Annotated in this window: 94 protein-coding genes and 1 riboswitch (2 of these 95 cut by a window edge); of the genes, 38 read left to right on the plus strand and 56 right to left on the minus strand. The window is 70.5% G+C overall.

Going from position 1 to position 115343, the window contains the following annotated elements; all coding sequences use genetic code 11:
* Positions 1–812: the 3' portion of a D-arabinono-1,4-lactone oxidase gene (locus ACZ7M2_RS43385; protein ID WP_471600000.1), read on the plus strand. The gene continues 508 nt to the left of window position 1, outside the view; the window shows 812 of its 1320 coding nt (coding positions 509–1320); its start codon lies off the left edge, out of view; it ends in the stop codon at positions 810–812.
* On the opposite strand, the gene ACZ7M2_RS43390 is transcribed toward ACZ7M2_RS43385, so the two are convergent.
* The gene (locus ACZ7M2_RS43390) at positions 736–1512 is read right to left on the minus strand and encodes a hypothetical protein (RefSeq protein ID WP_471600001.1); all 777 of its coding nucleotides are present in this window, start codon (positions 1510–1512) and stop codon (positions 736–738) included. The two genes, ACZ7M2_RS43385 and ACZ7M2_RS43390, sit on opposite strands and share 77 nt — an antisense overlap.
* A 471-nt stretch (positions 1513–1983) precedes the next feature.
* On the opposite strand from ACZ7M2_RS43390, the gene sepH reads away from it, so the two are divergent.
* Positions 1984–3039, plus strand: coding sequence for a septation protein SepH (sepH, locus tag ACZ7M2_RS43395; protein ID WP_097224578.1), 1056 nt, complete (start codon positions 1984–1986; stop codon positions 3037–3039).
* An 85-nt stretch (positions 3040–3124) separates the two neighbouring features.
* Here sepH and ACZ7M2_RS43400 read toward each other — a convergent pair whose 3' ends face one another.
* The gene (locus ACZ7M2_RS43400; RefSeq protein WP_471600002.1) at positions 3125–3976 is read right to left on the minus strand and encodes a sulfurtransferase; all 852 of its coding nucleotides are present in this window, start codon (positions 3974–3976) and stop codon (positions 3125–3127) included.
* A gap of 324 nt (positions 3977–4300) precedes the next feature.
* Between ACZ7M2_RS43400 and ACZ7M2_RS43405 the strand changes: the two genes are divergently transcribed.
* On the plus strand, positions 4301–5104 hold the full coding sequence (locus tag ACZ7M2_RS43405; protein WP_352051137.1) for a VOC family protein: 804 nt from the start codon (positions 4301–4303) through the stop codon (positions 5102–5104).
* A gap of 20 nt (positions 5105–5124) precedes the next feature.
* Here the strand turns inward: ACZ7M2_RS43405 and ACZ7M2_RS43410 are convergent, their stop codons facing one another.
* From ACZ7M2_RS43410 to ACZ7M2_RS43425, 4 genes are all read right to left on the minus strand, one after another.
* On the minus strand, positions 5125–5772 hold the full coding sequence (locus ACZ7M2_RS43410; protein WP_352051136.1) for a thymidine kinase: 648 nt from the start codon (positions 5770–5772) through the stop codon (positions 5125–5127).
* A gap of 62 nt (positions 5773–5834) precedes the next feature.
* Positions 5835–7022, minus strand: a complete 1188-nt coding sequence (locus ACZ7M2_RS43415; RefSeq protein ID WP_352051135.1) for an alkaline phosphatase family protein — start codon at positions 7020–7022, stop codon at positions 5835–5837.
* Positions 7022–7609, minus strand: coding sequence for a DUF5998 family protein (locus tag ACZ7M2_RS43420; protein ID WP_054229916.1), 588 nt, complete (start codon positions 7607–7609; stop codon positions 7022–7024). The genes ACZ7M2_RS43415 and ACZ7M2_RS43420 overlap by 1 nt, the downstream gene beginning before the upstream one ends.
* Before the next feature lie 149 nt (positions 7610–7758).
* Positions 7759–10578 (minus strand): bifunctional acetate--CoA ligase family protein/GNAT family N-acetyltransferase, encoded by a 2820-nt coding sequence (locus tag ACZ7M2_RS43425; RefSeq protein ID WP_471600003.1) that lies wholly within the window; start codon positions 10576–10578, stop codon positions 7759–7761.
* Between the two features lie 178 nt (positions 10579–10756).
* Here ACZ7M2_RS43425 and ACZ7M2_RS43430 point away from each other — a divergent pair, with 178 nt between their 5' ends.
* Positions 10757–11038 (plus strand): HPr family phosphocarrier protein, encoded by a 282-nt coding sequence (locus ACZ7M2_RS43430; RefSeq protein ID WP_054229914.1) that lies wholly within the window; start codon positions 10757–10759, stop codon positions 11036–11038.
* Positions 11039–11220: 182 nt separating this feature from the next.
* Here ACZ7M2_RS43430 and ACZ7M2_RS43435 read toward each other — a convergent pair whose 3' ends face one another.
* The 4 genes from ACZ7M2_RS43435 to ACZ7M2_RS43450 all read right to left on the minus strand — a co-directional run bounded on the left by ACZ7M2_RS43435 (position 11221) and on the right by ACZ7M2_RS43450 (position 16084).
* Complete coding sequence (locus ACZ7M2_RS43435) at positions 11221–11916, minus strand: GntR family transcriptional regulator (protein ID WP_471600004.1); 696 nt, start codon at positions 11914–11916, stop codon at positions 11221–11223.
* A gap of 212 nt (positions 11917–12128) precedes the next feature.
* The gene (locus ACZ7M2_RS43440) at positions 12129–12893 is read right to left on the minus strand and encodes a M23 family metallopeptidase (protein ID WP_471600005.1); all 765 of its coding nucleotides are present in this window, start codon (positions 12891–12893) and stop codon (positions 12129–12131) included.
* 12 nt (positions 12894–12905) lie between these two features.
* Positions 12906–13065: riboswitch (cyclic di-AMP (ydaO/yuaA leader) on the minus strand.
* Positions 13066–13358: 293 nt separating this feature from the next.
* A complete protein-coding gene (locus tag ACZ7M2_RS43445) occupies positions 13359–14747 on the minus strand; it encodes a M16 family metallopeptidase (RefSeq protein WP_471600006.1) in 1389 nt (462 codons plus the stop codon).
* A complete protein-coding gene (locus tag ACZ7M2_RS43450) occupies positions 14744–16084 on the minus strand; it encodes a M16 family metallopeptidase (protein WP_403699793.1) in 1341 nt (446 codons plus the stop codon). The genes ACZ7M2_RS43445 and ACZ7M2_RS43450 overlap by 4 nt, the downstream gene beginning before the upstream one ends.
* A 279-nt stretch (positions 16085–16363) precedes the next feature.
* On the opposite strand from ACZ7M2_RS43450, the gene ACZ7M2_RS43455 reads away from it, so the two are divergent.
* Entirely contained in the window at positions 16364–18823 is a 2460-nt protein-coding gene (locus ACZ7M2_RS43455; RefSeq protein ID WP_471600007.1) for a DNA gyrase/topoisomerase IV subunit A, read from the plus strand.
* Position 18824: 1 nt separating this feature from the next.
* On the opposite strand, the gene ACZ7M2_RS43460 is transcribed toward ACZ7M2_RS43455, so the two are convergent.
* Positions 18825–20063, minus strand: coding sequence for a CobW family GTP-binding protein (locus ACZ7M2_RS43460; protein ID WP_471600008.1), 1239 nt, complete (start codon positions 20061–20063; stop codon positions 18825–18827).
* 353 nt (positions 20064–20416) lie between these two features.
* Between ACZ7M2_RS43460 and ACZ7M2_RS43465 the strand changes: the two genes are divergently transcribed.
* Both ACZ7M2_RS43465 and ACZ7M2_RS43470 read left to right on the plus strand, forming a co-directional pair.
* Positions 20417–20923, plus strand: coding sequence for a DUF6082 family protein (locus ACZ7M2_RS43465; RefSeq protein WP_471600009.1), 507 nt, complete (start codon positions 20417–20419; stop codon positions 20921–20923).
* 362 nt (positions 20924–21285) lie between these two features.
* A complete protein-coding gene (locus tag ACZ7M2_RS43470; protein WP_054229908.1) occupies positions 21286–21522 on the plus strand; it encodes a hypothetical protein in 237 nt (78 codons plus the stop codon).
* 166 nt (positions 21523–21688) lie between these two features.
* Here ACZ7M2_RS43470 and ACZ7M2_RS43475 read toward each other — a convergent pair whose 3' ends face one another.
* A complete protein-coding gene (locus ACZ7M2_RS43475) occupies positions 21689–22879 on the minus strand; it encodes a citrate synthase/methylcitrate synthase (protein ID WP_471600010.1) in 1191 nt (396 codons plus the stop codon).
* Positions 22880–22977: 98 nt separating this feature from the next.
* Here ACZ7M2_RS43475 and ACZ7M2_RS43480 point away from each other — a divergent pair, with 98 nt between their 5' ends.
* The 4 genes from ACZ7M2_RS43480 (at position 22978) to ACZ7M2_RS43495 (ending at position 27931) form a co-directional block, all read left to right on the plus strand.
* A complete protein-coding gene (locus ACZ7M2_RS43480; RefSeq protein WP_471600011.1) occupies positions 22978–24273 on the plus strand; it encodes a citrate synthase in 1296 nt (431 codons plus the stop codon).
* A gap of 99 nt (positions 24274–24372) precedes the next feature.
* Positions 24373–25317: a sucrase ferredoxin gene (locus ACZ7M2_RS43485; RefSeq protein ID WP_471600012.1), complete on the plus strand. Its 945-nt coding sequence runs from the start codon at positions 24373–24375 to the stop codon at positions 25315–25317.
* Between the two features lie 119 nt (positions 25318–25436).
* Positions 25437–27254, plus strand: a complete 1818-nt coding sequence (locus tag ACZ7M2_RS43490; protein WP_471600013.1) for an ATP-binding protein — start codon at positions 25437–25439, stop codon at positions 27252–27254.
* Positions 27251–27931: a response regulator gene (locus ACZ7M2_RS43495; RefSeq protein ID WP_352051123.1), complete on the plus strand. Its 681-nt coding sequence runs from the start codon at positions 27251–27253 to the stop codon at positions 27929–27931. Before ACZ7M2_RS43490 ends, ACZ7M2_RS43495 begins: the two co-directional genes overlap by 4 nt.
* 150 nt (positions 27932–28081) lie before the next feature.
* Here the strand turns inward: ACZ7M2_RS43495 and ACZ7M2_RS43500 are convergent, their stop codons facing one another.
* The 3 genes from ACZ7M2_RS43500 to ACZ7M2_RS43510 all read right to left on the minus strand — a co-directional run bounded on the left by ACZ7M2_RS43500 (position 28082) and on the right by ACZ7M2_RS43510 (position 30982).
* Entirely contained in the window at positions 28082–29146 is a 1065-nt protein-coding gene (locus tag ACZ7M2_RS43500; protein WP_352051122.1) for an ABC transporter substrate-binding protein, read from the minus strand.
* A gap of 155 nt (positions 29147–29301) precedes the next feature.
* Positions 29302–30177, minus strand: coding sequence for an ABC transporter permease (locus tag ACZ7M2_RS43505; RefSeq protein WP_471600014.1), 876 nt, complete (start codon positions 30175–30177; stop codon positions 29302–29304).
* Complete coding sequence (locus tag ACZ7M2_RS43510) at positions 30167–30982, minus strand: ABC transporter ATP-binding protein (RefSeq protein WP_266430202.1); 816 nt, start codon at positions 30980–30982, stop codon at positions 30167–30169. Before ACZ7M2_RS43510 ends, ACZ7M2_RS43505 begins: the two co-directional genes overlap by 11 nt.
* 161 nt (positions 30983–31143) lie before the next feature.
* Between ACZ7M2_RS43510 and ACZ7M2_RS43515 the strand changes: the two genes are divergently transcribed.
* A complete protein-coding gene (locus ACZ7M2_RS43515) occupies positions 31144–31836 on the plus strand; it encodes a response regulator (RefSeq protein WP_266629486.1) in 693 nt (230 codons plus the stop codon).
* Positions 31837–31958: 122 nt separating this feature from the next.
* Here the strand turns inward: ACZ7M2_RS43515 and ACZ7M2_RS43520 are convergent, their stop codons facing one another.
* From ACZ7M2_RS43520 to ACZ7M2_RS43545, 6 genes are all read right to left on the minus strand, one after another.
* Positions 31959–33551: a solute symporter family protein gene (locus ACZ7M2_RS43520; protein ID WP_471600015.1), complete on the minus strand. Its 1593-nt coding sequence runs from the start codon at positions 33549–33551 to the stop codon at positions 31959–31961.
* Positions 33548–34036, minus strand: a complete 489-nt coding sequence (locus tag ACZ7M2_RS43525; protein WP_471600016.1) for a DUF485 domain-containing protein — start codon at positions 34034–34036, stop codon at positions 33548–33550. Before ACZ7M2_RS43525 ends, ACZ7M2_RS43520 begins: the two co-directional genes overlap by 4 nt.
* Positions 34037–34141: 105 nt before the next feature.
* Positions 34142–34825 carry a response regulator gene (locus tag ACZ7M2_RS43530; protein WP_471600017.1) on the minus strand — a complete coding sequence of 228 codons (684 nt, stop codon included), beginning with the start codon at positions 34823–34825 and terminating at the stop codon, positions 34142–34144.
* Positions 34822–35973, minus strand: coding sequence for a sensor histidine kinase (locus ACZ7M2_RS43535; RefSeq protein WP_471600018.1), 1152 nt, complete (start codon positions 35971–35973; stop codon positions 34822–34824). The genes ACZ7M2_RS43530 and ACZ7M2_RS43535 overlap by 4 nt, the downstream gene beginning before the upstream one ends.
* A complete protein-coding gene (locus tag ACZ7M2_RS43540; protein ID WP_471600019.1) occupies positions 35970–36494 on the minus strand; it encodes a DUF1453 domain-containing protein in 525 nt (174 codons plus the stop codon). Before ACZ7M2_RS43540 ends, ACZ7M2_RS43535 begins: the two co-directional genes overlap by 4 nt.
* A gap of 557 nt (positions 36495–37051) precedes the next feature.
* Positions 37052–39175 (minus strand): DNA gyrase/topoisomerase IV subunit B, encoded by a 2124-nt coding sequence (locus tag ACZ7M2_RS43545; protein ID WP_352051115.1) that lies wholly within the window; start codon positions 39173–39175, stop codon positions 37052–37054.
* A gap of 440 nt (positions 39176–39615) precedes the next feature.
* Between ACZ7M2_RS43545 and ACZ7M2_RS43550 the strand changes: the two genes are divergently transcribed.
* Positions 39616–39846, plus strand: a complete 231-nt coding sequence (locus tag ACZ7M2_RS43550; RefSeq protein WP_075030622.1) for a DUF7455 domain-containing protein — start codon at positions 39616–39618, stop codon at positions 39844–39846.
* Between the two features lie 468 nt (positions 39847–40314).
* Here ACZ7M2_RS43550 and ACZ7M2_RS43555 read toward each other — a convergent pair whose 3' ends face one another.
* From ACZ7M2_RS43555 to ACZ7M2_RS43585, 7 genes are all read right to left on the minus strand, one after another.
* The gene (locus ACZ7M2_RS43555; protein ID WP_471600020.1) at positions 40315–41133 is read right to left on the minus strand and encodes a S1 family serine peptidase; all 819 of its coding nucleotides are present in this window, start codon (positions 41131–41133) and stop codon (positions 40315–40317) included.
* A gap of 133 nt (positions 41134–41266) precedes the next feature.
* Positions 41267–42802 carry an RNA polymerase sigma factor gene (locus ACZ7M2_RS43560; protein ID WP_352051113.1) on the minus strand — a complete coding sequence of 512 codons (1536 nt, stop codon included), beginning with the start codon at positions 42800–42802 and terminating at the stop codon, positions 41267–41269.
* 453 nt (positions 42803–43255) lie between these two features.
* A complete protein-coding gene (locus ACZ7M2_RS43565) occupies positions 43256–44143 on the minus strand; it encodes a FadR/GntR family transcriptional regulator (protein WP_159064415.1) in 888 nt (295 codons plus the stop codon).
* Between the two features lie 162 nt (positions 44144–44305).
* Positions 44306–46234, minus strand: coding sequence for an ABC transporter ATP-binding protein (locus ACZ7M2_RS43570; protein ID WP_471600021.1), 1929 nt, complete (start codon positions 46232–46234; stop codon positions 44306–44308).
* Between the two features lie 111 nt (positions 46235–46345).
* Positions 46346–47104: an NUDIX hydrolase gene (locus ACZ7M2_RS43575; protein WP_054229890.1), complete on the minus strand. Its 759-nt coding sequence runs from the start codon at positions 47102–47104 to the stop codon at positions 46346–46348.
* Positions 47105–47235: 131 nt separating this feature from the next.
* A complete protein-coding gene (locus tag ACZ7M2_RS43580; protein ID WP_471600022.1) occupies positions 47236–49167 on the minus strand; it encodes a glycogen debranching N-terminal domain-containing protein in 1932 nt (643 codons plus the stop codon).
* Positions 49168–49745: 578 nt separating this feature from the next.
* Positions 49746–51272: a DUF4192 domain-containing protein gene (locus ACZ7M2_RS43585; protein ID WP_471600023.1), complete on the minus strand. Its 1527-nt coding sequence runs from the start codon at positions 51270–51272 to the stop codon at positions 49746–49748.
* A 133-nt stretch (positions 51273–51405) separates the two neighbouring features.
* On the opposite strand from ACZ7M2_RS43585, the gene ACZ7M2_RS43590 reads away from it, so the two are divergent.
* Together ACZ7M2_RS43590 and ACZ7M2_RS43595 are read left to right on the plus strand one after the other, a co-directional pair.
* The gene (locus ACZ7M2_RS43590; RefSeq protein ID WP_471600024.1) at positions 51406–53604 is read left to right on the plus strand and encodes a RecQ family ATP-dependent DNA helicase; all 2199 of its coding nucleotides are present in this window, start codon (positions 51406–51408) and stop codon (positions 53602–53604) included.
* Between the two features lie 223 nt (positions 53605–53827).
* Positions 53828–54463, plus strand: a complete 636-nt coding sequence (locus tag ACZ7M2_RS43595; RefSeq protein WP_352051108.1) for a hypothetical protein — start codon at positions 53828–53830, stop codon at positions 54461–54463.
* Positions 54464–54917: 454 nt separating this feature from the next.
* On the opposite strand, the gene ACZ7M2_RS43600 is transcribed toward ACZ7M2_RS43595, so the two are convergent.
* From ACZ7M2_RS43600 to ACZ7M2_RS43610, 3 genes are all read right to left on the minus strand, one after another.
* Positions 54918–55544 carry a hypothetical protein gene (locus tag ACZ7M2_RS43600; RefSeq protein WP_352051107.1) on the minus strand — a complete coding sequence of 209 codons (627 nt, stop codon included), beginning with the start codon at positions 55542–55544 and terminating at the stop codon, positions 54918–54920.
* 68 nt (positions 55545–55612) lie between these two features.
* A complete protein-coding gene (locus ACZ7M2_RS43605; protein ID WP_471600025.1) occupies positions 55613–56314 on the minus strand; it encodes a ribonuclease HII in 702 nt (233 codons plus the stop codon).
* A gap of 234 nt (positions 56315–56548) precedes the next feature.
* Positions 56549–57193, minus strand: coding sequence for a TetR/AcrR family transcriptional regulator (locus tag ACZ7M2_RS43610; protein WP_471600026.1), 645 nt, complete (start codon positions 57191–57193; stop codon positions 56549–56551).
* A 196-nt stretch (positions 57194–57389) separates the two neighbouring features.
* Here ACZ7M2_RS43610 and ACZ7M2_RS43615 point away from each other — a divergent pair, with 196 nt between their 5' ends.
* A complete protein-coding gene (locus ACZ7M2_RS43615; protein ID WP_471600027.1) occupies positions 57390–58922 on the plus strand; it encodes an MFS transporter in 1533 nt (510 codons plus the stop codon).
* A gap of 605 nt (positions 58923–59527) precedes the next feature.
* Here the strand turns inward: ACZ7M2_RS43615 and ACZ7M2_RS43620 are convergent.
* The 3 genes from ACZ7M2_RS43620 to ACZ7M2_RS43630 all read right to left on the minus strand — a co-directional run bounded on the left by ACZ7M2_RS43620 (position 59528) and on the right by ACZ7M2_RS43630 (position 61818).
* Positions 59528–60433, minus strand: coding sequence for an ADP-ribosylglycohydrolase family protein (locus tag ACZ7M2_RS43620; RefSeq protein ID WP_471600028.1), 906 nt, complete (start codon positions 60431–60433; stop codon positions 59528–59530).
* Positions 60423–61106, minus strand: coding sequence for a histidine phosphatase family protein (locus tag ACZ7M2_RS43625; protein WP_099943680.1), 684 nt, complete (start codon positions 61104–61106; stop codon positions 60423–60425). Before ACZ7M2_RS43625 ends, ACZ7M2_RS43620 begins: the two co-directional genes overlap by 11 nt.
* A gap of 106 nt (positions 61107–61212) precedes the next feature.
* Positions 61213–61818, minus strand: coding sequence for a YdbC family protein (locus tag ACZ7M2_RS43630; RefSeq protein ID WP_099920297.1), 606 nt, complete (start codon positions 61816–61818; stop codon positions 61213–61215).
* A gap of 156 nt (positions 61819–61974) precedes the next feature.
* Between ACZ7M2_RS43630 and ACZ7M2_RS43635 the strand changes: the two genes are divergently transcribed.
* Complete coding sequence (locus ACZ7M2_RS43635) at positions 61975–62508, plus strand: TerD family protein (protein ID WP_099920298.1); 534 nt, start codon at positions 61975–61977, stop codon at positions 62506–62508.
* A gap of 94 nt (positions 62509–62602) precedes the next feature.
* Here the strand turns inward: ACZ7M2_RS43635 and ACZ7M2_RS43640 are convergent, their stop codons facing one another.
* Together ACZ7M2_RS43640 and nrdR are read right to left on the minus strand one after the other, a co-directional pair.
* On the minus strand, positions 62603–65500 hold the full coding sequence (locus ACZ7M2_RS43640) for a vitamin B12-dependent ribonucleotide reductase (protein ID WP_471600029.1): 2898 nt from the start codon (positions 65498–65500) through the stop codon (positions 62603–62605).
* 151 nt (positions 65501–65651) lie between these two features.
* Complete coding sequence (nrdR, locus tag ACZ7M2_RS43645) at positions 65652–66230, minus strand: transcriptional regulator NrdR (RefSeq protein WP_471600030.1); 579 nt, start codon at positions 66228–66230, stop codon at positions 65652–65654.
* A gap of 517 nt (positions 66231–66747) precedes the next feature.
* Here nrdR and lexA point away from each other — a divergent pair.
* Positions 66748–67524 carry a transcriptional repressor LexA gene (lexA, locus tag ACZ7M2_RS43650; RefSeq protein WP_054229877.1) on the plus strand — a complete coding sequence of 259 codons (777 nt, stop codon included), beginning with the start codon at positions 66748–66750 and terminating at the stop codon, positions 67522–67524.
* Between the two features lie 855 nt (positions 67525–68379).
* Here lexA and ACZ7M2_RS43655 read toward each other — a convergent pair.
* The 5 genes from ACZ7M2_RS43655 to ACZ7M2_RS43675 form a co-directional block, all read right to left on the minus strand.
* Positions 68380–70383, minus strand: a complete 2004-nt coding sequence (locus tag ACZ7M2_RS43655) for an ATP-dependent DNA helicase (RefSeq protein WP_471600031.1) — start codon at positions 70381–70383, stop codon at positions 68380–68382.
* 40 nt (positions 70384–70423) lie between these two features.
* Entirely contained in the window at positions 70424–72379 is a 1956-nt protein-coding gene (locus ACZ7M2_RS43660; RefSeq protein WP_471600076.1) for an IucA/IucC family protein, read from the minus strand.
* A gap of 167 nt (positions 72380–72546) precedes the next feature.
* Complete coding sequence (locus ACZ7M2_RS43665) at positions 72547–73284, minus strand: GNAT family N-acetyltransferase (protein WP_471600032.1); 738 nt, start codon at positions 73282–73284, stop codon at positions 72547–72549.
* Between the two features lie 144 nt (positions 73285–73428).
* Positions 73429–75393 (minus strand): IucA/IucC family protein, encoded by a 1965-nt coding sequence (locus ACZ7M2_RS43670; RefSeq protein WP_471600033.1) that lies wholly within the window; start codon positions 75391–75393, stop codon positions 73429–73431.
* Positions 75394–75639: 246 nt separating this feature from the next.
* Positions 75640–77109 (minus strand): diaminobutyrate--2-oxoglutarate transaminase family protein, encoded by a 1470-nt coding sequence (locus tag ACZ7M2_RS43675; protein WP_471600034.1) that lies wholly within the window; start codon positions 77107–77109, stop codon positions 75640–75642.
* Between the two features lie 284 nt (positions 77110–77393).
* Between ACZ7M2_RS43675 and ACZ7M2_RS43680 the strand changes: the two genes are divergently transcribed.
* Positions 77394–78623: a trypsin-like serine peptidase gene (locus ACZ7M2_RS43680; protein ID WP_471600035.1), complete on the plus strand. Its 1230-nt coding sequence runs from the start codon at positions 77394–77396 to the stop codon at positions 78621–78623.
* 224 nt (positions 78624–78847) lie between these two features.
* Entirely contained in the window at positions 78848–80026 is a 1179-nt protein-coding gene (locus ACZ7M2_RS43685; RefSeq protein WP_471600036.1) for a trypsin-like serine peptidase, read from the plus strand.
* Positions 80027–80112: 86 nt separating this feature from the next.
* On the opposite strand, the gene hflX is transcribed toward ACZ7M2_RS43685, so the two are convergent.
* The 6 genes from hflX to miaA all read right to left on the minus strand — a co-directional run bounded on the left by hflX (position 80113) and on the right by miaA (position 88497).
* On the minus strand, positions 80113–81609 hold the full coding sequence (gene hflX, locus ACZ7M2_RS43690) for a GTPase HflX (RefSeq protein ID WP_352051046.1): 1497 nt from the start codon (positions 81607–81609) through the stop codon (positions 80113–80115).
* 214 nt (positions 81610–81823) lie between these two features.
* Positions 81824–83305, minus strand: a complete 1482-nt coding sequence (locus ACZ7M2_RS43695; protein ID WP_471600037.1) for a M1 family metallopeptidase — start codon at positions 83303–83305, stop codon at positions 81824–81826.
* Positions 83306–83372: 67 nt separating this feature from the next.
* Positions 83373–85670: a RelA/SpoT family protein gene (locus ACZ7M2_RS43700; RefSeq protein WP_471600038.1), complete on the minus strand. Its 2298-nt coding sequence runs from the start codon at positions 85668–85670 to the stop codon at positions 83373–83375.
* Between the two features lie 251 nt (positions 85671–85921).
* Complete coding sequence (dapF, locus tag ACZ7M2_RS43705) at positions 85922–86791, minus strand: diaminopimelate epimerase (protein WP_471600039.1); 870 nt, start codon at positions 86789–86791, stop codon at positions 85922–85924.
* Positions 86792–86856: 65 nt separating this feature from the next.
* Positions 86857–87450 (minus strand): hypothetical protein, encoded by a 594-nt coding sequence (locus ACZ7M2_RS43710; protein WP_471600077.1) that lies wholly within the window; start codon positions 87448–87450, stop codon positions 86857–86859.
* 108 nt (positions 87451–87558) lie between these two features.
* Positions 87559–88497 (minus strand): tRNA (adenosine(37)-N6)-dimethylallyltransferase MiaA, encoded by a 939-nt coding sequence (gene miaA, locus ACZ7M2_RS43715; protein WP_471600040.1) that lies wholly within the window; start codon positions 88495–88497, stop codon positions 87559–87561.
* Positions 88498–88680: 183 nt separating this feature from the next.
* Between miaA and ACZ7M2_RS43720 the strand changes: the two genes are divergently transcribed.
* Positions 88681–88974 carry a hypothetical protein gene (locus ACZ7M2_RS43720; RefSeq protein ID WP_471600041.1) on the plus strand — a complete coding sequence of 98 codons (294 nt, stop codon included), beginning with the start codon at positions 88681–88683 and terminating at the stop codon, positions 88972–88974.
* A gap of 24 nt (positions 88975–88998) precedes the next feature.
* The gene (locus tag ACZ7M2_RS43725; RefSeq protein ID WP_054229864.1) at positions 88999–89262 is read left to right on the plus strand and encodes an antitoxin; all 264 of its coding nucleotides are present in this window, start codon (positions 88999–89001) and stop codon (positions 89260–89262) included.
* 208 nt (positions 89263–89470) lie between these two features.
* Here ACZ7M2_RS43725 and ACZ7M2_RS43730 read toward each other — a convergent pair whose 3' ends face one another.
* Both ACZ7M2_RS43730 and miaB read right to left on the minus strand, forming a co-directional pair.
* Entirely contained in the window at positions 89471–90190 is a 720-nt protein-coding gene (locus ACZ7M2_RS43730) for a class III extradiol dioxygenase subunit B-like domain-containing protein (RefSeq protein ID WP_471600042.1), read from the minus strand.
* Between the two features lie 72 nt (positions 90191–90262).
* Entirely contained in the window at positions 90263–91792 is a 1530-nt protein-coding gene (gene miaB / locus ACZ7M2_RS43735) for a tRNA (N6-isopentenyl adenosine(37)-C2)-methylthiotransferase MiaB (RefSeq protein ID WP_471600043.1), read from the minus strand.
* Between the two features lie 156 nt (positions 91793–91948).
* Here miaB and ACZ7M2_RS43740 point away from each other — a divergent pair, with 156 nt between their 5' ends.
* Positions 91949–93868 carry a serine/threonine-protein kinase gene (locus tag ACZ7M2_RS43740; protein ID WP_471600044.1) on the plus strand — a complete coding sequence of 640 codons (1920 nt, stop codon included), beginning with the start codon at positions 91949–91951 and terminating at the stop codon, positions 93866–93868.
* Between the two features lie 66 nt (positions 93869–93934).
* Here ACZ7M2_RS43740 and ACZ7M2_RS43745 read toward each other — a convergent pair whose 3' ends face one another.
* The gene (locus ACZ7M2_RS43745; RefSeq protein ID WP_471600045.1) at positions 93935–94435 is read right to left on the minus strand and encodes a GNAT family N-acetyltransferase; all 501 of its coding nucleotides are present in this window, start codon (positions 94433–94435) and stop codon (positions 93935–93937) included.
* 58 nt (positions 94436–94493) lie between these two features.
* Here ACZ7M2_RS43745 and ACZ7M2_RS43750 point away from each other — a divergent pair, with 58 nt between their 5' ends.
* Both ACZ7M2_RS43750 and ACZ7M2_RS43755 read left to right on the plus strand, forming a co-directional pair.
* Positions 94494–95117 (plus strand): DUF6817 domain-containing protein, encoded by a 624-nt coding sequence (locus ACZ7M2_RS43750; RefSeq protein WP_471600046.1) that lies wholly within the window; start codon positions 94494–94496, stop codon positions 95115–95117.
* A gap of 318 nt (positions 95118–95435) precedes the next feature.
* A complete protein-coding gene (locus ACZ7M2_RS43755; protein WP_471600047.1) occupies positions 95436–97295 on the plus strand; it encodes a M1 family metallopeptidase in 1860 nt (619 codons plus the stop codon).
* Positions 97296–97418: 123 nt separating this feature from the next.
* Here the strand turns inward: ACZ7M2_RS43755 and ACZ7M2_RS43760 are convergent, their stop codons facing one another.
* Positions 97419–98429 carry a LysR family transcriptional regulator gene (locus ACZ7M2_RS43760; RefSeq protein ID WP_471600078.1) on the minus strand — a complete coding sequence of 337 codons (1011 nt, stop codon included), beginning with the start codon at positions 98427–98429 and terminating at the stop codon, positions 97419–97421.
* A gap of 44 nt (positions 98430–98473) precedes the next feature.
* Between ACZ7M2_RS43760 and ACZ7M2_RS43765 the strand changes: the two genes are divergently transcribed.
* From ACZ7M2_RS43765 to ACZ7M2_RS43775, 3 genes are all read left to right on the plus strand, one after another.
* Complete coding sequence (locus tag ACZ7M2_RS43765; RefSeq protein ID WP_471600048.1) at positions 98474–99373, plus strand: serine hydrolase; 900 nt, start codon at positions 98474–98476, stop codon at positions 99371–99373.
* Positions 99374–99456: 83 nt separating this feature from the next.
* Positions 99457–100470, plus strand: a complete 1014-nt coding sequence (locus ACZ7M2_RS43770) for an MBL fold metallo-hydrolase (RefSeq protein ID WP_471600049.1) — start codon at positions 99457–99459, stop codon at positions 100468–100470.
* A 238-nt stretch (positions 100471–100708) separates the two neighbouring features.
* Entirely contained in the window at positions 100709–101209 is a 501-nt protein-coding gene (locus ACZ7M2_RS43775; RefSeq protein WP_471600050.1) for a hypothetical protein, read from the plus strand.
* Positions 101210–101275: 66 nt separating this feature from the next.
* Here the strand turns inward: ACZ7M2_RS43775 and ACZ7M2_RS43780 are convergent, their stop codons facing one another.
* On the minus strand, positions 101276–101986 hold the full coding sequence (locus ACZ7M2_RS43780; protein WP_471600051.1) for a response regulator: 711 nt from the start codon (positions 101984–101986) through the stop codon (positions 101276–101278).
* Positions 101983–103050: a HAMP domain-containing sensor histidine kinase gene (locus ACZ7M2_RS43785; protein WP_471600052.1), complete on the minus strand. Its 1068-nt coding sequence runs from the start codon at positions 103048–103050 to the stop codon at positions 101983–101985. The genes ACZ7M2_RS43780 and ACZ7M2_RS43785 overlap by 4 nt, the downstream gene beginning before the upstream one ends.
* 227 nt (positions 103051–103277) lie before the next feature.
* Between ACZ7M2_RS43785 and ACZ7M2_RS43790 the strand changes: the two genes are divergently transcribed.
* Together ACZ7M2_RS43790 and ACZ7M2_RS43795 are read left to right on the plus strand one after the other, a co-directional pair.
* Entirely contained in the window at positions 103278–103763 is a 486-nt protein-coding gene (locus tag ACZ7M2_RS43790) for a cation:proton antiporter regulatory subunit (protein WP_168496318.1), read from the plus strand.
* A gap of 4 nt (positions 103764–103767) precedes the next feature.
* A complete protein-coding gene (locus ACZ7M2_RS43795; RefSeq protein WP_471600053.1) occupies positions 103768–105027 on the plus strand; it encodes a cation:proton antiporter in 1260 nt (419 codons plus the stop codon).
* A gap of 24 nt (positions 105028–105051) precedes the next feature.
* Here ACZ7M2_RS43795 and ACZ7M2_RS43800 read toward each other — a convergent pair whose 3' ends face one another.
* Complete coding sequence (locus ACZ7M2_RS43800) at positions 105052–105435, minus strand: pyrophosphohydrolase domain-containing protein (protein WP_471600079.1); 384 nt, start codon at positions 105433–105435, stop codon at positions 105052–105054.
* A gap of 350 nt (positions 105436–105785) precedes the next feature.
* On the opposite strand from ACZ7M2_RS43800, the gene ACZ7M2_RS43805 reads away from it, so the two are divergent.
* Positions 105786–106784 (plus strand): TAXI family TRAP transporter solute-binding subunit, encoded by a 999-nt coding sequence (locus tag ACZ7M2_RS43805; protein WP_471600054.1) that lies wholly within the window; start codon positions 105786–105788, stop codon positions 106782–106784.
* Positions 106785–106826: 42 nt separating this feature from the next.
* Here ACZ7M2_RS43805 and ACZ7M2_RS43810 read toward each other — a convergent pair whose 3' ends face one another.
* Both ACZ7M2_RS43810 and ACZ7M2_RS43815 read right to left on the minus strand, forming a co-directional pair.
* A complete protein-coding gene (locus tag ACZ7M2_RS43810; RefSeq protein ID WP_352051064.1) occupies positions 106827–108236 on the minus strand; it encodes a sensor histidine kinase in 1410 nt (469 codons plus the stop codon).
* A 9-nt stretch (positions 108237–108245) separates the two neighbouring features.
* Complete coding sequence (locus tag ACZ7M2_RS43815) at positions 108246–108935, minus strand: response regulator transcription factor (protein WP_471600055.1); 690 nt, start codon at positions 108933–108935, stop codon at positions 108246–108248.
* A 297-nt stretch (positions 108936–109232) separates the two neighbouring features.
* Between ACZ7M2_RS43815 and ACZ7M2_RS43820 the strand changes: the two genes are divergently transcribed.
* From ACZ7M2_RS43820 to ACZ7M2_RS43850, 7 genes are all read left to right on the plus strand, one after another.
* The gene (locus ACZ7M2_RS43820; protein WP_054229851.1) at positions 109233–110009 is read left to right on the plus strand and encodes an amino acid ABC transporter ATP-binding protein; all 777 of its coding nucleotides are present in this window, start codon (positions 109233–109235) and stop codon (positions 110007–110009) included.
* Between the two features lie 105 nt (positions 110010–110114).
* A complete protein-coding gene (locus tag ACZ7M2_RS43825; protein ID WP_471600056.1) occupies positions 110115–110951 on the plus strand; it encodes a glutamate ABC transporter substrate-binding protein in 837 nt (278 codons plus the stop codon).
* Between the two features lie 74 nt (positions 110952–111025).
* Positions 111026–111691: an amino acid ABC transporter permease gene (locus ACZ7M2_RS43830; RefSeq protein WP_355309396.1), complete on the plus strand. Its 666-nt coding sequence runs from the start codon at positions 111026–111028 to the stop codon at positions 111689–111691.
* A complete protein-coding gene (locus tag ACZ7M2_RS43835) occupies positions 111688–112581 on the plus strand; it encodes an amino acid ABC transporter permease (protein WP_471600057.1) in 894 nt (297 codons plus the stop codon). Before ACZ7M2_RS43830 ends, ACZ7M2_RS43835 begins: the two co-directional genes overlap by 4 nt.
* 176 nt (positions 112582–112757) lie before the next feature.
* The gene (locus ACZ7M2_RS43840; RefSeq protein WP_471600058.1) at positions 112758–114614 is read left to right on the plus strand and encodes an FAD-dependent monooxygenase; all 1857 of its coding nucleotides are present in this window, start codon (positions 112758–112760) and stop codon (positions 114612–114614) included.
* Positions 114615–114787: 173 nt separating this feature from the next.
* Entirely contained in the window at positions 114788–114859 is a 72-nt protein-coding gene (locus ACZ7M2_RS43845) for a putative leader peptide (RefSeq protein WP_309544753.1), read from the plus strand.
* Between the two features lie 88 nt (positions 114860–114947).
* Positions 114948–115343 carry the 5' portion of a cupin domain-containing protein gene (locus tag ACZ7M2_RS43850; protein ID WP_471600080.1) on the plus strand. The gene runs 141 nt beyond the window's last position, so only the first 396 of its 537 coding nucleotides appear in the window; the start codon lies at positions 114948–114950; the stop codon falls past the right edge of the window.

A 115343-nucleotide genomic window follows, 5' to 3' on the forward strand; every position in this document is an offset into this window, starting at 1 on the left:
GGGTGGGCATTGGCGCCCTGGGGATCGTCACCGCGATCACCTTCTCCGTAGAGCCCATTTTCCTGCTCACGGCCCGCGAGGAGCCGATGACCTTCGACAAGGTCACCGCCGACTTCGACGAACTCTTCACCGAGAACGAGCACTTCGAGTTCTACTGGTTCCCACACACCGGCAACTGCAACACCAAGCGCAACAACCGCAGCGCCGGCCCCGAGAAGCCGATCGGGCAGATCGGCGGCTGGATCGAGGACGAGTTCCTCTCCAACGGGGTCTTCCACGTGGCCAATCTGGTCGGCCGCGCCGCGCCCGCCACCATCCCGACGATCGCCAAGATCTCCAGCCGGGCGCTGTCCGCGCGGACCTACACCGACATTCCCTACAAGGTCTTCACTTCTCCGCGCCGGGTGCGCTTCGTGGAGATGGAGTACGCCGTTCCGCGCGAGGCGCTCGTCGAGACGCTGCGCGAGCTGAAGACGATGGTCGACCGCTCGTCCCTGCGGGTCAGCTTCCCCGTCGAGGTGCGCACGGCCCCCGCGGACGACATCGCGCTCTCCACGGCGTCCGGGCGGGAGAGCGCCTACATCGCCGTCCACATGTTCAGGGGTACGCCCTATCAGGCGTACTTCACCGCGGCCGAGCGGATCTTCACGGCGCACGAGGGCCGCCCGCACTGGGGCAAGGTCCACACCCGCGACGCGGAGTACTTCTCGAAGGTGTATCCGCGCTTCGGCGAGTTCACGGCGCTGCGGGACCGTCTTGACCCGGATCGCCGCTTTGGGAACGACTACTTGCGTCGGGTGCTGGGCTCGTAGGCGAACCGTCCGTGGGCGCCGGGGTGTCGGCCGGCGCCTGCGAAGCGGCGTCGGAACTCGGCATCGGTGCAGGGGATGTGGCACGGCCGTCACCCTGAGTGGTGCCGGTCCCGGCGCCGTCTTCGGTGCCGGAAGTGCCGTCGGTGGCCGACGGCTCACTCGACGAGGACCCGCTCGAAGGGCTCGAAGGCGTCATGCCGGGCCTTGAGTGGGAGCCGGAGCCACTGCCCTTGAGGGCGTCACCGACGGTGGTGCTCGTGCCGTCGCCGCTGAAGCTCTGACCCGACACCAGCTCGTACGTCGTGATCCCCGCCATCGTGACGCCGAAGACGAGCGCCGCCGCGATCACCGGCCGCTTCCAGTTCTTGACCCGGGCGCGATAGACGGTGCCCTCGGTGAACGCCCCCGGTACCGGATCCTGCTCGGGCCTCGGCTTCGCCTGGACCGTGACATCGCGGAGCTGTTCGCCGGTGCGCTTGAAGAAGTGCTGGAAGACGGTGCCTCCACAGGTGGCGATCGCGCTGACCACTCCGGCGCCCAGGATCGTCCCGTACACCCCGAAGTAAGAGGCGAGTTTGGCCGCCACCACCGCGGCCACGGCGCTGCCCGCCACTTGCGGAAGGCTCAGGTCCACCCGCTTCCTCCTCGGTGCCCCTTCCTTCGCTCCCGGTTCCTCGCCGGTATCCGACTTCTCGCGCATCCCCGGACCTTGCCTGCCTTTCCCGTACTTCTCGACCGCTTGCACGAGAAAGGGACGGACGGGCGAAACGTTTAGTTCCGTTTCTGGCGATTACGTGAAGTACGACACGTTTCACGGTCACTCATACGGCACAGCGGACGGCCAACTACCACCCCTCACTAGAAGTTGGGCGGCGTGCCGATCCACGCACATGGCCCGAATGGAGTACTGTTGCGAGCCCTGGGTCCGGACTCCCGCCAGGGTGTCCGGGGCCTGACAGGACCGCCGGGAGGGGGCTCGTTGCACAGGGTGATGGAGTTCGTCACTTAGCGTTGCGAATAGGTAACCGTGCCATAACGGCGACCCCGGGCCCGTGCCCGACACGCCGGGCAACTCGGCAAGGTTGTGGCAGGCTGCACCCGGGCAGGCCACACTCGACTAGCGGAAGCAGCGACGCACGTGACGTCGGCAGGCACCACCCGGGAGGTCCCCATGCCCGAACTGCGTGTCGTGGCCGTCTCTAACGACGGCACACGGCTGGTGCTGAAGGCTGCGGACAGCACGGAGTACACGCTTCCGATTGACGAGCGTCTGCGCGCCGCTGTTCGCGGCGACCGTCCCCGCCTCGGCCAGATCGAGATCGAGGTGGAGAGCCATCTCCGCCCCCGAGACATCCAGGCGCGTATACGCGCCGGCGCCTCCGCGGAGGAAGTCGCCCAGCTCGCGGGAATCCCCGTCGACCGGGTGCGTCGCTTCGAGGGCCCCGTCCTCGCCGAGCGTGCCTTCATGGCCGAGCGGGCCAGGAAGACTCCTGTCCGCCGCCCCGGCGAGAACGCCGGACCCCAGCTCGGTGAGGCCGTCCAGGAGCGGCTGCTGATCCGGGGCGCCGAGAAGGACACCGTCCAGTGGGACTCGTGGCGTCGTGACGACGGCACGTGGGAAGTGCTGTTGGTCTACCGGGTCGCGGGCGAGCCGCACTCGGCGAGCTGGACGTACGACCCGCCCCGGCGGCTCGTCCAGGCCGTCGACGACGAGGCGCGCTCGCTGATCGGCGAGTCCGACGACCTCGCGGCGCCCGAGCCGAGCTTCCCGTTCGTCCCGCGTATCGCACGGCTGCCGCGCGACCGCCCGCTGGACCGTGCCCTGGACCGGCAGATGGAGCGCCCGAGTCTGCCCGGGCCTTCCCCCGAGCCGATCGAGGAGAGTGTGAGCGACCGCGACTCGCTCACCAGCCTCCTGGAAGCGGTACCCAGCTTCCGGGGCGACATGGTGGTGCCCGAGCGGCCCGCCACCGCGGAACTCCCGGCGACGGAGGAGCCACCCACCGAGCCCGAGGCGGAGGAGCCCCCGGCCCCCGCGGCCTCGGCCGGTGCCGGGTCCGCCTACGCGGACGTGCTCATGCCCCGCTCGGTCGGCAGCCACCGCGACCGGCTCGTCGGCGCGACCGACCGCCAGGCCGAGGCCGACGGCGTCCGCCCGGGCCGCAGAGCGGCGGTCCCGAGCTGGGACGAGATCGTCTTCGGGACGCGACGAAAGAAGCAGGACTAATCAGTTGTACGACATGGGGGCCCGCGCCACGCTGGAGCGGGCCCCTTTGCCGTTACTCAGGGTCGGGGCCCACCGCGACGTGCCGTTACTGGGGGTCGGGGCCCACCGCGACCGGACGGCCACTGTCCCGCGACCACTCCGACCAGGAACCCACGTACAGCGCGGCCGGGATGCCCGCGACGGCGAGCGCCAGCACCTCGTGGGCGGCGGACACGCCCGAACCGCAGTAGACGCCGACCTCCGAAGTGCCGGTCACGCCGAGGGACTTGAAGCGCTCCGCGAGCTCACCCGATGGCCGGAACTCGCCGGTCTCCGTGACGTTCTCCGTGGTCGGCGCCGAGACCGCGCCCGGGATGTGCCCGCCCACGGGGTCGATCGGCTCGACCTCGCCCCGATAGCGTTCCCCGGCGCGGGCGTCGAGCAGCAGCCCCGTACGGGCGAGCGCGGCGGCCCCGTCCGCGTCCAGCAGCGGCCGGGAGCCCGCGACCGGCTCGAAGGTTCCGGGGACGGGCTCGGGGACCTCCGAGGACACCGGCCCGCTCCAGGCGGCCAGCCCGCCGTCAAGCACGCGCACCGACGGATGCCCCGTCCAGCCCAGCAGCCACCAGGCCCGCGCGGCGGCCCACCCCACGCCACCGTCGTACACGACGACATCCCGGTCCGCGGACACCCCGGCGGCCCGCATCGCCCCGCTGAAGACCTCCAGGTCGGGCAGCGGATGGCGGCCGCCGTCGCCCGGTTCCCCGGCCAGTTCGGCATCCAGGTCGACGAAGACCGCGCCGGGGATGTGCCCTGCCGCGTAGGCGGCCCGGCCGTCGAAGGGGGCGGCCCCGGCGGCTGTCGCCGTGGAGAGCTGCCAGCGGATGTCGAGCACGACCGGCGGGTTCGGTCCCACCAGGTCGCTCGCGAGTTCGGATGCGGAGATGATGGCGTTCATGGCCACCATCCTTGCGTACGGGGTGGCCCCGGCGTCCAGGTCCGGCTACTCTGCTCGGCCGGACAGGTCCGATCACCGGGCGTACGGGATCGGGCACATGCTGTACAGCCGATGGACACTCCCCGGCAATCGCGCGGAAACGGATGGGAAACGGCTCATCGGGCATTCTCCGGCAGTGGACCACTACACGATGACGCCGCCGGGGCGCGCAGGGTGACGGGTGGTGCGAGCATCGGCACGGGGCGTGCACGCGCGCGATTGCGGTACGCGTGTTGGTAGGCGGAAGGTGAACGGCCACCGCGAGGGGCCGAGAAGAGAGTGACGATGACCGAGGCACGGGAGTCGGCCGGCCCGAACGGCACCACGAACGCTCGGCACGCACCCGGCGTGCCCTGCTGGGTGAGCCTGATGGTGCACGGGATGGCCACGACCCAGGAGTTCTACGGAGAGCTGTTCGGCTGGGAGTTCCAGCCGGGCCCGCGGCAGCTCGGCCCGTATGCGCGGGCCCTGCTCGACGGCCACGAGGTGGCGGGAATCGGACAGATGCCACCCGACCGGCATCTGCCGATCGCCTGGACGCCGTACTTCGCCTCGGAGGACGTGAACCACACCGCCGAGTCGGTACGGCACTGCGGCGGCACCGTGGGCGTGGGCCCCCTGGACGCCGGAGAGGCCGGGCGGCTGCTGATCGCCTCGGACCCCACGGGCGCCGTCTTCGGGGTCTGGCAGGCGGCGGCCCATCTGGGCACGGCACTCCACGGGGTGCACGGCACCCCGGCCTGGATCGAATTGGTGACCCGCGACACCGAGAGCGTCGTCAAGTTCTACCAGGGGGTCTTCGGACACGAGCCGGAACCGGTCGTCTCGGCCGACTTCGACTACATGACCCTGCACATCGACGGCCGCCCGGTGGCAGGCATGCACGGCGTCGGCCATGGCCTGCCCCGCGACCGCGGGCCGCACTGGCTGACGTACTTCGAGGTCGCGGACGTGGACGAGGCCGTCACCCAGGCCACCGACCTCGGCGGACACCTCCTCAAGGCGGCCCACGACTCGCCCTACGGACGGGTGGCCACGGTGGCGGACCCGGAGGGCGCGGTGTTCTCGGTGATCCGCACCGAGCGATGACGCACGCAGCGCGCTGAGAGTCAGGCGGAGGCGATCGGCAGTACGTCGGGCGAGAGGGCGCTCGCGCGAGCCGTCGCCGCCGTCATCCGGCGCCGGTGGTGTCGACGGCACAGGACCTCGTAGCCGATGTCCTCCGCCTGATTGACGTCGCCGACGACCACCTGGGCGCCCTCGACGACCATTTCGCCGCCTATCGTGCGGGCGTTGTGGGTGGCACGGGCGCCGCACCAGCACAGGGCCTCGACCTGGAGGACCTCGACCCGGTCGGCGAGCTCCACGAGGCGCTGGGAGCCGGGGAAGAGCTTGGAGCGGAAGTCGGTGGTGATGCCGAACGCGAAGACGTCGACGCCAAGGTCGTCGACCACCCGGGCCAGTTGGTCGATCTGGCCGGGGGCCAGGAACTGCGCCTCGTCCGCGATCACGTAATCCGCCCGGCCGCCCTGGGAGAGGTGGTCGACGAGGTACCCGTACAGGTCCTGGTCGTCCGCGACCTCCACGGCGTCCGTGACCAGGCCGAGGCGCGAGGAGAGCTTGCCCTCCCCCGCGCGGTCGTCGCGCGTGAAGATCATGCCCTGCAGGCCCCGGGCCGAGCGGTTGTGCTCGATCTGGAGAGCCAGCGTCGACTTCCCGCAGTCCATCGTTCCGGAGAAGAACACCAGCTCGGGCATGGGGAGTTGAGCACCTTTCGGCAAGAAGGGAGGCAGGCGGAGGAGGGACGGGCGGGGAGCAGTCAGGTACGTACTTCCAGGAGCGGAACGTGCTGCTCCACCGGTGCCATCGAACCGTGGTTGCCGACCATCGCCGACTCCTTCGGCTCCCGCTCGGTCGCGACGATCAGGACGTCGTCGCAGGCCGCCGCCACGACGTCGCCGATCCGGGCGTACACCCGTTCGTCGACCTGCGGCCCGAACCAGCCCGCCGCGATCGCCTCGTCGCGTGAAGCCACCCAGAACTGCTCGCCGAGCACCTCGCGCCAGCAGGTCAGGACGTCCGCCTCGGCACCCGGGACGGCGTACACATGCCGGGCCCGGGCCTCGCCGCCCAGCAGGGCGACTCCCGCGCGCAGCTCCCAGTCCTCGTCGAAGTCGATGCGGTGCTGCTCGTCGAAGGGGATGTCGATCATGCCGTGGTCGGCGGTGATGTACAGCGCCGCGCGCGGCGGCAGTTGCTCCGCGAGGCGCTGGACCAGGCGGTCGACGTACATCAGCTGACCGCGCCAGGGGTCCGAGTCGACGCCGAAGCGGTGGCCCTTGCCGTCCACCTCGGCGTAGTAGGTGTACACCAACGAGCGGTCGCCTGCGGCCAGTTGTTCGGCCGCGAGGTCCATGCGCTCCTCGCCGGACAGCCTCCCGTGGAACGTTCCGCCACTCAGGGCGATCTTCGTGAGCGGGGTGTTCTGGAAGGTCGGGGACGTGACCTGGGCCGTGTGCACACCCGCCGCGTCCGCGAGCTGGAAGACGGTGGGGTACGGCTGCCAGGCACGGGGTTCCGTCCAGGGACTCCAGCGCAGCTGGTTCATCAGCTCGCCGGTCCTCGGGTTGCGCACGGTGTAGCCGGGCAGGCCGTGCGCGCCGGGCGGCAGGCCCGTGCCGACGGAGGCGAGAGAACTCGCGGTGGTCGCCGGGTAACCGGCGGTGATCGGGCGGCCGGTGCCGCCGCGCGAGCCGGCGAGGAGGGAACTCATGAAGGGGGCCTCGTCCGGGTGCGCCTTCAGTTGCTCCCAGCCGAGACCGTCGATCAGGAAGACGCAGTTCCGGTCGGCCTCGGTCAGTTCCGGTATGGCGGTGGTCATGCCGGGGACGCCCATGCCGGCGGCGAGCGTGGGCAGCAGATCGGCGAGCGAGCCCGCGCCGTACTCGGGGACGGGCGCGGAATCGATGGCCAGCGGTTCCGGGTGGTCCCAGGTGGGCAGCGCCATCAGCGGGTGATGTCCGCGGTCGCCTCGGAGAGGGACTGCGCGAAGGCGAGGGCCTGGCGCACCGTCTCCGGGCCGTCCCCGGCCTCGCTGACGCGCAGGCTCAGGTCGTCCGCCGTCGAGTTGCCCGTGTAGCCGTGGTCCGCCTCGCAGTTGGGGTCGCCGCAGGCCGCGGGCTCCAGGTCGATGCGGGAGACCGCGCCCCAGCCGATGGTCAGGACGACCTCACGGGGCAGCGTGCCCGGCGTGTACGACTCGGGGTTGGCGACGACCCGGCTGACGACGACCGACGAGATCCGGCCGAGTTTCACGGACTCGGTCGAGGTCGTGGCGTACGGCGTCGGTGAGGTCGTGTCCGCGTTCTGCTCGTCGGTGTGACTCACGATGAAGCGGTTGCCGGTGAGGACGAGCACGGTCACGTGCCGGCGCACCTCGTTGGCGTCGAACGTCGTCTCCTGGTGGACCAGGTACGACCGGATGGTGTCGCCGCCGATCGCGGCCTCCACCGCCTCGGCCACGAGGGCCGGGTAGTAGCCGCTGCGCTCGATCGCCGCTCGCAGCCCCTGGGTCGTCGTACTGGTCTTGGCCATGACGTCCATCCTACGGTGGCCCACTGACTGCGAGGCACCGCTCGCGGGTGTCTGTCGTGGACGGATCAGAACGAATCCTCGACGGCGGCGGGCGCCGGTACCGCTCGCACGACGGGCCGGCGCGGCTCGGACGACTGGACCAGTACGGCTCAGACGACGGGAAGCGTCCGGGGGCCGAGGTCGTCGCGGACGGGGGCGCGGGCCAGCCGCACGGTGGCGCCGAGCACGCTCAGGCCGCGCGGGGCGACCACCACCGGCTCCAGGGAGACGGCGACGACCTCCGGGTGGTCGTCGACCAGCCGCGAGACGCGCAGCATCAGCTCTTCGAGGGCCACGGTGTCGACCGGCGCCGAGCCACGCCAGCCGAACAGCAGCGGCGCCGTCCGGATCGACCGGACCAGCGAGCTCGCGTCCCGGTCGGTGACCGGAACCAGCCGGTGTGCCGTGTCCCCGAGCAGCTCCGACGCGGCTCCGGCCAGGCCGAACGAGAGCACCGCTCCGGCCGCCGGGTCGATGACGGCCCGTACGACCGTGTCGACCCCGCGCGGCGCCATGCCCTGCACGACCGGGCGCAGCACCTCCGGCGTTCCGAAGAGGTCGGTCAACTCCGTGTACGCCCTCCTCAGTTGCGCCTCGTCCGTCAGATCCAGGCGTACGCCGCCCAGGTCGGCGCGGTGTCTCAGGTGCGGTGCGGTGGTCTTGAGGGCCACGGGGTAACCGAGAGTGCGCGCGGCCACCGCGGCCTCGTCGGGTGTCGGCGCGGGCAGTGCCCGGTGCACCTCGATGCCGTACCGCCCGAGCAGCACGCAGGCGTCCTCGGGGGCGAGTGTCAGTCCCGAGCCCCGGGAGAGCAGCTCGTCGATCTGCTCGGCGGCGCCCTTCTCGTCGATGTCCTCGTACTCGGGGACCTTGCCAGGGTCGGCCACCTCGCGCCGCCACTGGGCGTATTTCACGGCCTCGCCGAGGGCGCGGACGGCGCGCTCGGCGGCGGGGTAGGCGGGGATGAGCCGGGGGCTCGCCTCCGAGGGACCACCCACGGCGGTGGCCGGGCGTTCGGCGGGACGGGGTGCCTGGCCCGCGCCGGGTGCCGTGGACGCCGCCTGTGGTGCGGTGCTGGCCGCCGCGGACAGGGCCTCCGCGAGCCCGCCGAGCTCGACGTGCACCACGAGCACCGGCTTCGCCGGGGCCGAGGCCGAGGCCGATCGCAGGGCCTGAGCCAGGGCCGCGTCCTGGGCCGGCGTCTCCCCCACGGCCGGTATGGCGGTCACCACCACGGCGTCGCACCTGTCATCGGCGAGGGCTTTCGTCAGCGCCCGGTGGAAGTCCTCCGCCGAGGCCGCCGTGGTCAGATCCAGCGGAGGAAGCGGTCGCAGTCCTTCGGCCAGGCACGCGTCGAACGTCAGCAGTCCCAGGGACTCCGAGTTGCCGAGGATCGCCACCCGGGGTCCCGCGGGGAGCGGCTGGCGGGCCAGCAGAAGCCCCGCGTCGACCAGCTCGGTGATCGTGTCGACCCGGATCACCCCGGCCTGCCGCAGCAGCGCGGACACGGTGGCGTGCGGCAGCCGGGTGGCCCGTACGGCATGCCCCTGGGGAGCGGCGGCGTGCCGCGCGCCCTGGACCACGACCAGCGGCTTGGCGGCCGCCGTCCGCCGGGCGAGCCGGGTGAACTTGCGCGGGTTGCCGATGGATTCGAGGTACATCAGGGCGACGTCGGTGTCCGGGTCGTCGTACCAGTACTGGAGTACGTCGTTGCCGGACACGTCCGCCCGGTTCCCGGAGGAGACGAAGGTGGACACGCCGGTCACGCCGGTGACGCCGCCGCCGCGCCGGTGCAGCCGGGAGAGCAGTGCGATCCCGATCGCGCCGGACTGGGCGAACAGGCCTATCCGCCCGGGGCGCGGCATCTCCGGCGCGAGCGAGGCGTTGAGGCGCACCTCGGGGGAGGTGTTGATGACCCCGAAGGCGTTCGGTCCGATGATGCGCATCCCGTACGTACGCGCCTGGCGGACGAGTGCGCGCTGGCGCTCGCGTCCGGCGGGACCGCTCTCGGCGAACCCGGCGGAGACGACCACGAGGCCCTGCACGCCGTGCTCGCCGCACTCCGCGACGACCTCGGGGACGTACGGCGCGGGCACGGCGACGACCGCGAGGTCGACGGGCTCGGCGATGTCGCGGACGGAGCGGTGGGCCGGAACGCCGTCGATCTCCTTCGCCTGGAGTGCCTTGTTCACGGCGTACAGCCGCCCGGTGAAACCGGCCGCGCGCAGGTTGTCGAGAACGCTGCGTCCCACCCCGCCGGGGGTGCGGCCCGCTCCGATGACGGCGACCGAGCCGGGCGCGAGCAGTCGCTGCACGGACCGCGCCTCGGCGCGCTGCTCCCGCGCGCGCTGCACGGCGAGCGAGCGGTCGGTGGGTTCGAGGTCGAACTCCAGGCGTACGACGCCGTCCTCGAAGTGCCGCTTCTGCTGGTACCCGGCGTCCGTGAACACCTTGATCATCTTGCTGTTGGCGGGCAGTACCTCGGCGGCGAAACGGCGGATGTCGCGCTCCCTGGCGACGGCCGCGATGTGCTCCAGGAGGGCCGAGGCGACGCCGCGGCCCTGGTGGGCGTCCTGTACGAGGAAGGCGACCTCGGCCTCGTCCGCGGGCAGCGAGGCGGGCCGACCATCGGCATTAATACGGTCATAGCGTACGGTGGCGATGAACTCGCCGCCGACCGTGGCCGCGAGTCCCACCCTGTCCACAAAGTCGTGGTGCGTGAAGCGGTGGACATCCTTGGCGGACAGGCGCGGGTAGGGCGCGAAGAAGCGGTAGTACTTCGACTCGTCCGAGACCTGCTCGTAGAAGCTCACCAGCCGGTCGGCGTCGTCGACGGTGATGGGCCTGATGCGGGCGGTGCCGCCGTCGCGCAGCACCACGTCGGCCTCCCAGTGGGAGGGGTACTCGTGCCGGTCCGACGAGGTCTGCATGGGCCCCAGAGTACGGCTCGCGTCCGACAACGGCGCGAGGCAGGCTGGGGGCACCGAAGTCGGATCCAGGCCGGGATCCGACGCGGAGTTCGGGACGGGAACAGCACCCTGCCCGGACTCGCTTCACGTTGTGGAACACTGGTCTAGACAACCCTGAACACCTGAAGGGCAGCATCACATGGCTGAGCGCCGCGTCAACGTCGGCTGGGCCGAGGGCCTCCACGCCCGTCCCGCCTCCATCTTCGTCCGGGCGGCCACGGCCTCCGGTATCCCCGTGACGATCGCCAAGGCGGAGGGCAACCCCGTCAACGCGGCCTCCATGCTGGCGGTCCTCGGCCTGGGCGCCCAGGGTGGCGAGGAGATCGTCCTCGCCTCGGACGCCGAGGGCGCGGACGCCGCGCTCGACCGGCTGGCGAAGCTGGTGGCGGAGGGTCTCGAGGAGCTCCCCGAGACCGTCTGAGAAAGAGCCCCCGAACGGGGTTCCGCAATTCATGGCGGGAGTGGCCTTCACACCAAAAGACCCCGCCCCGCACGCATTCGAAGGGCTCGCCTGAAAACATCGGGCGGGCCCTTCGCTTTTCTCATTGCGGGCAGCAGAAATAATCCCCCGCAAATTACCCCTCTTTGTATACGGCGCCGGTGTTAATGACGCACGCCCGTCATGTTTACGGGATGTTGCGAAGTCCTCACACGCTCCGGACGATCTCCCCCGCCGGGAAAACGCAGCCGATGCGCGACCGTCGCGCGCTCGGTGTGCAGCGCCGTGACGGCCCGCGCCCGCTCGCTGTCGCCGCGCGCCACCGCGTCCACGATCCCGCCGTGCTCCGCCCAGGACTCCGCCGGATTGGCCGGCGCCTCGACCGCGTACATCCAGGCGATCTTGTGCCGCAGCTGGGCCAGCGTGGAGGTCAGCGCCGGGCTCCCGGAGGCCTGCGCGAGGGTCTCGTGGAACCAGCTGCCGAGCGACCGCAGATCCTCGCTGTTCCCCCTCCTGGCCCGCTCCTGCCCCAGTCTGACCAGGCCTCGAAGCACCTTGAGGTGGGCCTCGGTGCGCCGCTGCGCGGCCCTCGCGGCGCCCAGCGGCTCCAGGAGCGTGCGCATCTCGAGCAGGTCCGCGCCCTCCTGCTCGGTGGGCTCCGCGACGCACGCGCCCGCGTGTCGGCGAGTGACGACGAAGCCCTCGGCCTCCAGCGTGCGCAGCGCCTCGCGCACGGGGACCCGCGAGACGCCGTAGCGGCGCGCGAGCAGTTCCTCGGTGAGCCGGCTGCCGCGCTCGTAGACACCCGCGACGATGTCGTCACGGATCGCCGTGCATACCGAGTGCGCGGGAATGCGCATGACCGGACCTCCGCCTTAATCCCCGCGAAACGCGGTCGATTGACGCTTGTTCAGCGACTCTATTGCAGAGAACCGGAATTTCCGATGGCAGGCCGGAATCCATGGATATTTTTTGGACAGACAGCCGTTCGAAACGACGAAGCCCCGGCTGGGGGGAGCCGGGGCTTCGGAAGTGTTGACGCCGGTCGTCGGACGTTCGGGGTGTGCGAGCGTCAGACGTTCACGCCGTGCGAGCGGAGATAGGCGACCGGGTCCATGTCGGAGCCGTACTCCGCCGTCGTGCGGGCCTCGAAGTGGAGGTGCGGCCCGGTGGTGTTCCCGGTGGAGCCGGAGAGACCGATCTGCTGGCCCGGGGTGACCGTCTGCCCCACGGAGACACCGATGGACGACAGGTGGCCGTACATCGTGTAGGTGCCGTCGTGCATCTTCAGGACGATCTGGTTGCCGTACGCGCCGCCCCAGCCCGCCGTGACGACCGTGCCGGAGCCGACCGCGTGGACCGAGGTCCCGGAGGCGGCGTGGAAGTCGACGCCCGTGTGGCTGCCGGAGGACCAGAGGCTGCCACCGGTCTTGTAGCCGGTGGAGATGTACGAGCCGGTGATCGGCAGGACGAAGGTGTTGAGGCGCTTGCGCTCGGCGGCGCGGGCGGCGCGCTCCTTGGCCTCGCGCTCCTTCTTCGCCTCCTCGGCGGCCTTCTTGCGCGCGGCTTCTTCGGCCTTCTTGCGCGCGACGGCCTCGTCGGCGGCACGCTGCTGTGCGGCGGCCTGCGCGTCGATCTGGGCGGCGACGTTGTCGCCGAGGGTGACCGCCTGGGTCAGCCCGGTCTGCTCGACGGAGGCGTCCGCGGCGACTGCCGGGGCGGCCAGGGTTCCGATGACACCGGTGGTGGTGAGCGCGGCAACGCCGACGGCGTTCTTGGTGGAGCGCTTCACGCGGCTCGGACGACGGTGTTTCCCGGGGCCACAGGTGAACGCCATGTAGGGGCTGATCCTTTCCTTCCCTCTCGCCTACCGGGTTAGCTGACGGGTTCGGAGCAGGAAGGTCTCCTACGGACCCCTCCAGGGAGGGCGTCCGATTCACCCCAGGGACTACGTGTGGGTCCCCGGCTCCCCTGGCTCGCGCCGTACGGGGACTCGGCGATGACTGTCCGGTGCCGCGGGCGCGGCGCACTGCCTGACGAACAGCCGCACCGACGCTAGACGGGGCGTCTTTCAATCAACAAACGGATCACGGGTTTTGTAGTGCATGCCACAGGGCAGACGGGCAACCTCCCTACCAATACGGACATCTTGGGGACGAAGTCCGAGCGAGAACCCGAGCGGAAATCCGATCAAAAAGGGGCCCGGGCGACTCTTCAGTCACCCGGGCCCTACGGAGTCACGCTCTTCCGCTCCGCGTGCGGTTCGGCCTACCGCCGGCTGAGCGGCTGCTCCGCTGAACCTCTACTCCGCCGAAACGACGGTCACTTCACCGATTCCGAGGGCCTTGACGGGCTCCTGGATCTGCGCGGCGTCGCCGACGAGGACGGTCACCAGACGGTCCACCGGGAAGGCGCTCACGGCGGCCGCGGTGGCCTCCACGGTGCCGGTCGCGGCGAGCTGCTGGTACAGCGTCGCCTGGTAGTCGTCCGGCAGGTACTGCTCGACCTGGTCCGCGAGCGTGCCCGCGACGGCCGCCGCGGTCTCGAACTTGAGGGGCGCCACCCCCACCAGGTTCTGTACGGCGATGTCGCGCTCGGCGTCCGTCAGGCCCTCCGCGGCGAGGGTGCGCAGCACCTTCCAGAGGTCGTCGAGCGCCGGGCCGGTGTTCGGGGTGTCCACGGAGCCGCTGATGGCGAGCATCGCGATACCGGTTCCGTCCGGCGCGGCGCGCAGGACCTGGCCGAACGCCCGCACACCGTAGGTGTAGCCCTTTTCCTCGCGCAGGACGCGGTCCAGGCGCGAGGTGAGGGTGCCGCCGAGGCAGTACGTGCCGAGCACCTGGGCGGGCCACACACGGTCGTGCCGGTCGGCGCCGACACGGCCGATGAGCAGCTGCGTCTGGACCGCGCCGGGGCGGTCCACGATGATCACACGGCCGGTGTCGTCGGCGGCCACCGACGGCACGGGGCGCGGCTCGGCGGACGAACCAGTCCAGTCGCCGAGCGTCTCGGCGAGCAGCGCGTCGAGGTCGACGCCGGTCAGGTCGCCGACGATCACGGCGGCCGACGTGGCGGGACGTACGTGCTTGTCGAAGAAGGCGCGTACGGCCGCCGAGTCGATCTTCTGGACGGTCTCCTCTGTGCCCTGGCGCGGGCGCGACATGCGCGAGGTCGCCGGGAACAGCTCCTTGGAGAGCTCCTTGGCGGCACGCCGGGCCGGGTTGGCCGTCTCGTGCGGGATCTCGTCGAGCCGGTTGCGCACCAGCCGCTCGACCTCGCTGTCCGCGAACGCCGGTGCCCTCAGGGCGTCGGCGAGCAGCCCGAGCGTCTTGGGCAGGCGCGAGACGGGCACTTCGAGCGACAGCCGTACGCCGGGGTGGTCGGCGTGCGCGTCGAGGGTGGCGCCGCAGCGCTCCAGCTCGGCGGCGAACTCCTCGGCGGAGAGCTTGTCGGTGCCCTCGGAGAAGGCGCGCGCCATGATCGTGGCGACGCCGTCGAGGCCCGCGGGCTCGGCCTCCAGCGGCGCGGCGAGCAGCACCTCGACGGCGACGACCTGCTGGCCGGGGCGGTGGCAGCGCAGCACGGTCAGGCCGTTGTCCAGCGTGCCGCGCTCGGGCGCCGGGAAGGCCCAGGGCTTGGGCTGGCCCGCCTGGGGCTGCGGGTGGAAGTCCATGGTGGCGAGCTCGCTCACTTCGCCGCCTCCTCGTCCTCTTCGGTGGTGTCGGCAGCGACCGGCTCGTACACGAGCACCGCGCGGTTGTCGGGTCGCAGGCGGGCCTTCGCGACCTCCTTGACCTCCTCGGCCGTGATGTCCAGGACGCGCTGTACGGCCGTCAGGGCGAGCTGCGGGTCGCCGAACAGGACGGCGTACCGGCACAGTTCGTCGGCGCGGCCGGCGACCGTGCCGAGCCGGTCCAGCCACTCGCGCTCCAACTGGGCCTGGGCGCGCTCCATCTCCTCGTCCGTGGGGCCCTCCTCGGCGAACCGGGCGAGCTCAGCGTCGACGGCGGACTCGATCACCGGGACCTCGACGTCACCGGACGTCTTCACGTCCAGCCAGCCCAGGGAGGGCGCTCCGGCGAGCCGCAGCAGGCCGAACCCGGCCGCGACGGCGGTGCGGTCGCGGCGTACGAGCCGGTTGTAGAGCCGGGACGACTCGCCGCCGCCGAGGATGGTGAGCGCCACGTCGGCCGCGTCGGCCGCGCGCGTGCCGTCCTCCGGAAGCCGGTAGGCGGCCATCAGGGCGCGCGCCGGGACCTCCTCCTCGACGACCTCGCGCAGCTGCTCGCCGATGACCTCGGGCAGCGAGCCGTCGCGCGGGGCGGGCTTGCCGTCGTGCCCGGGGATGGAGCCGAAGTACTTCTCGATCCAGGCGAGCGTCTGCCGCGGGTCGATGTCCCCGACCACGGAGAGCACCGCGTTGTTCGGCGCGTAGTAGGTGCGGAAGAAGGCGCGGGCGTCCTCCAGGGTCGCCGCGTCCAGGTCCGCCATGGACCCGATCGGGGTGTGGTGGTACGGGTGGCCCTCGGGGTAGGCGAGCGCGGTCAGCTTCTCGAAGGCGGTGCCGTAGGGCACGTTGTCGTAGCGCTGGCGGCGCTCGTTCTTGACGACGTCCCGCTGGTTCTCCATGGACTCGTCGTCGAGTGCGGCCAGCAGCGAGCCCATGCGGTCGGCCTCCAGCCAGAGGGCGAGCTCCAGCTGGTGGGCGGGCATCGTCTCGAAGTAGTTGGTGCGCTCGAAGCTGGTCGTTCCGTTCAGGGAGCCGCCCGCGCCCTGCACCAGTTCGAAGTGGCCGTTGCCCTTCACCTGGCCGGAGCCCTGGAACATCAGGTGCTCGAAAAGGTGAGCAAGGCCGGTACGGCCCTTGACCTCGTGCCGTGAGCCGACGTCGTACCAGAGGCACACCGCCGCGACCGGGGTCAGATGGTCCTCGGAGAGCACCACGCGCAGGCCGTTGGCCAGGCGGTGCTCGGTCGCTGTCAGGCCGCCGGAGCCTGCTTCAGCTGTGGCCGTGTGACCCATGGGCATGTACGTCCCTTCGATCGCGGAAACTGCAGAATTCCTGCCGGTCCTGCCACTGTATGCAAGCGCGCCGACAGGTGGCGAAGTTCCCGCACCTCGTACGCCGAGAGCGAGAATTCCTGAGGTGGGAGGCCGGACTTCCGTGCACCGCGAGCGAGCGGAACGGGGCTCCGTGGAGCCTCTATGGACGGGTCGCGGTCGGCGTTGTCAGTGCGGCGGTCCACAATGGTGCGCGTCAGAACCCGTTCATGCCCCGGCAGAGACTGTGAAGGAGCCGCAGCAGCGATGGCCCGCCGCAGCACGAAGACCCCGCCGCCCGACGACTCGTACGAGGAGAAGATCCTCGACATCGACGTCGTGGACGAGATGCAGGGCTCCTTCCTCGAATACGCGTACTCGGTCATCTATTCGCGAGCCCTGCCGGACGCCCGTGACGGCCTCAAGCCCGTGCACCGCCGCATCGTGTACCAGATGAACGAGATGGGGCTGCGCCCCGACCGCGGCTATGTGAAGTGCGCCCGCGTCGTCGGCGAGGTCATGGGTAAGCTCCATCCGCACGGCGACGCGTCGATCTACGACGCACTCGTGCGCCTGGCCCAGCCGTTCTCCATGCGCCTGCCGCTGGTCGACGGCCACGGCAACTTCGGTTCGCTCGGCAACGACGACCCGCCGGCCGCCATGCGTTACACCGAGTGCCGGATGGCCGACGCCACGTCACTGATGACCGAGTCCATCGACGAGGACACGGTCGATTTCACGCCGAACTACGACGGCCAGGAGCAGGAGCCCGACGTCCTCCCGGCGGCGTACCCGAACCTGCTGGTCAACGGCTCGTCCGGGATCGCCGTCGGTATGGCGACGAACATGCCGCCGCACAACCTCGGCGAGGTCATCGCGGCCGCCCGCCACCTGATCCGCTATCCGGGCGCCGACCTGGACACGCTGATGAAGTACGTGCCGGGCCCCGACCTGCCGACGGGCGGCCGTATCGTCGGCCTGACCGGCATCAGGGACGCGTACGAGTCGGGCCGCGGCACCTTCAAGATCCGCGCCACGGTGTCGGTGGAGGACGTCACGGCGCGCCGCAAGGGCCTCGTCGTCACCGAACTGCCCTTCACCGTCGGCCCGGAGAAGGTGATCAGCAAGATCAAGGACCTGGTCAACGCCAAGAAGCTCCAGGGCATCGCCGACGTCAAAGACCTCACCGACCGCTCGCACGGACTGCGACTGGTCATCGAGATCAAGAACGGCTTCGTACCGGAAGCGGTCCTGGAGCAGCTCTACAAGCTGACGCCGATGGAGGAGTCCTTCGGCATCAACAACGTGGCGTTGGTGGACGGTCAGCCGCTCACCCTGGGCCTCAAGGAGCTCCTCGAGGTCTATCTCGACCACCGCTTCAACGTCGTGCGCCGCCGCAGTGAGTTCCGCCGCGGCAAGAAGCGCGACCGGCTCCACCTGGTCGAGGGCCTTCTCGTCGCCCTCCTGGACATCGACGAGGTCATCCGCCTCATCCGCTCCAGCGACAACTCGGCGCAGGCGAAGGAGCGCCTGATCGAGCACTTCTCCCTCTCCGAGATCCAGACGCAGTACATCCTGGACACGCCGCTGCGCCGCCTGACCAGGTTCGACCGCATCGAGCTGGAGTCGGAGCGCGACCGGCTCAACGGCGAGATCGACGAGCTGACCGGCATCCTCGACTCGGACGCCGAGCTGCGCAAGCTGGTCTCCGGAGAACTGGCCGCGGTCGCCAAGAAGTTCGGCACCGACCGGCGCACGGTGCTTCTGGAGTCCGCGGGCACCCCCGCCGCGACGGTCTCGCTCCAGGTGGCCGACGACCCGTGCCGGGTGCTGCTGTCCTCGACGGGTCTGCTGGCCCGTACGGCCAACGGCGGCCCCTTCGGGGAGGCCGAGGACGCCAAGCGCACCAAGCACGACCTGATCGTCTCGGCGGTGCCGGCGACGGCCCGCGGCGAGATCGGGGCGGTCACGTCCTCGGGCCGCCTGCTCCGGCTGAACGTGATCGACCTGCCGCAGCTGCCGGAGACGGCGTCGGCACCCAACCTCTCCGGAGGCGCGCCGATCGCGGAGTTCCTGTCCTCCCTGGAGCCGGACGAGACAGTGGTCTGTCTGACGACGCTCGACGAGTCCTCGCCCGGCCTGGCGATCGGCACCGAACAGGGCGTCGTGAAGCGTGTGGTCCCCGACTACCCCTCGAACAAGGAGGAGTTGGAGGTCATCACCCTCAAGGACGGCGACCGGATCGTCGGCGCGGTCGAACTGCGCACCGGCGAGGAGGACCTGGTCTTCATCACCGACGACGCCCAGCTGCTGCGCTACCAGGCTTCGCAGGTCCGCCCGCAGGGCCGGGCGGCGGGCGGCATGTCGGGCATCAAGCTCACCGAGGGCGCGAAGGTGATCTCCTTCACCGCGGTCGACCCGGCGGTGGACGCGGTGGTCTTCACGGTGGCGGGCTCGCGCGGCACGCTGGACGACTCCGTCCAGACCACGGCCAAGTTGACGCCCTTCGACCAGTACCCGCGCAAGGGCCGCGCCACGGGCGGCGTGCGCTGCCAGCGGTTCCTGAAGGGCGAGGACTGCCTCTCGCTGGCCTGGGCGGGCGCGGTTCCGGCACGGGCCGCGCAGAAGAACGGCACACCGGCCGAGCTGCCGGAGATCGACCCGCGCCGTGACGGCTCGGGAGTGTCGCTGGCGAAGACGGTGTCGGTGGTGGCGGGCCCGGTGTAGATCAACCGGCCTCTTCGAGACCGCCGGGCTCCTCGTCCTGTACGTGGCTGTCCTGTACGTAGCTGTCCTGTACGTGCCGGTCCTGCACGTAACGGAGGACGCCCCACATGCTGTGTTCGTCGGCGTGTGGGGCGTCCTTTTCGCACGCCTCCAACTCCTTGGTGAGAGCCGAGGTGTCGATGCCGGAGCCGATCAGCACGAGCTGGGTGAGGCGCGGCTCGGCAGAAGCCCAGGGCTCCGGGTAGAAGCGCAGAAACCGTCCGACGGCATGCACGGCGTACCGGTTGTCCCGGTCCTGGGCGCCGAAATCGACGTAGCCCTTGATGCGGTAGAGCCCCTCGGGCCTGCTGTCGAGGAAGTCCATCAACTCCCGTGGACCGAGCGGCACTTCGGAGCTGAAGGAGAGGGATTCGTAGGCGGAGTGCAGGTGGTCGTGGTGCCCCTGGGAACCGCTCTCGTCGTGCCGGTGGAGGTCGTCGAATGACAGCTGCCCGATGCGCTCCTCGCTCGGCCTGCAGTCGAAGAGGAACTCGGGATCGACGCGGCCGTAGGTGGCGGGCACGACGGCGGCCCGGTCGACAAGCCCGCGTACGGTGCGCAGCACGCGCTCGCCGTCCTCGGCTCGGTCGGTCTTGTTGACGACGACGAGGTCGGCGAGGGCGAGATGCCGGTCGATCTCGGGATGCTTCTCGCGCGTACCGTCGAACTCGGCCGCGTCGACCACCTCGACGAGCCCGCCGTAGACGATCCGCGGATGCTCACTGGCCAGCACCATCCGCACGAGCTCCTGGGGCTCGGCGAGGCCGCTCGCCTCGATGACGATGACGTCGATACCGGCCGAGGGCCGGGTCAGCCGCTCGAGATACTCGTCGAGCTCACTGGCGTCGACAGCGCAGCACAGGCATCCGTTCCCCAGCGAGACGGTGGAGTCCCCCAGTGCCCCGGCCACGGCCATCGCATCGATCTCGATCGCCCCGAAGTCGTTGACGACGGCGCCGATGCGGCTCCCTCCGCTGCGGTGCAGGAGGTGGTTGAGCAGGGTGGTCTTGCCTGAGCCGAGGAAGCCGGCGAGGACGAGGACCGGGATCTGCCGGGCGGAAGTTCCGTCGACGTGGACCTGGTCACCGGCGGTCTGGTCGATGGGGACCTGATCGATGGGGACCTGACCTGAGGTCTGGTCGATCAGGGCCTGCCCTGAGGCCTGATCGACCGGGACCTGCTGCGTGCTGGGCTGGCTCAACGGGCGACCTCTTTCACACCGACGCGTGCTCCGGCTCATGAACCGGCTCTAGGACGAGGACGGCTCGTAGACCGGCGCTCGTACGGGGAATGGCTGCCGACCAAGGATACGAGCGGGAGGAATCCCGGCGAAGTGAACGATTGTTAGCGGCGCTCGCGGGGCACACGTTGGACATGGCGCCGGGAAATGCGACCCGCACTTCCCTCCGTGCGCCTCCTCTCCGCCTCCCCGCCGATCAGAGCCGCTCGGCAAAACTGGGAGACGGCAAGCGCGCCGCCCACCGCTCGCCGGTCCGCTCCCTGTCGCCCCACAACCGACGACCGGCGGAACGGTCGCCTGATTCGGGGGTTGACATGGCCACACAGAATTCCGCGATACGGAGGCTTGGCTCAGGTGCCTGGGCCAAGCTCGGCCTCGCAGCCAACGCCGTCGCGGAACGCAGCTCACGGCAGCGCAGGCGCGCCGTGCTCACCGAGCAGCACCGGCTCCATTTCGATCTGTTGTGCAAGGCCATGGACGATCCCGCCCTCGCCGCGGTCCTGAACACGTACGAGACGGAGATCAGCTCGGAGGAGCAGCGGCAGTACCTCTTCGCCAACGCGCTCTACATCAACGCCCTGTATTTCCACCGGATCGGGGCTCTGACGCGTGCGGAGCTGCATGGCCACTTCCGCATCATGTGCCAGAACCAGATCTTCCGGGCGTACTGGGTGGCGACGGAGCACCACCGCAAGAGCCTGCCCGACTCCTCCAAAGAGGCCGAACTGGGCCGGATGATGGAGAGCCTGATCCAGGATCAGACTGATTCCGACACCGACGAATGGTGGGTTGTGGGGGAGCCGGACGAAGAAACGCAGTGACTTTCTCGCGGCTTCCCTGCGGACTCCTCGCGCCGGACGGTACCCGCGTACGCGGGGTACACCCCTCGCACGCGGGGCGCGCGCCGTCGGCGGCCCCGATGCGTACGTATCACCCTAATGCCACTTTTCGTCAAGGGGGGATGCCGAACTTCACTCGACTGCTTGTTGTTGCTTTGCGCACCATGGGCAACAGAAGCCGCTAAATTGTCGCCTGGCCAGATTTCCGGCCACTCCGACGAACACCCCTGCGCTCGGAGACACCTTGCCTCCGACGAACATCTCCGCTCGGAGCCAGCCACGCTCCGAGGACCCCACAGCTCGGAGACACCCATCAGTCCGAGCCATAAGGTTGGTACCACTCCGTGAAAATCGTGCGACGTGTCGGGGCTACACCACGCGAGCGCGGCAGCGCCACTGGCCAGTCGTGCCCCGACATCTTCGAGCTCAGTGACGGCAGCTTCGCTGTCATCGGGCGCGAGGCCACCAAGGAACTCGACCCCGAGCTTCCGCCCGACGCCGCACGAGCCGACTATGAGCGGATCGTCATCATCACGCGCGAGACCCTGCTCCGCGCGAAGAAGGACATCCCTGATGCTTGACGTCACCGCCGCCGGGAACTGTTCCAGGAATTGATCCAGGCACGGCTCCAGGAACCGGCCACGGGCAACTGAAGGTCGGAGTTCCGCCCGGTACCCCTTGGGCCACGACGTCCAGGCCCGGCATCGACATGATGCCGGGCCCTTCATGTGTCACGGCACTGGATCGTCAGCCGGCCACCGGTTCAGCCACCGGCACCGCCACCGGCGGAACCGGCCCCACATACCGTGCCGCCGGACGGATGATCTTCGAGTCCTCCGCCTGTTCCAGGATGTTGGCGCTCCAGCCGACGACGCGGGCCGCGGCGAAGGTGGGGGTGAACATCTCCCGTGGGAGACCGCACAGTTCCATGACCACGCCCGCGTAGAACTCCACGTTGGTGTGGAGTTCGCGGCCGGGCTTCAGCTCGGCCAGGATCGCCTCCACCCGGTGTTCGACCTCGACGGCGAAATCGACCAGAGAACCGCCGAACTGCTGGGCGATACCGCGGAGCATGCGGGAGCGCGGGTCCTCGGTGCGGTACACCGCGTGTCCGAAGCCCATGATGCGATCGCCCGCGAGGACTCGTTCACGGATCCAGGAGTCGATGCGGTCGGAGGTACCGATCGCGTCGAGGGTGTCCAGGGCCCGGCTCGGCGCACCGCCGTGCAGCGGGCCCGAAAGCGCCCCGACCGCGCCGACCAGGCACGCGGCCACATCCGCCCCCGTCGACGTGATCACCCGCGCGGTGAAGGTTGACGCATTGAATCCGTGATCAATGGTTGATATCAAGTACTGCTCGACCGCCCGAGCCCGCGCCGGGTCCGGCTCCGAGCCCGTCAGCATGTAGAGGTAGTTCGCTGCATACGACAGGTCGTCACGCGGTTCCACCGGCTCCAGTCCCCGCCCGAGCCGATACAGCGCGGTGAGCAGCGTCGGCACGGCCGCGCACGCCGCGAGCGTGTCCGCGCGACGCCCGTCGACGTCGATGTCGTACACGGGCCGGAACCCCAACGACGCGCCGAGCAGCGACAACGCGGTCCGCAGTCCCGCGAGCGGTCCGGACGCTCCGGTCGCCGCGGCGATCGCCGGCAGCGCCGCGCGCACCTCGGCCGGCAGCCCACGCAGTGCCGCGGTCCGCGCGGCGAAGGCGGCACCGCGCGCCGCGTCCGGCAGTTCACCGTGGACCAGTAGATGCCAGACGTCCTCGAACCCACGGGTCTGCGCGAGTTCGACGGCCGAGTACTGGCGGTAGTGGTAGAAGCCCTCCCGCCCCCTGACATCACCCAGTGCGGTGTCGGTGACGACGACGCCCGAGAGTCCTCTCGGTACGTCGACAGGGGTGATGGACGGTGCGGTCGCGGCCCGGTTGATCGGCATACTTTCCTCCCTGAACTTGATTCGACTGTCCATGCTTGACTACATCCGTGTCAATATTGATTGAATCAATATGCCGATACACGGATACGGTGGCGTCCATGAGGGATCAAGAACCGGCAGGGTCGACGCATGAAGGACACGAAGGACCTGGAGGCCGCGGAGGCCACGAAGGCCGGCGGCTCAGCACCAGGGAGACCGCCGAGCTGCTCGGCGTGAAGCCCGAGACCGTGTACGCGTATGTGAGCCGCGGTCAGCTCAGCAGCCGACGCGACCCCGGAGGTCGCGGCAGCACCTTCGACGCCAGGGAGGTGGAAGCGCTCGCCCGGCGCAACAGGCGGGATTCCAGTGGGAGTTCGAGCACCGGCGGCGAGCTGTCCGTCCGCACCCGCATCACTCTCATCGGCAAGGACCGGTACTACTACCGAGGCGTCGACGCGACCGAGCTGGCCGCGCGTCACTCCTACGAAGAGATCGCCCAATGGCTGTGGACCGGAGAGCTGCGCCCCGGGGTCACGTTCACCGCCCCGGAGGCGTCCGTCACTGCCGCCCGCCGCGCCGTGGACGCGCTGCCCGAGCACAGCGGCCCCACGGACCGGCTCCGGGTCGCCGCGATCGCCGCCTCGGCCGCCGATCCACTGCGCTTCGACCTCTCGCAGAGCGCCGTCCTCGGCACCGCGCGCACCCTCATCCCCACCCTCGTCGCCGCCCTCCCGCCCCTGCGTCACGACCACCGCGACGAAGGCCCGCTGGCCCACCGGCTGTGGGGACGCCTCACCGGCCGGACTCCCGACGAGGCGTCACTTCGCGTGCTGGACACGGCACTCGGCCTGCTCGTCGACCACGACCTGGCCGCCTCGACGCTCGCGGTGCGGGTCGCCGCCTCGGCACGGGCTCACCCGTACGCCGCCGTCTCGGCGGGCCTCGGCGTGCTCGAAGGCCCCCTGCACGGCGCGGCCAGCGGCCTCGCCCACCGGCTGCTCCTCGACGTCCTCGACCAGGGCACCGCGGCCCCCGTGGTCGCCGACGAGCTGCGCGCCGGGCGCCGTGTCCCCGGGCTCGGCCACCGGCTCTACCCCGGCGAGGACCCACGCGCACGTGCCCTGTTCGCCCTCCTGGAGGAGGTCCCGGGCGCGGCGCCCGCCCTGGCGGCGGCCCAGGACATCGTGACCACCACCGCCCGGCACACTCCCCTGCACGCCAATGTCGACCTGGCGCTGGCCGTCCTCACGGTCTCCTCCGGCATGTCCGCCTCCGCCGGGGAGACGGTTTTCGCCGTCGCCCGAACAGCGGGATGGATCGCCCACACCCTGGAGGAGTACGAGGAACGCCCGCTGCGCATGCGCCCGAGCGGCCACTACGTAGGAGCGCGACCGCCGCAACCACTCCCCAAGTGAGCCCCGGAGCGCCCCACAGCGCTCCGAATGCGCCTAAAGTGCGCCCCCGTACACACGGTCGGAAGTCACCCTGGGCGAAGTCAGGTTAGGCTCACCTCTGTGAGTACGTGCACGACCGCGTCCCGGGACCTCGACGAGCCCCTCGCGGGGACCGCGGCGACCGCGAGGACATGGCTGCTCCTCGAACAGCCGGGCCCCTGGGGTGCCAAGGCGCTCACGTCGAGCCACCTGGACCCGGCGCTCGGCCGAGCGCTCGAAACCGCGGCCCAGGACACCGGGGTGCGGATCGCGCTCATCCGCCGGCCCGGGCGGCACGCCGACTGCGGTACGCCCGCCGAGCGCCAGGTGTACGCGGCTCACACCACCCCGGGCAACGTATGGCTGCACGGCGCCACGACATGCGCTCCCGAGCGGTTGCTCGACCTGGACTTCACCGCGCTCGGCAAGGGAGACCCGCGCACCTTCGACGCGGCTCTCCAGGGTCGGCGCCACACGGGCGACCCGCTCGCGCTCGTCTGCACCAACGGCAAGCGCGACCGCTGCTGCGCGCTCCTGGGCCGCCCCCTCGCGGCGGAACTCGCCGCCTCGGGCGTGGCGGGCGCGTGGGAGGTCACCCACCTCGGCGGTCACCGCTTCTCGCCCACCCTGCTCGTCCTGCCGTACGGATACGCCTACGGGCGGGCCGAGGCCCACGCGGTCAAGGAGATCCTCCAGGGCGTGCGGGAGGGCCGCGTCGTCACGGAGGGCTGCCGGGGCAACTCGGCGTGGGAGCGACCCGGGCAGGCGGCGGAGCTGGCCGTACGCAGGGCCTGCGGAGAACACGCCGCGGAAGCCCTCGGCGTCGTCCGCACGGAGGGCGCGGCGCCGCGCTGGGAGGTGACCGTCGCCCACACCGACGGGCGCCTGTGGCGTGTCATCGTCGCGCAGGGCGCCTCACTGCCGCCCCGCCCGGAGAGCTGCGGCTCGGTGCTGGGATCCCCGGCCCGGATGGACGTGGTAGCCGTACGGGAGATGCCCCGGGCCACGATCCCCGTAGCCTGCTGACCAGGACTCCTGAGCAGGCCGGCCCGTACCCGCCGACCACAGCTTCCCCACACGGCGCTCGAGAGATCCACGCCACACTCCCTTCGGCCCGGCGCGCGCTCCCCCGTACCGTCATGGGTATGAGCCCCACTCCCCCCGCACGACGACTGCGCCTCGGTCTGCCGCGGCGGGCGTTCTCTCAGGTGCTGCTGATGCAGGTGGCGATAGCCGCCGGTGTTGCCGTGCTCGTGACGGGGCTGTTCCTCGCCCCGCTCAGCGCCCAGCTCGACAACGAGGCCATGCGCCGGGCGCTCGCGATCGCGCAGACCACGGCGGCCCAGCCGCAGATCGCCAGGGACCTGCAGACGACCCTGCCGTCCGTGAAGGGTCCCGTGCAGGTCGCCGCGGAACGGATCCGCAAGGCCAGCGGGGCCGAGTACGTCGTGGTGATGAACACGCACGGAGTGCGCTGGTCGCACAAGGACACCTCGCAGATCGGCGGGGTCGTCTCGACCGACCCCAGCCAGGCCCTGGCCGGCAAGGACGTCATGGAGATCGACAGCGGCACGCTGGGGCGCTCGGCCCGCGGCAAGGTACCGCTGCGCGACGCCGACGGGCACATCATCGGCGCGGTCTCGGTGGGCATCGAGTACGACAGTGTGCGCGCCCGGCTGATCCACGCGATCCCGGGACTCCTCGCGTATGCGGGCGGGGCTCTGGCCGTCGGCGCGTTCGCCGCGTATCTGCTCTCCCGACGGGTCCAGCGGCAGACGCGTGACCTGGCCTTCTCCGACATCTCAGCGTTGCTCGCGGAGCGCGAGGCGATGCTGCACGGTATCCGGGAGGGCGTCATCGCTCTGGACCGTGTCGGCCGCGTACGGCTCCTCAACGACGAGGCGCAGCGCCTGCTCGGGCTCGACGCGGAGGCCATCGGGCAGCCGCTCGACGACGTGCTCGGGCCGGGCCGCACGACCGATGTGCTGGCCGGACGGGTCACGGGCACGGATCTGCTGACGGTGCGCGGTCAGCGCGTCCTGGTCGCCAACCGCATGCCGACCGACGACGGCGGCGCCGTGGCCACCCTGCGCGACCGCACGGAACTGGAGCAGCTGGGACGTGAACTCGACTCGACCCACGGGCTGATCGATGCCCTGCGCGCGCAGGACCACGAGCACGCCAACCGGATGCACACGGTCCTGGGGCTGCTGGAGCTGGAGATGTACGACGACGCCGTGGAGTTCGTCGGCGAGGTGGTCGGCGACCACAGGGTCACCGCAGAACAGGTCACCGAAAAGATCCACGATCCGTTGCTGGCCGCCCTGCTGGTCGGCAAGGCCACGGTGGCGGCCGAGCGCGGGGTGGCTCTCTGGGTCGCGGACGGGACCCAGCTGCCCGACCGGCTGGTCGACCCGCGGGGGCTGGTCACCGTCGTGGGCAATCTGGTCGACAACGCACTCGACGCCGTCGCGGGCACCCCGCACGCGCGCGTGGAGGTCGAATTGCGCGCCGAGGGACGCACGGCCGTGCTGCGCGTACGGGACACCGGGCCCGGAATTCCGGCGGAGCGGCGGGAGCTGATCTTCACGGAAGGGTGGTCCACGAAGAAGCCACCCGCGCACGGCAAACGCGGACTCGGGCTGTCCCTGGTGCGCCGGCTCGCCGAGCGCCAAGGAGGCAGCGCGGAGGCGGCGGAGGCCGACGGAGGGGGCGCGGAGTTCACGGTCGTACTGCCGGAAGCGCTCGCGGAGGCCGGTCTCGGGCCGGCGGAAGGCCTGGTGCCGGCTGCAGGCCTGATGCCGGCTGAAACCCTGGTGCCGACTGCAGGCCTCGTGGCGGTCCCGGAGGGCGAACCCGGCCGCGGGCCCGCACCGGAACTCGTACGACAGCCGGACACGTTCTCCCAGGACACCACCGGCGCCACCGCCGCCACCACGACCGCCGAGGAGGAGTCGCGATGATCGAGGTCCTGGTCGTGGACGACGACACACGGGTCGCGCGGGTCAACGCCGCGTACGTCGACAAGGTGCCCGGCTTCCATGTCGCCGGCGAGGCGCACAGCGCCGCCGAGGCGCTGCACGGGATAGAGACGCTGCCCCACCTGGACCTGGTCCTGATGGACCACTACCTGCCGGACGAGACGGGCCTCGCGGTCGTCCAGGAGATGCGGCGGCGCGGCCACCAGACCGACGTCATCATGGTGACCGCGGCCCGCGACATCTCGACCGTCCAGGCGGCCATGCGGCAGGGCGCCCTGCAATACCTGGTCAAACCGTTTGCGTTCGCGGGCCTGCGCGCCAAGCTGGAGGCGTACGCGGGTCTGCGCCGCACGCTCGACGGCGGCGGGGAGGCCGAACAGGCCCAGGTGGACCGGATTTTCGGCGCCCTGTCGGCGAGTGCGGAGCCGGACCTGCCCAAAGGGCACTCCCCCACGACCGCGGAGCTCGTCCGGCGGGCCCTGGTGACCGCCGAGGGGCCGCTGTCGGCCCAGGAGATCGCCGAGGAGACCGGACTGAGCCGACAGACCGCCCAGCGCTATCTGAAGCTCCTGGAGCGCACGGGACGGGCCAGGCTGACCCTCAAATACGGCGACGCGGGCCGCCCGGAGCATCGCTACGTCTGGGCGACCCGCGCCTGAGGGCACGGCCGAAGAGAAGGAGATCCCGAAGGCGGGGCCACGGGGCGGGGTAAGAGGCCCTGCCCCGCACCGGGCCCGCGGCGGCCTTCGCTTCTCCGCCCGCGGCAGCCCTCATTTCTCCGCCTGCGTGGCCCTCGGTGGCCTTCTTCCTCAGCCGGTGACGGCCTTCTTCACGAACTCCGTGGTGTACGTCTTACTCAGGTCCACCTTGGCGTTCTTGATGTTGGGGTTGAACGCCTTGAGCACCTTCTCGACGGTCTCGGGGCCGTCCACGGGCATCACGCCGTCCTTGGTGAACATCGGCAGCGTGCTCTGGATGGCGGTCGCGTAGAGCGTCTTGTTGCCCTGGGAATAGTCGGCGGGCATCTTGGCGGCGATCTCGGAGGCACTGTGCGTGGACATCCACTTGAGGGTCTTCACGAAGGCGTTGGCCAGCTTCTGGACCGTCTCCTTGTGGCCGTTCACCCAGTCCGTCTGCATGTAGAGGCTGGACGAGGGATACGGTCCGCCGAGCGCCTCCTGTGAACCACTCGGCGTGCGCATGTCGATGAGCACCTTGCCGAGGCCCTTCTGCAGGACCGTGGCGACAGTCGGGTCCGTCGTCATGCCGCCGTCGATGGCCCCCTTCTGGAGCGCCGAGACGAAGGTCGGACCCGCGCCGACGGCGACCGGCGCGAACTCGCTGACCTTCACACCGTTCTTGACCGCGAGGTACTTGGTGAGGAAGTCGGTGGAGGAACCGAGCCCGGTGACGCCGAGCTTCTTGCCCTTGAAGTCCTTGGGCGAGGTGATGTCGTCCGCTCGCTTGTTGGAGACGATCTCCACCTCACCGGGCGCGTGCGAGAACTGCACGACGGACTCCACGGCCTTGCCCTTGGTCTGCAGGTCGAGCGTGTGGTCGTAGAAGCCGACGGCTCCCTGAACCTGTCCGGACACGAGTGCGGTCTCCGCCTGCACACCAGCCGGCTCACTGAGGAGTTCGACATTCAAACCCTCGTCGTTGAAGTAGCCGAGCCGCTGCGTGAGCATCGCGGGCATGTAGATGACCTTGTCCAGGCCACCGACCATGATCTTGACGTGCTCCCCCTTGCCGCCGCCCCCGTTGCTGCCGGAGTCGGCGGTGGTGGAGGCCGCGTCGTTGGCGCAGGCGGTGAGCGAGGAGAGGGCGAGCAGACCGGCGGCTGCCAGCGCGGAGTATCTGGCGGTCTTGCGCATGATGGGTCACGTCCTTGTGAGAGGGCAGTGCGGGAAAAGGGGTGCCCTGGGGAGCGTTGAGCGGAAAGGGAGCACCGTGGAAAGCGTTGAAAGGAAGTCGGGCGTCTTGGAGCGCCCTGAGCAGAAAACGGGCCCCCTTGGGGGGTCTCTGCCGATCAGCTCTCGGAGTCCGACGGCTTCCAGCGGAAGATGCGGCGCTCGGCGAAGGTGAGCAGTCCTTCGGCCAGCAGGGCGACGACGGCAAGGATGACCATCGCGGCGTACACACCGGCCGCGTTGAAGGTGCCCTGGGACTGGGCGACGAGCAGGCCGATGCCCTTGGTGGCGCCGATGTACTCGCCGACGATCGCGCCGATGAGGGCGAAGCCGAAGCTGACGTGGAGGCTGGTGAAGATCCACGAGGTGGCGGAGGGGATGACGATCTGAAGCGTCACCCGGCGGTCGCTCGCCCCCAGGATCCGGGCGTTGGCGACGAGGTTGCGGTCGACCTCGCGGGCACCCTGGAACGCGTTGAAGAAGACCGGGAAGAAGACCAGGACCACGGCCGAGGCGACCTTGGAGGCCGGCCCGAGCCCGAACCAGATCACGAAGATCGGCGCGAGGACGATCCTGGGTATGGAGTTGAGCACCTTGATGTATGGACCAAGGACATCGGCGAGGAAGGCGATGCGTCCCAGCGCGATACCGAAGACGACACCGGCCACGACTCCGATGACCCAGCCGAGCAGTGCCTCTTGGAGCGTGTACCAGACCTGCTCGCCGAGTGAGCCGAGCGCCGTCCCATGGGTCACCCAGGTGTAGACCTGGTCCCAGATCTTCGACGGCATGGAGAAGTTGAACGGGTCGATGATCTTGGCACGCGCGAACACCTCCCACAGGCCGAGCACGGCGACCAGAAGCACCGCACGGGCGGCGGCGACGATCATCCTGCGTCTGCGGGCGGCACGAGCACGGGAGTGGGCGCGCCCCGACTTGGCGGGCTCGGTGGCCGTCGCCGCGACGACGGTCTCGGGCATGACGTCAGGCGACATTCGCGGCGCCCCTCTCTCGAGTGATGCGGACCTCTTCACCGAGGGACTCCCAGATCTCACGGTAGATCTCGATGAACCGCGGCTCCAGGCGCACCGATTCGACCTTGCGCGGCCTCGGCAGATCAATGTCGAAGACCTGCTTCACGGTGGCGGGGCCCGCGGTCATCACGACGACCTTGTCGGCGAGCGCGATGGACTCCTCCAGGTCGTGGGTGACGAAGACGACCGAGGCGCCCGTGCCCTCCCACAGCTCCAGCAGCTCGTCCGACATCAGGGCCCTGGTCTGCACGTCGAGCGCCGAGAACGGCTCGTCCATCAGCAGGATCTCGGGGTCGTTGACGAAGGTCGCGGCGAGGGCGACGCGCTTGCGCTGACCGCCGGAGAGCTGGTGGGGATAACGGTCCTCGAAGGCCGACAGTCCGACCCTGGCCAGCCATTCACGGGCCCGCTGCTTGGCCTCCGCCTTCGGAACACCGCGAAAACGCGGACCCGCCATGACATTGGACAGGACCGTCCGCCAGGGGAAGGTGGCGTCCTGCTGGAAGACGAAGCCGACCTTGTCGCCGACGCCCGCGACCGGCTCACCGGCCACCAGGACCTCGCCCTCAGTGGGCTCCTCCAGACCGCTCACCAGGGTCAAGGTCGTGGACTTCCCGCAGCCGGTGGGGCCGACGACAGCCACGAACTCGCCACGGCCGATGGTCAGATCGAGCTCCCTGACCGCCGTGTGCAGACCCCCTGACGGGGTCTTGAAGATCTTGCTCGCGCCCCGCAGCTCAATGGCGGGGCTGGTGTCTGCGCTCATGGCCCGGGACCGTAGATGTGGCGCGGGCCACAGCATCAGTCTTCTGGGCGCAAGGCCTTCTTATGCTTGCAAGAGTCTGTTGTGCTCGTTTTGCTCGCGCTACAACAGCGGAGCCGAAACACGGGCTTAACGCTCGCCAGGCCTTGAGAGAAAGAGGCCCGATGATTGACGTCCTGGTCGTGGACGACGACTTCCGCGTCGCTGAGATCAACGCGAAGTACGTGGGGAAGGTTCCCGGATTCCGGGTGGCCGCCCGCGCGCACAGCGCTGCCCAGGCCCTGGCCGCCGTGGAGCGCGCGCCCGTCGACCTGGTCCTGCTCGACCACTATCTGCCCGACCAGACGGGCCTCGAACTGGTGCACCGCATGCGCGAACGCGGCCACGGCACCGACGTCATCATGATCACCGCGGCCAGCGATGTGACGACTGTGCAGGCCGCGATGCGTCTGGGCGCCTTGCACTATCTGGTCAAGCCGTTCACCTTCGCCGCGCTGCGCACCCGCCTCGACTCGTACGCGGCCCTGCGGCGCACCGTCGACCGGGTCGGCGGGCGCGGCGTGGCGGGTCAGGAGCAGGTCGACCGGATCTTCAGCGCCCTGCGCACCACGTCCGTCCCGTCGTCGCCGGGGCTGCCCAGCGGCCATTCGGAGCCCACCACGGACCTGATCTGTGGTGTCCTCCACCGCGCGAACCAGCCGCTGTCGGCCCATGAGGTCGCGGCCGAGACCGGGCTCAGCCGCTCCACCGCCCAGCGCTATCTGCGCCACCTCGAACAGGCAGGACGGCTGCGCCTCTCGCTGAAGTACGGCGACACGGGCCGCCCGGAGCACCGGTACGCCTGGGTAGCGCCGTAACCCCACGCCCTACGCCGAGCCGATGACACCCGTCCGACGCACGAGGTACGTCGTCGGGCCGTACGTCGCTGGGGGCGCCCCCACTGCTGGAGGCGCCCCCCCGGACACTCGCCTAAGCCGCCTCAGACCGCGCCGGCACCCGTCAGCGACCGCACCTCGGTCTCGGCGTGCTTGGCCTCGTCCGGCGGCTCCGCGGATGTGACCGTGCCCAGCCAGCCCGCCAGGAAGCCGAGCGGAATCGACACCAGGCCGGGGTTCTGCAACGGGAAGTACTGGAAGTCCACGCTCGGGAACAGCGAATCGGGACTCCCTGACACCACCGGCGACAGCAGGACGAGCAGCAGCGCGGGCACCAGGCCGCCGTATACGGCCCACACGGCGCCGCGGGTCGTGAAACTCCGCCAGAACAGCGAGTACAACAGCACCGGCAGGTTCGCGGACGCGGCGACCGCAAAGGCGAGGCCCACCAGGAAGGCCACGTTCAGATCGCGGGCCAGCAGCCCGAGCGCGATCGCGACCACCCCGATACCCACCGCCGCCGTACGCGCCACGGCAACCTCGCTGCGGGGCTTCGCGTGCCGGCGGCGCATCGAGGCGTAGAGGTCGTGGGCCACGGACGCCGAGGACGCCAGGGTGATCCCGGCGACGACCGCGAGGATCGTTGCGAAGGCAATGGCCGCGACGACGGCAAACAGAACCGTTCCTCCCGCAGAGTTCGCGCCGCCGCCCAGATCAAGCGCGAGCAGCGGAACCGCCGTGTTGCCCGCCGCGTTCGCTCCCCGCACCACGTCCGGGCCGACGATCGCCGCCGCGCCGAAGCCCAGCACGATCGTCATCAGGTAGAAACCCCCTATGAGCCCGATCGACCAGACCACCGAGCGCCGCGCGGCCCGTGCCGTGGGCACGGTGTAGAAACGCGACAAGATGTGCGGCAGCCCGGCCGTTCCGAGCACCAGCGCGAGACCGAGGCTGATGAAGTCGAAGCGCGCCGTCCAGTCCCCGCCGTACTTCAACCCGGGTGCGAGAAACGCGTCACCATGGCCGCTGCGCTCCGCCGCCGAGCGCAGCAACTCGTTCACGTCCCCGTGGAACCGCACCAGGACGAGCACGGTCAAGGCGATGGAACCGCTGAGCAACAGGACCGCCTTGACGATCTGAATCCACGTGGTGGCCCGCATCCCGCCCAGCGACACATAGATCACCATGAGCGCGCCGACGCCGATCACCGTCCAGTTCCGCGCCGCCTCGCTCGAGCCTCCCAGCAGCAGCGCGACCAGGCTGCCCGCCCCCACCATCTGCGCCAGCAGATACAGAACGGACACGGTCACCGAAGAGGTTCCCACCGCGATCCGCACCGGCCGTTCGTTCATCCGGGCCGCGACGACGTCGGCGAGCGTGAACCGCCCGCAGTTGCGCACCAGTTCGGCGACCAGGAACAGGACGACCAGCCAAGCGACGAGAAACCCGACGACATACAGCAGCCCGTCGTAGCCGTAGAGCGAGATGAGCCCCGTGACCCCCAGGAACGACGCCGCCGACATGTAGTCGCCCGAAATGGCAAAACCATTCTCCATCGGCGAGAACAACCGCCCGCCGGCATAGAACTCCTCGGCCGACCCGTGCCGGTTTCGACTCACCCACGTCGTGATCCCCAGCGTCACCGCCACGAACGCGCTGAACAGCAGCAACGCCAGTGTCTGATGGTTGCCGGTCACCGCTCACCACCTCTGACGCCCCGGGTCAGCTCCTGGGTGTCCCAGCGCAGATCGAGCGCGGCCCGGTCCCTTCGCAGCCGCGCATGCCGTGCGTACGCCCACGTGAACAGAAACGTGCTGAGGAACTGCCCGAGCCCCGCCACCATCGCCACGTTCACCGCGCCGGCGACGGGCCGGGCCATGAACCCGGGCGCCGTCGTCGCGGTCACCACATAGCCCAGGTACCAGGTGAAGAACGCAGCGACGCCCGGCACCACGAACCTCCGATACCGGCTGCGCACCTCCTGAAAGGCCGCGCTGCGCTGCACCTCCAGATAGACGTCGGCCGTCCCGCCCGTGCGCCCTTCGTGCTCCGGGCGCGCGGACGGCACGGCGGGAGCAGGCGCGCCCGTGCCGTCCAACTCACCCCAGCCGGAGGCGAGCGCGTCGTACCAGGGGTCATCGAACCGGACCTCCCCGGTATCGCGACCGTCGTGCTTCTCCACCGAACTCTCCTTGTCCGCGACCCTTTTTCTGCCGCGTGCCCAAGGATGGACAGATCGGGAAGATCCCGGACTCTTCTCTCCGCGCTCTTCACCCCATCAGGTGACTCATCTCGTCGGTGGCCGTACGAGACCTTTCCCAAAGGCGTAACGCACCGCCTGAGCACGATCCTTGAGGCCTGTCTTGGCGAAGAGGTTGTTGATGTGGGTCTTCACGGTCGCGGGTGAGACGTGCAGCCTGCGGGCGATCTCCTGATTGGTGAGGCCCTCGGCGATCAGCAGCAGCACCTCGGTCTCCCGAGTGGTGAGCCCATCGGGCGGCTCCACGGGGGCAACCGCCGCGGGCGCCGGTTCCGACAGCCGCTCCAGCAGTCGCCGTTGGATGCTCGGCGAGAGTCCCGCGTCCCCGGACAGCACGCTTTCCACCGCGCGCACGATCTCGTCGCCGCCCGCGTCCTTCGTGAGATAGCCACGGGCCCCAGCTCTGAGCGCGGGGAACAGCGACTCGTCGTCCGCGTACGTGGTGAGCACGACGACCTGTGTCCCCGGATGCTCAGCGCGAATACGCCGGGTCGCCTCGACGCCGTCGCAGCGGGGCATGCGCAGGTCCATCAGCACGACGTCCGGGGCGAGCTCGGCCACCAGCGCCACGGCCTCGTGACCGTCCCCCGCCGCACCCACGACCTCGATCCCCGGCAGCAGGCCCAGCAGCATCACAATGCCTTCGCGCACCACGGTCTGGTCGTCCACCACCACGACCCGAGCCGGCTTCCTGGTCTCCTCCTCCGTCATACGGGCACCCTCAGCGTCACCACGAACCCCTCCTCGTCCGGCCCGGCCTCCAACGAGCCGCCCAGCAGCTCAGCACGCTCCCGCATGCCCAGCAGACCGTACCCGGCCCCCGCACCGCTGAGTTCGCCCGGCGGCCCTCCCGAGTCCCGTACTCCGAGCGTCACTTCGTGCTCGCCGTACTCGAGCCGCATGTGGACCTTGGCGCCCGGCGCATGCTTGCGGACGTTCGTCAGGGCTTCCTGCGCCACCCTGCGCACCGCCTGCGAGGCCTCGGCGGGCAGCGGCTGCCGTTCACCCGCGACGGTGATGTCGGCGCCGTCCGCCGTGGCGACCAGCTCGGTCAGGAAGTCCTCCACCGGGGACATCTCCCCCCGAAGGGCGGAGAGCGCCTGCCGGGTCTCGGCCAGCCCCTCACGGGCCATCCCACGTGCCGCCACGACCCGCTCGAGGATCTGCTCCCGGTCGCCGCCCCGCTCGATCAGCAGCCGAGCCGCCTCCAGATGCACCATCTGCGCCGAGAGACTGTGCGCCAGGACGTCATGGATCTCCCGCGCGATCCTGGCCCGCTCCGCGAGTGCCGCGGACTCCGCCTCGGCCACACGAGCCGCCCGCTCCTGGGCGAGCAACCGCTGGGCACTGCCGCGGGCCTCCGCGTCGAGGCGCAACACGTATCCGGCCAGGGCGAGCCCCCCGGCGGTGGCCGCCGTGGTCAGCCAGACGTCGTTGTTGACCGCCGCGAACGCGCTCAGTGCCACGGAGGTGGCAGGCAACGCCGCCACTAGAGGCAGCCTCTCTATGGCGCTGATGGCGCACCCGCACCACAGGACGATGGCCGGCACCCGGAAGCCCGTACTCACCCCCACCGTCGCGAGTGCGAGCAGCAGGGCGAGCAGTGCCAGAGACGGCAGCAGACGGTGTTCGAGCGTGGTTCGCCAGAAGGCCCACGCCGCCAGCCCGCAGACGAGGACCCCCATAGCCCCCGCCGCGATCTTCCAGGCGCCCAGATGGCCGCTCGTGAAGGTCGTCCACAGGAGCAGGCCGAGGGCGAAGAGGCGCGCGGCCCAGGCGAGCGCGTGCCTGGACTTGACCACTCCCGCTCGGGACAGCGCCTCGCGGGAGGGCCAGCGCTTCAAGGCGTTCTCCGTCATACGCGCTCCTTCCACGAGCCCTGGGGCACGTCGTCACCGTACGCCGTCGCCTGCGCGACAGCCGGGTGCAGAGACTGAGAGCGCCAGGCCAGGATCCCGGACCGGACCAGCAGAGTGGCCGCGAGGGCGAGCAGCAGGGCGGAGCTGTCCTGATGGACGCCCAACAGGGTGCCGATGCCGAACAGTCCCAGCCGCAGGGCTATGCCCACGCCCCAGACGGCCGCGCTGGCCTTGGTGCTCTTGCTCCACACCGAGCCGTCCGGCTCCGCCCAGATCCGTGTCGTCCACCCCCACGCGGCTCCGGTGGCCAGCCCGATGAACAGCTCTGCCCCCAGCAGCAGGATCGCCTCGGTCCGATGGTGGGTGTCGATCAGGCCCGGCTCCCGCAGAGCGATCACGGCCAGGACGACGGGCACGATCCACCAGCGCCTGTCCGTGCTGATCCTGCGCGTACGGAATTGGCGCGCGATGACCAGCACAACAACAGCGAGGATCACCAAGGCATTGACGAGCCCGGACATCACGGCCTCCGTGGGCGAGGAAGAGCGGGTTCCGACAGCGAGCGCTGTCGACGTCTTCGACGCTACGGAAATCGGCAGCTCAGCAGATCGGAGCCGGGGTGGATCGCGGGTGGATCCGCACCCACCCCATCCCTCCACCCACGGGTGGAGTGCCCACGGGTAAAGCCTCCACGGCCCGCACCCACCAACCGCGCATCTCGCCCCCGCCGCCCCCACCCGGCCCATCCCAGGGGGGCCGCCCCCAGCCCCCTGCCGGCCTGAACGGCCTCGTCCTCAAACGCCGGACGGGCTTGCACACGCGGACCGGCGTCCCCGTCCGCGCGAGGAACAGCACGAACGGCCCCCGCCACCCACCGACCCACCCGCCTGCAGCCGGGCCTCTCACGGAAGGAGCCGTGGCGGTGCCGTCGCAAGTCCGTCGCCTACGCCCGGATCGAGCACCGCATCGAGCACCGGCTCCCGTGCCCGGCCCACGTCTGATCCGGCGGCGACGGACTCGACGCACCGCCACGGCCCCGACCCACCACAGCCACCCGGCTGCGCCGCCGGCGCAGCGCCTACGCGTCGATACGCGACCGATCCAGCGTCGCCGCAGAGCTGGAGATGAACTCCTTACGGGGAGCGACATCGTTCCCCATCAGGAGGTCAAACACCTGCTCGGACGCCTCCAGGTCGGAGATGTTGATCCGCCGCAGCGTCCGGTGACGCGGGTCCATCGTCGTCTCCGCCAGTTGATCGGCGTCCATCTCGCCAAGACCCTTGTAACGCTGGATCGAGTCCTTGTAGCGCACGTTCTTGCGCTGCAGTTCCAGCAGCGTCTCTCGCAGCTCACGGTCCGAGTACGTGTAGACGTACTTGTCCTGGCCCTTCTTGGGCTGGCTCAGCTCGATGCGGTGCAGCGGCGGCACCGCCGCGAACACCCGCCCCGCCTCGACCATCGGCCGCATGTACCGCTGGAACAGCGTCAGCAGCAGAATCCGGATGTGCGCACCGTCGACGTCGGCGTCGACGAGCAGGATGATCTTCCCGTACCGCGCCGCGTCGATGTCGAACGTCCGCCCGGACCCGGCCCCTATGACCTGGATGATCGCGCCGCACTCGGCGTTCTTGAGCATGTCCGTGACGGACGCCTTCTGGACGTTGAGGATCTTGCCGCGAATCGGCAGCAGCGCCTGGAACTCGGAGTTCCTGGCCAGCTTGGCGGTGCCGAGCGCGGAATCTCCCTCGACGATGAACAGCTCGCTGCGCTCGACGTCGTCGCTGCGGCAGTCCGCGAGCTTGGCGGGCAGCGAGGAGGACTCGAGGGCCGTCTTCCGACGCTGCGCGTCCTTGTGCTGGCGGGCCGCGATCCGCGTACGCGCGGCAGCCACGGCCTTCTCCATCACGACCCGGGCCTGCGCGGCCGCGTCCCGCTTCGTGGTGGTCAGGAAGGCCTTGAGTTCGTTGGAGACCACGTTCGTCACGATCCGGCGGGCCGCCGAGGTGCCGAGGACCTCCTTGGTCTGCCCCTCGAACTGCGGCTCCGCGAGGCGCACCGTGACGACGGCGGTCAGGCCCTCCAGTGCGTCGTCCTTGACGATGTCGTCCTCGGCGACACGCAGCAGCTTCTTGGCCCGCAGCACCTCGTTCATCGTCTTGGCGACGGCCTGCTCGAAGCCGGCGACGTGGGTGCCGCCCTTGGGCGTGGCGATGATGTTCACGAACGACTTGAGGTTCGTGTCGTAGCCGGTGCCCCAGCGCAGCGCCACATCGACGCCGAGCTCACGGGTGACCTCGGTGGGCGTCATCTGCCCGTGGTCGTCAAGGACCGGGACGGTCTCCTTGAAGGTGCCCTGCCCGGAGAAGCGGAGGACGTCGCAGACGGGCTTGTCGGTGGCCAGGTACTCGCAGAACTCGCTGATGCCGCCGTCGAAGCGGAAGGACTCCTCGCCCTTGCTGCCGCCCTCGCCGAGCCCGTATTCGTCACGGACGACGATGGTCAGGCCGGGCACCAGGAACGCGGTCTGGCGGGCGCGCTGGTGCAGGTTCTCCAGGGAGAGCTTGGCGTCCTTGAGGAAGATCTGGCGGTCGGCCCAGTAGCGCACGCGCGTGCCGGTGCGGGTCTTGGGGATCCGCTTCAGCTTGCGCAGCCCGCTGGTCGCGTCGAAGGCGGCCTCGGGACCGTCCGCCTTGAACGCTCCCGGGGTGCCGCGCCGGAAGCTCACCGCATGGGTGTGGCCACCACGGTCCACCTCGACGTCCAGACGGGCGGAGAGCGCGTTCACCACGGAGGCTCCCACGCCGTGCAGACCGCCGGAGGCCGCGTACGAGCCGCCTCCGAACTTGCCGCCCGCGTGCAGCTTGGTCATCACGACCTCGACGCCCGACATGCCGGTCTTGGGCTCCACGTCGACCGGGATGCCGCGGCCGTTGTCCCGCACCTCCACCGAGGCGTCGTCGTGCAGGATCACGTCGATGTGGTCACAGTAGCCCCCAAGGGCCTCGTCCACGGAGTTGTCGATGATCTCCCACAGGCAGTGCATCAGACCGCGGCTGTCGGTCGAGCCGATGTACATGCCGGGGCGCTTGCGTACGGCCTCGAGCCCCTCGAGGACGAGCAGGTGCCGCGCGGTGTAGTTGGAACCGTCCCGGTCTGCTCCGGTCAGCAACGCTGTGGACGGCACGGACGTGTCGGCGGTCACGCGGTTCGCTCCTCGCTGAATTTCAGATGGGACCCTTTTGGGTAAGGGGTCGGCTTCGGTCTCCGCTCAGAGGGTACCGAGGCCTGGTAGAGCCGTTGTAACGCCACCCTCGCATGAACTCAGACTAGTCCAGGCTCGCATGAGTGTTCGATCCCTCGATGGAGTGAAGTACATATCACGTTCCCTTCCAGGCATGAACCATTTAGGCTCCGGGCACGTCCTCATGAACAACCGGCAAGCCAGCCGGGGAGGACTGACCCTGACAGACAGCGCGAACCCGTAAGACACAAAGACACGTAATACGGCTCATTCGCCGCCACCCGGCAGCAGACAGCCGCCCCGGAAGAATTTTTCGAGGAAAAGCCACGAGCGGGAACGTTTTCGGCCTGGTTGGATGTTGACCCTGGTACGACAGCTCGTCGAGCTAGAGAAGAGGCGACGTGACTACTGTTCTGACCCCCGCGAGCCCGCTGACGGCCGCTGACCGCTGCGACCGTTGCGGCGCCCAGGCATATCTGCGCGTCGTCCTCCTCAGCGGCGGTGAACTGCTCTTCTGCGCCCACCACGGGCGCAAGTTTGAGCCGGAACTCAAGAAGATCGCCGCTGAGATACAGGACGAGACGGAGCGACTGACGTCGGTCCCGGCAACGTCCAACGACGAAGAGCGCTGACACTTCGCGTAAACGACGACGAGCCAGCTCTGGCAATAGGCCGGTGTACGGGCGGTCACCCCTGCTACTCGGGGTGGCCGCCCGTATGCGTACCGCTTCCCGGCGGTGCAGTGCGCCACCGCCCGGTGCGCGTCACGGCCCCGTGCGGACGTGACGCGCACCGGGCTCACGGCTCACGCACTGCAACGCGTCACCGGTTCACACCCTTGCCGCGCACCTTCACGTGTCACCGGCCCGTTCCGGCGCACGTTGACGCGCCACCGGCCCACTCCAGCGCGCCTGAGCGCGCCACCGGCCCGCTCAGGCGCGGCTTGACGCGCCACCGGCCCATACCGCTCCAGCGCACCTCCACGCGTCACCAGCCCGAGTCGCCCCCCCCCACGCGCCACCTGGTTCCGTCCCCCTGGCACCCGTGATCCGTGACCCGCGACCCGCTGCGCTCCGTACCGTTTCCGCCCCCCTACGCCCTCAGCGGCTCGTGCCGAGCGCCTTGACGGCGTCCGAGACCCGCGTGTAGACGCCGGGGCTTCCCGCCTGCCCACAGCCGCTGCCCCACGACACAAGGCCGATCAGCCGCCCCTTGGCCACCAGCGGACCACCGCTGTCCCCCTGGCAGGCATCCCGCCCACCCGCGGCCTCCCCGGCGCACACCATGGAAGTGGCTTGATAGGTTCCGTCTTCACTCCCCGGGTACGCCCGCTCGCAGACGGAGTCGGAAAGTACCTTCACGCTCGCGGACCGCAGACCGAGCGCGTAATTGCCGGTGCCTGTCGTATCGCCCCAGCCGTAGACCGCGGCGGCCGTGCCGGGTGCGTACGCGGGATCCCCTGCGGGGGCCATACGGATGACCGAGCTCTGGGGCAGCGGGGAGGCCAGGGTGATCACGGCGAAGTCCCCGGCGTTCGTGACGGCGTCGTACTGCGGATTGACCCAGGTGTCGCGCACCGAGATCTCCTTGCCCTTGCTGGACAGCAGGTCGGTACGATCCGCGATGATCTTCAAGTCGTGCATCTGCTGCGATGGCGCCCCCAGCACGAGCGGGCTCAGGCAGTGGGCCGCGGTCAGCACGAGCGACGGGCCGATCACCACGCCGCCGCAGAACTGCCCGGCCCGCGTTCCTCCGAACCGGTCACGGCTGGACAGCGCCACCGTCCACGGACTCTGAGCGATGTCGACCGGATGGCCCCCGATGATGATGTCGTCGGTCACGGCCGGGGCGGGGGACGCCAGCGGTATGAGGGCCGCGGCGGCCGCAAGGGCCAGTACTGGGGCGAAAGGACGGCGCATGCGCGTTCCTCACTCTGGGATGGTCATGGAAAACCCAGAGTGATCCAGCGGACGGCGGCGCGCACTCCATGGATGCGCCGAGGGCCCGGCTCCCCATCGGGAGTCGGGCCCTCGGCGACAGTACGGTCGAGACCTAGTCGAGGTAGTCGCGCAGCACCTGCGAACGCGACGGGTGGCGCAGCTTCGACATCGTCTTGGACTCGATCTGACGGATCCGCTCACGTGTGACGCCGTACACCTTGCCGATCTCGTCGAGGGTCTTCGGCTGACCGTCGGTGAGACCGAACCGCATGGAGACGACGCCCGCCTCGCGCTCGGACAGGGTGTCGAGGACGGAGTGCAGCTGCTCCTGGAGGAGCGTGAAGCTGACCGCGTCGGCCGGGACGACGGCCTCGGAGTCCTCGATGAGGTCACCGAACTCGCTGTCGCCGTCCTCGCCCAGCGGGGTGTGCAGCGAGATGGGCTCGCGGCCGTACTTCTGGACCTCGATGACCTTCTCAGGGGTCATGTCGAGTTCCTTCGCCAGCTCCTCCGGGGTGGGCTCGCGGCCCAGGTCCTGGAGCATCTGACGCTGCACGCGCGCGAGCTTGTTGATGACCTCGACCATGTGCACCGGGATACGGATGGTGCGGGCCTGGTCGGCCATGGCGCGGGTGATCGCCTGACGGATCCACCAGGTGGCGTACGTGGAGAACTTGTAGCCCTTGGTGTAGTCGAACTTCTCCACCGCGCGGATCAGACCGAGGTTGCCCTCCTGGATGAGGTCCAGGAAGAGCATGCCGCGGCCGGTGTAGCGCTTGGCCAGGGAGACCACCAGACGGAGGTTGGCCTCCAGGAGGTGGTTCTTGGCCCGACGGCCGTCCTCGGCGATGATCTCCAGCTCGCGCTTGAGCTTGGGGGCGAGCTTGTCGGCGTTGGCCAGCTTGTCCTCGGCGAAGAGGCCCGCCTCGATGCGCTTGGCGAGCTCGACCTCCTGCTCCGCGTTGAGCAGGGGGACCTTGCCGATCTGCTTGAGGTAGTCCTTGACCGGGTCGGCGGTGGCGCCGGCTGCGGCGACCTGCTGCGCGGGCGCGTCGTCCTCGTCCTCGTCGGACAGGACGAAGCCCTGGGCGCCGTCCTCGGCGGGCTCCTCGGCACCGGGCTTGCCCGGGGTCTCCTCGACCGCTTCGTCGTCGATCATCTCGACGTCGTCCTTCTTGGCGGTGGTCTTCTTTGCGACGGCCTTCTTGGCGACCGTCTTCTTCGCGACGGCCTTCTTGGCGACCGTCTTCTTGGCGGCGACCTTCTTGGCGGACGCGTCCTCAGCCGGGTCATCGGCCATGGGCATCGCCGGGGCGGTGGTGGCGGTGGCCTTCTTGGTGGTCACCGTCTTCGCCGCGACCGTCTTGGTGGCGGTGCGCTTGGCGGGACTCTTCGCTGCGACGCTCTTTCGGGTGCGCTTGGGCTCCGCGGCACTGACCATCAGCGTCACACCCTCTTCCTCGAGGATCTGGTTGAGGCTGCGCAGTACGTTCTTCCACTGAGTGGCCGGAATCTGGTCAGCTTCGAAGGCCCGACGCACGTCATCGCCGGCGATCTGCCCCTCAGCCTTTCCCCGCTCAATGAGCGCCATGACAGAGACGGACTCGGCGATCTCCGGCGGGAGCGTACGGGATGTGCTGGCCGACACGAACAACCTCTCGGAACGTTGGAAAACGGCTTCCGGCTCCGTCCACTGCGGACAGGAGCCGACGACCGCCGACTTGGGGATGGGTCGACGGCGCGGGCGGGAGCCGGGAAGATGCACAGCGCCGTAAACGGCGTCCGTATTCCCTCCTCGGCTGTCACCTCTTAGGTCATCGCGCAGTTCCGAAGAGCGTTACGCCCAATCTGCGTGGCCCGAGTCACACCCCGTAAGTGCCCAAAAGCGGCCAGATGCGGTCAGAGGAGGTCAGCCGATGGACTCATCACCTCAAACCGATGGGTTCATCACCTCAACCGATGGCTTGATCACCTTCATCACATCGCCGGATCCCGCCGGATCCCGGAAGGATCCGACGGGGTCCGGCGGGGGATGCTCCGCCGACCAAGCGATGCCACGAGAGGGCACACGCCCCCCGACCGCGCCGCCCTCGGGGCGCGATCAGTGCTCGCGCGGCGCGGGCACCACGCGCTCCACCTCGGGGTGAACGGCGAGCAACTGCCGCATGGCCGCCTCGGCCGCCGCGCCGTCGGCCTCGGCCAAGGCGTCGACGATCCGGCCGTGGTGCGTCAAGGAGGTCTCGTTCGGTCGGTCGCAGCCGGTGACGGGGCCGCCGGAGACCTGGAGCGCGGCCGAGACGATCCCGGAAAGGTGCTCCAGCATGCGATTGCCCGATACCTGGATGAGCAGCGAATGGAACTCCGCGTCGGCCCGCGAGAAGGTGAGCGAGTCACCCTGCGCCATGGCGTGGCCCATGATCTCGACCATGTCTCCGAGACGCTGCTGGACCTCCTCGCGCCCGTGCCCGGCGGCCAGACGCGCGGCGAGCGGCTCGATCGTCCAGCGCAGCTCGCTCAGCTCGCGCCGCTGGTCGTCGCGCTGCGGCCCGAAGGCCCGCCATTCGATGATGTCCGGGTCGAGAAGGTTCCAGTCACTGACGGGGCGCACGCGCGTGCCGACGTTGGGGCGGGCGCTGACCAGCCCCTTCGCCTCCAGGACACGGAGTGACTCACGGACGACGGTACGGGAGACCTCGAACCGCTGTCCGATCTCCTCGGGGACGAGCGGCCGGTCCGCGCCCAGGTCGCCGGAGACGATCATCTGACCCAGCTGCTGAACGAGTTGGCCGTGCAGTCCGCGTCCGCGGCTGCCCGCGGCGCGTCGGCCGACGCGGCCCAGTTCCGGGTCCGCGCCCTCCCACGCGGAGGCGCCGACGCGTTCGGCACCAGGGCCCTCGGCGTAGGGGTAGCGGTCGAGTCCGCCCGGGCCGGCCAGGCCGGAGTCTGAGGAGCGGGCGGCGGTCATCATGGTGTGCGCAAGGGTACTCACGGATCATTTGTCGGCGCTGTCTCCAACTCCCTTGAGGTCTTTGGTGAAAAGCACACGAAAGGGTGATCGCTCACCGCGTCGCAATTGACGCCTTATCGGAAAGAAATGGGCGTTCTCCGGGGAGTTGTGCGCACGGCGGGAACGGAAGGGTAAGGACGGTCGTCATCGCACCCTGCTTCGCAGGGTCGTGAGCAGATACGCGCAGAGCAGAGCGGTCAGCGACAACATCAGGGCACCGCCCACGGGTTGGGCGACAAGGCGCGCCCCGGCCGCGATATAGCGCGCTCCTCCGAACGGCCATTGCATCAGCAGGAGCTCACGCAATCGCTCGGAAAACCCGGCCGCCTTCCGCACGGACGGTCCCGCCAAGGTCTTTTGTACGAGTGGTACGACCACGACCGGGACGGCGAGCACCGCCGCGAGCCCGGCGGTGGTGGACCGGAAGATGCCGGCCGCCAGCACTCCCGCCCAGGCGCAGCCCACGGTGAGGCCGATCCAACTCGCGCTCAGTGAAAGCCAGTCCGCAGGAACTCCAACGAGCTCTCGTCCGTAGACGAGATAGAGCATTTCGAGGTCGCAGCCCACCGTGAGGACGGCCAGCGCCAGCGCGGTGGCCGAGGCGACGAGGAGTTTGGCGGCGAGCAGTCCCAGCCGGCGGGGGACGGTGCCGCGGTCCGCGGCCAGGGCGGGGTGGCGGAACTCGTCGCCGAAGGCGAGCGCCCCGAGCAGTCCCGCACCGAGCGCCGCGGGCGGCAGAGGGCATTCCCGCGGCCAAGCGGCCAGGAGCCGCGGCTGGGGTGTGTGACCGATTCTGGCCAGGAGTACGGACAGCAGGGCGGAGGTGACCAGCACGGTGATCGCGGTGAGGTAGCCGGTGCCCACTCCGGTGGCGCGTCGCAGTTCGTAGCGCAGCGGACGCAGTGGGCTCGGTGCCTGGCGTACGGCGATGGGGGGCGGGAGCTGAGGCAGGTCCCGCACGCCCGGCGAACCGGCCGGACGGGTCCCCGACTCGGCCGTCGGTCCCGGCTCGTCGGGCGTGTGCGCCCCGGTCGCAGCCACGGCAGTGGCGGGTTCGTCGGTCGCGGGAACATCGTCCGTGAGGGCATCGACCGTGGGGGCATCGTCCGTGGGGATGGAGGTCGCGGAGGCAGAGGTCAGGAGGGCAGAGGTGACTACGGTCGCGGAGGCGAGGCCCTCGGCACGGAGCGTGGCATGCGGCCCCATGTCACCGGTCTCGTCGGCGAGTTGGTGTACGAGGATGCCGTGCCGGAAGGCGGTCTCGCCGATGTCGGCACAGGTGCTGCCGTACACCGAGAGCCGGTTGCCGTCCTCGCGCACGACCTCGACGGAACGCTGCGCGGCGCGGGCCTCCTTGGCGAGCAGGGCTCCGAGGCGGGCGGCGTGCGGGCTGCGGACGGCGACCCGGGGGCGGAGCCGGGTGCGGGCGAAGTCCGCGGCCTCCTGGTCGGCGACGAGGCGGCCTCCCTCCAGTGTGATGACCCGGTCGGCCGTCCGAGCGGCCTCCTTGGGGTCGTCCGTGCTGAACAGAACGGTGCCTCCGTGGGCCGCGTGCGCCCGCAGAATGCCGTGCAGCCAACGACCTTCGGTGACGGAGAGACCGCCGGCGGGATCGTCGAGGACGAGGGTGTGCGGATCGGACAGCAGCGCACAGGCCAGGCCCAGACGGCGGTCCATACCGCGCGACAGGGTGCCCAGGCGTTCGTCGCGCAGGCTCACGAGCCCGACGACCTCGATCACTTCGTCGACGCGCCGAATCGGGACACCGACGGCCGCGCACACCATGCCGAGCTGTCCGCGGATCGTACGCGCGGGATGGCCCGGCACCTCGCTCAGAAGCACACCGACTTCGCGCGAGGGATGGGCGATCCGGTGCAGGGGACGGCCTCTGAAGTAGGTGATTCCACGGCCCCGCTGGAGTTCGAGCATGAGCCTCAGCGTCGTCGTCTTGCCCGCGCCCGGGGCCCCGAGGAGCGCTGTGACACGACCCGGGCGCGCCTCGAGGGACACGTCGTCGACGGCGGGGGGAAGCTCCTTGCGGGGGTTGCTGGTCAATCCGATGGCCTGGATCACTCACAGCAAGATAGCGTGACATTTACGGTTTTTCGGGCACCTTGCGGCTCTTCCCAGGCAGCTCTCTCCACTCTTTCGGCGCGACGCGCCCCGTGAGCCGATCCGCCCGCGTCAGACCTCGGGGCGCAGCATCGGTGGATTGAGCAACGTGGCGCCGCCGGCGCGGAACAGCTGCGCGGGTCGGCCGCCCTGGCGCGTGGTCGTGCCGCCCGTGGGCACGAGGAACCCCGGAGTGCCCGTCACCTTGCGGTGGAAGTTGCGCGGGTCGAGTGCCACCCCCCACACAGCCTCGTACACGCGGCGCAGCTCTCCGACGGTGAACTCGGACGGGCAGAAGGCGGTGGCCAGCGACGAGTACTCGATCTTGGACCGGGCGCGTTCCACCCCGTCCGAGAGGATCTGGGCGTGGTCGAAGGCCAGAGGTGCCGCCTGCTCTCCGTCGCGGCCGTAACCGCCCTGTTGCAGCAACTCCTCCACGGGCGCCCACCGCGCGCTGTTGGCGTCGCCTCCGGCCCTGGGCGCGGGCAGATCGGGGGCCAGCGCCAGATGGGCGACGCTGACCACCCTCATCCGCGGGTCGCGCTTGGGGTCGCCGTAGGTCGCCAGTTGTTCCAGGTGCGCGCCGTTGTCCTGTGCCGGGGCCGACGGGTCGTGGGCGCGCAGCCCGGTCTCCTCGACCAGTTCGCGCGCGGCCGCCTGTGCCAAGTCCTCGTCGGGCCGTACGAAGCCGCCCGGGAGCGCCCATCGTCCCTGGAAAGGCTGTTCCCCCCTCCGTACCGCCAGCGCACACAGGGCATGGCGACGCACGGTCAGCACGACCAGGTCCACGGTCACGGCAAAGGGCGGAAAGGCCGACGGGTCGTAGGGCATGCCGCGATCATAGTCGTCTGCCTGACGATAAACACGCCCTTCGTCAGTCGCTTCCACTGATGATCCACATCTGTCCTGTACGGGTCCCACCGGCCGCTGCCGGTCGCCGTCCGAGGACGCTTCGCGCGAGGTCACACTCCCAACTGCAGTCCGCCGGCCGCCTCCTCCACCATCGCGAGACCGAGTCTGCTGACGCGCACGGAGAACGCGGCGCCCGCGATACGCAGTCCCGTCAGTCCGATCTCGCCCAGCGGCGCGCTACTGACCGGGCGCAGCGTCACGGTCCGGGCCGGGGCGTCGGGGCGGATGCCCGCTAGGGAGGTGAGGAGCAGCACCCCGGCGGCCGCCGCCGTGGCCGCGGGCCGACATGCGGCGGGGTGCGGGAGCGGGGCGCCGCCTTCCGTGCGCTGCTCTCCCGCGTACATCTCGGGCAGCCTGTTTCCGAAGGTATCGGCGGCCGCCAGCAGCCCCCGGAGCAGAGCGCTCGCCTCCTTCTCGTAGCCGGCGGTGAACAGACCGGTGACGGCGGTCGCGGTCTCCTGGACGCGCACGGCGCCGCCGCGATGTCCGAAGGGGTTGTACGCCGCCTCCTGGGCACCCAGGCTGCGCAGACCCCAGCCGGAGTCCATGGCCGGGCCGCCCAGCAGCCGTGCGAGCTGCTCGGTCTGCACCTTGTCGAGGAGGCCGGGGGCGAACACGCCGGAGCCGAGCAGCCCCGTGTCGAGGAGGTGGGCGGTGCTCGCGCCGAGGTGGGCTACGAGGCGCCCGTCCGGGGCCCGGGCGGCCGCCGGTCTACCGCCTCCCCGGTCCTCGGCCCAGAAGTCCCCGCGGAACGCGGTCCGCAGTTCCCGGGCCCACTGCACCAGTCCCTCGCCACCCGGCCGGCCGTACGTGTCGAGCAGATCGGCGCCCAGCAGCGCCGCACGGTGGGCGTGCGCCTGCGTCTCGCAGCGGAACGGACCGCCGGGGTGCGGGTCGGGCAGATACGTGCCGTCGCCGACGGTGGTCCGCAGCCATGCGAGGCACCGCTCGGCCGCGGGCAGCAGTTCCTCGGTCTCCTGTTCCGGAAGTCCCCAGCGCCTGGCCTCCGCGAGCAGTACGGGGAACAGCAGGGTCGCCTCGGTGGCCGTGCAGCCCGGAGGCAGGTGCGGGCCGGCGTCCCGGCGCGGGCCGGGGATCAGGCCGGACTGCGCTCCGGGACCCGCGATTTGGGTGCGGGCGAGGGTCCGCAGCGTGCCCGCGGCGAGCCGGGTGCCGAGTGGCAGTGTCATCCGGGCCGCGACCAGTGCCTCGGCCGGCGCCAGGCCACATCGCCACGGCGCCCCCGCCGCGAGGTGCGTGTCCGACGGGTGGGTGGCATCGCGCAGCAGGAGCGCCTGGAGGTCCTCGACGCAGGTGTCCATGAGCGCCTGGACCCTGGGGTCGTCGCCCGTGGCACGGGCGGCGGAGAGCGGGCTCGTGGCGCCGCGGCCGACGGCTCTGGCCGGCCCCGCACCGCCCGGTCGCACCCTCAACTCCAGGCTCCGGGTGCCGCCGGGTGGCAGTTCGAGCTCCCAGCGCAGCAGTCCGGCGGAGGCCAGGGCGTCGGCGGGCGGTGGGTCGGCGGTGACGATCGAGCTGCCGGTGGCGCAGGCCCATCGCAGGCCCGAGTCGTGGACGCTGGCGGGCAGTTCGGGCCCGGCTCGGCCCGAGGCGACGGAGCCGAGCTCCGCGAGATCCGTGGCGAGGGCGACCTCGACGGGCACGCGCAGGGCGCGGGAGGAGGCGCTGCGCAGCGTGATCCATTCTGTGCCGTCCGCGTCGCGCGTCCGCTCCACGACCACGTCGGGATCCGGGCCGCCGTCGGCGCAGGCGCGCACCGTCCCGACGAAGCGGGCTCGGTCGGCGGAGAGCATCCGGGCCTGTACGGCGAGTGGTTCGCGCCCCGCCACGCGCACCTGGCAGCGGGACAGCGTCCGGCGGCCCGCGCGGTAGAACCCCTCCAGTCCGCGGCCGGTCAGCTGCCCCTGGTCCGTGGAGATCGCCAGTCCCGGCAGGGCGACGCAGATCAGGGCGTTGTGCACGGGTGGCAGGTCCGTGGTCCGGCGCGGCCCGGGAAGCGGGGTGTGACGAGTTGCCGGACCGCCCGGGCCCGCGAAGGGGCTCAAAGCGCTCTCGACTCCTGCGAACGGGGCCTGCGAACCGGCGCGACGCGGGAAGGGCTGAGCGGACCCGCGCACCGGCGGGAAAACACCGTCGGGATCGGAGGGTGGAATGGGCAGGGGCATGTGGCTTCCTCGGTCAGTGCGCCTGGGGCGCGCTCGGCGCCGGGTTGGGGGCTCCGGAGGGGCGAGGGCGTTCGGCGGCGCGGCCCGGCCACAAATACCGCCACACAGGTGAACGGAACGGCCCCGTCCGGGGTCACGCCCTGGGCCGGGCAAGCAGACCGGATGGCGGTGGGATGGTCGGTGTGGCATACCGCGGAGGGCTGGTACGGGTGCGGTGGGGGCCAAGCGTTCGGGCTTGGGATCGAGGGCGCGCCGTACGCCCGTGCCGCGCGGGCTGGGGCGTGCCGCCGCGTCGAGTGGAGTGAGACCCGGTGCCCGGGACACCTCAGGTGTCACCCGACCCGCTCATCGTCGATCCACCCCGCTCTCCACGCTCACGTCTCCTCCCCCGCAACCCGCCGACCGCCCTTGCGGCGGGCACGTGCCCTTTCACTCGTCGCCGCAGGCGCGCGCCCGGGTCCCTCCCCGCCGGGCGCGACCTCATCGGTGGGCCGACGCCGGCGGAGGCCACCGACCCCGGGGTGACGCCCGCTTCCGCGCGGTGCCTCGGTCCCCGCCGGACGTGCCCTGCGCCGGCGTCGGTTCGAGGTGCCCGGCGGCTCGGCGACATCGCGCGGCGTCGAGCGAGCGGGACCCGATGGCTGTTCCGCTTCCGTGCCTGTCCGCCCGGTGCGCTCTACGCGCAGGCAGCGGCGGATCGACTCCGGGTCGAGGCCCTCGTTGCACGCCTGGTGCAGGAGACGGGCGAAGAGGTAGTCGGGATCGGCGCCGAGTGCCATGGCCAGGGCCTCGCGAGCCTCCAGTTCGTCACCGGTCGACCATGCGACCCACCCCGCGAGGGTGAGGGGTGCCGCCGCGTGCTCGCTGTAGGGGCCGACGCAGCGGCGGGCCAGCGCCCGCCAGAGGCGCAGGGCCGGGCCTGCCTCGTCGCCCTCCATCCACTCGGCGGCGCGGTCGCGGGTCGTGCGGTCCTGGAGTCCGAGGATCAAGGTGGCGGCCTCGTCGTGTTCCAGGAGGCCGTCGTCGCGGAGGTCCGCCGGGCGTGTGCCGGACACGGGCGGGGCGTCGGCGAATCGCTTCACGATCTGCCGGGCCAGTCCGAGGGTCTCCTCGGCCACCTCCGCACGGCCCTCGCCGTCGAGGATCCTGGGAACCAGGGCCATGCTCGCCGTGTCGAGCGCCGTCTGCTGCTCCCGTGCGGCCGCGCCTTCCCACGGAATGAACCGAGCGGTGAATTCCCTCAGCGATCCGCGCACTTGGAGGCCGGCGTAGGTCGCGGCGGCGGCAAGGACGGAGGTGCCGGGCAGTCCCATCGGATGTCCCTCGGACGAACAGCACCCCTGGCCGGGGCAGCAGTAGGACCAGAAGCGGCCGTCGGAGATGCACAGGGCCTCGATGACGGGGACGTCGAGGCGACCGCAGGCAGTGCGCAGAAACTGCGCGAGCGGCCGCAGACGTTCCATGACGTCCCGTCCCGACTCTCCGGTCCCCGGCTCCTGGCAGAGGTAGGCGACCATGTTCTCGGGCCGTGCCCCTCTGCGCTCGCTTCCCTTCACCAGTCCTTGCGCCAGCTGATCGGCGACGGACGGCCAGTCGTCCGCGTGGGCGGGGATGCCGAGCCGTGCCCGCCCGCCGAAGCGGCCGCGCCTCTCCCCGTCGTGCAGGGCTACCAGCACGATGCTGTCCTCGGGCCGGTATCCGAGCAGGTAGGGCAGGGCATCGGCCAGTTCGGCCGGTGTGCGCAGGGTCACCTGGTGCTGCCCGGGCAGGTCGTGCCCATCGTGCGCGCCCCGTCCGCTGTGCCCGCTCGACGCGTGGCTTGCGCTGTCTCCCGCGTGCCGACCGCGCCCGCTGATGTCACTGTCACCGGACGTGCCGGCTGCTTCGTTGTGATTCGTCATGCCGTGACCATCCCGCGGATCTCAAAGTTCCGCTTTGTCCTGTGGATAACCTTGGCCATGACCACGACATGACTTGTCCACAACCCGGCGGCCTCATTCGCGTGATGTCCGACCCATCGGGTTGCATGGGGCCATGAGCAACGACGACCCACGCCCCGCGACCCACACGGACCTGCCCAACGCCGACCTGCGCGCCGCGGCCGATGCCGTGCTCGCCCGCCTTGTCGGCGCCTCGGCGGGCGAGGCCCGGCTGCGCGAGGACCAGTGGCGCGCCATCGAGGCCCTGGTGGCCGACAAGCGCAGAGCCCTCGTCGTGCAGCGCACGGGCTGGGGCAAGTCCGCCGTGTACTTCGTCGCCACCGCGCTGCTGCGCGAGCGGGGCGCCGGGCCCACGGTCATCGTCTCGCCGCTCCTCGCCCTCATGCGTAACCAGGTGGAGGCCGCCGCCCGCGCCGGTATCCACGCGCGGAGCATCAACTCGTCGAACACGGAGGAGTGGGAGACGATCCAGGCCGAGGTGGCCGCGAGCGAGGTCGACGTGCTCCTGGTGAGCCCTGAGCGGCTCAACAATCCCGACTTCCGCGACCAGGTGCTGCCCAAGCTGGCCGCGGCGACCGGCCTGCTCGTGGTCGACGAGGCACACTGCATCTCCGACTGGGGACACGATTTCCGGCCGGACTACCGCAGGCTGCGCACGATGCTCGCCGATCTCCCGCCGGGCGTCCCCGTCCTGGCCACCACCGCGACCGCCAACGCGCGCGTGACGGCCGATGTGGCCGAGCAGCTGGGCACCGGCGCCAGCACCGACGCACTCGTCCTGCGCGGGCCGCTGGACCGGGAGAGCCTGAGCCTCGGTGTGCTGCGGCTGCCGGACGCCGCCCACCGGATGGCCTGGCTCGCCGAGCACCTGAGCGACCTGCCGGGCTCGGGCATCATCTACACACTGACCGTGGCCGCCGCCGAGGAGGTCACCGCGTTCCTGCGCCAGAGCGGGCACACCGTCACCTCGTACACCGGAAAGACGGAGAACGCGGACCGCCAGCAGGCCGAGGAGGATCTCCTCGCCAACCGCGTCAAGGCCCTGGTCGCCACCTCCGCGCTGGGCATGGGCTTCGACAAGCCCGACCTCGGATTCGTGGTGCACCTGGGCTCCCCCTCCTCCCCCATCGCGTACTACCAGCAGGTGGGTCGCGCGGGCCGCGGGGTGAAGCATGCCGAGGTGCTTCTCCTGCCGGGCAAGGAGGACCAGGCGATCTGGGAGTACTTCGCGTCGATCGCCTTCCCTCCGGAGGAGCAGGTGCGCCGGACCCTGGACGTCCTGGCCCGCGCCGAGAGGCCGCTCTCGCTGCCCGCCCTCGAACCCCTGGTGGAGCTGCGCAGGTCCCGTCTGGAGACGATGCTCAAAGTGCTCGACGTGGACGGCGCGGTGCGGCGCGTCCAGGGCGGCTGGATCTCCACGGGCATGCCCTGGACGTACGACACCGAGCGCTACGCCTGGGTCGCCAAGCAGCGGGCCGCCGAACAGCAGGCGATGCGCGACTACGTGTCGACCACCGGCTGCCGGATGGAGTTTCTGCGGCGCCAGCTCGACGACGAGCTGGCGAAGCCGTGCGGGCGCTGCGACACCTGTGCGGGAGCGCGGTACGAGGCGTCCGTGTCCCCCACCGCGCTCGACGCGGCCAATGGCGAGCTGGGCCGCGCCGGTGTCGACGTCGACCCCCGCAAGATGTGGCCTACGGGCCTGCCGGCCGTCGGCGTCGACCTGAAGGGGCGAATCCCGGCGGGCGAACAGGCCGCACCGGGGCGCGCCTTGGGGCGGCTCTCGGACATCGGCTGGGGCAACCGGCTGCGGCCGATGCTCACACCCCAGGCACCGGACGGACCCGTACCGGACGATGTGGCGAAAGCCGTGGTCGGCGTCCTGACCGACTGGGCGAAGGGGCCCGGCGGCTGGGCCTCCGGGCAGCCCGACGCGCAGCCGCGCCCGGTCGGCGTCGTCACCATGGCCTCGCGCAGGCGTCCACAGTTGATCCAGTCGCTGGGCGCACGGATCGCGGAGGTCGGCCGACTGCCGCTGCTGGGGTCCGTGGAGTACGTCGGCGAGGCCGTCGCACAGGTCTCCCGGAGCAACAGCGCCCAGCGGCTCAAGGCACTCGACGGGGCGCTGGCCGTGCCGCCCGCGCTGGCAGCAGCCCTCAAGGAAGCAGGCGGTCCCGTGCTGCTCGTGGACGACGCAACCGAGACAGGCTGGACACTCGCCGTCGCCGCGCGCATGCTGCGACGATCCGGGGCTCAGGGGGTGTTGCCGCTGGTCCTGGCCGTACAGGCGTGACCCATGTGTCGCACACAAGAACAGTGGGCAGGGATATACACGACGTATAGCCGGAAAACGGTCGGTGGCCCCAATTGCTCGTTGCCGCAACCAAGTTCGACAGGAAGAATTGAGGTCCGCTCCCCGCACGGCTCGCCCGTGATCCGGTAGGGCTCTGCTGCGGCGTGCGCTCCCCCAAGTCCGACCCCGCCCGCTGTGTGGGCGCGTAGCCGAAGGGAGGACCGTGACCTTCGGATTCGCTCCGTCCTCGGCGGCATCCATGTCGACGTCTGCCGATCTGTCCGCCGCTTCCGCCAACCCACTGACCCGTATGCTCGAACCCGCCGAATGGGCCGCTGCGGGGATTCCGCTGCTGCGCAATCCCCGGGAGGTCGTCAGCGGATTGCACGCACGGCACCGGCCGAGACCCACGACCGCCATCGTGGCCGTCCTCGACTCGGACGAACGGCTACGGGCGAGCGCCTCGTTCACCCGGCGGTCGGCGCCGGCCGACGGCTGGATGTTCCGCAACTCCCTGCTGGCGCAGCTGCGCCGGGTGATCCCGCACGACCTGCGGCGCCGCACCCCGGTACGCACGGCGGTGCTGCTCTACTGCCGCGAGGGCGACGCACGGTGGACCGAGGAGGACGGGGCGTGGATGTGGGGGCTGCGGGACGCCTGCACCCTCCACGGGCTGCGCTGCGGGGCCTACATCACGCTCACGCACGACGGCTGGCAGGTACTCGGCGAGGGCCGTGGCGGACGCCGTCCGAGCGCGGACTCCCCACCGGAGGCCTTCGCCCTGACAGAGGCACCGCCGCCGCTCCCGCGCACCGGGGGCGCCGCGTCGGAGGTACTGCGCCGGGCGGCCGCCCGCTGAGCAGTCCGCAGCCGTGAGGCGTCGGCGCCCGCCCAGGTGCCGAGCGCCTTGGAGGCCCCTGAGGGGCACTCGCCCCCGTGGCCCGGGCGCGTCCGCCCGCACCGTGGTGGCCCCGCGGCGCGCGGACCGGGCAGGGTCAGCGCCGTAGTGCTTGCGCCCGTTCCAGAGGCGTATGTGCCTCTCCGGAACATGCGGACGGCCACCCGGCTGTCCGGCGTCGGCGTGCGCCGAGGAGACACCCCGTCGTCAGAGACGCACACCGCCGCCACCATGCCCTCGGCCAGCAAGCACGCACTACGGGCCACGAACCACAGGCGCAAAGCCACCGGCACACTGACCACAGGCACGCCAAAACGACCGCCGTACAGGTGGTGCCGTAGGGGCACCACCATCACGCCCGAGACCTCGCCCGGAGCATCGCCCGAGCGAATCCCGGACGGTGTCCGGGATTCGTTCAGACCCCGGCGCCCAGCACCGAGTTGATCTGCTGCGGGTCGCCGCAGACGATCAACAGGGCGCCGGCCCGGCCGAGGGCCAGGGGCAGGGCGGTGGCGGCGGCAGCGTCGGGACCGCCGTTGACGGCGACCACGACCACGGGACGGGACGCGGCCCGGCCCGCGACGGAGGCGTCGGCGTAGAAGACGTCGTCGCCCGCGTCGTGCTGCGCCCAGTAGGCGGCTTCGCCGAAGGAGAGTTCGTGCGCGGCCCACGGATGCGGTTCGCCGGTGGTGATCACCAGCACCTCACCGGGGGCTCGGCCCGACTCCAACAGCAGGTCGACCGCTTCTTCTGCGGCGTCCAGCGCACCCTCGACCGAGGCCGGGATCAGCTGGATCTGTGGGGTGGCAGCAGCGGGCGCGGCCGCCGGGACGGTTGCCCCCGGCGTGGCCACGACCGGCTCACGCGGGGTGCGTTGGGCCGGCATCGGCCGGACAGGTCCCGGACGTCCGGGACGCGGCGGAGCCGCGGGACGGGGACCGGGTACGGGACGGGGGGTCGGCGCGGTGCGGCCACTGGCCGGAGTCGCGCGGGGACCCTGGGCACTCTCGTGAATCTGAGGCTCCTCGGGAATGAGAGGCATGAGCTGATATTTATCAAACGCCGGTGCGACTCGCGTCGGCGGGTGGCACATGAGTGCGAGCGGAACCGTCAGAAATCGAAGCCGAGCTGACCTTCGATCTCCGGAGCGCTTCCGTCCGCCCAGCTGCGGACCTTCTTGAGGTGCCGCCACTGGGGCAGCGCATCAAGATACGCCCATGACAGCCGGTGGTACGGAGTGGGGCCCCGTTCCTCCAGTGCGGCCTTGTGCACCGGAGACGGATACCCGGCGTTGGCCGCAAAACCGAAGTCTGCATGGTCGACACCCAGTTCGGCCATCATTTTGTCGCGCTGAACCTTGGCGATCACCGAGGCCGCCGCAACGGCCACGCAGGACTGGTCACCCTTGATCACCGTGCGAACCCGCCACGGCGACCCGAGGTAGTCGTGCTTCCCATCGAGGATGACCGCGTCGGGGCGGACGGGCAAGGCCTCCAGGGCCCGCACCGCGGCCAGACGTAGCGCGGCCGTCATCCCCAGGTCGTCGATCTCCTCAGGAGAGGCATGCCCCAGGGCGTACGACGTCACCCATCTCTCCAACTCCGCGGCCATCACGGTACGGCGCTTGACGGTGAGGAGTTTGGAGTCGGTGAGGCCCTCGGGCGGACGGCGTAGTCCCGTGACGGCGGCGCAGACGGTGACCGGGCCGGCCCACGCACCTCGGCCCACCTCGTCGACACCGGCAATGATCTTCGCTCCGGTCGTGGCGCGGAGGGAGCGCTCGACGGTGTGAGTCGGTGGTTCGTACGGCATGGCGCCCTCAGCCTACGCCGCCCCGAGCCCCTCGCGACACCCAGGTTTCCCTGAGCGACCACGGCCCCGCCACCAGCACGAACCAGTCACCCGACGATCCACACATCAGACCCCCGACCACTCCCGAACCAGCCGCCCCACCATCGGCCTGACCATCCGCCCGGCCATCCGCCCGGCCATCCGCGGACCAACGACCCGACGGTCCACGAACCAGCGACCCGACGGTCCACGGATTCAGGCCCCGGCCGGCCGCGGATCAGCCCCCGCCCGCCGCAGCAGCGGGACCATCAGCTGGTCGATCATCTCCTCCAGATCCCGTTCACTCCATTCGCTCGCGCACACCTTCGAGCGATACATCATCATCGCTGGAATGGCGTCGAAGACGTAGGAGTTCGCAGCGTCCGGTCGCACCTCTTCCCGCTCGATTCCGCGGTGAACGATCTCTCGCAGCAGATGCTTGGTCGGCTCGATGACCCCTCCGACGATCAGACTCTGAAAGCGTTCCGCCTGCGCCACATCGCATTCGTGAAGCACTGAGCGCAGCGCGAATCCGGGCTGCGAGTACATCGCCTCACGCACCTGCCGGCACAGTTCCAGCAGGTCGTCCCGGACGCTTCCGAGGTCGGGGGCCTCCGTCAGACTCGGCAGCCCGGCCTTCAGCGCCTCCGCGACGAGGTCCTCCTTGGACGGCCAGCGGCGGTAGACCGCGGCCTTGCCGGTCTGGGCCCGGGCGGCGACACCCTCCATCGTGAGGCCGTTCCAGCCGACCGTACTGAGCTGCTCGAGCGCGGCGTCGAGGATCGCACGTTCGAGCACGGCACCGCGTCGGCGCAGGGAGGCCGCCTGAGCGGGAGCGGCCGTCCAACGCGAAGTAACCATCTGAGTGTCTCCGTTGTGCATGGGGGAGCGGGGAGTTCAGGGAGAGCGGGCGGTCAAGTGACGACACGCGGCAGCGACTTCAGTGAACGCTTGCGTTCACTGTCGGGGACTCACTACCGTTGCCGCAACAGTGAACGCGAGCGTTCACTAACGCACTTGTGGGGGAACCATAGTGACAACCTCTCAAACCTCTCAGTTGATCCAGGACCCAAAGCCAGGAGCGGCCCGCCGGGAGGGGCACCCCGGCATCGCGCTCGCCGTCATCGCGGCCTGCCAACTCATGGTGGTACTCGACTCGACGATTGTGAACATCGCCCTCCCGCACATTCAAGACGCGCTCAGTTTCAGCACGACCGACCTGACCTGGGTGATCAGCGCGTACACCCTCACCTTCGGTGGCCTGCTCCTTCTCGGCGGCCGCGCGGGTGACATCCTCGGTCGGCGCCGGGTCTTCATGACCGGCATCATGCTGTTCACGCTCGCCTCGCTGCTCGGTGGACTCGCCCAGGAGCCCTGGCAGTTGCTGGCCGCGCGGGCCCTCCAGGGCGTGGGTGGCGCAATAGCGTCGCCCACCGCGCTGGCACTCATCACCACCACCTTCCCCGAGGGCCCGGAACGGAACCGGGCCTTCGCCGTCTTCGCCGCGGTCTCCGCGGGCGGCGGCGCCATCGGGCTCCTGGCGGGCGGCATGCTCACCGAGTGGCTCGACTGGCGCTGGGTGCTCTTCGTCAACGTGCCCATCGGTGTGCTGATCACCGTGCTCGCCCCGATGTACATCAACGAGTCCGAGCGCCATCCGGGGCGCTTCGACATCGCGGGCGCGCTCACCTCGACGGCCGGTATGGCCTCTCTGGTGTACGGATTCATCCGCGCCGCGGAGGACGGCTGGCGCGACAGCCTCACGATCGGGTCGTTCGCCACGGCGCTGGTCCTGTTGCTGGGCTTCGCGTTCATCGAGACCCGGGCGAAGGAACCGATCACTCCGCTGAAGATGTTCGGCGACCGTAACCGCTCCGGCACGTACGTGATCATGCTGAGTCTGGCCGCGGCGATGTTCGGGATGTTCTTCTTCATCGTCCTGTTCGTGCAGAACGTGCTGGGTTACAGCCCGATCCAGGCCGGTCTGGCGTTCCTGCCCGTGACGGCGGCGATCGGCATCGGAGCGGGGCTGTCGCAGCGGTTCCTGCCGGTCCTCGGACCCAAGCCGTTCATGGTCGTCGGCTCCGCCCTCGTCGCGCTCGGGCTCGGCTGGCTGACCTTCATGAGCCCCGACAGCACGTACGTCGGCGGGGTGCTCGGCCCGATGCTGCTCTTCGCCTTCGGCATGGGCCTGAACTTCGTGACACTGACCCTGACAGCGGTCTCCGGCGTCGCTCAGCACGAGGCGGGCGCCGCGTCCGGACTCCTCAACGTCACCCAGCAGGTGGGGGGTTCGCTCGGTCTTTCCATCCTGACGACGGTCTTCGGCTCGGCCAGCCGGGACGAGGCGGAGAAGCAGCTGCCGAAGTTCCTTGCCAACGGCTCGCCCGAGCAGAAGGCGGAGTTCGCCAAGACCCACCAGCTGCCCGCTCCGTGGGGCCACGACGTGCTCGCCCACGGCATCTCGACCGCCTTCGTCCCGGCCGTCGCGATGGCGGTACTGGCCCTGGCCACCGCCGCGCTGGTGATCCGGGTCCGCAAGAGCGACCTGGAGGCCCTCTCGGGCACGGCGGGGCCCGCCGCGGGCTGAGGCGGGGCCCGCCGAAGCTTGGCGGGGGCTGCGGAGGCCGGCCCCCGGTCCGGGATACGGACGACGAGGACCACGGTCCGGCCATCCGCAGCGGAACGGCACCCCGGGCCTGGCCCTGCATGCAGCTGTACGGCACCGAGGGCGGCCTTCGAGGACTTACGGCACCGAGGGCAGCCCCTGCCGGAGGTACGGCAGGGGGTCCGGGCCTCGCAGTCAGCGGCACGGCAGCTTGTACGGTCTCGCGAGCGGCACCACAGCGCCAGGGTGAGCGCTATGGGTCGCGGCGCGGCACCAAGGGCGAGCCGTGCTGCGCGCGGGCCGGCATCAAGGAAGGACCATCAGGCCGGGGTACGGCATCGCAGGCGGCCCAGCAGACCACTGCCGTACGGCGTCGACGGCCAACCCCGTACGACGCGCTTCCCCACGAGCCGCCGGGCGCACGGAGCTGTAGACAAAGCCGTAGCCGTACCCCACGAGCCATGCGGGGCCGACACAGCCACCGAAGCCGACAAGGCGGGACACCCCCGGCCCCTGCCCGGGCACCGCGTTCCGCAGGGGACTGTTGCACAGGCGCCTCCCCGGCGTCACCGAACCATCCCTGCGGCCTACGCCCCCGCCCGCACCCAGCCCGGCAGGCTCTCCGTCCGCTCCACCCACTCCCCCGGCGGCGCCCCCGCCTTGCCCGCGGCGATCACACCGCCGACGATGGCGCAGGTCGTGTCCATGTCGCCGCCCACCTGGGCGGTCGACCAGAAGCCCTCTTCGTAGTCGCCCAGGGCACGGGCCGCGGACCAGAGCGCGAACGGCACCGTGTCGTGCGCCGTCGTACGCCGCCCGCAGCCCAGTACGGCGGCGACCGTCGCGGTGTCCCCGTAGTCGAGCATGTCGCGAGCGCGCCGCAGACCGGCTCCGACGGCGCTGCGCGGGACGAGCGCGACGACGCCGTCGAGCAGTGCCTCGGCACTCGGCGGGCTCGCCGGGTCGGCAGCCAGGGCGGCGGCCGCGGCAACGGCCATGGCGCCCACGACGGCCTCGCGGTGCTGGTGGGTGGTGTACGCCGAGATCTCCGCCTGGTGGACAGCCTGCTCCGGGTCGTCCGCGTACCAGGCCCCCAGGGGGGCGATCCGCATCGCGGCGCCGTTGCCCCACGAGCCCTGTCCCTTGAAGAGGGCGGACGCCAGCGCCCGCCAGTCGCCCCCCTCCCGGATCTGCCCGAGCAGCCGGTTGACCGCGGGGCCGTAGCCCCGGTCGACATCGTGGTGGTCGGCGAAGGAGCCGGCCAGCGCGTCCTGGTCGATGCGGCGGTGCTGGGCCAGAACGGCCACTACAGAGGAGGCCATTTCAGTGTCGTCCGTCCACCGCCAGGGACCGGACGGCAGCTCGCGCCGCTTGAGCAGCGGGTAGTTCACGGGCACGAAGAACCGCGAGCCCAGCGCGTCCCCCACCGCGAGTCCGCGCAGGCTGGCCAGGGCGCGGTCCAGGCGTCCGCCGGGAGAGGAATCAGAGGTCATCGCCCTGCCACTCTATCCCGGGGTCCCCGTACGACTCAGGTACACACCAGCGCTCGAACGGGCGGTCAAGCGTGTACCTACCGTCGTCACCGAGGACGAGCATCCGCATCTCGGCGTTCCCCGGATTCGACAGCGATTCGAACTCCGCGACCGTCCAGTGGAACCAGCGCATGCAGAACAGCCGCATGGCAAGACCATGGGTCACCAGGAGCACGTTCGACGGGTGGTCGGGGGCCTCGAAGCTCCGGTAGAGGCTCTCCAGGAAGCCGCCGACCCGGTCGTAGACGTCGGCGCCGGACTCGCCCTGCGCGAAGCGGTAGAAGAAATGCCCGTACGCGTCCCGATAGGCCTTCTGGAGGCGTACGTCGTCGCGGTCCTGCCAGTTGCCCCAGTCCTGCTCGCGCAGCCGCGGCTCCTCGCGCACCCGTATGAGCTCGGGGTCGAGATGGAAGGCGCGGAGCGTCTCGTGCGTACGTCGGTACGGCGACACGTAAACGCTTACGCGCTCTCGCCCGAAGACCTCCCGCAACCGTTTCCCCGTCTCCTCCGCCTGCTGCCACCCCTTCTCGGTGAGCGCCAGAGCGTGGTCGGGCTCGCGTTCATAAACGGTGTCATCGGCGTTGCCCGCTGACTCACCGTGCCGGACAAGGACGATACGCCGTGGTCGAACCATGCCAAGACCCTAAAACGGCTGACGGCCGATCGAGCACTCGTACGGGCTCCATACGGCATAGGTCACACGTTCTCCGCGCAGATCACACTCGCGGACGGCACTCCGGTCAGACCGTCCAGGAGGGCTCCAGCGCCACTATGTCGCCGGTCAGGGCCGCGACATCGGCCTCCGTCTGGGCGCGCAGCGCGAGCCGTTCCACCCGCTCGGCCCGGTATTTACCGTGTTCGGCGGCCGACTGCCACATGGACAGGATCAGGAACTCATGGCCCGGCGCCTCACCGAACAGGCCCCGCACCATGCCGGGCGAGCCCGCCATCGCGGGGTTCCAGACCTTCTCCTGCATCAGCGCGAAGTGTTCGGCCCGTTCCTCGTGGATGCGGCAGTGGGCCACCCGCAGCAGGTCGGCGTCCGTGAAGCGCGGCTCGAAGCCGGTCTTCACATCGAACCGGTGATCGAAGAGTTTGGCCTGCGAGTCCTTGAAGGTCCCCGACTGGGCAGCCGCGAGCCGGTCGTGCGAACGGGCCATGAAGGAGTCGTAGAAGGCACGGCTCTCCCAGAAGGCGAAGATGTGCGCCACCCCGGGCCGCCCTCGGCTCCAGCCCCCGCCCTGCCCCCGGAATCCCGGCTCACCCAGCAGCCCCGCCCACTTTCGCTGCCCCCGCTCGAAACCGCGGCGGTCCACCACGGTGCAGCGAATCCACTTGACCAGCACCGCGCCATCGTAAGGCCACGGAGCGTGGCGTCGGTCACGCTCCGGCGGAGTGCACCCGCGCGAGCGCCCCCGCGCGCGTGGCACGATGGACAACCGGCCTTGACAACAGAGCAGTTGAGGGCTGAAGAAGATGGGGAACGGGGAGGGGGAGATCCAATGACCGGTCTCAACAAGGGCATCCGCAAGGTCGAGCTCGCGGTGAAGTGGGACCCGAGTCCCGTCGGCGAGCCCGCGACCGACCTCGACATCATCGCGGCGACGTACGTGGCCGCCGACCCGTACGGAATTCCCGCCTATGTGGTGCACTTCGACAGCCGCTCCCCGGACGGCACCATCTACCTCAACCGGGACAGCAAGGACGGCAAGGGCTTCGGCTGGGACGAAGTCATGACGCTGGAACTCGACCGCCTCAACAGCGGCTACACGCGTGTGGTGGTGGGCGTACTCATCCAGCAGCGTTCCGGCCACAAGTCGTTCGTGGGCGTCCTCAATCCGGGCCTGCGTATGCGGGAGGGCTACACCGTGCTGGCGGAGGACAACTTCGGCGGCGTCCTGGGGGCCACGGCGGCGACCGTCGGCGAGTTCGTACGCGACGCCTCGGGAGAGTGGACCTTCCATCCGGGGATCCACGGCTACGACACCGACCCGGCCGAGTTCCCGCGCATCATGGGCACGCGCCACGACGCCTGAATCAGCCCTCTCCGTAGCAGCGAGAAAACGCCGAAGGGCGGCACGACCGGTGGTCGTGCCGCCCTTCAGGACTTCAGGACTTCAGGGCTTCGGGTCAGCTGCAACCGCTGGTCGAGCCGCAGCCCTCGCAGATGTAGCAGGAACCGGCCCGCTGCATCTTCGTACCGCAGGAGAAGCACAGGGGGGCGTCCGCCTGGATGCCCAGCTGCATCTCCACCAGTTCGGCACTGGTGTGGGCCTGCTTCGGGGCGGGCTTCGCCGCCTCGACCTCGGCCTTCGGGGTGGCCACGGCCTTCAGCTCCTGCGCGCGGGGCGCGGACTGGGCCAGGCCCTCGACGTCCATGTCGACATCGTCGGACGGCTCGTAGGAGCCCGTCTCCAGGTGACGCTGACGCTCCTCGGCGGAGTGGATGCCGAGCGCGGAGCGCGTCTCGAAGGGCAGGAAGTCCAGCGCCAGGCGACGGAAGATGTAGTCGACGATCGACTGCGCCATCCGCACGTCCGGGTCGTCCGTCATGCCGGCCGGCTCGAAGCGCATGTTCGTGAACTTCGAGACGTACGTCTCGAGGGGCACGCCGTACTGCAGACCCACGGAGACCGCGATCGAGAAGGCGTCCATCATGCCCGCGAGGGTGGAGCCCTGCTTCGACATCTTCAGGAAGACCTCGCCGAGACCGTCGTCCGGGTAGGAGTTGGCGGTCATGTAGCCCTCGGCGCCGCCCACCGTGAAGGAGGTGGTGATGCCGGGACGACCCTTGGGGAGGCGCTTGCGGACCGGGCGGTACTCGACGACCTTCTCGACCGCGGTGCGGATGGTCTCCTCGGCCTTCGCCGTGACCGCGGCCTTCTCCTTCTCCTTGGTCTTGGCGGAGAGGGGCTGGCCGACCTTGCAGTTGTCGCGGTAGATCGCGAGCGCCTTGACGCCCATCTTCCACGCCTCGAAGTAGACCTCTTCGACGTCCTCGACGGTCGCCGTCTCCGGCAGGTTGACCGTCTTGGAGAGCGCGCCGGAGATCCAGGGCTGGATCGCGGCCATCATGCGGACGTGGCCCATCGCGGAGATGGAGCGCTCGCCCATGGCGCAGTCGAAGACCTCGTAGTGCTCGTGCTTGAGGCTCGGGGCGTCGACGACATTGCCGTTCTCGGCGATGTGGGCGACGATCGCCTCGATCTGCTCCTCCTGGTAGCCCAGGCGGCGCAGGGCCTGCGGAACGGTGCCGTTGACGATCTGCATCGAGCCGCCGCCGACCAGCTTCTTGAACTTGACCAGCGCGAGGTCGGGCTCAAGGCCGGTGGTGTCGCAGGACATCGCGAGACCGATGGTGCCGGTCGGGGCGATGACCGAGGCCTGCGCGTTGCGGAATCCGTTCTTCTCACCGAGGTGCAGCACGTCCTGCCAGGCCTCCGTGGCGGCGGCCCAGATCGGCGTGTCCAGGTCGTCCATACGGACGGCCACGGCGTTGGCGTCGGAATGCTGCTTCATGACGCGCTGGTGCGGCTGCGCGTTGCGGGCGTAGCCGTCGTACGGGCCGACGACCGCGGCGAGCTCGGCGGAACGCCGGTAGGAGGTGCCGGTCATCAGCGAGGTGATGGCACCGGCGAGGGCGCGACCGCCGTCGGAGTCGTACGCGTGACCCGTCGCCATCAGGAGGGCGCCCAGGTTGGCGTAGCCGATGCCCAGCTGACGGAAGGCGCGGGTGTTCTCGCCGATCTTCTGGGTCGGGAAGTCCGCGAAGCAGATCGAGATGTCCATCGCGGTGATGACCAGCTCGACGACCTTGGCGAAGCGCTCGACCTCGAAGGACTGATGGCCCTTGCCGTCGTCCTTGAGGAACTTCATCAGGTTCAGCGAGGCGAGGTTGCAGGACGTGTTGTCCAGGTGCATGTACTCGCTGCACGGGTTCGAGCCGTTGATACGACCGGACTCCGGGCACGTGTGCCAGTGGTTGATCGTGTCGTCGTACTGGATGCCCGGGTCGGCGCAGGCCCAGGCGGCCTTGGCCATCTTGCGGAAGAGCGTCTTGGCGTCGACCTCCTCGATGACCTCGCCGGTCATACGGGAGGTGAGACCGAACTTGCCGCCCTCCTCGACCGCCTTCATGAACGTGTCGTTCACACGGACCGAGTTGTTGGCGTTCTGGTACTGGACGGACGTGATGTCGTCGCCGCCCAGGTCCATGTCGAAGCCCGCGTCACGGAGGGCGCGGATCTTCTCCTCCTCCTTGACCTTGGTCTCGATGAAGTCCTCGATGTCGGGGTGGTCGACGTCGAGGATGACCATCTTGGCCGCGCGGCGCGTGGCGCCACCCGACTTGATCGTTCCTGCGGAGGCGTCGGCACCGCGCATGAAGGAGACGGGACCCGAGGCGTTGCCGCCCGAGGAGAGGAGCTCCTTGGAGGAGCGGATACGGGAGAGGTTCAGGCCGGCGCCGGAGCCGCCCTTGAAGATCATGCCCTCTTCCTTGTACCAGTCGAGGATCGACTCCATGGAGTCGTCGACGGACAGGATGAAGCAGGCCGAGACCTGCTGGGGCTGAGGCGTTCCGACGTTGAACCAGACCGGGCTGTTGAAGCTGAAGATCTGGTGCAGGAGGGCGTACGCCAGCTCGTGCTCGAAGATCTCGGCGTCGGCGGGCGAGGCGAAGTACTTGTAGTCCTCGCCGGCCTTCCGGTACGTCTTCACGATGCGGTCGATGAGCTGCCTGAGGCTCACCTCGCGCTGCGGGGTGCCCACGGCACCACGGAAGTACTTGCTGGTGACGATGTTGACCGCGTTCACCGACCAGAAGCCGGGGAACTCGACGCCACGCTGCTCGAAATTGATCGAGCCGTCGCGCCAGTTGGTCATGACGACGTCACGGCGCTCCCACTCCACCTCGTCGTACGGGTGCACGCCGGGGGTGGTGTGGATGCGCTCGATGCGCAGTCCCTTGCTGGCCTTGGTGCCCTTGGCGCGGGAACCTCGTGCCGGACCGCTCGCCGTCTCTGTCATGCCGCCTCCCTGTATCGGGCTAAAACGCCCTGAAGTGCCACGTTCTTCCCATGGCACGGTGTGTGTCTGGTGCTGCGGGCGCCGCTACGCGGCCGCCCGCAACAGGTCTTTGGTCGCCACCGCTGGGGGCCGATCCGAGTCGGCCCTTCCGTCAGTCGGCGGCGTTGGCGGGTACGGGGACCTGGACGGCCCCTCCGGACCCGCGGTCGCATTCCGGGCGCTCCGCGTCCGCGGCTGCCGCGTCCGCATCGCCCGCCTCTTCCTCGTCCGCGGCGGCGCGCTGCTTCGTCTCTTCCCTGAGTTCCACGATGGCGGCCTCGAAGTCCTCGAGCGAGTCGAACGCCCGGTACACGGACGCGAAGCGCAGATAGGCGACGAGGTCGAGTTCCTGCAAAGGGCCGAGTATGGCCAGACCCACGTCGTGGGTGGTCAGCTCGGCGCTCCCGGTGGCCCGCACCGCCTCCTCGACCCGCTGGCCGAGCTGGGCGAGCGCGTCCTCGGTGACCGGCCGCCCCTGGCACGCCTTGCGCACGCCATTGATGACCTTGGTACGACTGAAGGGTTCGGTGACGCCGGACCGCTTGACCACCATCAGCGAGCACGTCTCCACCGTCGTGAAACGACGGGAGCAGTCGGGGCACTGGCGGCGCCTGCGGATCGACGTGCCGTCATCGGTCGTACGGCTGTCGACGACACGGCTGTCGGGGTGCCTGCAGAAGGGGCAGTGCATGGCTCCAACCCTCCTTCACAGCACGACTCATAGACCTCGCGGGACCTCTCGGGCCCCTCGAAGCAGCCCCAAGCATAGGCGATGACGGGAGGCTCGAAGACCCGGGGGACCACAACTTCTGGGCTGCTACAGCAATCCAACCACTAGATGTGGGGATCGAACCGTAAATTCACCCAGGACACGCGTGTCGCGCACGTAATGGCATGTGCCGCACGGCCATACCGATCCCGGACACACGGAGATACCGTGGTCAGCGCGCGGAAGGGGGCCGGTACCCGACTTACGGGGTGCCGGATGGCAGACTGGGCCGCGGCCCACATCTGTCGGCACGGTCATCGCCCCGGCGGTGAAGAGTACAGCAATGAGCCCTTTTGTCCGCCGGATACATCGTTGGCTATACACCCAGACACATGATCACGACAGGCAATCCGCGATTTTTCACTCGAACGTGTGTTTGGCGCAACCTTTCGAAAGCAACTACCGTTGTCCAGCAGGGAGACCATCGAGAGGGGCCGACGTGACCACCACCGCAGACAGTGCCACCATCACTGCCCAGGACCGCTCCCAGGGCCGACTCGAGCCGGTGCATGCGATGAACGAAGCCACGAATCATGAGGGGCCCAAGCGCTCCCTGCCAGGGCGACCTCCAGGCATCCGCGCCGACAGCTCGGGACTCACAGACAGGCAGCGCCGGGTGATCGAGGTCATCCGGGACTCCGTGCAGCGGCGCGGCTACCCGCCGTCGATGCGGGAGATCGGACAGGCGGTCGGCCTCTCCAGCACCTCGTCGGTCGCCCACCAGCTGATGGCACTGGAGCGCAAGGGCTTCCTGCGCCGCGATCCGCACCGGCCGCGGGCGTACGAGGTCCGGGGCTCCGACCAGTCCTCGGCTCAGCCCACGGACACGGCGGGCAAGCCGGCCGCGTCGTATGTGCCGCTCGTCGGCCGTATCGCCGCCGGTGGCCCGATCCTGGCCGAGGAGTCGGTGGAGGACGTCTTCCCCCTCCCCCGGCAGCTGGTCGGTGACGGCGAGCTGTTCGTCCTGAAGGTCGTCGGTGACTCGATGATCGAGGCCGCCATCTGCGACGGGGACTGGGTGACGGTCCGGCGCCAGCCGGTCGCGGAGAACGGTGACATCGTGGCCGCGATGCTGGACGGCGAGGCCACGGTAAAGCGGTTCAAGCGCGAGGACGGCCATGTGTGGCTCCTCCCGCACAACGCCGCGTACCAGCCGATTCCCGGCGACGAGGCGACCATCCTGGGCAAGGTGGTGGCGGTGCTGCGGCGCGTGTGACGGCACCTGCCGGGCGGGACACCCCGCCCCGCCCTTGACCGGGCCCCGGGACCACCTGCGCCGGTTCCGGGGCCCTGCGCGTTGCCCTCCGGGGGTCGGGCGGGGGAGTTGGCGGCGTGCGCGACGTCCAGAGATGGCCCGTCCCGACAAGCCCTCCGAGGGGCCTTTGCTCGCGGGGGCGGGAGGATCGTCCGCAGGCTCCGAGGGAATGCTTAGGTGCGGAGCGATATGTGCGGGCCCCGGGCGACACGCGCGGGCGTCGACCATCGGGCGACACGCCGAGCGCCGGGCGGCGGGGCGTTGCCGAACGATATGCGTAGGCCCCGGGCGACACGTGCGGGCGTCGGGCATCGGGCGACACGCCGGGCGGGCGGGCGCGTTGCCGAGCGATATGCGCGGGCGCCCAGCGACAGGCGCTGGCGCCAGACGACGTGCACGGGCGCCCAACGACACGCATAAGCGCCTGACGACATGCTCGGGCGCCTAGCGATATGCGGGGCCCAGCGGCATGCGCGGGGATCGCACGGCATGCTCGATGGTCGCGCGGCATGCTCGATGCCGTCGCACACGGGCATGCTCGGTGCGTCGCGCGGCGTGCTCGGGAATCGTTCCGCGTGCTCGGGTGTCCGGAGGGTCAGGGGTGGGCCCGGGATGAAGATCCCGAGACTGAGGGCACGAGCTGGACCTGGGGGTGCCCACAGGGCCCGTGGTTCGCGGGGGGCGGGTGTGGCCATGTGGGTGGTGTTGTTCGGCCGGCGGGGCATCCGAGGTGGGGCAACTCCGCCCGAAGGGGCACCCGGGCAGGCCCGCCTCGGGCCAAGTGCGCGGGGTTCGTCGGCCTGCGGCCGGGAAGGCCTATGCCTCCTCCGTCTCCCCCGCCCCCACCGTCTCCTCCGCCTTCCGGGCCGCCGCGTCGATCGCGGTGAGCGACCTGCGTACCTGGTTACCGTCCGTGGTGTACCAGAAGTCCGGGAGGGACGCCTTGAGGTAACTGCCGTAGCGCGCCGTCGCGAGGCGCTGGTCCAGTACCGCCACCACACCCCGGTCACCCGTGGCCCGTACGAGGCGGCCGGCGCCCTGGGCCATCAGCAGCGCCGCGTGAGTCGCGGCGACGGCCATGAAGCCGTTGCCGCCGTTCTCCTCGACGGCCTTCTGGCGGGCGCTCATCAGCGGGTCGTCGGGGCGCGGGAAGGGGATCTTGTCCATGACGACGAGCTGGCAGCTGGCCCCGGGGACGTCGACGCCCTGCCAGAGCGAGAGCGTGCCGAAGAGGCAGGTCTTGGGGTCGGCCGCGAAGTTCTTGATCAGCTCGCCGAGCGTCTCCTCTCCCTGCAGCAGGATGGGGTACTCGGGGATGCGCGAGCGCAGCTCCTCCGCCGCGAGCTGGGCGGCCCGCATCGAGGAGAACAACCCCAGCGTGCGACCCCCCGCGGCCTGGATCAGCTCGGTGAGCTCGTCCAGCATGTCCCCACGGTCGCCGTCACGCGCGGGACGGGACAGGTGCTTGGCCACGTACAGAATGCCCTGCCTGGGGTAGTCGAAGGGCGAGCCGACGTCGACGCCCTTCCACTGCGGGAGGTCATCGCCCTCGGTGCCCTCCGGGGCGAGTCCCAGCGACGCCCCCACTCCGTTGAAGTCACCGCCGAGCTTCAGGGTGGCGGACGTCAGGACGACGGAACGGTCCGCGAAGAGCTTCTCCCTGAGGAGGCCGGAGACGGACATGGGAGCGACGCGGAGCGAGGCTCCGAAACGGTCATGACGCTCGTACCAGACGACGTCCCATTCGGAGCCGTTGGTGATCCGCTCCGCCACGTCGTGCACCGACTCCACCGAGGCGAGAGCCTGCTTGCGGACGGAGTCCTCGTCCTGGACGGACTTGTCGCGGGTGGAGCCGATCGCCGAGATCACCGTACGAGCGGCGTCGCGCAGTGCCATCAGCGCGTATCCGAGATCCTCCGGGATCTCCTCCAGGCGGCCCGGAAGCGCGAGTTCCATCAGCCGCTCGAAGCCCTCGGCGGCGGTCTGGAGCTGATCGGCCGCCTTCTCGTTGACGAGCTTCGCGGCGCGACGCACCGCGCGGTTGACCTGGCCGGGCGTGAGCTCACCGGTCGCGACACCGGTGACCCGGGAGACCAGCTCATGGGCCTCGTCGACGATCAGCACCTCGTGCTGCGGGAGGACCGGCGCGCCCTCGATGGCGTCGATCGCGAGCAGCGCGTGATTGGTGACGACGACCTCGGCGAGCTTGGCGCGCTCGCGGGCCATCTCGGCGAAGCACTCCGCTCCGTAGGCGCATTTGGTGGCACCCAGGCACTCACGGGATGAAACGGACACCTGAGCCCACGCGCGGTCGGAGACGCCGGGCGTGAGGTCGTCGCGGTCGCCGGTCTCGGTCTCGTCCGACCAGTCCCGCAGTCGCAGCAGGTCCTGGCCCAGCTTGCTGGTGGGCGCGGCCGCCTCGAACTGGTCGAAGAGGCCTTCCTCCTCGTCCTGCGGCACTCCCTCGTGCAGCCGGTGCAGACACAGGTAGTTCGACCGGCCCTTGAGCATCGCGAACTCCGGGCGGCGGCGCAGCAGCGGGTGCAGCGCGTCGACGGTCCGCGGAAGATCGCGCTCCACGAGCTGCCGCTGGAGCGCCAGGGTGGCGGTCGCCACGACCACCCGCTCCCCGTGGGCCAGCGCGGGCACGAGGTAGCCGAGCGACTTTCCGGTGCCGGTGCCCGCCTGGATCAGCAGGTGGGAGCTGTCGTCGATGGCACCCGCGACGGCTTCGGCCATGGTCACCTGGCCAGGGCGCTCCGTGCCGCCGACAGCAGTGACGGCAGCATGCAGGAGTTCGGGGAGTGAGGGCTCTGTCATAGCGTTGCCAGCCTACGGGGCGCCACTGACAATCGGGCGATCAAGGCCGGTGGAGGGGGTTCGGGACCGTGCCGTGCACCGCGGCGTGCGGGCGTTCCGGGCGGTCGCGGTAGCCGTCCAGGTGCAGTCGGTTGCGGTTGAGGCACAGGCGCTCGATACGCGGAGTGAGCAGATCGAACATCTCGTAGCGCTCCTTGAGCTCGGGAAAGCGCGTCTGGTGGCGGACGATCTCCGCCCGGACGAGCGCCCAGAACTCGGCCTCCGGAACGCCAAGTTGTTCCTCGCAGAGCGGTGCGAGATAGCGGAAGACCCCCACGAAGAGCCCGGAGTGGATGAACTGGGTCAGGAACGCCGGCGGCTCGGTCAGCAGTACGTTCCGTACGTCGTCCGGCATGGTCGCGTGCTCGGGCAGGGGGTCCGCGCTCACGTTGACGTCGTCCACGAAGTCCTTCACCGCGAGGCGGACGGGGACGTCGTGGTCGTCGAAGACGACGATCGCGTTCTCTCCGTGGGGGCTGAACACCGTGCCGTACCGATAGAGGAAGTGCAGCAGCGGCGGCAGGAGCGCGGCGAAGAGGCGGCGCAGCCAGACGTTGGGGGCGAGGCCCGAGCGTGTGACGAGCTCCGCGGTGAAGGCGCGGCCGTCCGGGTCGGTGTGCAGGAGCGCGGCCAGGGTGCGCGCGCGTTCACCGGGCGCCAGATGGCGGGAGACCGGCTCGCGCCAGATGGCGCCGAGCAACTCCTTGTACTGATAGGGAACTTCGGGGAGGGCGTCGTACACGGGGTGGTTCACCGTCACCGAGGCGACCTCGCCGAGCAGGATCACCCCGCAGGTGTCCCGCAAAAAGGGGTCGGCGTCTCTCAGGGCATGCATCCAGGCGGTGACGGCGGGCGCCGCGAGCGTGCGTTCCGTCGGCAGGCCGCGCCAGACCAGGGTGTTGAGCACGGACAGCGGCAGTTTCACCGTGTGCCGGTCCGGGCGCGAGACATTGAGGAACGTACGGATCGACTGCTGCGGGAGCCGCAGGTCGCCGTCGGAGGGCAGCGGCACGATCGTTCCCGCGGCTACGGAGGGCGCGAACAGTGGCAGCACGACATCGTCCCACTGCCAGGGGTGCACGGGCAGATAGAGGTACGACTCCGGGGTGAGCCCGCGCGCGCGTAGTACCCCCTCGAAGGACTCCCGTGTGGCGGGGGCGAGTTCGCGCGCGTAGAGCTGTTCGGCGGAGTGAAGGCTCGGGACGCCTCGGTAGGTGGCGAGCGTGGTGTGCACCGCGATCCAGGGGATCGGCGTCGCTCTGCGGGCCTCCGGCGCCCAGTCGGCGGCGTCCGTCGCGGAGAAGCCGAGGCGGCCCTTGTTCAGCACGATCCAGGGGTGGCCGGTCTGGTGGCCCTCCAGTTCGGCGTAGCCGAGGTCGGCCAGTTCGGACGCCGTACGGGCGTCGCGGTGGAGGCGGGCGTCCGCGGCGAGCGTCGTGCTCAGTTCACGGACCACGTGGCCGAGCGTCGCGCCGTCGATCTCCAGCGTGCCGCGAGCCCGGGTGAGGAAGCCGAGCGGGTCGGTGAAGGGGCACGGCTCCGCACCCTCCTCGGTGAGGGTGAGCGAGGCGGGGTCGACGCGCCAGCTGTCGTACGAGGCCCGGCGGGCACGGAACGAGAGGCTGCCGCCGGCGTCGAGGCGCAGGGCGTAGGGGCGGAGGGTATCGGTGTGCCCGGTGTACTCGTGCCCGCCGTTCTCGTGCGGGGTGTCGTGGTGGGTGGAGGCGGGGCGTGGTGAGGGTCGCGAGGAGGCCGCTCCGGCGGAGGAATCGAGGCCGGTCGCCGGATGGTGTTCACCGCGGAGGGGGGCCACTTTTCCCTCCGCGCCCCGCCGAGCCTCCGAACCCGGCTCCGAACCCGAACCCGGCTCCGACCTCGAACCTGGCTTCGGCCCCGGATCCAGATCGGACTCCGGTTCCGGTCTGACGATCTCCTCGTGGGCGAACTCGCCGATCATTTTCGCGAGCAGTCGGCGGCCGACCTGGTCCCATCGGTCTTTGCGCAGCTCGGGCGGGTCGTACAAGGCGGGCAGCTCTCCGGATGCCGGGGTGGCGGATGGATGCGGCACGGGGACTCCTTGACAGGGAACCGGATCGGAACGAGCGGTGCGGTGAGGGCAGGGCTCTACAACAGATCGCGCAGGCTCCGGTCCCGGACCATGAGGGCTGCCCGTTTGCCGGGCAGGTCGACCTCGGCGGAGAACCGGAAGCCCGCGCTCAGGAAGGCGGAGACGGAGGGGGTGTTGCGGAGGTCGGGTTCCGCGACGACGCGGGCGCAGGCCGGGCGCTTGTCCAGTACGAGGTCGGCGACGGCGCGGAGCAGGGCGGAGCCGAGGCCTCGTCCGCGGTTGGCGACACCGCCGATGAGGAGGTGCAGGCCTGTGTCGTGCGGGCGGGCGGGATAGTGGCGGGCCAGGAGGTCGAGGTCCGCGCGGTAGATCTCCCAGTAGCTCATCGGGGTGCCGTCCAGCACGCCGAGGCAGGGCACACTGCGGCCGTCGCCGTCGAGCTGGCGGCACAGATGTTCTTCTGCGACCGACTCTGGTCCTGCCAGCTCCCAGAACTCCGCGACGGCGGGGTCGTTCATCCAGCGGGAGACGAGCGGGAGATCACGCTCCACACGGACGGGGACCAGGTGGAAGGTGCCCACGGGAGTGGCGATCGGGCCCCAGCCACCGATGCGGTCGAGCAGGTCGTCTCCCCCGGCCGACTCGACCTCGGAGCCGAGGAGCGCGAGAAGCTCGTCGGGCAGGCGCAGGTCGAGGGTGTCCTCGTTGTCCGTGCCCGGTCCGGGGCCCGGGTCGGCGCCCAGGTCGGTGACGGGGGCGGTACCGGCGTCGGTGCTCGCATCGGTGGGAGGCACGGCGACGCTCCTCTCAGGAGACGGGGTGGGACATGTTCCTCAGGACTGGCAGGGAGTTGGCGAGGATGACTTCGTCAGGACTGGCAGGGGGTCGGCGAGGGCGGCTTCGTCAGGGCTGACAGCGGGTCGGCGAGGGCGGCTTCGTCAGGAATGGAGCGGGTTGGCGAGGGTGACGTAGACGGACTGGGTGTCGACCGGGCCGACGAGTTCGTCGAGGCCGTGCAGCCGGGTCAGCAGGTTGGCCTTGCAGCGCAGGACGGGCGAGTCGAGGAGGTGGGCGGGCAGGGGCGTACGCAGTCGGGCCGGGCCGCGGGCCACGTCGGTGAGGAAGCGGCGGAAGGCGGCGAGCAGCAGTTGTTCGTCGGCGAGGTGCTGGGAGCCGAACGCGCCGATGAGGCCGAGCACGTTGTTGATCGCCAGGTAGTAGGCGAAGCGTTCGTCGGTGACCTCGTCGGAGACGAAGGTGTCGCTGCGTTCGCCGATGCCGGGCAGCCGGGCCTCCAGTTCGGCGCGCCGGGACGCGCGGAAGTAGTAGCCCTGGTTGTCGCGGTAGCGGCCGCCCGTGGGCCAGCCCTCGGGGTCCAGCAGGAGCAGGGTGTTCTGCTGGTGTGCTTCCAGCGCGATCCCCGCCTCGCTGTCGAGCCAGAGCACGGGGCGTACGACGTGCTCCAGGTAGCGCAGGAACCACTCGGCGGCGACGGCGCCACGGGGCCTGCTGGTGCGTCCGGCGAGGCGGGTGACGATCTCGGCGAGCCGGGATCGCATCACGGGCCGGTCCTCGGACCCGCTGCGGGCGCCGGGTCGCGCGTGGGGCCGGGGAGAGACGAGCCCCGCGACACAGCCGGCGTCGTCGGTCGGCCCGAACGGGTTGTGGCGGATCATCACGTCGAGCCCGGCCAGGGGGGTGCCGTCCGGGGCGTTGACGGCGAGCCAGGCCGGGTCGCGGACGATGTCGAAGCCCGGGTGGGCGGACTGCCACTGCTTGGACAGGCCGCTGCGCAGCAGACGGTGGACCTCCACGCCGCGGTGGAGCTCCTTGCGGAGGTTCTCACGGCGGGAGTTGGTGATGCGCAGACCCAGCGACAGCTTGAGCATCGCGGGGGTGCCGGAGCGGTAGAGGGTGCGGACGGAGGAGGTCGGGTGCCAGGCGGAGCCGTGCGGGCCGAGGTCCTGGAGCAGTCCGGCGTCGAGCAGGGCCGCGGTCTCGGGCCGGTGCCGGACGTCGGCCAGCTGCCAGGGGTGCAGCGGCAGGGCGGCGTACCCGTCGGGCAGGGACAGCCCGGCGCCGGCCAGCCGCGCGGTGAGCTGCTGCGCGGGGACGGGCCGGCCGCGCTCCGTCCACGCCGAGTCGGCCGCCAGGATCGCGGGGGCGACCGCCATCCAGTGCAGCGGGAAGGAGCCGCGCAACTCGGGTGAGTACAGCCGCGCCTCGGTCTCGGAGAGCCCTTCCCGGCTCTTCGGGGTGGGGTGCCACGGGTGCCCCAGCACCAGTGCTTGTTCGGCGGCGAGGAAGAAGTCGGGGGTGTCGGCGGGCCGTTCCCTGCGGTCGTTGATGAACACGACGGTCCGCCGCACCGAGTCGGCGACCCGGCCGACCAGGTCGGCACCGTCCCCGGCGAGACCGGTTTCGGAGACGGGCTTCGACGTCACCTCGGCCGCGCTCGTCGTTGCGTCGCCCGTCGCCGCCTGGCGCGCGAGCAGGGCCGCCACGGTGACGGCGTCGGCGGGCGGTGCTCCCTCGAGGGCGTCGGCGAGGTGCGGGAGGCCGAAGCGGTGCCAGCCGGTCGGGGACCAGTGGTGGACCGGCGTCAGGAGGGAGGTGCCGCTGGCCGGGAGGGGGATGCGGAGGGTGCCGTCGGTGGGGGCGGGCAGGTTGTTCTCCCGTACCCAGCAGCGCAACAGGTTCTCGACCGCCGCCGCCTGGGCCGCGGTGTGGGCGGCGGGGTGCTCCAGCGGGTCGGCGGTGGCGCCGCGCAGCCGCTCGGTCTCCCGGGCCCCTCCCATCTGCCGGGGTACCGCGTCGGCTCCCAGAGCCGGCGGGGTCTGCGTGCCACAGGCCGCTCGCTCGTGGGTGTCGGGACGGCCGTCGGATGCGGGGGTGGCGTTCAAGAGAGTTCCTCGGGGTCGTTCAGGCTCGTGCGGCGACGAACCCGGGCGGTACTGGCGTGCTTGGGGCGTGGGGCGTTCCTGGTCGGTCCGGGTGGGCGGAGGGTGGTCCTGGTCGAAGGGGGTTCGAATGAGGGATCCGAGTGGGGTGGTCGGAGTGCGGTGGTCCGAGTGAGGTCTGCGTCCCGACCGGGCGCGGGGGCCCGTCGAGGGGACCTCAATACGGGCCGCCCGCGGCGGTTGCAGGTCCTATCCGGCGTGCTCACCGGACGCGGAACCCCGACCGTGTCCGGCCGACCCGTCCAGTCCCGCGCCCGCCGCCGTCGCCACCGCCGCCACCGCGTCCGCCAGTCGATCGAGCACCGCGGTCGCCTGTTCGTCGCTGATCGTCAAGGGCGGGAGGAGTCGCACCACACTGGCGCGGCGCCCGCCCAGTTCCACGATCAGACCGCGGCGCAGGCACTCGCGCTGCACGGCGGCGGCACGTTCGGGGGCGGCGGGCCGAGGGCCGTCGGTGGTGGTGTCCGGGGCTGTCTCGGGATCCACCAGTTCGACGCCGATCATCAGCCCGCGGCCCCGTACGTCACCGATGCAGGGGAACTCGTGGGCGAGTCCGCGGAGTTGAGTGAGCATGCGGGAGCCCAGGGTCGCCGCGCGCTCGGCCAGTCCGTTCTCGCGGACGTACGCGAGGGTCGCCGTGCCCGCGGCCATGGCCAGCTGGTTGCCGCGGAACGTGCCCGCGTGGGCGCCCGGTTGCCAGACGTCGAGGTCGTCGCGGTAGACGACGACGGCCAGCGGCAGACTGCCTCCGATGGCCTTGGACAGGACCATCACGTCCGGGGTGATCCCGCTGTGTTCCACGGCCCAGAAGGCTCCGGTGCGCCCGACGCCGGTCTGGACCTCGTCCGCGATCAGGGGAATGGAGCGCGCCGCGGTGATCTCGCGCATCCGGCGCATCCAGTCGTCGGGCGCGGGAATCACCCCGCCCTCGCCCTGGACGGGTTCGAGGATCATCCCGGCAGGACGTGGCACGCCGGACTTGGTGTCGTCGAGCAGGGACTCGGTCCAGCGCGCGGCGAGTTCGGCACCCCGCTCACCGCCGATGCCGAACGGGCAGCGGTAGTCCTGGGGGTAGGGCAGGCGCGCGACTCGTACCTCGGTCGCGCCCCCGGATGCTTCGAGCGCCCCCGCGGTCATCCCGTGATAGGCACCGGTGAACGCGAGCATTCCGGTGCGTCCGGTCGCCGCGCGCACCAGTTTGAACGCGGCCTCGACGGCGTCCGTCCCGGCGGGTCCGCAGAACTGCACCCGCGCGCGGGCGGCGAACTCCGGGGGCAGCGTGCGGAACAGCTCGGTGGTGAAGGCGTCCTTGACGGGTGTGGCCAGGTCGAGGACGTGCAGTGGCGCCCCGGAGTCGAGGACTTTTCTGATCGCTTCCAGGACCACCGGGTGGTTGTGTCCCAGGGCCAGGGTGCCGGCGCCGGAGAGACAGTCGAGGTAACGGCGCCCGTCCGCGCCCTCGATGGTCAGCCCCCGCGCCCGCACGGGGACGATCGGCAGGGCGCGCGCGTAGGTGCGGGCCGCCGACTCGCGCGCCGACTGACGCCGCAGAATCCCCTCGTGCGCCGCGCGCGCCCCCTCGGACACTCCGGGCACCCTCTCCCGCGACTCCTCGGGCTCGCGCCCCACCGGTACCACCGCAGACTCGGTCACGGCCACGACTTCAGGTCCTCCCGCTGTTCAGAGGCGAGTTGGCAGGGGCCTCCGAGCGCAGGCGGCAGGTCCCCCGTACGTACCAACGACGCGACCGGCTCGGGGAAGCGGGTGAGTCGAAGATCCTTGCCGTGACGGAACCGTTGCCGTTCCGTGGGATGTCCCCCACAGCGAGCGCATAGTGTGTGGTGCCGTTCAGAGACACCGAACGATGCACCTGTGTCCCGTACCGAGGGACTCCGGATCGGCGGATCCTGACAGGTTCTCTTACGTCCAGGGGGAGTTACACCATGCGATCCATACGCCCGCCCTTCGCCGCTCGTCGAGGGAGGAGCGCGCGCCGCGGAACCTCCCCCGTACTGGCCGCCGTCGGCCTGACGGCGGTACTGGCGCTGACCGCCACCGGCTGCGACTCGGGCGACAGCAACGCGAGCGGCCAGGCCGGCGCGTCGGCGTCCCAGAGCGGCGACGACAAGATCAAGATCCCGGACGACATCAAGAACAAGCTCAAAGAGCACGGGATCGACATCGACAAGTGGAAGAACGGCGCCTGGAAGAACTGGAACAAGGACGACTGGCTGCGCGAGGCCAACGACTTCGTCAACCCCATCATCAAGGGGCTGTGGGACCCGGACCGGATGCGCGGCGCCGACGACCCGGACAAGAACAAGGGCGTCGACGAGAACGACCTCTCCGGTGACCAAGGCGTCACCGACGCCACTCCGGCGCCCGTGGCGGCGAAGGCCGTGAGCGCCGCCTACCACGACAGCGTGCCCGAGGCGGGCAAGGTGTTCTTCGACTCTCCCGAGGGCACGATGGTCTGCTCGGCGACCGTGGTCGAGGACCCCGCGCACCCGGGCAAGTCGAACCTCGTGTGGACCGCGGGCCACTGTGTGCACGCCGGCAAGAAGGGCGGCTGGTACCGCAACATCGCCTTCGTGCCCTCCTACAACAACGCCGGCAAGACGTCCGCCCAGCTGCAGAACGCCGCGCGGACGGAGGTCGCTCCGTACGGTGTCTGGTGGAGCGACTGGGCGCAGACCTCGGACCAGTGGATCGCCCAGGGCGGCTCCACCGGCGGCCAGGGCGCTTCGTACGACTACGCGGTCCTGCATGTGACGCCGGAGAAGGGCAGCAACGGCAAGTCCCTAGAGGAGACGGTAGGTTCGGCGCTCCCGGTGAACTTCAACGCTCCGGCCGTACCCAAGGTCGCGAGCATCACGGCGACTGGTTACCCGGCGGCGGCGCCGTTCGACGGGCAGAAGCTGTACCAGTGCACCGACAGGCCCGGCCGTCTGTCGATCGCCAAGGCGGACCCGACGATGTACCGCATCGGATGCACCATGACCGGTGGTTCGTCCGGCGGCGGCTGGGTGGCGACCGGGGCGGACGGCAAGCCCGCCCTGGTGTCCAACACCTCGATCGGCCCGGTCAGCGCCGGCTGGCTGGCGGGTCCCCACCTGGGTGCGGTCGCCAAGGGTGTGTACGACTCGGTGAGCAAGAAGTTCGCGAGCCAGTGAGACAAAGGGCCGGTGAGACAAGGCGCCAGTGGGACAACGGGCCGGTGAGACGACGATGCGCGGGCCAGTGACCCGACAGACCTGACAGGCCTGACAGGAATCGCACACGGACCGCACGGGCGGCGGTGGGGTGGCGCACAGAAACCTTCACCACTCCACCGCCGTTCGCCCCCAAGTGCCCGGGCATAGTGAGGTGTCAGCACTTCAACGGGGGTTACACCAGCATGCGTTCCGTACGTGGGCGCGGCCAGCGCCGCGTTCTCATCGCCACCGGCCTCGCCGCCGCCCTGGCGCTCACCGCCACCGCCTGCAACTCGGGCGACGACAAGGCGAGCGGGTCCAGCGCCTCCTCGTCGCAGAACGGCGACGACAAGATCAGGATCCCGGACGACATCAAGAGCAAGCTCAAAGAGCACGGCATCGACGTCGACCAGTGGAAGAACGGCGGCTGGAAGAACTGGGACAAGGACAAGTGGCTCAGTGAGGCCAAGGATTTCGTCAACCCGGTGATCGCGGGGCTCTGGAAGCCCGAGCGCATGAAGTCCGCCAAGGACCCGGACAAGACGATCTCGGCGAAGGACGCGGCGGCCGACCAGGGCGTCAGCGACCCGGATCCGGCGCCGGTCGAGGCCACGGCGGAGAAGACCCCGTACCACGACCACGGCGCCCCGGTCGGGAAGGTCTTCTTCGACTCCCCCAAGGGCTCGATGGTCTGCTCCGGGACCGTCGTCAAGGACGTCAACCACCCGGGCAAGTCCAACCTGGTGTGGACGGCGGGCCACTGTGTGCACGCCGGGGGCAAGGGCGGCTGGTACCGCAACATCGCCTTCGTACCCGCGTACAACGACCAGGGCAGGTCGGAGTCCGAGCTGAGGAACGCCTCCGCCGCGCAGATCGCCCCGTACGGCGAGTGGTGGGCCGACTGGGCCTCCACCTCGAACGAGTGGATCGCGGGCGGCGACGAGACGGGCGGCACGGGCGCCCCGTACGACTACGCGCTCCTGCACGTGAAGCCGGCGCAGGGCTCGAAGTCCCTGGAGGAGACGGTCGGCAACGCGCTGGACGTGGACTTCTCGGCGCCCTCCGCCCGGGACGTCAGCACCATGGGCGCGTGGGGTTACCCGGCCGCGCCGCCGTACAGCGGTCTGAAGATGTTCAAGTGCGTGGACCGGCCGGGGCGGCTGTCGCTGAGCCCGAGCCTGCCGACGATGTATCGCATCGGCTGCACGATGACCGGCGGTTCCTCCGGCGGCGGCTGGTTCCGGGTCGTCGGCGGCAGGACCGAGCTGGTCTCGAACACCTCGATCGGCCCGGCCGACAACACCTGGCTCGCGGGACCCCAGCTCGGCAAGGGCGCGCAGGCGCTCTACGAGAACATGAGCAAGCGGTTCGGCGGACGGTAGGCGCCGCGCTCACCCGGCCACGGCGAAGGCCCGCACCCTGCGAGAGGTTGCGGGCCTTCGTACGTCGTCCCTGCGGGAGCGGGCGTCTAGAGCGCGACGGGCGCCGGAACGTACGGCGCGAGGTCGGCCGCCAGTTCCTCGTGCACCCGCACCTTGAGCAGGGTGCCCTCCGGGGTGTGCTCCTCGGAGATCACCTCGCCCTCGGTGTGGGCGCGCGCGACCAGCCTGCCGTGCGTGTACGGCACGAGCGCCTCGATCTCGACCGAGGGGCGGGGCAGCTCGTTGTCGATGAGCGCGAGCAGCTGGTCGATGTTCATCCCGGTGCGGGCCGAGACCGCGATGGAACGCTTCTCGATCCGCATCAGCCGCTGGAGGACCAGCGGGTCGGCGGCGTCCGCCTTGTTGATCACCACGATCTCGGGCACGTCGGTCGCGCCGACGTCGCGGATGACCTCGCGCACGGCGGCCAGCTGCTCCTCCGGCGCCGGGTGCGAGCCGTCCACCACGTGCAGGATCAGGTCGGAGTCGCCGACCTCCTCCATCGTGGAGCGGAACGCCTCGACGAGGTGGTGCGGCAGGTGGCGTACGAACCCGACCGTGTCGGCCAGGGTGTACAGCCGCCCGCTCGGGGTCTCGGCCCGGCGCACGGTCGGGTCGAGGGTCGCGAACAGCGCGTTCTCGACGAGGACGCCCGCGCCCGTGAGGCGGTTGAGCAGCGAGGACTTGCCCGCGTTGGTGTAGCCGGCGATGGCGACCGAGGGCACCTTGTTCCTGCGGCGCTCCTGGCGCTTGATCTCGCGGCCGGTCTTCATGTCCGCGATCTCCCGGCGCATCTTCGCCATCTTCTCGCGGATACGACGCCGGTCCGTCTCGATCTTGGTCTCACCGGGACCACGGGTGGCGAGGCCGCCGCCCTTGCCGCCGCCCATCTGACGGGACAGCGACTGACCCCAGCCGCGCAGCCTCGGCAGCATGTACTGCATCTGCGCGAGCGCGACCTGCGCCTTGCCCTCTCGGGACTTGGCGTGCTGGGCGAAGATGTCGAGGATCAGGGCCGTACGGTCGATGACCTTGACCTTGACGACGTCCTCGAGGTGGATCAGCTGGCCGGGGCTCAGCTCACCGTCGCAGATCACGGTGTCGGCGCCGGTCTCCAGGACGATGTCCCGCAGCTCGTTGGCCTTGCCGGATCCGATGTACGTGGCCGCGTCGGGCTTGTCACGGCGCTGGACGACGCCGTCGAGCACGAGCGCGCCCGCGGTCTCCGCGAGGGCTGCCAGCTCGGCGAGCGAGTTGTCCGCGTCCTGAATGGTTCCCGTGGTCCACACACCGACGAGGACGACGCGCTCCAGACGGAGCTGTCGGTACTCGACCTCGGTGACGTCCTCGAGCTCGGTGGACAGGCCCGCCACACGGCGCAGGGCCGCGCGCTCGGAGCGATCGAACTGTTCGCCGTCCCGCTCTCCGTCGATCTCGTGGCTCCAGGCGACGTCCTCTTCCATCAGGGCATCGGCCCGAAGACCTTCGGGGTAGTTCTGCGCGAGGCTCTGCGCGTCCTGGGAAGGGGAAGAAGAGGAGGTCATTGGATCCTTACGTCGATGGGGACACCGATACGTCACTGGTGGTATCGATGGCGTCACTGGTGAAGCCTGTTCGGCGACGGACACCGCCCGTCACAAGGAACAACGTCCGGGACCACCGGGAGATTCCCGGATTCCGCCGGGCCAACCCTTCGCGGGGCCGCGCCGCCGACCCGATGATGGTCGCACGGCACGTCCCGTCTCGTCATCCGAGTTCTCAGGCGCCCTTGCGTGCCTTCGGGGCGTCGCTCTTCCAGTCCGGGTGCCCAGGCATCGGCGGCGTCTTCGTGTCGTAGAGCCAGGCTCGGAAGAACCCGCTCAGGTCGCGGTTCGCGAGGTCGGAAGCGAGCCGCTCGAAGTCGGCGGTGGTGGCCGTGCCGTCCCGGTGAAGGGCGACCCAGGTGCGTTCCAGGCGCTCGAAGGTGGAGTGTCCGATCTCCTGGCGCAGCGCGTACAGGGCGAGCGCGGCCCCGTCGTAGACGCTCGGCCGGAAGATGCTGATCTTCTGTCCCGGGGCGGGCTCCTTGGGCGCCGCGGGCGGCCCCCCGGCGGCCCGCCAGGAGTCGGAGGCGCGGTAGGCCGCCTTCATGCGGGTCTCCATGGGCTTGTCCGCCTTCTCCTCGGCGTACAGGGCCTCGTACCAGGTCGCGTGTCCCTCGTTGAGCCACAGGTCGGACCAGACGCGGGGGCTGACGCTGTCGCCGAACCACTGGTGCGACAGCTCGTGCACCATGATCGACTCGACGTACCACTTGGGCAGCGCGGGCTCCGCGAAGAGCTCTCTCTCGAAGAGGGAGAGCGTCTGCGTCTCCAGTTCGAAGCCGGTCTGCGCCTGGGCCATCAGCAGCCCGTAGGTCTCGAAGGGGTACGGGCCGACCTTGCTCTCCATCCAGGCGATCTGGTCGGGCGTCTTCTTGAGCCACGGTTCGAGCAGCTCGCGGTCCTTGGTGGGCACGACGTCACGGACCGGCAGGCCGTGCGGACCCTCCCGGTGCAGCACGCTGGAGCGGCCGATGGACACCTGAGTGAGTTCCGTGGCCATGGGGTGCGCGGTGCGGTACGTCCACGTGGTGGACTTGCCGGCCCGGTCGACCCCGGTGGGCAGGCCGTTGGCCACGGCGGTGTACCCGTCGGGCGCGGTGACGTGAATGGTGAACATCGCCTTGTCCGAGGGGTGGTCGTTGCACGGGAAGACCATGTGCCCGGCGTCGGCCTGGTTGGCCATGGCGAGGCCGTCCTTCGTCCGCACCCAGCCGCCGTCCCCGTTCCCGGTGGTGACCGGATCGCTCGAGTGCCGCACGGTGATCCGCATCCAGCCGCCCGCGGGCACCGGCTGCCCGGGCGTCACCACCAGGTCCTCCCCGGCGTTCGTGAACGTCGCCGGCTCGCCGTTGACCTCGACCGACTCCACCTTGCCGTGCGTGTAGTCCAGATTGACGCGCTCGAGCCGCTCGGACGTCACGGCGTCGATCGTGGTGACGGCCGCCAGCGGCTTGTCGTTGACGCCGGGGTAGGTGAAGGAGAGGTCGTACGACTTGACGTCGTATCCGGGATTGCCCAGGTACGGGAAGAGACGGTCACCGATGCCGAGGGGCGTGGCCGGGGACGGGGCGCTCGCGGCGACGAGACAGACCGAGACGGCGGAGGCGAGGAGCGCCCCCTGGATACGACGGTTCCTGGTGCGGGGGGTGAGCAGCATGGACCACGGCTACCAGCGCGCACCGGCCCCGCGGCGACGACTCGCGCCGGGCCCACTCGATCGGGTGCTACTGCGTGGCAGCCGCCGCGTGCTGCGCCCGGCTCACGTCGTACACCCCCGGCACGTTGCGCATCGCGCGCATCAGCCCGGGAAGGTGGGCCGCGTCCGGGAGTTGCAGTGTGTACGTGTGGCGTACGCGCTGCTGGCTGGGGGGTTCGACGTTCGCCGAGACGATCGCGACGCCCTCCAGGGCGATGGCTTCGGTGAGGTCGGCGAGCAGATGCGGGCGTCCGAAGGACTCGGCGACCAGGGTGACCCGGCACTCGGTGGTGTCGCCCCAGCGCACTTCCACCTCCGCGCGCCCCGAGCTCTTCATGCGCGCCACTCCGGCGCACTCCACGCGGTGGACCGTCACCACTCCCCCGCGTACGGCGAAGCCGGTCACCTCGTCGGGCGGTACGGGCGTACAGCAGCCCGCGAGGCGTACGGAGGCGCCGGGCTGGTCGACGACGGCGTTCGCGGCGGCGGGGGCGTCGGTGCGGGCGGCGGACCCGTCCGTGGGGCGGGTCGTGGGTGTCTCGACGGACGGTCTGCCGGCCGCGGCCGGGGTCTCGGTGGTTTCCGGGGCTTCCCGGGTCGCCGGGTCCTCCGTGGTGACGGGTGAGGGGTGTGCGGCCAGCCAGCGCTGGATGGCGATCCGCGCGGCGGGCGTGTGCGCGTGCTTCAGCCACTCTCTGGAGGGCTCCGAGGCGGGGTCCTGGCCCATGAGGAGCTGCACGGTGTCGCCGTCCTTCAGGACCGTACTGAGCGTCGCCAGGCGGCCGTTGACGCGGGCGCCGATGCAGGCGTGCGCGTCCTCGCCGTACTGCGCGTAGGCGGCGTCCACACAACTGGCGCCCTCCGGAAGGCCCAACGAGCCGCCGTCGGCGCGGAAGACGGTGATCTCGCGGTCCTGGGCGAGGTCTTCGCGCAGCGTGGACCAGAACGTGTCCGGGTCCGGGGCGCCCTCCTGCCAGTCGAGGAGCCGGGAGAGCCAGCCGGGGCGGGTGGGGTCCACCCGCTCGCCGTCCACAGGGCGTCCGCCGACGCCCGGCCGGCCCTCGGACTGCTCGTCCGACTGCTCCTCCGAAGGAGGAGCGTAGGGATTGCCGAGCGCGATGACCCCGGCCTCGGCGACCTTGTGCATCTGGTGGGTGCGGATGAGGACTTCGGCGATCTCGCCGTCGCCGCTCGCGACGGCCGTGTGCAGCGACTGGTACAGGTTGAACTTGGGGACCGCGATGAAGTCCTTGAACTCCGAGACGACCGGGGTGAGACAGGTGTGCAGTTCACCGAGGACCCCGTAGCAGTCCGCGTCCTCGTTCACGAGCACCAGGAGACGTCCGAAGTCGGCGCCGCGCATGGGTCCGCGTTTGCGTGACACGCGATGCACGGAGACGAAGTGCCGTGGCCTGATGAGGACTTCGGCCGGGATACCGGCCTCGCGCAGGACCGTGCGTACCTCCTCGGCGATCTCGGCGAGCGGGTCGCTCGCGCGCGAGGCGTTGTCGACGATCAGTTCCCTGGTGTGCTCGTACTCCTCGGGATGCAGGATCGCGAAGACGAGGTCCTCCAGCTCGGTCTTGAGCGCCTGGACGCCGAGCCGTTCGGCGAGCGGGATCAGCACGTCCCTGGTGACCTTGGCGATGCGCGCCTGTTTCTCGGGGCGCATGACGCCGAGCGTGCGCATGTTGTGCAGCCGGTCGGCGAGTTTGATCGACATCACGCGGACGTCGTTGCCGGTGGCGACGAGCATCTTGCGGAACGTCTCGGGCTCGGCGGCCGCCCCGTAGTCCACCTTTTCCAGCTTGGTGACGCCGTCGACGAGATAGCAGACCTCGTCGCCGAACTCCTCGCGTACCTGATCCAGCGTCACTTCCGTGTCCTCGACGGTGTCGTGGAGCAGGGAGGCGGTCAACGTCGTGGTCTCCGCGCCGAGTTCGGCGAGGATCAGGGTGACCGCGAGCGGGTGGGTGATGTACGGCTCACCGCTCTTGCGCATCTGGCCGCGGTGCGAGGACTCCGCCAGTACGTAGGCCCGGCGCAGCGGTTCCATGTTCGCGTCGGGGTGGTGCGCGCGATGCGCCTCGGCCACGTGACCGATCGCGTCGGGCAGCCGGTCGCGGGACGTCGTGCCGAGCAGCGCGGCGCGGCCGAGGCGGCGCAGATCGATCCGAGGACGGCTCTTCCTGCGGTGCGATGAGGGTACCCCCTGCTCATGGGGGTCCCCCCGCTCGAGCGAGGTCGGGAGTGGGGGTGAGGCCGAGAGTCCGGGGGAGGGCGTTGCAGGGGCTGGCGTCGCGGGGTTCGTCGCCTCCGCACTCATGGGCACCTCCGGCTGCGTAGACCGGCGGACGGGGTGCCCCATGGCGTACACGGCTCAGGGGTTGGTCCCGATTCCCCCGTCCGGGCCGGTGCTTGATGCTACCGAGCCCACCACGCCCGGCTGACCGCCTCTCGCCGAGCGTGAAACGGATCACCCATTCGAGCGAAGGTTCAGGGGGTTTACGGACGCGAGGTTTTGGAAGGAACGAGGGTTACGACATCGCCCGGGACGTCCGTTCAGAAGACGTCCGTTCAGAACTGCACGGTGTCCAGCCACTCCGCGTCGAACTCGCCTTCGGCGACGATCACCGCGGGGCCGGTCATCTCGATCTCGCCGTCCGGGCGCTCGGTGATCACAAGGCGGCCGCCGGGCACGTCGACCGTGTACGTCGACGGAGTCCCCGTCACGGCCGGGTCGGCTCCGTCACGGCGGGCGGCCGCGACGGCCACGGCGCACGCGCCCGTACCGCACGACCGGGTCTCCCCGGAGCCGCGCTCGTGGACGCGCAGGGCGACGTGCCGCGGCCCCCGGGCGACCACGAATTCGACGTTCACCCCGTCCGGGTAGGCCGCGGCCGGAGCGAACGGCGGCGGCGTGAACAGGGTGCCGGCGTGCGCGAGGTCGTCCACGAAGGCGACGGCGTGCGGGTTGCCCATATTGACGTTGCGCGCGGGCCAGCTGCGCTCGCCGACACTCACGGTGACGTCCCCTTCGGGGAGGGCCGCCTTGCCCATGCCGACGGTGACGGCGCCGTCCTTGGCGAGGTGCACGCGCTTCACGCCCCCGCGCGTGGCAACCGCGATGTCTCCCTCGGCCACGTGTCCGGCACGCTGGAGGTAGCGCGCGAACACCCGCACTCCGTTGCCGCACATCTCCGCGACCGAGCCGTCGCCGTTGCGGTAGTCCATGAACCACTCCGCCTCGGCCGCCATCTCCTTGGCCTCGGGGTGCGCGGCGGACCGAACGACATGCAGCAGACCGTCGCCGCCGACGCCCGCGCGGCGGTCGCACAGGGCGGCCACGGCGGTCGGGGGCAGGTCGATGGCGTTCTCCGGGTCCGGGACGATCACGAAGTCGTTCTCGGTCCCGTGCCCCTTGAGGAAGGCGATCCGCGTGCTCATTCCTCGATCCTACGGGGTCGGTCCGACACCACGGTCCCGGCAGGAGACCCAGGTGAAGGCGGGCCTCAGCGGAGGCGGGCGACGCGCCAGACGGCGAGTACCGCCACCGCCACGACCACCACGACGTAGGCGAGCACGACACGCCAGTCCAGCCGGCGGCCGGTGCCCCGCGGCGGCAGGCCCGGCCAGACGTAGCCGACCCGGCGGGCGGCCATCATGCCCCAGCCCGCGGCGCACGAGCAGATCAGCAGGCCGAGCATGGCGACCACCGCACCGCCGTCACCGAACTCGAAGGCGAGCGGGAAGGCGAACATCAAGGAGCCCGTCGCGGCCAGCATCACGATCGGCGCGAGTTGCCAGATCCGCAGTCGCCGCTGCGGGCGCAGCTCGACCTCGACCTCGGCCGGCACCATCTCGTCCGGTGCCGGCCCGTCGGCGCTCACACCGCCGGAAGGCTCGTCGGGCCCGTCGGAGCTCAGCGGAGCACCGCCGCCACCGTGCCGCTCACCGTCGCCGCCCAGCAGGTCCCCGTCCGGGCCCGATCGGTCTCCGACGAAATCCTGACGTTCCAGCGGCTCCAGCCGTTCCTGCGGTTTCTGCTGCTCCTGCGCGGTGTCGTGCTCCGCGTCCTGTGCGGTGTCGCGAGGGCCGGCCTCCATCGCCACGCGCCCTCCCAACTCGGACTCCACTTGGTCGATCGAAGCTCGATGATGGCACGGCGCCGAAGGCCCGGACGGCGGCCGGAGCGTCCCGATGCCATGACGTGATCAGGCTGTGACCGGTCGTTCGACCAACGCCAGGGCGAGCTGCGGGAGTTCTGTGAGATCCGCCGCAGCGCCGCTCAGCCAGTGCACCCGGGGATCGCGCCGGAACCAGGAGTCCTGACGCCGCGCGAAGCGTTTGGTGGCGCGTACGGTCTCAGCGCGCGCCTCGGCGTCGGTGCACTCCCCGGCGAGCGCCGCGAGCACCTGCTGGTACCCGAGCGCACGCGAGGCCGTACGCCCCTCACGCAGTCCGTGCGCCTCCAGCGCACGCACCTCGTCGACGAGCCCCGCCTCCCACATGCGGTCGACACGGCGCGCGATGCGGTCGTCGAGCTCGGGGCGCGTGACGTCGACGCCGATCTGCAGGGTGTCGTAGACGGAGTCGTGGCCGGGGAGGTTGGCGGTGAAGGGCTTTCCGGTGATCTCGATGACCTCGAGGGCGCGGACGATACGGCGGCCGTTGCTGGGCAGGATCGCGTGCGCGGCCTCTGGATCGGCGGTGGCCAGACGCGCGTGCAGCGCACCGGAGCCACGCAGCGAGAGCTCCTCCTCCAGCCGGGCCCGCACCTCGGGGTCGGTGCCGGGGAACTCCAGATTGTCGACGGCCCCACGGACGTACAGCCCGGAGCCCCCCACCAGGATCGGCCAGCGGCCGTCGGCGAGCAGCGCGTCGATGCGGGCGCGGGCGAGCCGCTGGTACTCGGCGACGCTGGCCGTGACGCTCACGTCCCAGATGTCCAGGAGGTGGTGCGGGATCCCGCCGCGCTCCTGCGGCGTCAGTTTGGCGGTACCGATGTCCATCCCTCGGTACAACTGCATGGAGTCGGAGTTGACGACCTCGCCGCCGAGCCGTTGGGCGAGGTACACGCCCAGATCGGACTTTCCTGCGGCGGTCGGTCCTACGACGGCGATGACACGGGGGGCGGGGGGTGCGCTACTCACCGCCCCAGTCTCGCAAACCTCGGGGCCTCTTCTCGAACGAGCTACGTGACGCCACGGGCCCGGGGTCGTTGCCTGTTGCGAGGTTCCAGCCGCCGGTTTTCGAGAGCCGGTGACCCGTGCGACGCAATGGGACGCACCGGGTGACGCGGAATTTCGCCCTCACGAGTAACGTATGGAGTGGATATGGGCGTTTTTGCACGACTTCTTGGAAGGTCGAAGGCTACGGAGGAGGCGTCAACCGCCGCGGTGCAGGCCGACACACAAACGGCCGATCCCGAGGCGGAGGTGACGGAGGAGGCAAAGGGTTCATCCGAGAAGTCCGTAGGCTCCGAGAGCCCGGGAGGCTCCGAGAGCGAAGGCGGGGTCACGGCGACCGAGCCCGCGGAGACCACCGCCAAGGATGACGTCGAGATCCCCCAGCAGCAGACCGCCGAAAAGGCCGCGGACAACGAGGCCGGCGAAAGCGCCCGCACGTAACTGTCCCGCGAGGGAAGGTGGACCATGAGTCTCCTGGACAATTTGAAAGCCAAGCTGGCACCCGCCAAGGACAAGGTCTCGGACCTCGCGCAACAGCACGGGGACAAGGTCACGCACGGTCTCGACAAGGCCGCGAAGGTGGTCGACGAAAAGACCAAGGGCAAGTACAGCGACAAGATCCAGACGGGCACCGGCAAGGCCAAGGGCGCCATGGACCGACTCGCGCACAAGGAAACCGACGGCGCCACACCGCCGCCGGACGTGCCCCCACCGCCTCCGACGCCCTGACGGGCACATATTGATACATATCAGCACACACCGGCGGACGGCCGCGGAGCGCACGGGGCTCCCGGCCGTCCGCCGTGTCCGCGCCGCCCTGTCCGGGCCACCGTGTCCAGCCGGCTGTATCAAGGCTCGGCTCTGTCGGCCGACGGCCTTCTCGGACGGAGCCCCAGGACCGCTACGCCCCATAGGACCCCTAGGACCTCGAGGCCCCCTAGGACCAGGCCGCCACCAGGTACCCCACCCCGTAAGGCGCGTCCTCGTACAGCAGGGCGCCGCCCAGGTCCGCCCCCTCGGCCGCGCCCGCGAGGACCTGCCAGGGGGCCCGCCCGGAGACCTTCAGTTCGTACGCCAGCTCGGCGTCCAGCGCCTTCAGGGCCGCCACGTCCGCCGTACCCAGCGCCCGCGCGACCTCCGTGTCGAAGCCCGCCGCGCGTTCGTCGAGATAGCCGGGTGCCTTGAGCGTCCGGCACGCGCTGGCGTCACCCATCACCAGCAGGGCCACCCGCTCGGCGCGCGCGACGATCCCCGCACCCGCCTGGACGCAGCGCTCGGCCTCGAGAGGTTCTCCCACCCCAAGGCCTTCGACGGGGGCGTCGGACCAGCCTGTGCGCTCCAGCAGCCAGGCGGCGACGGCGAGCGAGGGCGGAAGCGGACGCTCCGGCGCCCCGGCACGCGACGCCCCTCCCCCGAGACGTACGTCCAGGTCCACACCGAACCCGCGGAACGAGCCCGGCGCCCCCTGCGGGTACGGCCCGCGCCCGCTCTGCTCGGCGGGCCCGACGACCACCAGCAGGTCGGGGCGCGAGGCGGCCAGTACCCCCAGAGCGTCCGTGCAGGCCGCGCGCGCGGCGGCCAGTTCCGGTGCCGCACCGGCGGCGACCTCGGGGACGAGCAGCGGCGGACAGGGGCAGACTGCGGCGGCTACAAGCATGATCGGCAGCGTAACCCCGCGCGGCCGGTCCGGGAGCCCCCCGTCCCGGGGCCAGTCGCAGCCGTCCCGGGGTCAGTCGCAGCCGCACCCGCTGCCGGTGGCGACCGGCAGCGGCTCCGGGGCACCGATCTTCGGCAGCCCCAGCATCACACCGGCGGGCTTCGGCGCCTCGGCCGCGTTGCGCTTCTCCCAGGCGTCCCCCGCGCGCGTGCGGCGCACGTCCAGGACGGCGCCCTCGGCGAGCAGGTGGTGCGGGGCGGCGTAGGTGACCTCGACGGTGACCACGTCACCGGGGCGTACTTCCTGGTCGGGCTTGGTGAAGTGGACCAGACGGTTGTCGGGGGCACGGCCGGAGAGGCGGTGGGTGGCGCCGTCCTTGCGGCCCTCGCCCTCGGCGACCATCAGCTCCAGGGTGCGGCCGACCTGCTTCTTGTTCTCGTCCCAGGAAATCTGCTCCTGGAGGGCGACGAGACGCTCGTAGCGCGCCTGGACGACCTCCTTGGGGATCTGGTCCTCCATGGTGGCGGCCGGGGTACCGGGGCGCTTGGAGTACTGGAACGTGAACGCCGCCGAGAAGCGCGCCTCCCGCGCCACATGCATGGTCTGCTCGAAGTCCTCCTCGGTCTCGCCGGGGAAGCCCACGATGATGTCGGTGGTGATGGCGGCGTGCGGAATGGCGGCGCGCACCTTCTCGATGATCCCGAGGTAGCGGTCCTGCCGGTAGGACCGGCGCATCGCCTTCAGGACCGGGTCCGAACCGGACTGCAGCGGCATGTGCAGCTGCGGCATCACGTTCGGAGTCTCGGCCATGGCGGCGATGACGTCGTCGGTGAAGTCACGGGGGTGCGGGGAGGTGAACCGGACCCGCTCCAGGCCCTCGATCTGCCCGCAGGCCCGCAGCAGCTTGCTGAACGCCTCGCGGTCGCCGATGTCGCTGCCGTACGCGTTGACGTTCTGCCCGAGCAGTGTGATCTCGGAGACGCCCTCGCCGACCAGTGCCTCGATCTCGGCGAGGATGTCGCCGGTCCTGCGGTCCTTCTCCTTGCCGCGCAGCGCCGGGACGATGCAGAAGGTGCAGGTGTTGTTGCAGCCCACGGAGATGGAGACCCAGGCCGCGTACGCGCTCTCGCGACGGGTCGGCAGCGTGGACGGGAACGCCTCCAGCGACTCGGCGATCTCGACCTGTGCCTCTTCCTGCACGCGGGCGCGCTCCAGGAGGACCGGCAGCTTGCCGATGTTGTGCGTACCGAAGACGACGTCCACCCAGGGCGCCTTCTTCACGATGGTGTCGCGGTCCTTCTGGGCCAGGCAGCCGCCGACGGCGATCTGCATCCCGGGGCGCTTCGTCTTCATCGGCGCGAGGCGGCCGAGGTTGCCGTACAGCCTGTTGTCGGCGTTCTCCCGGACGGCGCAGGTGTTGAAGACGACGACGTCCGCGTCACCGTCGGACCCTTCGGGCGCGCGCACGTAACCGGCGCCTTCGAGGAGCCCGGAGAGCCGTTCGGAGTCGTGGACGTTCATCTGGCACCCGTAGGTGCGCACCTCATAGGTCTTGGGTTCCTGAACGTCCACTGCCTGACTCCGGTCGCTGCTGCTGGTCATGCCTCCAAGGGTAGGGGGTTTCGGGAGAGCCCCCGTCCGAGGGTTTCGAGGAGCGGGCCGGGCCCGGCCACGAGGTCGGCGGCCGTCCCCACGGGGCGGAGGGGGCCCGTGATGCAATGGGGCACCACAGAACGGGATCTCGGGGTGGAGTGGGGCGTGTTGAGCGACGGTGGGGCCGATGTGGAGAGTTTCCAGCCTCTGGAGGACGGCGATCCTCGGGTTGTCGGCGGCTACCGGCTGGTGGCCCGGCTCGGGTCCGGGGGCATGGGACGGGTCTATCTCTCGCACACGCCGGGCGGGCGGGCCGTCGCGGTCAAGGTGATCCGGCCGGAGCTGGCCGAGAACGCCGAGTTCCGGAAGCGGTTCCAGGCCGAGGTGGCCGCCGCGAGCCGGGTGCACGGGCTCTACACGGCTCCGGTCGTCGACAGCGACACCGGTGGGGCGATGCCGTGGTGCGCGACCGCCTATGTGCCGGGGCCTTCCCTCGCCGACGCGGTACGCGATCACGGGCCGCTGCCCCTCGACACCGTGCTGCGGATGATCGCCGGTGTCGCGGAGGCCCTGCAGGCGGTGCACCGCGAGGGCATCGTGCACCGGGACCTCAAGCCGTCGAACGTGCTGCTCGCCGCCGACGGCCCGCGGGTCATCGACTTCGGTGTCGCGCGGGCCGCGGACGCCACGTCGGTGACGATGAGCGGCACGGCCTTGGGAACCGTCGCCTACATGGCGCCGGAGCAGGTGCTCGGCGGGGATGCCATGCCGTCGGCCGACGTGTTCGCGCTGGGGCAGACCGCGGTGTTCGCGGCGACGGGCCGCGCCGCCTTCGGGGACGGGGATCCGCATGCGGTGCTCTACCGGGTGGTGCACGAGGAGCCCGATCTCAGCCGCGTGCCGGTGGAGATACGGGAGCTGGTGGCACGGTGTCTGCGCAAGCCCGCCGCCGAGCGGCCTTCCGTCGAGGAGCTCATACGCTCCGTCCAGACGATCCAGGCGGATCTCGGTGCCGAAGCACGCTCCGCGTCCGGGGCGTGGCTGTCGGGCGAGCTGGCGGCGGGGATCGCGACTCGGGCCGAAGGCGCCGATCGGGCCCGGGCGGAGGCGGCTGCGGACGCCCACGCTTCGGGGACCTCCGGGGCTTCGGGGGCTTTCGGGCCCGCTGGATCCGGCACCTTCGGTCCCGCCGGTCCCGCAGGTCCTGGCGCTTTCGGGCCTCCGATGGCCTACTCCCCCACCGCGCCGTCCCATGCCGCGCTGCCCGGACCCTTCGTGATGGGGCCAGGGGCCACGCCGGGTCCGTACGCTCCGCATCCCTGGCAGCAGCCGCAGGAGCCGGACGCCGCACAGACCTCCTCGGTCGGCACGGGCGGCAAGGGCCGCAAGGCCCGGGGCTGGGTGTTGGCGGCAGCCGCGGTCGTACTCGTCGCCGGTGGGGCGGCCGCCGCGCTGCTGCTCGTCCCGGGGGACGGCGACAAGAACGACAACCGGGCACAGGACGTGGCCGCGTCGCAGTCGGCCACGCCCACCGAGGCTTCGCCGTCGGCGTCCGGCTCCCCGTCACCCCGGGCCTCGAAGAAGCCCAAGACGGCCAAGTCCGCTCTGCCGCCCAGCCCTTCGGGGCCCCCGACGCCCACGCGGACCGCTACCTCGGCTCCCCCGACCGTCGCGTCCAGCAAGCCCGCGGCCCCGACGGTCCCCGTTGCGGTGGCGTACGCCGGGATCCGGATGACCGCGAGCCACGACCTGTATCTCGCGGACACTCCGGTGCGGTCCAAGGCGGACACCGGGACCTCCGACGAGGATCTGACGTACGCCGTCTACTCCTCGGGGGCGGTCCTCGCCCCCGGCACCGACTCCGGCAGCTCCCTCGCCCTGCTGCCCGTGGGGCGGCAGGGAAGCCTGGACGCGTGCAAGGCGGCGACCGGCTACAAGAGCTACATCTGGGTCAAGGACCTCACCGCCGGCCAGCAGATGTGCGTGGTCAGCGGGACGGGGCACGTGGGGCTCGTGACGTATCGGGGTTCGTCCGGGACGACGTACGCCACCTTGGACGTGAAGGTCTGGCGCAACGCGGCCTAGGAACAGACCCCTTCATCCCTCATGGGCCTCTCCGCTCATGGGTCTCTCCCCCATGGGCCTCTCCCCTCACGGGGCAGGGGTGCCCGCGCCCGGTCGTCGCATCATGAAGACGTCGATCGGGTCCTGAACCTCCACGGTGAACCCGTGGCGCTCGTACAGTCGCCTGGCGGCGCTGCCCTGCAGGACATTCAGACGGACGGGCAGGCCGTCGGCGTCGGTGCGGTCCAGCAGGGTGCGCAGGACCGCCGAACCGAGCCCCCGGCCCTGCAGGTCCGGGACGAGATAGAAGTGCTCCAGCCACAGCCCGTCCTCGGCCGGCCTCAGCGTGACGCAGCCCGCGAAGTCGCCGTCGGCGATGACGACCGACGTGTGTTCCGGGGAGAAGGACTCCCGCAGCCGCCGACGGACCCGACGCTCGTCGAACCGGCCCAACCGCTCCAGGTCGGGGCGCATCACCCTCGCCCGCAGCTCGGCGATCACCTCGACATCCGCGTGCTCCGCGGAGCGCAGCGCCCATTCCATGGAACGGCCCGGCCTTGTCCGGTCCGCCCCCGCACTCGTCTCCATGGTGGGAGTCTCTCAGTGGCTTGCCGAGACGTTGAAACGTCATCCCGAAGGGGCTGCAGTGACCGAAATACCCGAAGTGCGCGAAGTGCGCGAAGTTCCCGAAGAGACCGGCGACGGTGACGCGTCCCGGTGGTCGCGTGCCGAAGCCTTCCTGCGTGCGCGGGGCACCGCCGAGATGCCGCATCCGGGCGGCACGCTGCTGGAGCATCTCGGCCGGGTCCGGCGGATCCTGGCCGACTGGGGTGGTGACCCCGTGGTCCAGGCGGCGGGGCTGTGCCATGCCGCGTACGGGACCGACGGCTTCGACCCGTACCTGCTGCCGGTCGCCGAGCGGGCGACCCTGGCGGAGCTGATCGGCGACCGGGCCGAGGCGCTGGTGTACCTGTACGCGAGTTGCGACCGCGGCGCCGTCCTTCCCCGGATCGGGGGCGATCGGCCCGTGGTCTTCCGTGATCGCTTCACCGGCCGCGAGCACATCCCCGCGGACGACGACCTGCGAGCGTTCTTGGAGATCACCGCCGCCAACGAGCTCGACGTACTGGCCCACAACGCGGAACTGGCCGAGCGGTACAGCCCGTCCCTGTACCGGCTGTTCACCGGAGCGGGCGACCTGCTGTCCGTCCCGGCCCGGGACGCCTGCACCCGGCAGCTCGGCCCGCGCGCCGCGCTCCCGGATCACTGATCACTCAGCACTCAGCACGCATCACCGATCACCGATCACCGATCACCGAGTTCGACGGACTCGCACCGCCCACGGTCGCGGGCGGAGCCCGAACACTTCAGGTCAGCGAACACTTTTACCCGTCACTGATGGCATGCCCCGGTCAAATCTGCCAGGCTTCCCGCAGCCGTCGCCCTGACCACGGGGAGACGCAACGGAAATCTCACCCCAGCGATCGCGCAAGCGATGCGCGCAGCCCCCGGCTGCCCCCGGCGCACCCAGGCCGTCAGGGCGGCCACCGAGCAGGCCGGAATCCCGGCCGCCTCAAAGGAGTTTCGTGTGAGACCGACCCCCCACAAGGCCCTCGCCGTGAGCGCACTGGGCATCGCCGCGTTGGCCGCCGCCCTGCTCCCCGTCACCCCGGCGGCAGCCGCGCCGCCCACGGCACCACTGGCCGCCGACTGCACTCCGGCCCAGGTGGTCACCAACGGTGGTTTCGAGAGCGGGACTTCGCCCTGGACGCAGTCGTCGTCGACCGTGATCACCAGCCGTTCCGGTCAGAGCGCCCATGGCGGCACCAGCTTCGCCTGGCTGAACGGCGTCGGCAGTACACACACCGACACCCTTTCGCAGAGCGTCACGATCCCGTCCGGGTGCAGCAGCGCCACGCTCACCTTCTGGCTGCACATCGACACCGCCGAGACGACCTCGTCGACCGCGTACGACAAGCTGACGGCGAAGATCGGCAGTACGACACTGGCGACGTACTCGAACCTCAACAAGGCCACCGGCTACGTACAGAAGTCGTTCGACGTGTCGGCGTTCGCGGGCCAGACCGTGAGCCTCGCGTTCACCGGGACCGAGGACTCCAGCCTCCAGACCAGCTTCGTCCTCGACGACATCGCCCTCGACACCTCCGGCGGCACGACCCCGCCGGCGGACTCCACGCGCACGCCGGCCGCCCCCTCGTACACCGTCAGCCTGAGCAGCAACACGAGCGGCACGGTCTGGACGGGCCACGAGAGCGCGACGTTCACCAACGCCTCCTCCACCGCGCTCAGCGAGGTGTACCTGAGGCTGTGGGACAACTACCACGGCACCTGCTCGGCGATGCCGATCGCGGTCAGCAACGTCACCGGGGGCACCGCGGGTGCGCTGTCGGTCGGTTGCACGGCCCTCCAGATCGCCCTCCCGACCCCGTTGGCGCAGGGCCAGTCGACCACGATCGGCTTCGACCTGGGGATCACCGTCCCCAGCGGTGCCGACCGCTTCGGCCACGACGGCGCGTTCAGCATGATCGGCAACGCGCTGCCGGTTCTCGCCATCAAGGACGGCTCGGGCTGGCACCTGGACCCGTACACCAACAACGGCGAGTCGTTCTACTCCCTGGCCGCCGACTTCAAGGTGACCCTCGACCACCCGACCACCCTGCTGGTCCCGGCCACGGGCACCTCGGTGGACACCCCAGGCTCCAGCGGACGCACGGTCACCACGGCCACCGCCTCCAAGGTCCGTGACTTCGCTTGGGCGGCGGGCCCGTTCACCAAGATCTCGGGTACGTCGACGGCGGGCACCCCGATCAACATCTACTCGGTCTCGGGGATCAGTTCGTCCAGCGCACAGTCCATGCTCACCACCGCGAAGACCGCGGTGGACGCCCACGCGGGACGCTTCGACGCCTACCCGTACGGCGAGTTGGACGCCGTCATCGACAACAATTTCTGGTTCGGCGGCATGGAGTACCCGGGGTTCGTCCTCGACCTGGTCTCCACCACGGCGCTCACCCATGAGATCGGGCACCAGTGGTTCTACGGGATCGTCGGCGACGACGAATACAACAGCCCGTGGCTGGACGAGGCGTTCACCGACTACGCCACCGATCTGGCGCTGGGCAGTACCGGCACGAACTGCTGGAACAGCGTCTCCTGGGCCTCGACGGCGGAGAAGATCACCAACTCGATGGCCTACTGGGACGCCCACTCCTCCCGGTACTCCACCGTCGTCTACGGCTACGGCAAGTGCGCCCTGCACGATCTGCGACGCGTCCTCGGTGACACCACCATGGCGAAGTTGCTGAAGGACTACGCCACTTCGCACTGGTACGGCGTCTCGACCACGGCCGAGTTCAAGGCGGCCGCCCAGGCCGCCACGACCACGGACCTGACCTCGTTCTGGACCCAGCACCGCATCGACGGCTGATTCGGCGCCGGTTCGCCGCGGTCGACCCCTTGGGATGTCATCCGCGGCGAACCGACGACCGGGCGCGCGTGATCAGGGTCGTGACATCGACCGCCGGATCGGCGTCGTGACCTCGGCCCATGCCTACCGGCCGAAGCCCTCGCCGTACACGACCGACCACGGGCGGGTCGGTCCGTCCACCGGGCGGGCCCCGTCCGCACTCCCCGTTCCCGCGGGGCGCGCCCGGTCGTCTCGGCGGCCCGGGGTCGCGGTGCGGTCGCGGGTCAGTACGTCGGCCGCGAGTTCCGCGAAGGGGCGCGCAGCCGGGTGGACGGCGCGGCCCGCGGGCCACGCGCCGCTCAGCCGCTGGGTGAGGGGACGGCCCGCCAGGGGACGCCAGGCGACGCGGGGCTCCTTGCGGGCCACCGGCCCCTGGTCGAAGGCGATTCCGTGCCCCGCCGTCACCAGGGCCAGCAGGAACTCGGAGTTCGACGCGTGCCGCAACCGACCGGGCACGAAGCCCGCGCCGCGGCAGACGTCGAGAATCCGGTCGTACCAACCAGGGGCGTGGGCCCGCGGAAAGAGCACGAGATCGTGGCCGGACAGTTCGCCAAGCGCCACCTCGGGCAGCCCGGCCAGCGGTGAGGTGCGGGGTAGGACGACTCCGAGATCCACCGGGACCTCGGGACCGAGCCGCAGTTCGGTGGCGTCCACGGGCTGATGGACGAGCCCGACGTCGAGTCCGCCGGAGGCCAGCAGCCGCACCTGCTCCTCCGTGGTGACCTCCCGCAGATCGACGGACAGCCCCGGAGAGCGCTCCGCACAGGCGGCGAGCAGCGCGGACAGCACGGCGGCCGTGGTGTCGGGCGGCACGCCCGCCCGCAGGGTCCCCAGGGCGCCGTCCCCGGCACGCCGGGCCAACACCCGCAACCGCTCCTCACGAGCGAGGAGTTCACGGGCCTCGTCCAGGAGCACCGCCCCGGCGGCGGTCAGCCGGATCCGGCGGTGCGCCCGGTCGAACAGCTCGGCACCGAGCTCCTTCTCCAGCCTCCGTACGGCCTGGCTGAGCGGCGGCTGGGCCATGCCCAGCCGGTCGGCGGCCCGGCTGAAGTGCAGCTCCTCGGCTACGGTGACGAAAAGACGCAGGTGGCGCAAGAGATCCACGGTGAGGGACCTTACGCGAGGGGGCGGGTGAACGAGTGGTCGAGGAGCGGATTCGCGAGGTGTTCGCGAGAGCGGGCGCCGAGGGTCTCCTGCACGCGGTCCCCGTCGGCACCTGGCCACCGGGGGAGGCGCGGGAGGTGGCCGTCGGTGCGGACGAGCCCGTCGTGATCGCGTCGATCTTCAAGGTGCTGCTGGTCCTGGAGTTCGCCCGGCAGGTGGCGGCCGGGCAGCTCGACCCCCGGGAACGGGTACGGGTGACGGCGGCCGACCGGCTCGGTGGCTGGGGCACGGCGGGCTGCGCGGACGACGTCGAGCTGTCGCTGCGCGATCTGGCCTTCTTCGCGATGTCGGTCAGTGACAACGCGGCGGCGGATCTGCTGCTGGACCGCGTCGGACTGGACACCGTACGACTGCTCGCCAAGGAGCTCGGGCTCGACCGGACCAGGATCGTGGGCGGTCCGCGTGACGTGCTCGATTCGATGCTCGCGGAGGTCGGGGCGGGCGACGAGCGGGAGTTCGCCGTCCGGTACCCCGCCCTGCCGGACGACCGCAAGAGACGGCTGGCCGCACTGGATCCCCTGCGCACCAACGCGAGCACGCCCCGCGAGACCAGCGAACTGCTGCGTCTGATCTGGCGCGACGAAGCGGGTGCTCCCGAAGCCTGCTCCCACATACGGGACTTGATGAGTCGTCAAGTCTTTCGGCACCGGCTGGCGTCGGGGTTCTCGGACGATGTGACGATCGCGGCCAAGACCGGGACCCTGCCGGGGCTGCACATGGAGACGGGAGTCGTCCGGTATCCCGACGGCGGGTGCTACGCGGTGTCGGTCTTCGCCCGTACCCGCGAGCTGACCGCCTCCCGGCCGAGGGTGGACGCCGCGATCGGCGCCGCGGCCGGAATCGCCGTCGACTTCCTGCGGAGCGAAGGCGTCTGACCAGGTCTCATATGTCCTCACGTATCGCGAGGACACCGTTTCGATCTTGGACGCGGGAGGTCGATCCCTGATCTGCTGACGCCATGAGCGACACCGCAGACACGCAGAGAGACCCGATGCTCGGCCGACGCAGCCTGCTGCGAGGTGCCGCGCTCGGCGCCGCTGCCCCACTCCTTCCCGCCGCCACCGCCACAGCCCCTGCCACCGCATCGACGTCGATGTCGTCGGCGTCGCCGTCCGCGGCAGCGGCAGCGGCGTCCTTACGCTGGCTGGGCACCTCCGGCTGGCGCATCGACGTCGACGGCCGGACCGTGCTCTTCGACCCGTACCTCACCCGGTTCAAGACCGGCCTGTTCGACGGCGCCTTCCGCCCGGACATGGAGCTGAGCACCGACCCCGAGGTGGTGCGGGAACACATCGGAGCCCCCGAACTCGTCCTGGTCAGCCACTCCCACTGGGACCACCTCGCCGACGTGCCGTACATCGCCAAGTCCACCGGCGCCCGCGTCGTCGGCACGGAGACCACCTACCACCTGCTGGTCGCGTTCGGCGTCGACCCGGGCCAGATCTCCGTGGTGAAGGGAGGCGAGGTGCTGGACTTCGACGGCATCACCGTCGAGGTCGCCGCCGGCCTCCACAGCCGCAACAAGAAGTACACCTACTTCGCCCCCGGCACGCTCGACACCCCGCCCGCGGCGCCTCCGAGGACCATCGCGGAGCTGCCGGAGGGCGACACGCTCGCCTTCCAGGTGACGGCCGGCAGCGGTGGGCCCTCGGCGTTCCTCATGGGGGCCAGCGACTTCTGCGAGCGGGCGGTCCAGGGACTCCGCCCCGATCTCGCCATGGTCGCCGTCCCCTCCAGCACCGCCACCCACCACTACGTACCCCGACTGCTGCGCGCCCTGGGCAGCCCCGGTGTCGTCGTCCCCGTCCACTGGGACAACTTCGAGGAGCCGCTGAGCGAGCCACCGAGCCGCGACCCGTCGATGGACCTGGACGGCTTCCTCACCCAGGTGCACCGGGAGTCCCCGGCGAGCCGGATCGTCGTCCCGGACTACCGCACGGTGTACGGCGCGGATCTGCGGCCTCGCTCCTGACCACCGCGGACTCATCGGCCGGCGATGGACACTGGGTAAGAAGTTGGTAACCCTCCGCAAACGCCATCGACCAGGCGCTTTTGTCTGATAGTGAGGGTTTTTTGATGCTTTTCGCACAGGGTTCGAACCCTCGTCCGGTCGCAGGCTCGACCCTGGCATGGATAACCTCAAAAGCGAACATTTCGCCCATATGGGCGTGATCCGTTTGTGGGGGGACCCGTCACGTCAGGAGTCACACGTGAATTCCACACTCCGCAGCCGCTGTGCCAAGGCGATCGGCGCCGGCGCGCTCTCCGTCACTCTGCTGTCGGCCGGGACGGCGGGAGCCTTCGCCGCGTCCTCGAGCACTGCCTCACCGCGCCCGAAGCCGATCATGACCAGCAGCCCCATGCCGACCATGACCGGAACCGCCAAGCCCACCAGGACCAGCACCGCGAAGCCGACCAGGACCGGCATGCCGATGGCCAACGGCTCGATCACCGCCAGGGCGAGCAAGGCCCAGGTGAAGGTCGGCCAGGCGGTGACGTTCACCGGACGCGCCAAGGGAGTGAAGGTCGGTACCAAGGTGGTGCTGATGCGCATGCACAACGGTAAGTGGACCGCGCTGAAGTCCAGCACCGTGCTCAAGAACGGCAGCAGCTACTCCCTGGTCACCAAGTTCAACAACAAGGGCAAGGAGCAGCTTCGGGTCATGGCGGGCAAGGTCGTCTCGCCCACCGTCGTCCTGACGGTGAAGTGATCCGGCGGCACCGCCAAGAGAGGGCCGACCCGTGCACGGGTCGGCCCTCTCCCTGTCCGGCCCGGGTCACGGCTCGATGAGCCCGGCCCGGATCGCGTACCGGGTGAGTTCGAGGCGGTCGCGCAGGCCGAGCTTCTGCAGCAGGTTCGCCCGGTGGCTCTCCACGGTCTTGGCGCTGATGTAGAGCAGTTCGGCGATCTCCTTCGTCGTATGGCCCTCGGCGACCAGCTTGAGCACCTCCTCCTCGCGGTCGGTGACGGTCCGCACGGGCAGTGCCTCGCCGCGCCGCATCCGCTCCAGATAGGTGCGTACGAGCGCGGTCTCGGCGCCGGGATAGATGAACGGCTCGTCGCGCATCGCCGCCCGGCACGCCTCGACCAGATCGCGGTCGGCGACCGACTTCAGTACGTAACCGCAGGCCCCCGCCTTGAGCGCCTCGAAGAAGTACTGCTCGTTGTCGTACATCGTCAGGATGAGGATGCGCAGGTCGGGAAGGCGGCGGGAGAGTTCGCGGGCCGCCTGGAGCCCGGTCATCCGGGGCATCGCGATGTCGAGGACGGCGAGGTCCACGTCCGTGTCGCGGGCCCGCGCCACCGCTTCGGCACCGTCCCCGGCCTCGGCCACGACGCTCAGGTCCGGTTCGCCGTCCAGGATGAGCCGTACGCCACGGCGCACGAGCGTGTGGTCGTCGGCGAGCAGAACCCGGGTGGGCCGGTCCCCGCCGGGCTTCCGGTCGGGCACGGACGGCACGGACGACCTGGGCGGCACGGACGTCATCGGTCTCCCTCGAAAGCGGTCGCGGCGCGGAGCTGCGGCGGTACGCCGGTCTTCGATACACCGGTCGTCGATGCGCCGGTCTGCGGGCCTGTCTTCGCCCCTGTCTTCGTCGGGATGCGCAGCCGTACGTCGGTGCCCGCCCCCGGCCCGGCCCCGACCGAGAGCGCGGCGCCGATCAGCAGGGCGCGCTCCCGCATACCGCTGATCCCCGCCCCCTCCCGCAGCCGGCGGCCGGGGCCCTTGCCGTTGTCCCGCACGAGGAGCTCGACGCCGTAGCCGCCGTCACCACCGCCCTCGCCGACGACCCGCCGCAACCGCAGTTCGGCGTGATCGGCGCCCGCGTGCCGGGCTGTGTTGGTGAGCCCTTCCTGAGCCACCCGGTAGACCACGAGTTCCGTCTCCTCCGTCAGCGGCGGCAGATCTCCGTCGAGCTCGTGACGTACGGACAGGCCGTGCGTGGTGAACTCGCCCGCCAGCGACCGCAGCGCGCTGTGCAGACCGAGCTCCTCCAGGACCCCGGGGCGCAGCCGGCGGGCGATGCGCCGGATCTCGTCCAGGCTGCCGCGGGTCGCCTCCTGCGCCTGCCGCACCTCCTCCCGCAGCTCCCCGGGCACCTGGTCGGCGACCCGCTTGAGCTGCAGCAGCACGGCGGTCAGGGTCTGGCCCACCTCGTCGTGGAGCTCCTGGGAGATACGCCGGCGCTCACCCTCCTGCGCGAGGAGCGCGCGGGCCGAGCTGGTGGCGCGCTCGGTCTCCAGCCGGTCGAGCATGGTGTTGTACGTGGTGATCAGCCCGGCGACCTCCGCGGGGCCGGTGACGGGTGCCCGGGCCCCGGGATGCAGCAGGTCGGCGGTGGCCATGGCCCGGCCGAGCCGTTGCAGCGGGGCCAGCCCTATCCGCAGCACGAGCGCGTTGACGACGAGCAGCACCGCGAGTCCCGCGACGACGACCAGCACCTCGCCCGGCAGTATCGGCGTCGACACGGTGACCGGGCCCAGCAGCAGCGCGGTGGCCACGGTCAGGCCCGCGGCATTGAGCAGGAAGATCCGCCGGAACAGCGACACGTTCTTCTGTCCGTCCCTTCCTGTCCCTCCGGCCCTTCCGAGCTGCGGCGACGCCGCTGTCCCGGTCAGCTTCGCGTCTGTCGAGCGGTCGTGTCCATCCGTGCCAACACCCATGTGGCCACCGTACGGGGGATGGCAGCATGACCGTTTTGCACGGGAACGCAGGACCGCGACCCGATGAGCGACACGACGCGATGAGCAACCGACTCGATGAACAAGGGGAGATCATGTCCACGCCACGCCTTCGGGCGACGCCACTGCCGGGCATCGGGGTCCAGTACGACCTCATGACGCGCGAACAGCGCCACCTGTCGGTGGTGGCGCACCGCGACGGCGCCCGCACCGTGAGCGTGTACCGCGCCGACGACCCCGACTCCTGCGCCCAGTCGCTGCGGCTGACGAGCGGCGAGGCGGCCTCGCTGATCGACGCGCTGAAGCCCTCCCACCACAGCCCGAGCCTGCTCTACACCACCGACCTCGGGCTGATCGCCGAGCGCATCGAGATCGCCGCGACCTCCCACTGGAACGGCCGGGTGCTGGGCGAGACCCGGATGCGGACCGAGACCGGCGCGTCGGTGGTGGCGGTGCTGCGCCGCGCCGAGGCCATTCCCTCGCCGACCCCGGACTTCCGGCTGGCGGGCGGGGACACCCTGATCGTCGTCGGCACCCGCGAAGGCGTCGACGGCGCCGCGGCGATACTCGGACGGGAGTGAGCGCGTGCACTCTGCTGTTCTGCTGATCGAGTTCGGCGCCATCATCCTGTGTCTCGGGCTGCTGGGGCGGGCCGCCGCCCGGCTGCGGTTCTCCCCCATCCCGCTGTATCTGCTGGCCGGTCTCGCCTTCGGCGAGGGCGGGCTGCTCCCGCTCGGCGCGAGCGAGGAGTTCGTCGCCACCGGCGCCGAGATCGGCGTCATCCTGCTCCTGCTGATGCTCGGCCTGGAGTACACGGCCAGCGATCTGGTCTCCAACCTCAAGGCCCACTACCCCTCGGGCCTGGTCGACTTCACCCTCAACGCCCTGCCCGGCGCGGCCGCCGCTCTGCTGCTCGGCTGGGGTCCGGTGGCCGCCGTGGTCCTGGCGGGCGTCACCTGGATCTCCTCGTCCGGTGTCATCGCCAAGGTGCTGGGCGACCTGGGACGGGTGGGCAACCGGGAGACACCGGTGATCCTCAGCATCCTCGTCCTGGAGGACCTGGCGATGGCGGTCTACCTGCCCATCGTCACCGCGCTGGTGGCCGGGGTCGGGCTGGCCGCGGGCAGTGTGACGCTCGCGATCGCCCTGGGAGCCGCCGGACTCGTCCTGTTCGTGGCCGTCCGCTACGGCCGTGTCATCTCCCGCTTCGTCTCCAGCGACGACCCCGAGAAGCTACTGCTCGTCGTGCTGGGCCTGACGATCCTCGTCGCGGGCATCGCACAGCAGCTCCAGGTCTCCGCGGCCGTCGGGGCGTTCCTGGTCGGCATCGCCCTGTCCGGGGAGGTCGCGGAGGGCGCGCACACGCTGCTCAGCCCGTTGCGGGACCTCTTCGCGGCGATCTTCTTCGTCTTCTTCGGACTGCACACCGACCCGGCGAGCATCCCGCCGGTGCTGCTGCCCGCGCTCGCGCTGGCCGTCGTCACGGCTCTGACGAAGATCGCCACCGGGTACTGGGCGGCGCGCCGGGCCGGTATCTCCGTGGGTGGCCGGTGGCGAGCGGGCGGCGCGCTGGTCGCGCGCGGCGAGTTCTCCATCGTCATCGCCGGGCTCGCGGTCACGGCCGGCATCGAACCCTCGCTCGGCCCGCTGGCCACGGCGTACGTGCTGATCCTGGTCGTACTCGGCCCGCTCACCGCCCGCTACACCCAGCCGCTGGCCGAACGGCTCACGGCCCGGTTCGGTCTCCCCGAGCGCCGGGGCCCAGCGGCACAGCCCGAGGGGGCGGAACCGGAACAGCCCGAGGCGGAGGGTGAGGCACGCCAGCAGACCGCCGTCGCGGACTGAGCCGGGCCGATCGAGCAGAGGGGCCTACGCGTCCGCGCCTCTCCACCCCTGCCCCCGCAGCACCTCCGACACGTCCGGCGCCCGGTAGTGCTCCCCCTTGAGGACCTTGCCGTCGGCCCGGCGGGCGACGCGGCCGTCGGGGCCCAGCTTCGTCATGTTGGAGCGGTGGACCTCGGCGATCACCGCGTCGAGGTCGATGCCGTGGACGAGCGCGGTGCCGTACGCCACGTAGACGACGTCGGCCAGCTCGTGCGCCAGCCGGTCCAGCGGGCCCGAGACCGAGACCTCGGCGACTTCGGCGGCCTCCTCGGCGAGCAGTTCACCACGGTGGGCGGCGAGCACCGGGGAGACCTCCGTCGGCGTGCTGCGCGCGTCGAGCCCGAAAGCGAGGTGGAACTCGCGGACCAGGGAAACGGGGGAGGGAGATGCGGGGGAAGGAGATGCGGGGGAGGGAGATACGGAGGAAGGAGATGCAGGGGAAGGAGTTGCGGGGGAGAGATCGGGAGACTCGGAAGAAGTGACCGGGGAGCCGGGCGAGGTCTGCATCCGCCGACCTTACCGAGCCCGATTCCCCGCCCCCGCCGACCATTCCGAGCCCGGTTTCCCGCCCCCGCCGACCATCCCAAGCCCAGTTCCCCGCCCCCGCCGACCCGTTGCAGCACCTCTCCCGCCCCTCTCCCGCCCCCCTCACGGCCTCTCTCGCCCTCTCTCGGCCCCGCCCTGGTCAGGACGGCCCCCCGGCTGGCAGGATCGCGCGCATGTTCCTGCCACTCCCCCGTATCGACCGGCGCCGCGCGCTGTTCGGCTCTGCCGCCGCGCTCGTGGTGTTCGGGCTGCTGTTGTGGTGGCTGCTGCCGCTGGGCGAGGAGTCGCCGGGCGGCCGGATCACGTTCAGCACGGGCACCCCGACCGGGGTGTACCAGAAGTACGGCACGCTCCTGCAGACCGCGCTCGCCAAGGACATGCCGCGCCTGGACGTCCGGCTGAAGAACAGCGACGGCTCGCAGGAGAACGTCCGCCGGGTGGCCACGGGCCAGGCCGACTTCACCATCGCGGCGGCCGACGCGGTGGAGACGTACATCCTGGAGAACAAGCCGGGGTCGGGCCAACTGCGCGGCTGCGCCCGGCTGTACGACGACTATGTGCACCTGGTCGTCCCGCGCTCCTCTTCCGTGCAGTCGGTGGCGGACCTGCGGGGCAAGAGGGTCGCCGTGGGGCCGGACGGTTCCGGGGTACGGCTGATAGCGGAGCATGTTCTCCAGGCGGCCGGGCTCGACTCCACGAAGGACATCAAGCCGTTTCCGGACGGTATCGGCACCATGCCGGACCTGCTCGAACAGCACAAGATCGACGCCTTCTTCTGGTCGGGCGGCCTGCCGACGAGCGCGGTGCAGCAGCTCTCGAAGCGCTTCGCCGTCAGGCTGGTGCCGATCGCCGGCGACCTCGTCGCGAAGCTGCACGAGCAGGGCGGCGCGGCCCGCTACTACCGGTCCGCGGTGATGCCCGCCGACGCCTACCCCGAAGCCCAGCAGGGCTCGTCCGTGCAGACGCTGGCGGTGGCGAACTTCCTGATCACCCGAGACGACTCGGACGCCCGGCTCACCGAGGAGGTCACCCGTACGGTGATCAACAGCCGCGACGGCATCGGCCGTCAGGTGCACGCGGCCCAGCTGGTGGACCTGCGCACGGCCATCTACACCGACCCGCTGCCCCTGCACGAGGGCGCCCGGCGCTACTACCGCTCGGTCAAGCCGTAGCGCCGACCACCACGTCCGCCCTGGGGGCCCCGGCCGCCCCGCTCACGACTCGGGCCGCGACCTCGGCACCGTCACCGTCACCTTGAGGCCGTGCGGCTCGTGACGGGCGTACGCGATGGAGCCGCCGCCCGCCGAGAGCAGCACCCGCGAGATGGACAGGCCGAGGCCCGAGCCCTTGATGTTCTGGTGCCCCGCGCTGCGCCAGAAACGGTCGCCGATGCGGGCCAGTTCCTCGTCGCTGAGGCCCGGACCGCGGTCGGTGACGACCACCGTCGAGACCTCGCCGTTCGACGCGACCGCCACCTCGACGTCCTCGCCCTCGGGCGTGAACTTCAGCGCGTTGTCGATCACCGCGTCCAGAGCGCTGGACAGGGTGACCGGGTCGGCCCAGGCGGTGGTGGCCGGGCAGGTGCCGGTCAGGCGTACGCCCCTGCTGTCGGCCAGTGGTGACCAGGACGCGACGCGCTCGGCCGCCAGCTCACCGATGTCGGTCAGCCGCAGGTCCGCCTCGGCGTGCTCGGCGAGCGCCAGGTCGAGCAGGTCGTCCAGGACCTCGGCGAGGCGCTTGCCCTCGGTGCGGACCGACGCGATCTCCTCATTGTCCTCCGGCAGTTCGAGCGCGAGCAGTTCGATGCGCAGCAGCAGCGCCGAGAGCGGGTTGCGCAACTGGTGCGAGGCGTCGGCGACGAAGGCACGCTGCTGTTCCAGGACGTCTTCGACGTTGTCCGCCATCTCGTTGAACGACCGGGCCAGGCGCCTGAGTTCCGGCGGACCGCCCGCGACCGCGACCCGCGACTTCAGCCGCCCGGTCGCGATGTCGTGGGTGGTGGCGTCGAGGACGCGTACGGGCCTGAGCACCCAGCCCGTCAGCCGCAGCGCCGCGCCGAGGGCGAGGAGCATCGCGGCGACCTCGCCCGCGCCGATGATCAGCCAGCCGTGCAGGATCTTCGAACGCATCTGTCCGGTGGGCGAGTCGGTGACCACGACCGCGATGACGTCACCGTCCCGGATGACCGGCGAGGCGACGAGGAGCCGGTTGCGCTGCCACGGCCAGACCTGCTCCGGATCGTGGCTGCGGCGGCCCAGGAGCGCCTCGTTGAAGGCGTCACGCCCCTCGCCCTTCGCGGCCAGGTACCAGTTCTCGGGCGCGTTGGCCATGGGCGCGAGGTCGCGGTAGAAGACGCCGACACGGATGCCGTACACCTCGTAGTACGCGACGAGTTCCTTGCGCAGGGTCTCCCCGCGCTCGTCCGTCGTGCCCACCCGGGAGCCGCCGGCCGGCTGGTCGGTGACGAACTGCGCGAGGGCGGCGAAGCGTGCCGTGTCGTCGATGCGGTCGACGACCACACGCTGTTGCTCGGCGGCCGCGACACTCACGGCGAGCGGGATGCCGAGCGCGAGCAGCACGGCCGCCATCAGGACGATGAGCAGCGGAAGGAGGCGGGTGCGCACCGGTGCACGCTACGCCGTGGGAGCGACGAGCCGGTACCCCACGCCGCGCACGGTCTCGATCAGCGCCGGCATGCGCAGCTTGGAACGCAGGGACGCGACATGCACCTCCAGGGTGCGCCCTGTCCCCTCCCAACTGGTGCGCCACACCTCGCTGATGATCTGCTCCCGGCGGAAGACCACCCCTGGCCGCTGGGCGAGCAGCGCGAGCAGGTCGAACTCCTTGCGGGTCAGTTGGACCAGCGAACCGTCGACGCTGACCTGACGGGTGGGCAGTTCGATACGGACCGGCCCGAGCCGCAGCGCGGTGTCGCCGGAGCCGGCGACGTCGTCGTCGGGGACGCTGCGCCGGCTGACGGCGTGGATACGGGCGAGCAGTTCACCGGTGTCGTAGGGCTTCACCACGTAGTCGTCGGCGCCGAGGTTGAGGCCGTGGATCCGGGACCGTACGTCGGAGCGGGCGGTGACCATGATCACCGGAGTGCTGGTGCGTTTGCGGATCTTGCCGCAGACCTCGTAGCCGTCCTGGTCGGGCAGGCCCAGGTCGAGCAGGACCACACCGAAGCCGTCGCTCTCCGGAACCAGCGCCTGCAGGGCCTCCTCGCCGCTGCGGGCGTGCGTGACGTCGAAGCCATGTCGCGCCAGCACCGCGGACAGGGCGGCCGCGACGTGGTTGTCGTCCTCGACGAGCAGCAGTCTCACTCCGGCCCCCTCCGGTTCATCGGTCGTACGGTCCGATCCTGTTGGATCGCGGCGCACACGCGTGTGCACCAAGGAAGTCACGCCGATGGGTCACGACCGCGTCAAGAGGCATCGGGTCGCGGAGGGCTTCCGTTACCCAGCCGGTACGCGGCCGGCACACGGCCGCGCAACAGCTGCTACGACACGTGTCCGATTGCTACCGGATCGTGATGCTCAAGTTCCCCTCAGATGTAATGACGCTGGTCGCACGGGGTCACTACTGTCCACCGAAACCGAGGAGGACGGAGCCCCAGAGCGATGACCGAAGTATCGGTGGCCAAGGATGCCGTGGCCGCGACCGAGGACCTGGTCGTCCTGAAGAGCGTCAACAAGCACTTCGGCGCGTTGCACGTGCTCCAGGACATCGACCTGACGATCGCGCGCGGCGAGGTCGTCGTGGTCATCGGGCCCTCCGGGTCCGGGAAGTCCACCCTGTGCCGCACCATCAACCGCCTGGAGACGATCGATTCGGGCGACATCACCATCGACGGCAAGCCGCTGCCCGACGAGGGCAAGGCACTGGCCCGGCTGCGGGCCGACGTGGGCATGGTCTTCCAGTCCTTCAACCTCTTCGCGCACAAGACGGTGCTCGAGAACGTGATGCTGGGCCAGATCAAGGTCCGCAAGGCCGACAAGAAGGCGGCCGAGGAGAAGGCCCGCGGACTGCTGGACCGGGTGGGTGTGGGCACCCAGGCGGACAAGTACCCCGCGCAGTTGTCGGGCGGTCAGCAGCAGCGGGTCGCGATCGCGCGGGCGCTGGCGATGGACCCCAAGGTCATGCTCTTCGACGAGCCGACCTCGGCGCTCGACCCCGAGATGATCAACGAGGTCCTGGAGGTCATGCAGCAGCTCGCGAGCGACGGCATGACGATGATCGTCGTCACCCACGAGATGGGCTTCGCCCGTTCGGCTGCCAACCGGGTGGTCTTCATGGCCGACGGTCGCATCGTCGAAGAGGCCGTGCCGGACCAGTTCTTCAGCAATCCCCGCAGCGACCGCGCCAAGGACTTCCTGTCGAAGATCCTTCACCACTGAGGGCCTGCGCTTCTTCATCACTGAAGTTCGTTTCCGAACCGACGTTCACCACTGAAGCCCATGCCTGAGGACCCGCATCTCCTCCCCACCCAAAGGATGTTCACCATGAAGCTCCGCAAGGTCACCGCCGCCTCGGCCGTCGTGCTCGCACTCGCCGTGACCGCCACGGCGTGCGGTTCGGACGACAAGAAGGACAGCGACTCCTCCGGCGGCGGCAAGAAGATCACCATCGGTATCAAGTTCGACCAGCCGGGGATCGGCCAGAAGACGCCGCAGGGTTACTCGGGCTTCGACGTCGACGTCGCCACGTACGTCGCCGGGAAGCTCGGCTACAAGGCCGACCAGATCCAGTGGAAGGAGACGAAGAGCGCCGACCGCGAGAACGCGCTCTCGCGCGGTGACGTCGACTTCATCGCCGCCTCCTACTCGATCACTCCCGAGCGCCAGACGAAAGTCGACTTCGCCGGCCCTTACCTGCTCGCCCACCAGGACGTGCTGATCCGCGCCGACGACACCGCCATCAAGTCGCCGTCGGACCTCAACAGCAAGAAGCTTTGTTCCGTGACCGGTTCGACCTCGGCGCAGAACGTGCACGACAAGCTGGCGCCCAAGGCCCAGCTCCAGCAGTACCCGACGTACTCGGCCTGCCTGACGGGTCTGCAGAGCAAGGCGATCGACGCCCTGACGACGGACGACTCGATCCTCGCCGGCTACGCCTCGCAGGCCGCCTTCAAGGGCAAGTTCAAGCTCGGCGGCCTCAAGATGACCAACGAGAACTACGGCATCGGCGTCAAGAAGGGCAGCGACCTCAAGGCCAAGATCAACACGGCTCTCGAGGCGATGGTGTCCGACGGTTCCTGGCAGAAGGCCGTGGACAAGAACTTCGGTCCGGCGGAGTACAAGAACGAGCCCGCCCCGAAGATCGGCAACATCGTCAGCTGATGTCGGGCCCGCCGGTGCGCCGCCCTCGGGGGCGGCGCACCCGGGCATCACCACACGCGGAAGCGCGGGAAATCGTGTTCGACTTTCTTCAAGGTTACGACCTGCTGGGAGCGTTCTGGATGACGGTGAAACTCACCGTCCTCTCAGCCGTCGGCTCCCTGATATGGGGAACCCTGCTGGCCGGCATGCGGGTCGGTCCGGTGCCTCTCATGCGCGGTTTCGGCACCGCCTACGTGAATATAGTGCGGAACATCCCGCTGACCGTGATCATCCTGTTCACCTCGCTGGGCCTCGACCAGACCCTGCGGGTGAGTCTCGGCTCGGACCAGGTCGACACGGTCAACTTCCGGCTGGCCGTGCTCGGTCTGATCGCCTACACCTCGGCCTTCGTCTGCGAGGCGCTGCGCTCCGGCATCAACACCGTGCCCGTCGGTCAGGCGGAGGCGGCCCGCGCCATCGGTCTGAACTTCACCCAGGTCCTGACCCTGGTCGTGCTTCCCCAGGCGTTCCGTTCGGTCGTCGGTCCGCTGACGAACGTGCTGATCGCCCTGACGAAGAACACCACGGTGGCGGCCGCGATCGGTGTCGCCGAAGCGGCCACCCTGATGAAGTCCATGATCGAGAACGAGGCCCAACTCATCGCGATCTCGGCCGTCTTCGCCTTCGGGTTCATGTGTCTGACGCTGCCGACCGGCCTCCTCCTCGGCTGGGTGGGCAAGAAGGTGGCGGTAAAGCGATGACGTCCGTCCTGTACGACACCCAGGGCCCCCGCGCCAAGCGGCGCAACATCCTCTACTCGGCGCTGTTCCTGGTCGCCTTCGCGGCCCTGTTGTGGTGGGTGATCACCAGCCTCAACGACAAGGACCAGCTCGCCTGGGAGAAGTGGAAGCCCTTCGTCCACGGCGAGGCCTGGAGCACGTACCTCTGGCCGGGGCTGCAGAACACCCTGAAGGCCGCGGCCCTCGCCATGGTCATCGCTCTGCCGCTCGGCGCCTTCTTCGGCATAGCCCGGCTCTCCGACCACGCCTGGATACGCATCCCGGCGGCCGCGATCGTGGAGTTCTTCCGCGCCATCCCGGTGCTGGTCCTCATGATCTTCGCCGACGCCGCGTACTCCGCGTACACGAACACCAGCTCGGACGACCGTCCGCTCTACGCGGTCATCACGGGACTGGTGCTCTACAACTCCTCGGTCCTCGCGGAGATCGTCCGCGCGGGCATCCTGTCGCTGCCCAAGGGGCAGTCCGAGGCGGCCATGGCCGTCGGTCTGCGCAAGAACCAGGTCATGCGGTTCATCCTGCTGCCGCAGGCGGTCACCGCGATGCTGCCGGCGATCGTCAGCCAGCTCGTCGTGATCGTGAAGGACACCGCGCTCGGCGGCGCGGTCCTCACCTTCCCCGAGCTGCTCGCCTCCGTCAGCCCGATGAGCGCGTACTACGGCGCGAACACCATCGCCAGCTTCACCGTCGTGGCCCTGATCTACATCGCGCTCAACTTCAGCCTCACGAGCTTCGCGAGCTGGCTGGAGGGTCGACTGCGGCGCGGCAAGAAGTCGACGGGCGTGGTGCTCGCGCCGGCCGCGGTCGGGGGCACGGAGTCGACCGGCGCGGGCGGCGGCAACTCCATCTGACGGATCCTCACCCTTCATCCGCGTCAACGGGGGCAGTGGCATGATCGCCACTGCCCCCGTCACTTGACGCAAGCACCGGCAATGGGTTGCATACGTTCTGTGATCGTGCACCCCGTTCCAACTGCCTGTTCCCGAACGTTCCTCAGGACACCGCTCCGGGCAGGGGGCCGCGCGCCGTGGACCCGGTGATCATCGTCGGCGCGGGGCCCGTGGGCCTCACGCTGGCCCTTGCGCTGGCACGCCAGGAGGTCCCCTCCGTGGTCCTCGACGAGGGGCCGGGCAAGGATGAACAACGGCTCGCGCGGACGGTGGTGCTGCGCGAGGACACGGCCGCGCTCGTCGAGCGCCTGACGGGCCTGCCCCTCACCGATGCCGGTTTCCGTTGGGCCGGATGGCGGTCGATGCGGCGCAAGCAGGTGATGCGCGAGATCGACTTCGCCGCCCGGGCGTCCGACACGGACTCGCCGGACTTCGAAGCCGATGCGCACGGCCCCGGGGGCGCGGCGCACGGCGCGGTAAGCGGCACGCAGGCCTTTGGGGGCGGCGCGCGGGCCTTTGGGGGCGGCGCGCACGGCTCGGGGAGTGGCGCTCAGCGCTCCGGGGGGAGCGCACGCGACCCGAAGGGGAGCGCGCACGGCCTGAAAAGCGCTGGGCTCGGCCCGACCGCGGACGCGCAGGACTCCGAGGGCGCCGACGCGCCCGCCCCGCTGCACCTCGCCCAGCACGCGCTGACCGGCGCCCTGCGCGAGGCCATCATCCACGAGCGGCTGATCAAGGTCGCCGTGGGCAGCCGCCTCGACTCGATCGAGCAGGAGTCCTCGGGCGTCACGGCGCACACCCGCGGTCCCAACGGCACATGGTGGCGCGGCAGTTACCTGGTCGGCTGCGACGGACCGCGCTCGACCGTGCGCAAGCTCCAGGACATCCGCTTCCCCGGACGTACAGCCGTCGAACGATACGCCGTCGCGGCGCTGCGTACGGAACTTCCCTGGCCCGGCCAGGCGTTGTTGCACCGGATGCCTCCGTGGCGGACGTCGGGCCCCGCGAGCGGGGAGGTGACCGCGCGCCCCCTCGCCGACGACGTGTGGCGGCTGGACTGGCTGCTGCCGCCCGGCAAGGACCTGGTCACGCCCGACCTGCTGGTGGCGCGTATCCGTGAGACCCTCGCGGGCTGGAACGCGGGCTCCACACCCCCGTACGAGCTGCTCGACACCGGAGTCCACACCATCCACCACCGCCTCGCCCGCCGCTGGCGGGCCGGCCGGGTCTTCCTCGCCGGGGACGCCGCGCACCTGCTCGGCGCGCTCGGCACCCAGGGCCTGGACGAAGGCCTGCGCGACGCCGACAACCTCGCCTGGAAGCTGGCGCTCGCCTGGCACCACGGCCCGCACGAGGCACTGCTCGACAGCTACCAGGCGGAGCGGCGGGCCGTCGTCGCCGCCCGGCTGCGCGCCGCCGACCAGGCGCTGCCATTGCTGCGCGGCGGCGGAGGCCTGCGCTCGTACGTCCCCGGGTCGGCCCGTGGCCACGACGCGCTGCTCACGGACGGCCACCTGGGACGCGGCCCGCTGGGTGCACCGGGGGCGTACGTCGACTCGCCGCTCGCGCCCGCGCACACCGAGTCGGAGACCCCGGTGGACACGGCTCCCGGTGCGCCGGTCGTCGACGTACGCGTGACCGCGGAGGACGGCTCGTTCGTACAGCTGCGGGAGCGGCTCGGTCGCGGGGTGCTGCTCGTCGTACTGATCGCTCCGGGTACGGGCGTGTGGGCGCGCAAGCACTGGGTGACGGCCGGGATCATGCCCCGGCTCGCGGCCGCGGTGACCGCGCTGCCGCATCGCGCCGAGCTGCTGGTCGCCGAGAGCTATCCCGGCGCGGCGGCACACACCGTGCTCCTGGTGCGCCCCGACGGCCACCTGGTCAGCGCGCTGAGCGGGGTGCGCCCGGCCGACCTGTACGCGGCGGCCGAGACGGCACTGGGCGGCCCCGCCACGGCGGAAGCGGAAGCGGAGACCGCGGCGAGTACGACCTGACGACCCTGGTGGTCCGGCCCGCCCCGGACCACCAGGCTCAGGCAGCCGAACTCGTCCGGGGGTCGGAGCCACGGCCATCGCGGCACCCTCGGTCACCGTATGGTCCACATAGTGACAGTGAGTTGACCGGCCCGGACCGCCATGGTGTACTCCGGATCGTGACCGACACCTGTGTGCGCCTGTGGCGGAGGGTCCATATGGACCTCGTCCGCTATGCGGGCTGCGTGTGTCGCCCGTCCTGCTGAATTCGCAGCTCTTCTCACCCCGCGCGCCGCCCCTCCCTGTCGGCTGCCGCGCGCACCCACGCGAACGCCCAGGACGGTACCCGTGTCTGTGTCCACCCCCTCCCCCGCGTTTTCCCCCTCCGCACCGGTCCAGGCCCCCGCCCAGGCCGACCTGTTCGATTTCGTGCGCCGCACCGCCGCCGACGCCGAACTGATCAGCTCCCTCCCGCTCGACCCCGAGGGCCGCACCTGGGTGCGTCTGGTGGGCCCCGGCGGCAGCGAGGCCTGGCTCATCGGCTGGCCCCCCGGCACCGGGACCGGCTGGCACGACCACGCCGACTCGGTCGGCGCCTTCGTCGCCGCCGCGGGCGAACTCAAGGAGTACTCGCTCGCCGCCCGCCTGCCCACCGACGGCTGGAAGACCCTCGAACTCTCCGAGGACGTCGACCGCGAACGTCGGCTGCCGACCGGCGAGGGCCGCTCCTTCGGCCGCCACCACGTGCAC

Source organism: Streptomyces sp. NPDC111507 (genome assembly GCF_055638955.1).

Coding starts and splice junctions, on each gene's coding strand:
- ACZ7M2_RS43780 (WP_471600051.1), bottom strand. CDS start 101,986: ATGACGTCCGTGCCGCCCAGGTCGTCCGTGCCGTCCGTGCCCGACCGG.
- ACZ7M2_RS43465 (WP_471600009.1), top strand. CDS start 20,417: ATGGCCACACAGAATTCCGCGATACGGAGGCTTGGCTCAGGTGCCTGG.
- ACZ7M2_RS43500 (WP_352051122.1), bottom strand. CDS start 29,146: ATGCGCAAGACCGCCAGATACTCCGCGCTGGCAGCCGCCGGTCTGCTC.
- ACZ7M2_RS43480 (WP_471600011.1), top strand. CDS start 22,978: ATGAGGGATCAAGAACCGGCAGGGTCGACGCATGAAGGACACGAAGGA.
- ACZ7M2_RS43820 (WP_054229851.1), top strand. CDS start 109,233: ATGACCGAAGTATCGGTGGCCAAGGATGCCGTGGCCGCGACCGAGGAC.
- ACZ7M2_RS43540 (WP_471600019.1), bottom strand. CDS start 36,494: ATGTCCGGGCTCGTCAATGCCTTGGTGATCCTCGCTGTTGTTGTGCTG.
- ACZ7M2_RS43555 (WP_471600020.1), bottom strand. CDS start 41,133: ATGCGCCGTCCTTTCGCCCCAGTACTGGCCCTTGCGGCCGCCGCGGCC.
- ACZ7M2_RS43600 (WP_352051107.1), bottom strand. CDS start 55,544: ATGCCTCTCATTCCCGAGGAGCCTCAGATTCACGAGAGTGCCCAGGGT.
- ACZ7M2_RS43700 (WP_471600038.1), bottom strand. CDS start 85,670: ATGAGTGCGGAGGCGACGAACCCCGCGACGCCAGCCCCTGCAACGCCC.
- ACZ7M2_RS43425 (WP_471600003.1), bottom strand. CDS start 10,578: ATGCAGACCTCGTCGGACCGGCACGAGTACCCCTCCCACTGGGAGGCC.
- ACZ7M2_RS43415 (WP_352051135.1), bottom strand. CDS start 7,022: ATGGCGCTGCCCACCTGGGACCACCCGGAACCGCTGGCCATCGATTCC.
- ACZ7M2_RS43720 (WP_471600041.1), top strand. CDS start 88,681: ATGGGCGTTTTTGCACGACTTCTTGGAAGGTCGAAGGCTACGGAGGAG.
- ACZ7M2_RS43610 (WP_471600026.1), bottom strand. CDS start 57,193: ATGGTTACTTCGCGTTGGACGGCCGCTCCCGCTCAGGCGGCCTCCCTG.
- ACZ7M2_RS43625 (WP_099943680.1), bottom strand. CDS start 61,106: ATGGTTCGACCACGGCGTATCGTCCTTGTCCGGCACGGTGAGTCAGCG.
- ACZ7M2_RS43725 (WP_054229864.1), top strand. CDS start 88,999: ATGAGTCTCCTGGACAATTTGAAAGCCAAGCTGGCACCCGCCAAGGAC.
- ACZ7M2_RS43390 (WP_471600001.1), bottom strand. CDS start 1,512: ATGCGCGAGAAGTCGGATACCGGCGAGGAACCGGGAGCGAAGGAAGGG.
- ACZ7M2_RS43660 (WP_471600076.1), bottom strand. CDS start 72,379: ATGATCGGCGAGTTCGCCCACGAGGAGATCGTCAGACCGGAACCGGAG.
- ACZ7M2_RS43505 (WP_471600014.1), bottom strand. CDS start 30,177: ATGTCGCCTGACGTCATGCCCGAGACCGTCGTCGCGGCGACGGCCACC.
- ACZ7M2_RS43745 (WP_471600045.1), bottom strand. CDS start 94,435: ATGGAGACGAGTGCGGGGGCGGACCGGACAAGGCCGGGCCGTTCCATG.
- ACZ7M2_RS43605 (WP_471600025.1), bottom strand. CDS start 56,314: ATGCCGTACGAACCACCGACTCACACCGTCGAGCGCTCCCTCCGCGCC.
- sepH (WP_097224578.1), top strand. CDS start 1,984: ATGCCCGAACTGCGTGTCGTGGCCGTCTCTAACGACGGCACACGGCTG.
- ACZ7M2_RS43835 (WP_471600057.1), top strand. CDS start 111,688: ATGACGTCCGTCCTGTACGACACCCAGGGCCCCCGCGCCAAGCGGCGC.
- ACZ7M2_RS43730 (WP_471600042.1), bottom strand. CDS start 90,190: ATGCTTGTAGCCGCCGCAGTCTGCCCCTGTCCGCCGCTGCTCGTCCCC.
- ACZ7M2_RS43590 (WP_471600024.1), top strand. CDS start 51,406: ATGAGCAACGACGACCCACGCCCCGCGACCCACACGGACCTGCCCAAC.
- ACZ7M2_RS43680 (WP_471600035.1), top strand. CDS start 77,394: ATGCGATCCATACGCCCGCCCTTCGCCGCTCGTCGAGGGAGGAGCGCG.
- ACZ7M2_RS43410 (WP_352051136.1), bottom strand. CDS start 5,772: ATGCCCGAGCTGGTGTTCTTCTCCGGAACGATGGACTGCGGGAAGTCG.
- ACZ7M2_RS43405 (WP_352051137.1), top strand. CDS start 4,301: ATGACCGAGGCACGGGAGTCGGCCGGCCCGAACGGCACCACGAACGCT.
- ACZ7M2_RS43430 (WP_054229914.1), top strand. CDS start 10,757: ATGGCTGAGCGCCGCGTCAACGTCGGCTGGGCCGAGGGCCTCCACGCC.
- ACZ7M2_RS43530 (WP_471600017.1), bottom strand. CDS start 34,825: ATGACGGAGGAGGAGACCAGGAAGCCGGCTCGGGTCGTGGTGGTGGAC.
- ACZ7M2_RS43420 (WP_054229916.1), bottom strand. CDS start 7,609: ATGGCCAAGACCAGTACGACGACCCAGGGGCTGCGAGCGGCGATCGAG.
- miaB (WP_471600043.1), bottom strand. CDS start 91,792: ATGACCAGCAGCAGCGACCGGAGTCAGGCAGTGGACGTTCAGGAACCC.
- ACZ7M2_RS43575 (WP_054229890.1), bottom strand. CDS start 47,104: ATGCCCTACGACCCGTCGGCCTTTCCGCCCTTTGCCGTGACCGTGGAC.
- nrdR (WP_471600030.1), bottom strand. CDS start 66,230: ATGCACTGCCCCTTCTGCAGGCACCCCGACAGCCGTGTCGTCGACAGC.
- ACZ7M2_RS43640 (WP_471600029.1), bottom strand. CDS start 65,500: ATGACAGAGACGGCGAGCGGTCCGGCACGAGGTTCCCGCGCCAAGGGC.
- ACZ7M2_RS43490 (WP_471600013.1), top strand. CDS start 25,437: ATGAGCCCCACTCCCCCCGCACGACGACTGCGCCTCGGTCTGCCGCGG.
- ACZ7M2_RS43685 (WP_471600036.1), top strand. CDS start 78,848: ATGCGTTCCGTACGTGGGCGCGGCCAGCGCCGCGTTCTCATCGCCACC.
- ACZ7M2_RS43440 (WP_471600005.1), bottom strand. CDS start 12,893: ATGGCGTTCACCTGTGGCCCCGGGAAACACCGTCGTCCGAGCCGCGTG.
- ACZ7M2_RS43475 (WP_471600010.1), bottom strand. CDS start 22,879: ATGCCGATCAACCGGGCCGCGACCGCACCGTCCATCACCCCTGTCGAC.
- ACZ7M2_RS43710 (WP_471600077.1), bottom strand. CDS start 87,450: ATGGAGGCCGGCCCTCGCGACACCGCACAGGACGCGGAGCACGACACC.
- ACZ7M2_RS43825 (WP_471600056.1), top strand. CDS start 110,115: ATGAAGCTCCGCAAGGTCACCGCCGCCTCGGCCGTCGTGCTCGCACTC.
- ACZ7M2_RS43495 (WP_352051123.1), top strand. CDS start 27,251: ATGATCGAGGTCCTGGTCGTGGACGACGACACACGGGTCGCGCGGGTC.
- ACZ7M2_RS43655 (WP_471600031.1), bottom strand. CDS start 70,383: ATGACAGAGCCCTCACTCCCCGAACTCCTGCATGCTGCCGTCACTGCT.
- ACZ7M2_RS43620 (WP_471600028.1), bottom strand. CDS start 60,433: ATGACCTCTGATTCCTCTCCCGGCGGACGCCTGGACCGCGCCCTGGCC.
- ACZ7M2_RS43400 (WP_471600002.1), bottom strand. CDS start 3,976: ATGAACGCCATCATCTCCGCATCCGAACTCGCGAGCGACCTGGTGGGA.
- ACZ7M2_RS43585 (WP_471600023.1), bottom strand. CDS start 51,272: ATGACGAATCACAACGAAGCAGCCGGCACGTCCGGTGACAGTGACATC.
- ACZ7M2_RS43770 (WP_471600049.1), top strand. CDS start 99,457: ATGAGCGACACCGCAGACACGCAGAGAGACCCGATGCTCGGCCGACGC.
- ACZ7M2_RS43790 (WP_168496318.1), top strand. CDS start 103,278: ATGTCCACGCCACGCCTTCGGGCGACGCCACTGCCGGGCATCGGGGTC.
- hflX (WP_352051046.1), bottom strand. CDS start 81,609: ATGACCTCCTCTTCTTCCCCTTCCCAGGACGCGCAGAGCCTCGCGCAG.
- ACZ7M2_RS43805 (WP_471600054.1), top strand. CDS start 105,786: ATGTTCCTGCCACTCCCCCGTATCGACCGGCGCCGCGCGCTGTTCGGC.
- ACZ7M2_RS43435 (WP_471600004.1), bottom strand. CDS start 11,916: ATGCGCATTCCCGCGCACTCGGTATGCACGGCGATCCGTGACGACATC.
- ACZ7M2_RS43535 (WP_471600018.1), bottom strand. CDS start 35,973: ATGACGGAGAACGCCTTGAAGCGCTGGCCCTCCCGCGAGGCGCTGTCC.
- ACZ7M2_RS43695 (WP_471600037.1), bottom strand. CDS start 83,305: ATGCTGCTCACCCCCCGCACCAGGAACCGTCGTATCCAGGGGGCGCTC.
- ACZ7M2_RS43635 (WP_099920298.1), top strand. CDS start 61,975: ATGACCGGTCTCAACAAGGGCATCCGCAAGGTCGAGCTCGCGGTGAAG.
- ACZ7M2_RS43515 (WP_266629486.1), top strand. CDS start 31,144: ATGATTGACGTCCTGGTCGTGGACGACGACTTCCGCGTCGCTGAGATC.
- dapF (WP_471600039.1), bottom strand. CDS start 86,791: ATGAGCACGCGGATCGCCTTCCTCAAGGGGCACGGGACCGAGAACGAC.
- ACZ7M2_RS43510 (WP_266430202.1), bottom strand. CDS start 30,982: ATGAGCGCAGACACCAGCCCCGCCATTGAGCTGCGGGGCGCGAGCAAG.
- ACZ7M2_RS43450 (WP_403699793.1), bottom strand. CDS start 16,084: ATGCCCATGGGTCACACGGCCACAGCTGAAGCAGGCTCCGGCGGCCTG.
- ACZ7M2_RS43455 (WP_471600007.1), top strand. CDS start 16,364: ATGGCCCGCCGCAGCACGAAGACCCCGCCGCCCGACGACTCGTACGAG.